The sequence below is a fragment of the Haloferax sp. DFSO52 genome (genome assembly GCF_048158745.1).
GTDB lineage: Archaea > Halobacteriota > Halobacteria > Halobacteriales > Haloferacaceae > Haloferax.
Map to the genome: position 1 here is coordinate 387385 of NZ_JBLOPB010000001.1, position 109816 is coordinate 497200.

At 62.1% G+C, this 109816-nt stretch carries 115 protein-coding genes and 3 tRNA genes (2 of these 118 running past the window's edge); 80 read left to right on the forward strand and 38 right to left on the reverse strand.

The genetic code is table 11. The features are described from left to right. From ACK3SC_RS02035 to ACK3SC_RS02085, 11 genes are all read left to right on the forward strand, one after another. Positions 1 to 283: the end of a V-type ATP synthase subunit I gene (locus ACK3SC_RS02035; RefSeq protein WP_416838459.1), read on the forward strand. Its footprint begins 1871 nt before the window's first position; only the last 283 of its 2154 coding nucleotides appear in the window; its start codon lies beyond the left edge, outside the window; it ends in the stop codon at positions 281 to 283. Positions 284 to 464: 181 nt separating this feature from the next. Then, positions 465 to 722, forward strand: coding sequence for a F0F1 ATP synthase subunit C (locus ACK3SC_RS02040; RefSeq protein WP_416838460.1), 258 nt, complete (start codon positions 465 to 467; stop codon positions 720 to 722). 21 nt (positions 723 to 743) lie between these two features. Next, complete coding sequence (locus ACK3SC_RS02045) at positions 744 to 1328, forward strand: V-type ATP synthase subunit E (protein WP_416838461.1); 585 nt, start codon at positions 744 to 746, stop codon at positions 1326 to 1328. Continuing rightward, positions 1325 to 2371 carry a V-type ATP synthase subunit C gene (locus ACK3SC_RS02050; RefSeq protein WP_416838462.1) on the forward strand — a complete coding sequence of 349 codons (1047 nt, stop codon included), beginning with the start codon at positions 1325 to 1327 and terminating at the stop codon, positions 2369 to 2371. Before ACK3SC_RS02045 ends, ACK3SC_RS02050 begins: the two co-directional genes overlap by 4 nt. Further along, positions 2368 to 2688, forward strand: a complete 321-nt coding sequence (locus ACK3SC_RS02055) for a V-type ATP synthase subunit F (protein ID WP_416838463.1) — start codon at positions 2368 to 2370, stop codon at positions 2686 to 2688. Before ACK3SC_RS02050 ends, ACK3SC_RS02055 begins: the two co-directional genes overlap by 4 nt. Positions 2689 to 2694: 6 nt before the next feature. After that, complete coding sequence (locus ACK3SC_RS02060; RefSeq protein ID WP_416838464.1) at positions 2695 to 4455, forward strand: ATP synthase subunit A; 1761 nt, start codon at positions 2695 to 2697, stop codon at positions 4453 to 4455. A gap of 4 nt (positions 4456 to 4459) precedes the next feature. Further along, positions 4460 to 5863 (forward strand): ATP synthase subunit B, encoded by a 1404-nt coding sequence (locus tag ACK3SC_RS02065; protein ID WP_416838465.1) that lies wholly within the window; start codon positions 4460 to 4462, stop codon positions 5861 to 5863. A gap of 128 nt (positions 5864 to 5991) precedes the next feature. Further along, positions 5992 to 7974 (forward strand): bacterio-opsin activator domain-containing protein, encoded by a 1983-nt coding sequence (locus ACK3SC_RS02070; RefSeq protein WP_416838466.1) that lies wholly within the window; start codon positions 5992 to 5994, stop codon positions 7972 to 7974. 154 nt (positions 7975 to 8128) lie between these two features. Further along, the gene (locus tag ACK3SC_RS02075) at positions 8129 to 8812 is read left to right on the forward strand and encodes a V-type ATP synthase subunit D (RefSeq protein ID WP_416838467.1); all 684 of its coding nucleotides are present in this window, start codon (positions 8129 to 8131) and stop codon (positions 8810 to 8812) included. A gap of 73 nt (positions 8813 to 8885) precedes the next feature. Beyond that, positions 8886 to 9269, forward strand: coding sequence for a DUF6276 family protein (locus ACK3SC_RS02080; protein WP_416838468.1), 384 nt, complete (start codon positions 8886 to 8888; stop codon positions 9267 to 9269). 149 nt (positions 9270 to 9418) lie between these two features. Then, positions 9419 to 10663 (forward strand): MFS transporter, encoded by a 1245-nt coding sequence (locus ACK3SC_RS02085; protein WP_416838469.1) that lies wholly within the window; start codon positions 9419 to 9421, stop codon positions 10661 to 10663. 57 nt (positions 10664 to 10720) lie between these two features. Here the strand turns inward: ACK3SC_RS02085 and prf1 are convergent, their stop codons facing one another. Beyond that, positions 10721 to 11965: a peptide chain release factor aRF-1 gene (gene prf1 / locus ACK3SC_RS02090; protein ID WP_416838470.1), complete on the reverse strand. Its 1245-nt coding sequence runs from the start codon at positions 11963 to 11965 to the stop codon at positions 10721 to 10723. Positions 11966 to 12131: 166 nt separating this feature from the next. Here prf1 and minD point away from each other — a divergent pair, with 166 nt between their 5' ends. Next, positions 12132 to 13967, forward strand: a complete 1836-nt coding sequence (gene minD / locus ACK3SC_RS02095) for a cell division ATPase MinD (RefSeq protein ID WP_416838471.1) — start codon at positions 12132 to 12134, stop codon at positions 13965 to 13967. Between the two features lie 39 nt (positions 13968 to 14006). After that, the gene (locus tag ACK3SC_RS02100; RefSeq protein WP_416838472.1) at positions 14007 to 14144 is read left to right on the forward strand and encodes a hypothetical protein; all 138 of its coding nucleotides are present in this window, start codon (positions 14007 to 14009) and stop codon (positions 14142 to 14144) included. 21 nt (positions 14145 to 14165) lie between these two features. On the opposite strand, the gene argS is transcribed toward ACK3SC_RS02100, so the two are convergent. Beyond that, on the reverse strand, positions 14166 to 15929 hold the full coding sequence (argS, locus tag ACK3SC_RS02105) for an arginine--tRNA ligase (protein ID WP_416838473.1): 1764 nt from the start codon (positions 15927 to 15929) through the stop codon (positions 14166 to 14168). Between the two features lie 704 nt (positions 15930 to 16633). Here argS and ACK3SC_RS02110 point away from each other — a divergent pair. Both ACK3SC_RS02110 and ribB read left to right on the forward strand, forming a co-directional pair. Further along, the gene (locus tag ACK3SC_RS02110) at positions 16634 to 17347 is read left to right on the forward strand and encodes a DUF120 domain-containing protein (RefSeq protein ID WP_416838474.1); all 714 of its coding nucleotides are present in this window, start codon (positions 16634 to 16636) and stop codon (positions 17345 to 17347) included. Then, on the forward strand, positions 17344 to 18027 hold the full coding sequence (gene ribB, locus ACK3SC_RS02115; protein WP_416838475.1) for a 3,4-dihydroxy-2-butanone-4-phosphate synthase: 684 nt from the start codon (positions 17344 to 17346) through the stop codon (positions 18025 to 18027). The genes ACK3SC_RS02110 and ribB overlap by 4 nt, the downstream gene beginning before the upstream one ends. 24 nt (positions 18028 to 18051) lie before the next feature. On the opposite strand, the gene ACK3SC_RS02120 is transcribed toward ribB, so the two are convergent. Beyond that, entirely contained in the window at positions 18052 to 18942 is an 891-nt protein-coding gene (locus ACK3SC_RS02120) for an NAD-dependent epimerase/dehydratase family protein (RefSeq protein ID WP_416838476.1), read from the reverse strand. A 90-nt stretch (positions 18943 to 19032) separates the two neighbouring features. On the opposite strand from ACK3SC_RS02120, the gene ACK3SC_RS02125 reads away from it, so the two are divergent. Then, positions 19033 to 19971, forward strand: a complete 939-nt coding sequence (locus tag ACK3SC_RS02125; RefSeq protein WP_416838477.1) for a branched-chain amino acid transaminase — start codon at positions 19033 to 19035, stop codon at positions 19969 to 19971. A 47-nt stretch (positions 19972 to 20018) separates the two neighbouring features. On the opposite strand, the gene ACK3SC_RS02130 is transcribed toward ACK3SC_RS02125, so the two are convergent. Further along, positions 20019 to 20672, reverse strand: coding sequence for a DUF502 domain-containing protein (locus ACK3SC_RS02130; protein ID WP_416838478.1), 654 nt, complete (start codon positions 20670 to 20672; stop codon positions 20019 to 20021). 105 nt (positions 20673 to 20777) lie between these two features. After that, the gene (locus ACK3SC_RS02135; protein ID WP_416839925.1) at positions 20778 to 21617 is read right to left on the reverse strand and encodes a proline dehydrogenase family protein; all 840 of its coding nucleotides are present in this window, start codon (positions 21615 to 21617) and stop codon (positions 20778 to 20780) included. 127 nt (positions 21618 to 21744) lie between these two features. Between ACK3SC_RS02135 and ACK3SC_RS02140 the strand changes: the two genes are divergently transcribed. From ACK3SC_RS02140 to ACK3SC_RS02165, 6 genes are all read left to right on the forward strand, one after another. Next, a complete protein-coding gene (locus tag ACK3SC_RS02140; RefSeq protein WP_416838479.1) occupies positions 21745 to 22296 on the forward strand; it encodes a CDP-2,3-bis-(O-geranylgeranyl)-sn-glycerol synthase in 552 nt (183 codons plus the stop codon). Between the two features lie 272 nt (positions 22297 to 22568). Beyond that, entirely contained in the window at positions 22569 to 22817 is a 249-nt protein-coding gene (locus tag ACK3SC_RS02145) for a hypothetical protein (protein ID WP_416838480.1), read from the forward strand. Positions 22818 to 22889: 72 nt separating this feature from the next. Beyond that, positions 22890 to 23420 carry an orotate phosphoribosyltransferase gene (gene pyrE / locus ACK3SC_RS02150; protein ID WP_416838481.1) on the forward strand — a complete coding sequence of 177 codons (531 nt, stop codon included), beginning with the start codon at positions 22890 to 22892 and terminating at the stop codon, positions 23418 to 23420. 89 nt (positions 23421 to 23509) lie between these two features. After that, positions 23510 to 24223, forward strand: coding sequence for a phosphoribosyltransferase family protein (locus ACK3SC_RS02155; RefSeq protein WP_416838482.1), 714 nt, complete (start codon positions 23510 to 23512; stop codon positions 24221 to 24223). A 407-nt stretch (positions 24224 to 24630) separates the two neighbouring features. Next, positions 24631 to 26043: an NCS2 family permease gene (locus ACK3SC_RS02160; protein WP_416838483.1), complete on the forward strand. Its 1413-nt coding sequence runs from the start codon at positions 24631 to 24633 to the stop codon at positions 26041 to 26043. A gap of 107 nt (positions 26044 to 26150) precedes the next feature. Next, a complete protein-coding gene (locus ACK3SC_RS02165; protein WP_416838484.1) occupies positions 26151 to 26405 on the forward strand; it encodes a glutathione S-transferase N-terminal domain-containing protein in 255 nt (84 codons plus the stop codon). 39 nt (positions 26406 to 26444) lie between these two features. On the opposite strand, the gene ACK3SC_RS02170 is transcribed toward ACK3SC_RS02165, so the two are convergent. Together ACK3SC_RS02170 and ACK3SC_RS02175 are read right to left on the reverse strand one after the other, a co-directional pair. Continuing rightward, a complete protein-coding gene (locus ACK3SC_RS02170) occupies positions 26445 to 26795 on the reverse strand; it encodes an MmcQ/YjbR family DNA-binding protein (protein WP_416838485.1) in 351 nt (116 codons plus the stop codon). Between the two features lie 129 nt (positions 26796 to 26924). Next, positions 26925 to 27899, reverse strand: coding sequence for a transcriptional regulator (locus ACK3SC_RS02175; protein WP_416838486.1), 975 nt, complete (start codon positions 27897 to 27899; stop codon positions 26925 to 26927). Positions 27900 to 28041: 142 nt separating this feature from the next. On the opposite strand from ACK3SC_RS02175, the gene ACK3SC_RS02180 reads away from it, so the two are divergent. After that, the gene (locus ACK3SC_RS02180; RefSeq protein WP_416838487.1) at positions 28042 to 29310 is read left to right on the forward strand and encodes a TiaS agmantine-binding domain-containing protein; all 1269 of its coding nucleotides are present in this window, start codon (positions 28042 to 28044) and stop codon (positions 29308 to 29310) included. Positions 29311 to 29348: 38 nt separating this feature from the next. Here ACK3SC_RS02180 and ACK3SC_RS02185 read toward each other — a convergent pair whose 3' ends face one another. Further along, positions 29349 to 29798, reverse strand: a complete 450-nt coding sequence (locus ACK3SC_RS02185) for a carboxypeptidase regulatory-like domain-containing protein (RefSeq protein ID WP_416838488.1) — start codon at positions 29796 to 29798, stop codon at positions 29349 to 29351. Positions 29799 to 29873: 75 nt separating this feature from the next. Here ACK3SC_RS02185 and ACK3SC_RS02190 point away from each other — a divergent pair, with 75 nt between their 5' ends. The 3 genes from ACK3SC_RS02190 to ACK3SC_RS02200 are packed head-to-tail and all read left to right on the forward strand — an operon-like array spanning position 29874 to position 31633. Further along, on the forward strand, positions 29874 to 30923 hold the full coding sequence (locus ACK3SC_RS02190; RefSeq protein WP_416838489.1) for an ATP-binding protein: 1050 nt from the start codon (positions 29874 to 29876) through the stop codon (positions 30921 to 30923). A gap of 21 nt (positions 30924 to 30944) precedes the next feature. Next, positions 30945 to 31280, forward strand: a complete 336-nt coding sequence (locus ACK3SC_RS02195) for a CrcB family protein (RefSeq protein ID WP_416838490.1) — start codon at positions 30945 to 30947, stop codon at positions 31278 to 31280. Next, complete coding sequence (locus ACK3SC_RS02200) at positions 31277 to 31633, forward strand: fluoride efflux transporter FluC (RefSeq protein WP_416838491.1); 357 nt, start codon at positions 31277 to 31279, stop codon at positions 31631 to 31633. The genes ACK3SC_RS02195 and ACK3SC_RS02200 overlap by 4 nt, the downstream gene beginning before the upstream one ends. A 357-nt stretch (positions 31634 to 31990) precedes the next feature. On the opposite strand, the gene ACK3SC_RS02205 is transcribed toward ACK3SC_RS02200, so the two are convergent. Next, a tRNA-Asp gene (locus tag ACK3SC_RS02205) sits at positions 31991 to 32063 on the reverse strand. Between the two features lie 30 nt (positions 32064 to 32093). Then, positions 32094 to 32166, reverse strand: a tRNA-Asp gene (locus ACK3SC_RS02210). 267 nt (positions 32167 to 32433) lie between these two features. On the opposite strand from ACK3SC_RS02210, the gene ACK3SC_RS02215 reads away from it, so the two are divergent. The 9 genes from ACK3SC_RS02215 (at position 32434) to ACK3SC_RS02255 (ending at position 42847) form a co-directional block, all read left to right on the forward strand. Then, complete coding sequence (locus ACK3SC_RS02215; RefSeq protein WP_416838492.1) at positions 32434 to 32661, forward strand: DNA-directed RNA polymerase subunit H; 228 nt, start codon at positions 32434 to 32436, stop codon at positions 32659 to 32661. Next, the gene (locus tag ACK3SC_RS02220; protein WP_416838493.1) at positions 32658 to 34223 is read left to right on the forward strand and encodes a DNA-directed RNA polymerase subunit B''; all 1566 of its coding nucleotides are present in this window, start codon (positions 32658 to 32660) and stop codon (positions 34221 to 34223) included. The genes ACK3SC_RS02215 and ACK3SC_RS02220 overlap by 4 nt, the downstream gene beginning before the upstream one ends. A gap of 1 nt (position 34224) precedes the next feature. Next, on the forward strand, positions 34225 to 36054 hold the full coding sequence (gene rpoB / locus ACK3SC_RS02225; protein ID WP_416838494.1) for a DNA-directed RNA polymerase subunit B: 1830 nt from the start codon (positions 34225 to 34227) through the stop codon (positions 36052 to 36054). Between the two features lie 12 nt (positions 36055 to 36066). Then, positions 36067 to 38991 carry a DNA-directed RNA polymerase subunit A' gene (locus ACK3SC_RS02230; protein WP_416839926.1) on the forward strand — a complete coding sequence of 975 codons (2925 nt, stop codon included), beginning with the start codon at positions 36067 to 36069 and terminating at the stop codon, positions 38989 to 38991. Continuing rightward, positions 38984 to 40243: a DNA-directed RNA polymerase subunit A'' gene (gene rpoA2 / locus ACK3SC_RS02235; protein WP_416838495.1), complete on the forward strand. Its 1260-nt coding sequence runs from the start codon at positions 38984 to 38986 to the stop codon at positions 40241 to 40243. Before ACK3SC_RS02230 ends, rpoA2 begins: the two co-directional genes overlap by 8 nt. A 2-nt stretch (positions 40244 to 40245) precedes the next feature. Next, positions 40246 to 40665: a NusA-like transcription termination signal-binding factor gene (locus ACK3SC_RS02240; protein ID WP_416838496.1), complete on the forward strand. Its 420-nt coding sequence runs from the start codon at positions 40246 to 40248 to the stop codon at positions 40663 to 40665. Positions 40666 to 40734: 69 nt separating this feature from the next. After that, positions 40735 to 41616, forward strand: a complete 882-nt coding sequence (locus ACK3SC_RS02245) for a mechanosensitive ion channel family protein (protein WP_416838497.1) — start codon at positions 40735 to 40737, stop codon at positions 41614 to 41616. Positions 41617 to 41801: 185 nt separating this feature from the next. Continuing rightward, complete coding sequence (locus ACK3SC_RS02250; protein ID WP_004058161.1) at positions 41802 to 42230, forward strand: 30S ribosomal protein S12; 429 nt, start codon at positions 41802 to 41804, stop codon at positions 42228 to 42230. A gap of 2 nt (positions 42231 to 42232) precedes the next feature. Further along, complete coding sequence (locus tag ACK3SC_RS02255; protein WP_416838498.1) at positions 42233 to 42847, forward strand: 30S ribosomal protein S7; 615 nt, start codon at positions 42233 to 42235, stop codon at positions 42845 to 42847. Between the two features lie 88 nt (positions 42848 to 42935). Here the strand turns inward: ACK3SC_RS02255 and ACK3SC_RS02260 are convergent, their stop codons facing one another. Next, on the reverse strand, positions 42936 to 43691 hold the full coding sequence (locus ACK3SC_RS02260) for a DUF5781 family protein (RefSeq protein WP_416838499.1): 756 nt from the start codon (positions 43689 to 43691) through the stop codon (positions 42936 to 42938). Between the two features lie 189 nt (positions 43692 to 43880). Here ACK3SC_RS02260 and ACK3SC_RS02265 point away from each other — a divergent pair, with 189 nt between their 5' ends. From ACK3SC_RS02265 to ACK3SC_RS02290, 6 genes are all read left to right on the forward strand, one after another. After that, on the forward strand, positions 43881 to 46064 hold the full coding sequence (locus ACK3SC_RS02265; protein WP_416838500.1) for an elongation factor EF-2: 2184 nt from the start codon (positions 43881 to 43883) through the stop codon (positions 46062 to 46064). A gap of 313 nt (positions 46065 to 46377) precedes the next feature. Further along, a complete protein-coding gene (locus ACK3SC_RS02270; RefSeq protein WP_416838501.1) occupies positions 46378 to 46959 on the forward strand; it encodes an amino acid-binding protein in 582 nt (193 codons plus the stop codon). After that, on the forward strand, positions 46956 to 47909 hold the full coding sequence (locus ACK3SC_RS02275; protein ID WP_416838502.1) for a homoserine dehydrogenase: 954 nt from the start codon (positions 46956 to 46958) through the stop codon (positions 47907 to 47909). Before ACK3SC_RS02270 ends, ACK3SC_RS02275 begins: the two co-directional genes overlap by 4 nt. 189 nt (positions 47910 to 48098) lie before the next feature. Further along, the gene (tuf, locus tag ACK3SC_RS02280) at positions 48099 to 49364 is read left to right on the forward strand and encodes a translation elongation factor EF-1 subunit alpha (RefSeq protein ID WP_416838503.1); all 1266 of its coding nucleotides are present in this window, start codon (positions 48099 to 48101) and stop codon (positions 49362 to 49364) included. A gap of 2 nt (positions 49365 to 49366) precedes the next feature. Next, positions 49367 to 49675 (forward strand): 30S ribosomal protein S10, encoded by a 309-nt coding sequence (gene rpsJ / locus ACK3SC_RS02285; protein ID WP_151161668.1) that lies wholly within the window; start codon positions 49367 to 49369, stop codon positions 49673 to 49675. Positions 49676 to 49968: 293 nt separating this feature from the next. Next, positions 49969 to 50040 (forward strand) — tRNA-Ala (locus ACK3SC_RS02290). 704 nt (positions 50041 to 50744) lie between these two features. Here the strand turns inward: ACK3SC_RS02290 and ACK3SC_RS02295 are convergent. Continuing rightward, entirely contained in the window at positions 50745 to 51260 is a 516-nt protein-coding gene (locus ACK3SC_RS02295; RefSeq protein ID WP_416838504.1) for a hypothetical protein, read from the reverse strand. A gap of 201 nt (positions 51261 to 51461) precedes the next feature. On the opposite strand from ACK3SC_RS02295, the gene ACK3SC_RS02300 reads away from it, so the two are divergent. The 5 genes from ACK3SC_RS02300 (at position 51462) to ACK3SC_RS02320 (ending at position 55581) form a co-directional block, all read left to right on the forward strand. After that, a complete protein-coding gene (locus tag ACK3SC_RS02300) occupies positions 51462 to 53063 on the forward strand; it encodes a PAS domain-containing protein (RefSeq protein WP_416838505.1) in 1602 nt (533 codons plus the stop codon). 81 nt (positions 53064 to 53144) lie between these two features. Then, entirely contained in the window at positions 53145 to 54584 is a 1440-nt protein-coding gene (locus ACK3SC_RS02305; protein ID WP_416838506.1) for a C69 family dipeptidase, read from the forward strand. Positions 54585 to 54640: 56 nt separating this feature from the next. Next, the gene (locus tag ACK3SC_RS02310) at positions 54641 to 54853 is read left to right on the forward strand and encodes a hypothetical protein (RefSeq protein ID WP_416838507.1); all 213 of its coding nucleotides are present in this window, start codon (positions 54641 to 54643) and stop codon (positions 54851 to 54853) included. A gap of 82 nt (positions 54854 to 54935) precedes the next feature. Beyond that, positions 54936 to 55313, forward strand: coding sequence for a hypothetical protein (locus tag ACK3SC_RS02315; RefSeq protein WP_416838508.1), 378 nt, complete (start codon positions 54936 to 54938; stop codon positions 55311 to 55313). 34 nt (positions 55314 to 55347) lie between these two features. Then, the gene (locus ACK3SC_RS02320) at positions 55348 to 55581 is read left to right on the forward strand and encodes a hypothetical protein (RefSeq protein ID WP_416838509.1); all 234 of its coding nucleotides are present in this window, start codon (positions 55348 to 55350) and stop codon (positions 55579 to 55581) included. Between the two features lie 51 nt (positions 55582 to 55632). On the opposite strand, the gene ACK3SC_RS02325 is transcribed toward ACK3SC_RS02320, so the two are convergent. The 3 genes from ACK3SC_RS02325 to ACK3SC_RS02335 form a co-directional block, all read right to left on the reverse strand. Further along, on the reverse strand, positions 55633 to 55851 hold the full coding sequence (locus ACK3SC_RS02325) for a hypothetical protein (protein ID WP_416838510.1): 219 nt from the start codon (positions 55849 to 55851) through the stop codon (positions 55633 to 55635). Positions 55852 to 55899: 48 nt separating this feature from the next. Next, positions 55900 to 57219, reverse strand: coding sequence for an RNB domain-containing ribonuclease (locus tag ACK3SC_RS02330; RefSeq protein WP_416838511.1), 1320 nt, complete (start codon positions 57217 to 57219; stop codon positions 55900 to 55902). A 140-nt stretch (positions 57220 to 57359) separates the two neighbouring features. Next, positions 57360 to 57662 carry a hypothetical protein gene (locus tag ACK3SC_RS02335; RefSeq protein ID WP_416838512.1) on the reverse strand — a complete coding sequence of 101 codons (303 nt, stop codon included), beginning with the start codon at positions 57660 to 57662 and terminating at the stop codon, positions 57360 to 57362. A gap of 157 nt (positions 57663 to 57819) precedes the next feature. Between ACK3SC_RS02335 and ACK3SC_RS02340 the strand changes: the two genes are divergently transcribed. After that, complete coding sequence (locus ACK3SC_RS02340) at positions 57820 to 58299, forward strand: RNA-binding protein (RefSeq protein ID WP_416838513.1); 480 nt, start codon at positions 57820 to 57822, stop codon at positions 58297 to 58299. Here ACK3SC_RS02340 and ACK3SC_RS02345 read toward each other — a convergent pair whose 3' ends face one another. Then, on the reverse strand, positions 58300 to 58977 hold the full coding sequence (locus ACK3SC_RS02345; protein ID WP_416838514.1) for a DUF1028 domain-containing protein: 678 nt from the start codon (positions 58975 to 58977) through the stop codon (positions 58300 to 58302). It lies immediately after the preceding gene. A gap of 155 nt (positions 58978 to 59132) precedes the next feature. Here ACK3SC_RS02345 and sepF point away from each other — a divergent pair, with 155 nt between their 5' ends. Both sepF and uvrA read left to right on the forward strand, forming a co-directional pair. Then, entirely contained in the window at positions 59133 to 59489 is a 357-nt protein-coding gene (gene sepF / locus ACK3SC_RS02350; protein WP_416838515.1) for a cell division protein SepF, read from the forward strand. A 97-nt stretch (positions 59490 to 59586) separates the two neighbouring features. Then, on the forward strand, positions 59587 to 62535 hold the full coding sequence (gene uvrA, locus ACK3SC_RS02355; protein ID WP_416838516.1) for an excinuclease ABC subunit UvrA: 2949 nt from the start codon (positions 59587 to 59589) through the stop codon (positions 62533 to 62535). A gap of 80 nt (positions 62536 to 62615) precedes the next feature. Here uvrA and ACK3SC_RS02360 read toward each other — a convergent pair whose 3' ends face one another. Next, positions 62616 to 64568 carry a COG1361 S-layer family protein gene (locus tag ACK3SC_RS02360; RefSeq protein ID WP_416838518.1) on the reverse strand — a complete coding sequence of 651 codons (1953 nt, stop codon included), beginning with the start codon at positions 64566 to 64568 and terminating at the stop codon, positions 62616 to 62618. Positions 64569 to 64705: 137 nt separating this feature from the next. Between ACK3SC_RS02360 and ACK3SC_RS02365 the strand changes: the two genes are divergently transcribed. The 4 genes from ACK3SC_RS02365 to ACK3SC_RS02380 all read left to right on the forward strand — a co-directional run bounded on the left by ACK3SC_RS02365 (position 64706) and on the right by ACK3SC_RS02380 (position 68773). Beyond that, on the forward strand, positions 64706 to 65752 hold the full coding sequence (locus ACK3SC_RS02365) for an ABC transporter ATP-binding protein (RefSeq protein ID WP_416838519.1): 1047 nt from the start codon (positions 64706 to 64708) through the stop codon (positions 65750 to 65752). Continuing rightward, positions 65745 to 66548 carry an ABC transporter permease subunit gene (locus tag ACK3SC_RS02370; protein ID WP_416838520.1) on the forward strand — a complete coding sequence of 268 codons (804 nt, stop codon included), beginning with the start codon at positions 65745 to 65747 and terminating at the stop codon, positions 66546 to 66548. The genes ACK3SC_RS02365 and ACK3SC_RS02370 overlap by 8 nt, the downstream gene beginning before the upstream one ends. A 56-nt stretch (positions 66549 to 66604) precedes the next feature. Continuing rightward, positions 66605 to 67597 carry a WD40/YVTN/BNR-like repeat-containing protein gene (locus ACK3SC_RS02375; protein WP_416838521.1) on the forward strand — a complete coding sequence of 331 codons (993 nt, stop codon included), beginning with the start codon at positions 66605 to 66607 and terminating at the stop codon, positions 67595 to 67597. Positions 67598 to 67690: 93 nt separating this feature from the next. Beyond that, entirely contained in the window at positions 67691 to 68773 is a 1083-nt protein-coding gene (locus tag ACK3SC_RS02380) for a geranylgeranyl reductase family protein (RefSeq protein WP_416838522.1), read from the forward strand. 42 nt (positions 68774 to 68815) lie between these two features. Here ACK3SC_RS02380 and ACK3SC_RS02385 read toward each other — a convergent pair whose 3' ends face one another. Beyond that, positions 68816 to 69925, reverse strand: a complete 1110-nt coding sequence (locus ACK3SC_RS02385; RefSeq protein WP_416838523.1) for an aminomethyltransferase family protein — start codon at positions 69923 to 69925, stop codon at positions 68816 to 68818. Positions 69926 to 70003: 78 nt separating this feature from the next. Further along, positions 70004 to 70303: a DUF6432 family protein gene (locus ACK3SC_RS02390; protein ID WP_416838524.1), complete on the reverse strand. Its 300-nt coding sequence runs from the start codon at positions 70301 to 70303 to the stop codon at positions 70004 to 70006. A 104-nt stretch (positions 70304 to 70407) separates the two neighbouring features. Between ACK3SC_RS02390 and ACK3SC_RS02395 the strand changes: the two genes are divergently transcribed. From ACK3SC_RS02395 to ACK3SC_RS02430, 8 genes are all read left to right on the forward strand, one after another. Next, positions 70408 to 71388, forward strand: a complete 981-nt coding sequence (locus ACK3SC_RS02395) for a hypothetical protein (protein ID WP_416838525.1) — start codon at positions 70408 to 70410, stop codon at positions 71386 to 71388. 70 nt (positions 71389 to 71458) lie between these two features. Then, positions 71459 to 71839 carry a DUF5611 family protein gene (locus ACK3SC_RS02400; RefSeq protein WP_416838526.1) on the forward strand — a complete coding sequence of 127 codons (381 nt, stop codon included), beginning with the start codon at positions 71459 to 71461 and terminating at the stop codon, positions 71837 to 71839. A 242-nt stretch (positions 71840 to 72081) separates the two neighbouring features. Beyond that, entirely contained in the window at positions 72082 to 72540 is a 459-nt protein-coding gene (locus ACK3SC_RS02405) for a universal stress protein (protein ID WP_416838527.1), read from the forward strand. A 63-nt stretch (positions 72541 to 72603) separates the two neighbouring features. Beyond that, entirely contained in the window at positions 72604 to 73284 is a 681-nt protein-coding gene (locus tag ACK3SC_RS02410) for a TIGR00266 family protein (RefSeq protein WP_416838528.1), read from the forward strand. Positions 73285 to 73425: 141 nt separating this feature from the next. Next, the gene (locus tag ACK3SC_RS02415; RefSeq protein ID WP_416838529.1) at positions 73426 to 74394 is read left to right on the forward strand and encodes an ROK family protein; all 969 of its coding nucleotides are present in this window, start codon (positions 73426 to 73428) and stop codon (positions 74392 to 74394) included. A 558-nt stretch (positions 74395 to 74952) separates the two neighbouring features. Continuing rightward, positions 74953 to 76431: an LVIVD repeat-containing protein gene (locus ACK3SC_RS02420; protein WP_416838530.1), complete on the forward strand. Its 1479-nt coding sequence runs from the start codon at positions 74953 to 74955 to the stop codon at positions 76429 to 76431. A gap of 123 nt (positions 76432 to 76554) precedes the next feature. Beyond that, on the forward strand, positions 76555 to 76887 hold the full coding sequence (locus ACK3SC_RS02425; RefSeq protein ID WP_416838531.1) for a NifU family protein: 333 nt from the start codon (positions 76555 to 76557) through the stop codon (positions 76885 to 76887). 198 nt (positions 76888 to 77085) lie between these two features. After that, a complete protein-coding gene (locus ACK3SC_RS02430; protein WP_416838532.1) occupies positions 77086 to 77691 on the forward strand; it encodes a hypothetical protein in 606 nt (201 codons plus the stop codon). Here the strand turns inward: ACK3SC_RS02430 and ACK3SC_RS02435 are convergent. Together ACK3SC_RS02435 and ACK3SC_RS02440 are read right to left on the reverse strand one after the other, a co-directional pair. Next, a complete protein-coding gene (locus ACK3SC_RS02435) occupies positions 77688 to 79094 on the reverse strand; it encodes a DUF402 domain-containing protein (protein ID WP_416838533.1) in 1407 nt (468 codons plus the stop codon). The genes ACK3SC_RS02430 and ACK3SC_RS02435 overlap by 4 nt on opposite strands. Next, positions 79091 to 79465 carry a hypothetical protein gene (locus ACK3SC_RS02440; RefSeq protein ID WP_416838534.1) on the reverse strand — a complete coding sequence of 125 codons (375 nt, stop codon included), beginning with the start codon at positions 79463 to 79465 and terminating at the stop codon, positions 79091 to 79093. Before ACK3SC_RS02440 ends, ACK3SC_RS02435 begins: the two co-directional genes overlap by 4 nt. Positions 79466 to 79564: 99 nt before the next feature. Between ACK3SC_RS02440 and ACK3SC_RS02445 the strand changes: the two genes are divergently transcribed. Further along, entirely contained in the window at positions 79565 to 80608 is a 1044-nt protein-coding gene (locus ACK3SC_RS02445; protein WP_416838535.1) for a PrsW family intramembrane metalloprotease, read from the forward strand. A gap of 12 nt (positions 80609 to 80620) precedes the next feature. Here the strand turns inward: ACK3SC_RS02445 and ACK3SC_RS02450 are convergent, their stop codons facing one another. After that, positions 80621 to 81277, reverse strand: a complete 657-nt coding sequence (locus ACK3SC_RS02450) for a riboflavin synthase (protein WP_416838536.1) — start codon at positions 81275 to 81277, stop codon at positions 80621 to 80623. A gap of 113 nt (positions 81278 to 81390) precedes the next feature. Between ACK3SC_RS02450 and ACK3SC_RS02455 the strand changes: the two genes are divergently transcribed. Beyond that, complete coding sequence (locus ACK3SC_RS02455; protein WP_416838537.1) at positions 81391 to 82137, forward strand: DUF502 domain-containing protein; 747 nt, start codon at positions 81391 to 81393, stop codon at positions 82135 to 82137. Positions 82138 to 82158: 21 nt separating this feature from the next. Here the strand turns inward: ACK3SC_RS02455 and ACK3SC_RS02460 are convergent, their stop codons facing one another. Beyond that, the gene (locus ACK3SC_RS02460) at positions 82159 to 83985 is read right to left on the reverse strand and encodes an SLC13 family permease (RefSeq protein ID WP_416838538.1); all 1827 of its coding nucleotides are present in this window, start codon (positions 83983 to 83985) and stop codon (positions 82159 to 82161) included. Between the two features lie 125 nt (positions 83986 to 84110). Between ACK3SC_RS02460 and ACK3SC_RS02465 the strand changes: the two genes are divergently transcribed. Then, positions 84111 to 84353: a hypothetical protein gene (locus ACK3SC_RS02465; RefSeq protein ID WP_416838539.1), complete on the forward strand. Its 243-nt coding sequence runs from the start codon at positions 84111 to 84113 to the stop codon at positions 84351 to 84353. A 23-nt stretch (positions 84354 to 84376) separates the two neighbouring features. Here ACK3SC_RS02465 and ACK3SC_RS02470 read toward each other — a convergent pair whose 3' ends face one another. The 4 genes from ACK3SC_RS02470 to ACK3SC_RS02485 form a co-directional block, all read right to left on the reverse strand. Beyond that, positions 84377 to 85489, reverse strand: coding sequence for a M24 family metallopeptidase (locus ACK3SC_RS02470; RefSeq protein WP_416838540.1), 1113 nt, complete (start codon positions 85487 to 85489; stop codon positions 84377 to 84379). Positions 85490 to 85495: 6 nt separating this feature from the next. Next, positions 85496 to 87346, reverse strand: coding sequence for a UvrD-helicase domain-containing protein (locus tag ACK3SC_RS02475; protein WP_416838541.1), 1851 nt, complete (start codon positions 87344 to 87346; stop codon positions 85496 to 85498). Positions 87347 to 87504: 158 nt separating this feature from the next. Then, positions 87505 to 87681 carry an HVO_0416 family zinc finger protein gene (locus ACK3SC_RS02480; RefSeq protein ID WP_416838543.1) on the reverse strand — a complete coding sequence of 59 codons (177 nt, stop codon included), beginning with the start codon at positions 87679 to 87681 and terminating at the stop codon, positions 87505 to 87507. Positions 87682 to 87767: 86 nt separating this feature from the next. Continuing rightward, positions 87768 to 89276, reverse strand: coding sequence for a carboxypeptidase M32 (locus tag ACK3SC_RS02485; RefSeq protein WP_416838544.1), 1509 nt, complete (start codon positions 89274 to 89276; stop codon positions 87768 to 87770). Positions 89277 to 89829: 553 nt separating this feature from the next. On the opposite strand from ACK3SC_RS02485, the gene ACK3SC_RS02490 reads away from it, so the two are divergent. Together ACK3SC_RS02490 and ACK3SC_RS02495 are read left to right on the forward strand one after the other, a co-directional pair. After that, a complete protein-coding gene (locus ACK3SC_RS02490) occupies positions 89830 to 90672 on the forward strand; it encodes a hypothetical protein (protein ID WP_416838545.1) in 843 nt (280 codons plus the stop codon). After that, positions 90669 to 91847 (forward strand): anion permease, encoded by a 1179-nt coding sequence (locus ACK3SC_RS02495; RefSeq protein ID WP_416838547.1) that lies wholly within the window; start codon positions 90669 to 90671, stop codon positions 91845 to 91847. Before ACK3SC_RS02490 ends, ACK3SC_RS02495 begins: the two co-directional genes overlap by 4 nt. An 83-nt stretch (positions 91848 to 91930) precedes the next feature. On the opposite strand, the gene ACK3SC_RS02500 is transcribed toward ACK3SC_RS02495, so the two are convergent. Beyond that, positions 91931 to 93070, reverse strand: a complete 1140-nt coding sequence (locus tag ACK3SC_RS02500; protein WP_416838548.1) for a M20 family metallopeptidase — start codon at positions 93068 to 93070, stop codon at positions 91931 to 91933. 118 nt (positions 93071 to 93188) lie between these two features. Here ACK3SC_RS02500 and ACK3SC_RS02505 point away from each other — a divergent pair, with 118 nt between their 5' ends. Then, positions 93189 to 95054, forward strand: a complete 1866-nt coding sequence (locus ACK3SC_RS02505; protein WP_416838549.1) for a PINc/VapC family ATPase — start codon at positions 93189 to 93191, stop codon at positions 95052 to 95054. Positions 95055 to 95143: 89 nt separating this feature from the next. Here ACK3SC_RS02505 and ACK3SC_RS02510 read toward each other — a convergent pair whose 3' ends face one another. Beyond that, complete coding sequence (locus ACK3SC_RS02510) at positions 95144 to 95437, reverse strand: MarR family transcriptional regulator (protein WP_058571267.1); 294 nt, start codon at positions 95435 to 95437, stop codon at positions 95144 to 95146. Positions 95438 to 95560: 123 nt separating this feature from the next. On the opposite strand from ACK3SC_RS02510, the gene ACK3SC_RS02515 reads away from it, so the two are divergent. The 3 genes from ACK3SC_RS02515 (at position 95561) to ACK3SC_RS02525 (ending at position 98657) form a co-directional block, all read left to right on the forward strand. Beyond that, complete coding sequence (locus ACK3SC_RS02515; RefSeq protein ID WP_416838550.1) at positions 95561 to 95869, forward strand: hypothetical protein; 309 nt, start codon at positions 95561 to 95563, stop codon at positions 95867 to 95869. A 2-nt stretch (positions 95870 to 95871) separates the two neighbouring features. Beyond that, positions 95872 to 97686, forward strand: coding sequence for a ribosome biogenesis/translation initiation ATPase RLI (locus ACK3SC_RS02520; RefSeq protein ID WP_416838551.1), 1815 nt, complete (start codon positions 95872 to 95874; stop codon positions 97684 to 97686). A gap of 119 nt (positions 97687 to 97805) precedes the next feature. Next, complete coding sequence (locus ACK3SC_RS02525; RefSeq protein WP_416838552.1) at positions 97806 to 98657, forward strand: VOC family protein; 852 nt, start codon at positions 97806 to 97808, stop codon at positions 98655 to 98657. A 144-nt stretch (positions 98658 to 98801) separates the two neighbouring features. Here ACK3SC_RS02525 and ACK3SC_RS02530 read toward each other — a convergent pair whose 3' ends face one another. Then, complete coding sequence (locus tag ACK3SC_RS02530) at positions 98802 to 99773, reverse strand: hypothetical protein (RefSeq protein ID WP_416838553.1); 972 nt, start codon at positions 99771 to 99773, stop codon at positions 98802 to 98804. A gap of 217 nt (positions 99774 to 99990) precedes the next feature. On the opposite strand from ACK3SC_RS02530, the gene ACK3SC_RS02535 reads away from it, so the two are divergent. Beyond that, positions 99991 to 100602, forward strand: a complete 612-nt coding sequence (locus ACK3SC_RS02535; protein ID WP_416838554.1) for a DUF1326 domain-containing protein — start codon at positions 99991 to 99993, stop codon at positions 100600 to 100602. Positions 100603 to 100634: 32 nt separating this feature from the next. Continuing rightward, positions 100635 to 101429, forward strand: coding sequence for a DUF2182 domain-containing protein (locus ACK3SC_RS02540; RefSeq protein ID WP_416838555.1), 795 nt, complete (start codon positions 100635 to 100637; stop codon positions 101427 to 101429). Between the two features lie 184 nt (positions 101430 to 101613). On the opposite strand, the gene rtcA is transcribed toward ACK3SC_RS02540, so the two are convergent. Genes rtcA through ACK3SC_RS02555 form a run of 3 tightly spaced genes read right to left on the reverse strand, consistent with a single transcriptional unit; the run spans position 101614 to position 103661 of the window. Continuing rightward, the gene (gene rtcA, locus ACK3SC_RS02545; RefSeq protein ID WP_416838557.1) at positions 101614 to 102630 is read right to left on the reverse strand and encodes an RNA 3'-terminal phosphate cyclase; all 1017 of its coding nucleotides are present in this window, start codon (positions 102628 to 102630) and stop codon (positions 101614 to 101616) included. Continuing rightward, positions 102631 to 103080 carry a universal stress protein gene (locus ACK3SC_RS02550; RefSeq protein ID WP_416838558.1) on the reverse strand — a complete coding sequence of 150 codons (450 nt, stop codon included), beginning with the start codon at positions 103078 to 103080 and terminating at the stop codon, positions 102631 to 102633. A gap of 59 nt (positions 103081 to 103139) precedes the next feature. Further along, positions 103140 to 103661, reverse strand: coding sequence for an archaemetzincin family Zn-dependent metalloprotease (locus ACK3SC_RS02555; protein WP_151134762.1), 522 nt, complete (start codon positions 103659 to 103661; stop codon positions 103140 to 103142). Positions 103662 to 103700: 39 nt separating this feature from the next. Here ACK3SC_RS02555 and ACK3SC_RS02560 point away from each other — a divergent pair, with 39 nt between their 5' ends. The 4 genes from ACK3SC_RS02560 (at position 103701) to npdG (ending at position 106105) form a co-directional block, all read left to right on the forward strand. Then, positions 103701 to 104126 carry a UPF0146 family protein gene (locus ACK3SC_RS02560; RefSeq protein ID WP_416839927.1) on the forward strand — a complete coding sequence of 142 codons (426 nt, stop codon included), beginning with the start codon at positions 103701 to 103703 and terminating at the stop codon, positions 104124 to 104126. 78 nt (positions 104127 to 104204) lie between these two features. After that, complete coding sequence (locus ACK3SC_RS02565) at positions 104205 to 105059, forward strand: TIGR01548 family HAD-type hydrolase (protein WP_416838560.1); 855 nt, start codon at positions 104205 to 104207, stop codon at positions 105057 to 105059. 68 nt (positions 105060 to 105127) lie between these two features. Continuing rightward, the gene (locus tag ACK3SC_RS02570) at positions 105128 to 105337 is read left to right on the forward strand and encodes a hypothetical protein (protein WP_416838561.1); all 210 of its coding nucleotides are present in this window, start codon (positions 105128 to 105130) and stop codon (positions 105335 to 105337) included. A 99-nt stretch (positions 105338 to 105436) separates the two neighbouring features. Continuing rightward, entirely contained in the window at positions 105437 to 106105 is a 669-nt protein-coding gene (npdG, locus tag ACK3SC_RS02575; RefSeq protein WP_416838562.1) for an NADPH-dependent F420 reductase, read from the forward strand. A 27-nt stretch (positions 106106 to 106132) separates the two neighbouring features. On the opposite strand, the gene hisE is transcribed toward npdG, so the two are convergent. The 3 genes from hisE to ACK3SC_RS02590 are packed head-to-tail and all read right to left on the reverse strand — an operon-like array spanning position 106133 to position 107314. After that, a complete protein-coding gene (gene hisE / locus ACK3SC_RS02580) occupies positions 106133 to 106435 on the reverse strand; it encodes a phosphoribosyl-ATP diphosphatase (protein WP_151110708.1) in 303 nt (100 codons plus the stop codon). A gap of 54 nt (positions 106436 to 106489) precedes the next feature. Continuing rightward, positions 106490 to 107098, reverse strand: a complete 609-nt coding sequence (gene pdxT, locus ACK3SC_RS02585; RefSeq protein ID WP_416838563.1) for a pyridoxal 5'-phosphate synthase glutaminase subunit PdxT — start codon at positions 107096 to 107098, stop codon at positions 106490 to 106492. 51 nt (positions 107099 to 107149) lie between these two features. Further along, on the reverse strand, positions 107150 to 107314 hold the full coding sequence (locus tag ACK3SC_RS02590) for a preprotein translocase subunit Sec61beta (protein WP_416838564.1): 165 nt from the start codon (positions 107312 to 107314) through the stop codon (positions 107150 to 107152). 139 nt (positions 107315 to 107453) lie between these two features. On the opposite strand from ACK3SC_RS02590, the gene ACK3SC_RS02595 reads away from it, so the two are divergent. Then, positions 107454 to 107735, forward strand: a complete 282-nt coding sequence (locus tag ACK3SC_RS02595) for a thioredoxin family protein (protein WP_416838565.1) — start codon at positions 107454 to 107456, stop codon at positions 107733 to 107735. Between the two features lie 107 nt (positions 107736 to 107842). Continuing rightward, positions 107843 to 107989, forward strand: coding sequence for a 50S ribosomal protein L40e (locus ACK3SC_RS02600; protein WP_411965301.1), 147 nt, complete (start codon positions 107843 to 107845; stop codon positions 107987 to 107989). A gap of 17 nt (positions 107990 to 108006) precedes the next feature. Here ACK3SC_RS02600 and ACK3SC_RS02605 read toward each other — a convergent pair whose 3' ends face one another. Continuing rightward, the gene (locus tag ACK3SC_RS02605; protein WP_416838566.1) at positions 108007 to 108375 is read right to left on the reverse strand and encodes a hypothetical protein; all 369 of its coding nucleotides are present in this window, start codon (positions 108373 to 108375) and stop codon (positions 108007 to 108009) included. A gap of 1 nt (position 108376) precedes the next feature. Then, positions 108377 to 109003 (reverse strand): MBL fold metallo-hydrolase, encoded by a 627-nt coding sequence (locus tag ACK3SC_RS02610; RefSeq protein WP_416838567.1) that lies wholly within the window; start codon positions 109001 to 109003, stop codon positions 108377 to 108379. Positions 109004 to 109129: 126 nt separating this feature from the next. On the opposite strand from ACK3SC_RS02610, the gene ACK3SC_RS02615 reads away from it, so the two are divergent. Together ACK3SC_RS02615 and ACK3SC_RS02620 are read left to right on the forward strand one after the other, a co-directional pair. After that, positions 109130 to 109300, forward strand: a complete 171-nt coding sequence (locus ACK3SC_RS02615; RefSeq protein WP_416838568.1) for a DUF5786 family protein — start codon at positions 109130 to 109132, stop codon at positions 109298 to 109300. Then, on the forward strand, positions 109297 to 109816 hold the 5' portion of the coding sequence (locus ACK3SC_RS02620) for a DUF99 family protein (RefSeq protein WP_416838569.1). 122 nt of this gene lie beyond the right edge of the window; the window shows 520 of its 642 coding nt (coding positions 1-520); the start codon lies at positions 109297 to 109299; its stop codon lies beyond the right edge, outside the window. The genes ACK3SC_RS02615 and ACK3SC_RS02620 overlap by 4 nt, the downstream gene beginning before the upstream one ends.

Sequence of the window (109816 nt, forward strand, 5' to 3'; positions counted from 1 at the left end):
GTTCCACTTCCTGCTCAACTACGGACCACAGTACGCGCTCGAGCACTACGAAGGAGCAGTCATCCTGTTCCCCGGTATGATGCACTCCGGTGCAGCAGGACTGGTCGGTGGACTCCTCGTCCTCGTCCTCGGACACATCCTCGTCCTCGCACTCGGTGTCACGAGTGCCGGTCTGCAGGCAGTGCGTCTCGAGTACGTCGAGTTCTTCGGCAAGTTCTTCCAGGGTGGCGGTCGAACGTACGAACCGTTCGGCTACGAGCGTCAGTTCACGACTGAAGACTGACACCACCGCCACTTCGGATATTGTCTTTTCGGCACCTTTTCGTAGCGGCCGTACTATCGGTAGTCTTCAGATAGACGGCCCCTGTGACACGAATTCCCCGAACGTTTTGGGAACCTTTATGATACGGCTAGCAACACATACGAACGTTCGGAGACGACAATCCGGTACTTAGGAACACACAATGATTGAAGCAATCGAACCCCTCATGACTGCACTGCAGAGTGAAGCAGCCGCCGCCCCCGCAATCCCCCCAACGGCCGCAGCGGCCCTTGCGGTTGGCCTCGCGGCCTTCGGAGCTGGGTACGCTGAGCGCGGTATCGGTGCCGCCGCAATGGGCGCCATCGCAGAAGACGAGGACCTGTTCGTCAACGGTCTGATCTTTACGGTCCTGCCCGAGACCCTCGTCATCCTCGCGCTGGTCGTCGTCTTCCTGGTCTAAACCACCCCTCCCTTTCCCATTATGAGTTTGGACAACGTCGTTGAGGATATCCGAGACGAAGCCCGCGCACGTGCGGAGGAAATCAAAGAGGCCGGCGAGGAACGAGCCGACGAGATTCGTTCCAAGGCCGAAGCGGAAGCCGAAGTGCTCGTCGAAGAGCGCGAAGAAGCTGTCGAGAGTCAGATCAAGCGGGAGCGCGAGCAAGCGCTCTCCAGCGCGAAACTCGAAGCGAAGCAGGCCCGTCTCGGCGCTCGCCGAGACGTCCTTCAGCGCGTTCGTGCGCAGGTCGAAGAGGAACTCGCAACGCTCGAAGACGAGCGTCGTGAAGCGCTCACGCGAACGCTCCTCGACGCCGCCTCGGTCGAGTTCGAAGACGAAGACACCGTCTACGTCTACGGTCGTGCAGACGACGCCGACCTCCTCGAAGAGATCCTCGAAGACTACGACGGCTACGAAGTTGCCGGCGAGCGCGACTGCCTCGGTGGCGTCGTGGTCGAAGGCACGAACTCGCGCGTTCGGGTGAACAACACCTTCGACTCGGTCCTCGACACAGTCTGGGAGGACAACCTGAAGGAAGTGAGTGCGCGACTATTTGACGACCAATGAGCACAGCAGGCGGCTCGAACCCCGAATACGTCGTCGCTCGCGTCCGTTCGCGACGCAGCGCGCTGTTCGGAGACGAAGACTATCGCAAACTGGTCCGAATGGGCCCGGCCGAAATCGCCCGGTTCATGGAGGAGTCGGAGTACGAAACTGAGATCAACGCGCTGGGTAGCCGCTACTCGGGCGTCGACCTCATCGAGTACGGACTGAATCGCAACATGGCGAAACAGTTCAACGACATCCTCGACTGGGCAGATGGTCGCCTCTACGACCTCATCGCGCGGTATCTCCGGAAGTTCGACGCATGGAACGTCAAAACAATCATCCGCGGAATCTACTCCGACTCCCCACGTGACGAGGTCGAATCCGACCTCATCCGTGCCGGTGAGTTCAACGACAACTTCCTCTCACGGCTGCTCGATGCAGCCGAAATCGAGGAAGTGGTCGACCTGCTCTCGGGGACGATTTTCGCGGATGGACTCGAGGCCGCCTTCGACGACTACGAGAGCGTCGGCGTCCTCGTTCCGCTCGAAAACGCCGTCGACCGTGCCTTCTACGAGCAGATGCTCGACGGGCTGGTCGTCGGTGAAGAGACGAAGCAGTACCGCGAATTCCTCGAAGCGGAAATCGACTTCCGGAACGCCCGCAACGCGCTCCGTATCGCCCGCAGTGGCGCTGACCTCGACCCAATCGATTACTTCATCGAGGGTGGCACACTGTTCCGGGCGGCGGAACTCGCGTCGCTGGCGAAGAACCCGGACGAACTCGTCGCGAAGATTCGCGACAGTCGGTACGGTGACCGCCTCTCGTCTGCACTGTCGGACCTCGAAGAGGCAGACAGCCTCATCGGCTTCGAGCGCGCCCTCGACGCGGCGCTCTTGGAGTACGCGGACACGCTCGGTTACGTGTTCCCGCTGTCCGTCACGCCAATCATCTCGTACATCCTTGCGAAGGAGCGCGAGGTGGACAACATCCGGGCGATTGCCCGCGGCCGCGAGGCAGGGCTCTCCCCCGAGGAAATCGAAGCGGAGCTGGTCATCCAATGAGCCAGGAAATTGCAGTTATCGGCAGTCCTGACTTCACGACGGGATTCCGACTTGCGGGTGTCCGCAAGTTCGAGAACGTCCCCGAGGAAGCAAAGGACGAAGAACTCGACGAGGCCGTTATGCGAACGCTCGAGGACGAGGACGTGGGCATCATCGTGATGTTCCAAGAAGACCTCGACTACCTCTCGCGTAACGCTCGCCAGTCGGTCGAACAGAGTATCGAGCCAACGCTCGTTACGCTCGGCGGCACTGGCGGCGCAAGCGGCCTCCGCAACCAGATCAAGAGAGCAATCGGTATCGATCTGATGGACGAATAACCAAACATGAGTCAGGCAACACAAGATTCCGTCCGCGAAGACGGTCTCATCGCAAGCGTGAGTGGTCCGGTCGTGACCGCCCGTGACCTCGACGCCCGCATGAACGACGTCGTCTATGTCGGCGACGAAGGTCTGATGGGCGAGGTCATCGAAATCGAAGGCGAAATCACGACCATTCAGGTGTACGAGGAAACGTCGGGCGTCAGTCCCGGTGAACCCGTCGAGAACACGGGCGAACCGCTGACCGTCGACCTCGGTCCCGGGATGCTGGACGCCATCTACGACGGTGTCCAGCGCCCGCTGGACGTGCTCGAGGCCAAGATGGGCTCGCCGTTCCTCGACCGTGGTGTTGACGCACCCGGTATCGACATGGAAAAGAAGTGGGAGTTCGAACCCAGCGTCTCCGAAGGCGACGAAGTCGCCCCCGGTGACGTCGTGGGTACCGTTCCCGAAACCGTGACCATCGAACACAAGGTCATGGTCCCGCCGTCCTTCGAAGGTGGCGAAGTCGTCGCCGCCGAAGCAGGCGAGTTCTCCGTCACCGAGACGGTCGTCGAACTCGACAACGGCGAAGAAGTTACGATGCACCAGGAGTGGCCGGTCCGCCGTGCGCGTCCTTCGACGGAGAAGAAGACGCCACGCGAACCGCTCGTCTCTGGGCAGCGTATCCTCGACGGTCTGTTCCCAATCGCGAAAGGTGGGACGGCCGCGATTCCGGGTCCGTTCGGGTCCGGAAAGACGGTTACGCAGCACCAGCTCGCCAAATGGGCCGACGCTGACATCGTCGTCTACGTCGGCTGTGGTGAGCGCGGTAACGAGATGACCGAGGTTATCGAGGACTTCCCGGAACTCGACGACCCGAAGACGGGCAACCCCCTCATGGCCCGGACGTGCCTCATCGCGAACACGTCCAACATGCCTGTGGCGGCCCGTGAATCCTGTATCTACACCGGCATCACCATCGCGGAGTACTACCGCGACATGGGATACGACGTCGCACTCATGGCCGACTCCACCTCCCGGTGGGCAGAGGCCATGCGCGAGATTTCCTCGCGTCTCGAAGAGATGCCCGGTGAAGAGGGGTACCCCGCGTACCTCGCCGCGCGTCTCTCCGAGTTCTACGAGCGCGCCGGATACTTCACCACCATCAACGGTGACGAGGGTTCGGTCTCCGTCATCGGCGCAGTGTCGCCGCCCGGCGGTGACTTCTCTGAGCCGGTCACGCAGAACACCCTGCGTATCGTGAAGACGTTCTGGGCACTCGACGCAGACCTCGCAGAACGCCGTCACTTCCCGGCTATCAACTGGAACGAGTCCTACTCGCTCTATCAGGACCAGCTCGACCCGTGGTTCGTCGAGAACGTCAAGGACGACTGGCCAGAAGAGCGTCAGTGGGGTGTCGACGTGCTCGACGAAGAAGCTGAACTCCGCGAAATCGTTCAGCTCGTCGGGAAGGACGCCCTGCCAGCGGACCAGCAGCTGACTCTCGAAGTCGCTCGCTACCTCCGCGAGGCGTACCTCCAGCAGAACGCATTCCACCCGACGGACACGTTCTGTGAGCCAGAGAAGACGTACGGTATCCTCACGGCCATCCACACGTTCAACGACGAGGCGTTCAAGGCGCTCGAAGCCGGCGTCCCCGTCGAAGAGATTCAGGCCATCGACGCGGCTCCGCAGCTGAACCGCATCGGTGTGCAGGAAGACTGGGACGTGTTCATCGAGGACCTGAAAGCAGAGATTACCGAGCAACTCCGCGAGCTGTACTGAGACCATGAAGGAATACCAGACTATCACCGAAATCAGCGGCCCGCTGGTGTTCGCCGAGGTCGACGAGCCGATCGGCTACGACGAAATCGTCGAAATCGAGACGCCCCGAGGCGAAATCAAGCGTGGACAGATTCTCGAATCCAGTGAGGGTCTCGTCGCGATTCAGGTGTTCGAAGGAACCACCGGTATCGACAGGAACGCGTCCGTCAAGTTCCTCGGCGAGACGCTCAAGATGCCCGTGACCGAGGACCTCCTCGGTCGCGTGCTCGACGGTTCTGGCCAGCCAATCGACGGCGGCCCAGAAATCGTTCCCGACGAACGACGCGACATCGTCGGCGCAGCAATCAATCCGTACTCCCGCGAGTACCCCGAGGAGTTCATCCAGACGGGTGTGTCCGCCATCGACGGCATGAACACGCTCGTTCGCGGTCAGAAGCTCCCAATCTTCTCCGCATCGGGGCTTCCCCACAACAACCTCGCACTGCAGGTCGCCCGTCAGGCAACCGTGCCTGAAGAAGAAGGCGACGAAGAGTCCGAGTTCGCTGTGGTCTTCGGCGCGATGGGTATCACGCAGGAAGAGGCGAACGAGTTCATGCAGGACTTCGAGCGCACGGGTGCACTCGAGCGCTCCGTCGTCTTCACGAACCTCGCGGACGACCCCGCAGTCGAGCGGACGGTCACGCCGCGTCTCGCACTCACCACCGCAGAGTACCTCGCGTTCGACAAGGACTACCACGTCCTCGTCATCCTGACCGACATGACCAACTACTGTGAGGCGCTCCGCGAAATCGGTGCGGCTCGCGAAGAGGTCCCCGGTCGCCGTGGCTACCCGGGTTACATGTACACTGACCTTGCACAGCTCTACGAGCGTGCGGGTCGTATCGAGGGACGCGAAGGGTCTGTCACCCAGATTCCCATCCTCACGATGCCGGGCGACGACGACACGCACCCGATTCCTGACCTGACCGGTTACATTACCGAGGGTCAGATCTACATCGACCGCGACCTCAACTCGCAGGGTATTCGCCCGCCGATTAACCCACTGCCGTCGCTGTCGCGACTGATGGACGACGGTATCGGTGAGGGCCTCACCCGTGAGGACCACGCCGACGTCTCCGACCAGATGTACGCGGCGTACGCAGAGGGTGAAGACCTGCGTGACCTCGTGAACATTGTCGGTCGCGAGGCACTCTCCGAGCGTGACAACAAGTATCTCGACTTCGCAGAGCGCTTCGAAGCCGAGTTCGTCAATCAGGGATTCCACTCCAACCGCACGATTGCCGAGACGCTCGACATCGGCTGGGAACTCCTCTCGACGCTGCCGAAGTCCGAGCTCAACCGTATCGACGAAGAGCTCATCGAGAAGTACTACCAGGAAGACGCCGAGACGGTCGAAGCGGAAGCCTAGACTTTCGTTCGCAGTTTCGGTCCCGATTTCTCTCTCTATTTTCCGCCGAGAGCGCCGCGGCGGGGTCTCACCTTAATCACCACGTGGAGCGCACCAATCTCCTTACGTGAGGGGTGCGAGGAAGCCACATGAACGGTACTTCGTCTTCGGTTCACCCCCCTGCTCGCGTGCTCGCAGTCGTCGGTGAGACAGCACGCGACCGAATCGAAGACGCGCTCTCGTCGCTGTCGGTCGAGCTGCTGCCGTCTGTCGAGGCGGTACGAACACGACTCGACACTGCGTCGGCCGACTGCGTCGTCGTCCAGACCGACCGGCAAGCGGACATCTCGTCACTGCGTGCGGAGACGACGCTCCCACTCGTCGTGATTTTCCACCCCGATGGCGACCTGTCTTCGACCGACGCACTGGATGCAGGTGCGACGGACGCCGTCCCACTCGTCGAGTCGAATCTCTTCGAACGACTGCCAGACCGTATCGAAAACGCCGTCGCGTGGGGGTCCCGCGGCACCGAAGCGGCCAACCAGATTACAGAAGACCTCAAAGAGCAGGCGATGGACGAAGCGCCCATCGGCATCACGATTGCCGACTACACGCTTCCGGACCGACCACTCGTCTACGTCAACGAGGCGTTCGAATCGATGACGGGCTATTCGGCAGCGACGGCGCTTGGGCGCAACTGTCGCTACCTGCAGGGGCCGAAGACGGACCCAGAGCGGGTCGCCGAACTTCGGGCAGCTATCGACGCCGAGGAGTCGGCGTCGGTCGAACTGTTGAACTACCGGGAGAACGGTGAGACGTTCTGGAACCGGGTCAACCTCGCGCCGCTCAGTGGACCGAACGGGGAGGTGACCCACTACGTCGGGTTCCAGATGGACATCACAGACCGCGTTCGTGCCCAAGAAGCGGTCACACGGTATGCCCAGCGAGTCGACGACGAACGCGCTCGACTCCAGACGCTCGTCGAGCACATCGAAGGACTCCTCGAAGACGTGACGAGCGCCCTCGTCAGGGCAGAGACACGGGCGGAACTCGAAGCGGCCGTCTGTGCGCGTGTCGCCGCGACCGACCCGTTCGAGAGCGCGTGGATCGGTGACTGCGACCTGTCGCCTGCGGTCATCGTCCCGAACGAGTGGGCTGGCGACCACGCCGGGTTCATCGAAGCACTCGAAGTCGCCCGCGACGACGCCGACGACCCGACGGCGCGCGCAGTGACGACGCGAACCGTGCAGTCGACCACCGCCAAAGAACGGGGGTCTGCAGCGGGTACCGACACACCGGGTAACGCGACCATCGCCGTTCCGTTGATTCACCGTGACACGCTCTACGGCGTGTTGACCGTCTACGGGAGTGCGACTGAACTCGACGACGAGGTGGCCGTCGTCTTCGGCATGCTCGGGCGAGCAGTCGGCGCTGCCATCGATGCGTTCGAGAGTCGCCGGTCGCTGTTGTCTAACGACGTTCTCGAACTCGAATTCGACGTTTCAGACCCGTCGCAACCGCTCGTCGGTCTCGCTGCGGCCGGTAACTGCCAACTGCTGTACGAGGGGGCTGTCCCCCACGACGACGGCACGCTCAGTCTCTTCGTCTCGGCGACGCCGCCGCAACTCCCCGTCGACGACATCGAGGTGGACGGTGTGCGGTCTCTCTCTCGTCTCCCTCGCGGCGACGACGTTGGGCTCTACGAACTCGTTCTCGAAGACGGGTCGCTGGCCCACCTTCTGGCGGACGCCGGCGGTCGGTTGACGGACCTCGAGGCGAGCCGAACCGGCTGTCGGTTCACGGCGATTGTTCCGGACCGAGCGGCCGGTCGAACGCTCCTCGACGACCTTCGGCGCGTCACCAGCGGTGTCGAACTGCGGGCCGTCCGTGACCGGTCGTCGCCGCCGCGTACCCGGCGGGAGTTCATCGCCAGCGTCGGCGAGAACCTGACCGACAGACAACATACGGCGCTTCAACTCGCGTATCTCGGTGGCTTTTTCGACTGGCCGCACGGCGTCACGGGCGACGAACTCGCAGACGCGATGGGTGTGTCTCGGGCGACGTTCCACCAGCATCTCCGCGCTGCAGAGCGAAAACTCGTCTCGCAGTTCTTCGACCGCGACTCAGTGTAGCGTGTCGTGTCGCCGCTCGAATCGAAAACCGACCCGAAAACCGACCCGACCTGAATCGAATCTGCCGTCCGTCTGCGACACTGACGAATCAAGGCTGTGCTGACGGGCCAGACAGTAAAAGATTAACACCCCTGAACAACAATCCTCGCCAAAGATGGCCGAAGACGTCAAGCCAACCCGCAAGAACTTGATGGCGATCGATGATCGCATCGAACTCTCGGAGCGGGGCCACGACACGCTCGAACAGAAGCGAGACGGCCTCATCATGGAGTTCATGGACATCCTCGACCAGGCACAGGACGTGCGGGCGAACCTCAACGCCGACTACGAACGCGCCCAGCGCACCATCAACATGGCCCGCGCCATGGAGGGCGACGTCGCAGTTCGCGGCGCTGCCGCCGCGCTCAAGGAGTACCCGGAGATTACGACGCAGTCGAAGAACATCATGGGCGTCGTCGTTCCGCAGATCGAATCCTCGCGCGTGAGAAAGCGCCTCGACCAGCGTGGCTACGGGCTTCTCGGGTCGTCCGCCCGTATCGACGAAGCCGCCGACGCCTACGAGGAGCTCCTCGAATCCATTATCCTCGCCGCGGAAGTCGAGACGGCGATGAAGAAGATGCTCGAAGAGATCGAGACGACGAAGCGCCGTGTCAACGCACTCGAATTCAAGCTGCTGCCCGAACTCTACGAGAACAAAGAGTACATCGAGCAGAAACTCGAAGAACAAGAGCGCGAAGAAATCTTCCGCCTGAAGAAGATCAAAGCGAAGAAGGAAGAAGAAGAGAAAGCAGAGCGGAAGGCCGCGAAGGCCGCCGAAGAAGCCGCCGCCGCGAACTAATCGCGTTTCTCCGACAGACGTTCGTGGTCGCCCTACCGACCGATTTTCACCACTCGACCGCGTAGCAGTGCGTATGCCGTGTCCAGACTGTGGGGGAGACCAGGCCGTCTTTCCGATCCCCGAAGCCCTCGAAGAGTTTGCTCCCGAAGGGTCGCTGACGATTGGGTTGTGTGCGGACTGTCTGCGCGTCCATCCGAGCAACGAACGATTGACGAAAGGTGAGACGCGACCGCTCGCAGACGTCATCCCCGACGGCGACGGTGGTGCCGCCGTCGCACTGATGGTCGGATTCCTCGACTCGCTGGCGCTCAATCGCGAAGCAATCGTCGAGAGTGCCGAGTACGCAGAACGAGCAGGTGTTGACGTGCACCTCGTCCTCGACAGACTCGAACAGTCCGTTCCCGACTCGCACTTCGACGTTTCACGCCGGCACTCGCAGTTAGAGACGTTTCTGTAAGTTCGGTGTCGGCCCAGCGAGTGTCGCTTGGACGCCCTTCGAACCCCTTTTACTCTATTTCGCACAACAGCGAACGAGATGAGCCGATTCGACCGGGGAACCTTCGGGGTGTGGCAGTGAAGGAGTCACAGCGTTCGACTGGAGGCTTCGTGACTCGGGTCGCCGGTCGCGTTCAGGCTGCCGCAGACGACGGGGACATCGTCATCGGTGCGGTCATCGTCAGTACGTTCTTCATCGGATTCGGCGGTGGCGTGATATTCCCGATTCTGCCGAACCTCGGTGCCGTGCTCGGTATTTCGCCCGTGCTCGTCGGAATCATCCTGAGTGCGAACCGATTCTCTCGACTCGTAGCGAACGCACCGGCAGGGAGTCTCGTCGACCGAATCGGGACGCGAACGCCGTTCGTCGTCGGGATGTTCGTCCAAGGTGTGGCGACGTTCAGCTACGTCGTCGCCATGGTCGCACCGCTTCCCGAGGCGTGGTTCTTGTTCGCGCGTTTGTTGTGGGGGGTCGGAAGCGCCCTCGTCTTCGCGACGGCGTACACCATCGCCGCCGACGTGAGTGATGGCCGCTCCCGTGGGGCGAACATGGGACTCATCAGAGGAGGCGTCCTCTTCGGATTTCCGACGGGCGTGGTCATCGGCGGTGTCCTGAGTGAACTCGCGGGAACGCTGACGGCGTTCGGCGTCGCCACCGTCTTCGCATTTATCGCCAGCGGCATCGCATACGGCTCTGTCCCTGAGACACACGTCGAAACGGAGCGGAACACGTCGGCCAAGCCGTGGGACGTCAACACCGACATTCCAGCGCTCACCGTCGGATTGGTGAACTTCGCCGTCCTCTTCGTCTACATCGGTGCGCTGTTCGCGACGCTGGTGCTGTTTCTCGGGCAGAACGACCTCAGCGTCTTCGGATTCGACTCGCAGGGCTCGTCAGGAATCTTCATGGGTCTCACTGTCGTCGCGGCGGGCGTCTCGATGTACGTCGGTGGGTCCGTGAGTGACCGGCGACAGTCCCGAATCCCGACGTTGCTCTTCTTCTTGGGAGCCACGTCGCTTGGATTCATCCTGTTGACGTTCGCGGACTCGAATCTGTCGTTGGCCCTCGCCTGTCTGTTCGTCGGCATCGGGCAGGGTGGGACGAGTGGGCCGCTGATGGCACTGTTGGGTGACCTCGTCCCCGACGACGAAATGGGCCGTGCCGTCGGGACGAGCAACGTGTTCGGAGACATCGGGGGCGGATTCGGTCCCATCGTCACCCTTCCGTTGATAGACGCCGTCGGCTTCGAACCGATTTATCTCTCCTGTGCGGCCTTACCGCTCGTCGCGGCAGTGGCCCTTCTTGTCGGTGTCCGTCGAGAGACTGGTCGCTTCGTCCCGCGCGTCCGACCGTGACGAGGTGGGGTATCGGTCGCTCGCAGGGGTCGAAAAAAGACGCCGAGGAGGAGTCGCTTAGATGCCGGTGGAGTACCGAAGGATGCCGGCGATGCCACCGAACGCGTCGTAGAGCTGTTCGCCTTTCTCGAAGTCGGTGCTGATGAACTTCGTCTCGGTGCCGCGCTGGTCTGCGAGGTCCATCAGATACTCGATGACGTCCTCGCGTTCTTTGAGTTCGGCTTCGCCCCCGTTTTCGCAGTCGTGCGACGGGGTGTTGTGGCGGTGGTCGACGAGTTCGAACTCCTCTTGGCCGCCGCAGTCGAAGATGGCGACGTCTTTGCGGAGGTCCTCGGAGATGAGCAGACGGTCGACAGAGCCCATGACGAGGTTCTTCCGAGTCGCTTCGAAGCCGTAGGTGGACTCGTTGCCGCGGTGGAGTTTCTCGAAGAACTCTTCCATCTGCTTTTTGTCCTTCATTACCTCCTGGTCGGCCAGCACGTCCTGTGCGGCGTCGACGAGGTCGTAGAGGCCGGATTCGTCGGTGTAGGCGACGTCGAACTTTCCGACGACAATGTCCTGCAGTTCGTGGTGGAGGTAATCGCCGTCGAGGAACTCGTCTTTCGTCGGCGAGGGACCGCCGACGAGGACGCCGTCCATCTCGTGGCGCTTCGGGACGAACAGGTCGTTCGCCATGCCAGCGACTTCCTGATAGAAGTTGTCGATGGCTTCGAGGCGCAGTCGGGCGAAACGCTGGGCGGACTGCCCACCTTTGCGCTGCTTTCCGGGGACGAGCGACGAGGCGCTCTTGACCGGTTCGACGCGCTTGCCTTTCAGCCAGCCGACGTTGGCTTCGCGTCGGTCGAGGACGACGAGGCCGAAGAGGCCCTTGTCCATGAGCATGTCCTCGAGCGGGCTGGTGAGGAAGTTCGAGTCACAGTGGTAGCGGAACGACTGAATCGGGTCCGGTGGGCTCTCTAAGACCTTCGTGACCATCGTCGTCTGGCCACCGCCGGAGTTGACCGCGCCGGAGAACATGACGATACCGCGGTCCGGCGGGAACGTGTCGTAGTAGCGCAGACGGTCTTTGATGCTCGTCAGCGCGTCCTGCACGTTCGTCCGCGTCTGCTTGGACTTGATGTTAGACGCTTCGCTGTGCTCTGTGATGACGTGCTCGACGACGTCAGATATCTGCTTGTCTTCGGGGATGTAGATGGTGACGAGCTGAGTTCCTGAGCCTTCGTACTCTTTGAGGTCCTCGATGACCTTCTTGAATTCGTACTTTCGGCGGTCTTCGCTCGCCTCCTCGGCGTCGCTACTCATCACTACTCCTAGTCTATCCAGCGGCTAAGTAACCTTTGACTGGGAACGCTACCCGATAGCTACTCACACACGCTCGGTCGCGACGTGCAGTTCTGGGACGAACGAGAGGGATACGTCGGAGAACATTTATGTGGCTGTCATGGGTCGCATTCGACAGTTGGAATTTATGTCTCGGGTGTATGCAATTGCCAGTGCAAAAGGCGGGGTTGGAAAGACGACGACGACAGCCAACCTCGGGACGGTCCTCACGATGGCCGGTCACGACGTCGTCGTCGTCGACGGTGACCTCGGAATGCCGAATCTCGCCGGGGCGCTCGGTGTCGACCCCGATGGGGAGACGCTTCACGACGTGCTCACCGGTGAGGCGACGGTCGAAACAGCCACCTACGACGGGCCGGGTGGTCTCTCTGTCGTCCCCGGCTCGACGGCGTTGGAGGCGTTCGCGAGTGCGAACGCGAAGGAACTCCATCCGGTCATCGAGTCGCTCAAAGCGACCCACGACATCGTCCTCGTCGATACGGGCGCCGGCCTCAGCGACGATACGTTCGTCCCGCTAAAACTCGCAGACGAGGTCCTCCTTGTCTCGACGACGGAGCGAGAAGCACTCGGGGACACCGAGAAGACGCGCCAGCTCGCCGAACGAATCGGCGCGGACGTGGTCGGCGTCGTCCTCACTCGTGTGAATCAGTCGAATCCGAACGCGGACGAGGTCGCGTCGCTCCTCGACGCGGGCGTCATCGCCGTCGTTCCCGAAGATTCCGCGATTCGCGAGGCACTCAACACCCAGATTCCAGTCGTCGCTCGCTCACCCCAGAGCATCGCCGCCGCAGGCTACCGAGCCCTCGCAGAGGCACTCACTGGCGACCCGGTTCCAGTGCCAGACACCGACGAAGCGAGTGACGCAGACGAAGCAAGTGACGCAGACGAAGCGACCGACCAGTCACCTCATGCGTCGCCACCTGCAGACAGCGATGAGGAGGGCGATACTGCTGACGCCGACATCGACGCCGACGCTGATGCCGACACCGACGCTGACACCGACGATGAGGACGACGTAACCGTCGTTCAGACCGACGCAGAACCCGACTCACCCGAGATAACGGACGCGGAATCCACCGACTCGACAGACACCGAACCGACCGCGGACCAGCCTACCGACACCGACGACGGGGGTTCCGAGGACGCTTCGGCGACGTCTTCGCCTGACACTGACCCTGCGCCGTCGGACGTCTCGTCCGAATCGGAGTCCGACTCCGCTCCCGAACAGGAAACTGAACCAGCGTCCGACCAAGACGCCGAATCAGTTCCCGACTCTGACGCCGACTCCGACGCTGTGTCGGAGCACCCGGCCGATTCCGACCCGACACCCGACGACGCTGTCGCTAGTCCAGCAGACGAGTCGGACGACAGCGAAGCCGAAGATTCGTCTGCGCAGTCTGCCGATTCGGACACCGACACTGCTCCGGATTCGTCGGTCGAATCGACGCTCGAAGCAGAGGCCGAAGCAACGCTCGACGCAGCAGAAGAATCGTTAGACGACGCAATCCCGTTCGGCAGTGGCAGCGACGACGCCACGGTGACAGAAGCGGATGCCACTGCGTCAGAAGCCGACGCCGCATCGGAGGAAGACGAACCCGAAGACCCGGTCACTGCCAACCTCGACGACGCGGACTCGATGGGTCCTGACCCGTTGGCTGGCGACGCTGTCGTGGACGCTCCTGACGAACCGGAGACGACACCTGACACCGACGCCAGCGACGAAGACGACTCCGCTTCCGAGGATGCATCGCCAGTCGTCGAAGCAGCACCGGGTGCGTCGGACGAACCACTCGTTGCCGAGGCAGAACCTGACGCCACGACTGACGCGTCGGAACAGGCAGCAGACGACCATGACGACGACGAAGAGGGTGTCTACACCACGTCGCTCGTCGAGGAAGTCGAGTCACTCGACGACGACGACGAAGACGAGAAGAAAGGCTTCCTCAGCCGCTTCCTCGGCTAAACGAGAAGTTCTTTACGCCGGGTCCGCTGAAAACCGATAATGGTAGAATCTGAGTCCGTCCCCTTCTGGTGGGTACTGTTGTTCATCCTCCTCGCACTCGGCGGCGGCGCTGCTGCCGTCCTCGCGCTCGGTGGGTCGCTCGTCTCCACGATGGCAACGCTCCCACTTCTCTTCTGAAAAACTCGGTTCAGCCCGTGTTCACATCGATTCGGGTGCTTCCACACCGACGATAGCGAGCGCGTTTGCGACGGTGTTCCGCGCCGCTTTGACGAGTGCGAGACGCGCGGCACCGACGTCTTCGTCCGCGTCGAGCACGGGGCACTCGCGATAGAACGTGTTGAACACTTCTGCGATTTCGCGGGCGTACGTGGCGATTGCGTGTGGTTCGAGGTCGTCTGCCGCCGCCTCGATGACGGCGGGGAACCGCGCAATCGTGCGAATCAGGTCGCGTTCTGCGTCGGTGGTGAGCACCGACGGATCGACGGCGCTGGCATCGAGGCCGGCGTTGGCCGCCTCGTTGATGATACCACAGCAGCGAGCGTGGACGTACTGGATGTACGGTGCAGACTGCGCCTCGAAGTTGAGCGCCTGGTCCCACTCGAAGGTGATGGTCTTCGTCGGTTGCTTCGAGACGATGTCGTAGCGAACTGCGCCGATACCGACCTGTCGGGCGATGCGGGCGATGTCGTCTTCGTCTAGGTCGTCGTCGCGGACCCGGCTTTCGAGACGCGTCTCGACCTCGTCACGGGCGCGCGAGATGGCCTCGTCCAGCAGGTCGTCGAGCATGACGCCGGTCCCCTTCCGGGTGGACATGGTCTCGCCGCCGGGGAGGTTGACCCACGAGTAGATGACGTTCTCGAGTTTGTCCACGTCGTTGCCGAGGATGTCGAGGGCGGCGCGGAGTTGGCCGGCCTGCAGTTTGTGGTCCTCACCGAGGACGGTCACGGCGCGGTCGTAGGTGTCGAACTTCCACTCGTGGTGGGCGAGGTCACGCGTCGTGTACAGCGAGGTGTCGTCCGAGCGGAGGAAGACGAGGTTCTTCTCGAAGCCGTAGTCGTCGAGTTCGAGTTGCCACGCGTCTTCTTCGTAGACTGCGTACTCCGTCTCTTTGAGGCGGTCTGCGAGGTCACGGGTGCTCCCGTCGAACATGAACCGCGTCTCTTTGACGAACTCGTCGAACTCGGCGGGGAGGCGTTCGAGACACTCGCGCATGCCGCCGAGCACCTGGTCGACGACCTCTTCGACGCGGGCGTAGGTCGCTTCGTCGCCTTCTTCGATGCCCTGGAGAATCTCGGTGATTTTCTCTTCTGCGGCCTCGACTTTGTCGGGGTCGGCGTTTTCGAGGTAGGCGTTGCCCTTCTGGTAGTAGCGGACGAGGTCGTATTCGATACGGTCGCGTGCGGGTTCACTGTCGAGGTCCGATTCGTCGAACGTCTCGTAGGCCCACGTGAAGACGGCCATCTGGCGACCGGCGTCGTTCACGTAGTAGTGGCGGTCGACGTCGTTGCCGGCGAAATCCAGCAGGTTGGCCACGGCGTCACCGATGACGGGGTTGCGGGTGCGGCCGACGTGGACCGGTCCCGTCGGGTTCGCACTCGTGTGCTCGACGACGACGCTGTCGCCGGTCGATGGAAGTCGGCCGTAGTCGGTGTCGTCCGCAGCAGCACCGAGCGTGTCGTCGTAGTAGGCGTCGGTCACGTGGAAGTTCACGTACGGTCCCTGGGTGTCGACTGCGTCGAGGTAGTCGTAGCCTTCGACGGAGAGTTCGTCGGCGATGTCGGCAGCGACCTGTGGCGGTGCGGCACCGACGACGCCGGCCAGTCGGAAGGCGACGCTGGAGGCGAGTGTCGCAGGCACGTCTTCCGGTGGTTCCTCGACCCCGAGGTCGTCGGTCGGGAGGTCGAGCGACGAGAGCGCCGCAGAGAGCGCCGTCTCAACCTCCTCGCGGAACTGTCTGAACATGTACGCGGATTCTCGATAGGCGGCTAAAGGCCTTTCCGAACCGTCCGGACAGATGCGACGCCGGTCGTGTCGGTTGGTCGTCCAATCTCGTGACGCGCTGGACGGGTGACGGAAGTACGGCCACTCTTCCGGAGTACCCAACCAGTTAGGTATCACACGTATATCAGTCGCAATCGACAGTCTGTTCGAGGCAGGTCAGCCTGCCACCCCACAACCATGACCCAATGCAACCACTGCGAATCGTTCGTCTCGAGGAACTTTGTCCGCGTGTTCGGTGACGAGCAGGGGAACGTCTACGCCTGTCCGAGTTGCTCTGCGAACGCAGGCATCTCACAGGTGAGCGCCGAACGGAGAGCGGCTGAATCCTGAGCACTCCGGGTTACCCTGCCCCACAACTCCCAAAGCAACCCCTCGAACCCGTGCCCCTCTGCCCCTGCCTGACGGCCCACCCGCCTGACTCCGGCCCCACTCCCCACTCACGGATTTTTCGATTCCCAGTCTATCGAGACGCCCGACCCAACAGCTCTCGGTGAGACCCTCCACTCCGACGGGTTCTCGTCTCGTTGTACTGACCGACGGACTTACGAACAGTCACCTGATAGGGTCCACATACGGTGTGGTTCGACCGCCCACGCGACCATCTCAATTTTGGAACGCTTCTCATTTACGATACGCTTATCAGTCGGGACTCCGAGATTCTAGGTATGTCAGAATCGGTAGTCGCCGCCGCAGTCGGGTACGACGAGTTGGCCACGCTGAAACTCGTCGCCCTCGACGGTGGCCGCTCCGGCCCAGTCAAAGTCTCCTGTTCGGGCCTCGCAGACAGACTGGGCGTCTCCAACCAGACGGCATCTCGCCGTCTCCAGCGCCTCGAAGAGGCCGACTACGTCGAACGCGAAGTCGTCTCCGACGGCCAGTGGATAACGCTCTCCGATACCGGCGAGTCCGCCCTGCGACGCGAGTACGCCGACTATCGCCGCATCTTCGAGACACCCAACGTGGTCGTTCTCGAGGGGACGGTGACCGGCGGAATGGGCGAAGGCCGCCACTACATCTCGCTTTCGGGCTACATGGAACAGTTCACCGAGCGTCTCGGCTACGAACCGTTCCCCGGGACGTTGAACGTTCGGCTCGACGAAGATTCGATTCGTTCCCGCGCGGGTATGTCTACGCTCGATGCAGTTCCAATCGATGGCTGGGAAGACGACGAACGAACGTTCGGGCCGGCGACGTGCTACGCCGCCATCATCGAAGTGGGCGACGAGACGTACGACCCAGTCCACATCATCGTCCCCGAGCGAACCCATCACGACGAGTCGCAGCTCGAGATTATCGCGCCGGAGAAACTCCGGGACGTGTTGGACCTCGATGACGGTGACGAACTCACCGTTCGCGTCGAGGAGGCTGATTTCGAATGAGCCGGTCCGCCGAAAGCGACTACGACACCGTCGAACGCGTCATCGACGCCTTCCGCGCCGGTGACCCGGTCCTCATCCACGACTTCGACGACCGAGAGGGTGAAGTCGACCTCGTCTATCCCGCCCGTTCGGTCGCACCGCTCGACGTCGCTCGCATGCGCAACGATGCTGGCGGCCTCGTCTGTGTCGCCCTCCCGGACGACGTTGCCGAGACGCTCTCGTTACCCTTCATGGACGAGGTGCTCGACCACCCGGCAGCGAATTCGCACGACCTGGCGTACGACTCTCGGTCGTCGTTTTCGTTCACCGTGAACCACCGCGAGTCGTTCACCGGCATCACCGACCGCGACCGAGCGATGACCATCTCGCGACTCGCGCCAGTCGCAGAGTTGGCTCGCGCGGGCGACTACGACGCCGACGACTTCGGTGGCGAGTTCCGCGCCCCCGGTCACGTCCACCTGCTCCGCGGCGCACCCAACCTCCTCGACGACCGGCAAGGACACACCGAACTCGGCCTCGCCCTCGCCGACGAGGCCGGAACTGCTCCTGCAGTCGTCGTCTGTGAGATGCTCGACGACGAAACCGGCGCGGCCCTGCCGAAGTCTGCCGCCCGAGACTACGCCGCTCGAAACGACTTCGCGTTCGTCGACGGCGACCGACTCCTCGAAGTCCTTCGCTGACTGCGTCCGTCGCGACCTGATTTTTCAGCCCAGCTCGTCGCGCCACGACCATTCGGGGTGCCACCCGAGGAGTCGCTGCGCTTTCTCCGTCGAGACGAGCGACTGGTGACCTGTGAGTTCTGTCTGGAGGGCTGCGTCGGGATACACCTCGCGTGCAATCGTCGCCGATTCGACCGTCGTGCTGGTGTCGTTCGCGGCGGCCCAGAACACGTCGTGTCCCTCGAAGTCGGCCTCGATAGCCCGGCGAACGAGCCGCGCGGCATCTTCGCGGCCGAGATAGGCAAACAGCGTGTTTCGAACCGTATGGAACACGCCCGACTCACGGAGTCCAGCGAGTGTCCGGTCAGCCTCGGCGAAGGTCGTCTGTGCGTTGTCTTTGCTCGGCATCCACGGGAACCGAAGACTGGCGATGGTCGTCGGTGCGTCGTCCCGCCGAGCGAACCCGGTCGCCGTCTCCTCGGCGACGTACTTCCCGAGACCGTACGGATTCGACGGCGTCGCCCGGTGTGACTCGTCTATCGGAAGATAGTCGATTCGGGCGGGGTCCGGTTCGAACGCGCCGCCGTTCGCGCTCATACTCGACGCGAGAGCGACGCTGTCGATGCCGAGTGCCGCCGCAGCTTCGAGCACGACGTACGTCGATTGGACGTTGCTCTCGAAGACGCGATGGCCGGGGTCGTGGGTCGGCGTCGAGATGGTTCCGAGGTGGACGATGGCGTCGGCGTCGACGGCCGAGAGCGCTGCGACGAGGTCACCGGGGTCGGTCGCACTCACTCGGTAGTCGTGGTCGGCCTCGTCGGACCCGCCAGTGCGACTGAGATTCGTCACGGTGTAGCCGTGGTCACGCAGGTGACGAACGACGGTCGGCCCGATGTTTCCGGTGCCGCCGGTGACGGCGATGGATTCGAGTGACATACTCCAGCGATTCGCCCGGAAAAACATAGTCCCCAAGGACGTGGGGGTCGGTTCGTCATGATTTTAGAGGGGGCCTGCGAAGGCCCCTACATGGGATTTGACGACATGGACGTGTCCACGATTTGGATGAACGGCGAATACGTGGACTGGGACGACGCACAGATTCACGTCCTCTCTCACGGGCTTCACTACGGAACGGGGGTTTTCGAAGGGGCCCGTGCCTACGACACCGACCGTGGTCCGGCTATCTTCCGCTGGGAAGAGCACCTCGAACGCCTCTACAACTCCGGAAAGCCGTACAACATGGAGATTCCGTACACGCCCGAAGAACTCACCGAGGCGACGATCGAGGTCATCAAGCGCAACGACCTCGGTGGCTGTTACATCCGCCCCATCGCCTACTATGGCTACGACTCGCTCGGCGTCAGCCCCAGGGACAACCCGACGGACATCGCCATCGCGGCGTGGCCGTGGGGTACCTATCTCGGCGAAGACGCGCTCGAAAACGGCGTCGACGTGATGGTCTCGTCGTGGCGCAAGCACGCGTCGAGTCAGATTCCGACGAACGCGAAGACGACCGGTCTGTACGTGAACTCCCTCCTCGCTGGCGAAGAGGCTCGCCGCAACGGGTACGTCGAAGCAATCGTTCTGAACAAGGAAGGCAACGTCGCTGAAGGCCCCGGCGAGAACATCTTCATGGTCCGCGACGGGAAAATCTACACCCCCGGTCTCTCGCAGAGCATCCTCGACGGCATCACCCGCGACACCGTCATCACCCTCGCTCGCGAGCGTGGCTACGAAGTCGACGACAGCGCCATTATCAGTCGCGGCGAACTCCACACTGCCGACGAACTGTTCTTCACCGGCAGCGCTGCCGAAGTGACGCCCATCCGCAAGGTGGACAACGTCGTCATCGGCGAGGGCAGTCGCGGCCCAGTCACTGAAGAACTCCAGACTGCGTTCTTCGACCTCGTCGAACGGCGCACCGACGACCACGAAGAGTGGTTCACCTACGTCGACGAGCAGTAACCAGCGACAAAACGCAGCTTTTTCGCGGACGCGACGACGCCGAGTGGTTACTCGTTTGCGACCGTGCTGTCTTTCGATTCCCCGGAGACGGTGACGTCTGTGGGGGTATCGTCATTGATCTCTTCGGTCACGTCGATGGTGTACTGGTTGGCGTGGTCCTGTTCTGCGAACCCGGCCGAGAGGACGCGCGTGAGGGCTTCTTCGACGCGCTCGCCAGTCTCTTCGATATCTTCGGGCTCGACTTCCATCACGAAGCCGGTGGTGATGTTCGGCGCAGTCGGCATGAAGATAATCTCCCTGCCATCTCTGGTCTTCTTGCCCGTCTTGAACCCGGTCATCCGGATCCCCGGCCACGTTTCGAGGCGGACGGGTTTCTGGAGATCTTCGGTTCCAGTGAGTGCGGTTTCGACCGCCAGTTTAGAAGCGTTGTAGACGATTCGGACGAGCGGGACCTTGTTCATCATCGTGTCCAGACCGGACTCGAGCAGGCGGCCAGAGGTCGTCCGCATGAGGTAGCCAACCGAGAGGACGAGCATCAAGAAGACCACGATGGCGACGAAGAACCCGTACGGTTGCGGAAGGTCTTGGATGATTGGTAGTGCGACGATGCTGTTGTAGAGGATAGACAGCACGTACAGGATAACGAGCAAGGGGATGAGGACCACCAGACCACTTGCGAAGTCACGTCTCCACGAGGACATTGGTATGCGAAGTGTGAACCTGCGGGCTTAAGGGGATTTCTAGTACGGTCTGTCCTGCCGATACTCAGTAAACACGGTCAACCTCCTGCCGTCTGTACGCCCGACTCAGATGCCGATGACTGCGCGCAGGGCGAAGAGCGCGTTCTCCTTGCGCTCGCGGACGCGGCGGTAGAAGTACTGGAACCACTTGTCGCCGTAGGGGGCGTACTGCCAGACTTCGACGCCGTCGGCGGCGAGTTCTCGCTGGGCGTCTTCGCGGACACCCATGAGCATCTGAATCTCGTACTCGCGGTCGTACTCCGCGGCGAGTTCCCGAGTGTGCGCAATCATCGCCGGGTCGTGACTGCCGACGGCGATGCCGCCGACGTATGCGTCGAAGAGATAGTCGAGGAGGTCTTCGTACACTTCGTCGACCTTCGACTTCTTCTTGTACGCGATAGACGCGGGTTCGTCGTACGCGCCCTTCACGAGACGAATCTTTCCGGGCACGTCCGCGAGCCGTTCGAGGTCGTCCCGCGTCCGTTTCAGATTCGCCTGTACGCACAGTCCCATGCCGCCGTCGAACTCGCGGGCGAGTTCTTCGAAGGCGTCGAGGGTCACGTCCGTCGTCTCGTGGTCTTCCATGTCGCACCAGCAGAAGACGTCGTGTTCGTCGGCCGCTTCCGCGATGCGCCGGTAGTTCTCTTCGAACACGTCGTCGCCGATGTCGAGGCCGATTTGCGAGGGCTTGACCGAGATGCAGGCGTCGAGGTCGGTCGCAGCGATATCTTCGATGAGTCGGACGTACTGGTCGGCGTCGTTGTCGGCAGGCCCGCGTTCGTGGTAGTGCTCGCCGAGCAGATTCAAGATGACCGCCACACCGTCGTCGTTCATCGCCCGGGCGTGGTCGAGCGCCTCCGTCGCGGACTCTCCCGCGACGAAGTTGCTCGCGATAGGCGGAATCATGACGAAAGATACCGACCGTCTGGTATTCATACTTCTCATCTCGCCCCTCTCGTAATCGAGTGACTCCGTCGCCACCCCGTCGTAGAAAACCGTCGGGACTTACATTCCTCCCGTTTGACGTACTCGTATGGCCGTCTCTCTCGCCGCTCTCGTCGTCACTGCGTTCTGGGCGATGCTGCCCGCGTACGTCCCGAACAACGCTGCCGTTCTCGCCGGTGGGGGCCGCCCCATCGACGGCGGCCGGACGTGGGATGGTCGGCGCGTCCTCGGAGACGGGAAGACGTGGCGCGGAACCGCCGCGGGGACGCTCGCCGGGACGCTCCTCGCACTCGTCCTCAACGTCCTCGAACCCACGCTCTCGGGCCTCGTCGGATTCTCCCTTCCCACGTTTCCAGTCGCCGCCGGAGTCGGCCTCGCACTCGGCGCGATGCTCGGCGATATCGGGGCATCGTTCCTGAAGCGCCGGTCGGGTCGCCAACGTGGTGCGGCGTTTCCGGGCCTCGACCAACTCGACTTCGTCGTCGGTGCGCTCGTTCTCGGGTATGTCGCCGCCCCCGCGTGGTTCACGGCGACGTTCACACTCCCTGTCCTCGTCATAGTGCTCGTGATGACGCCGGTTCTCCACGTCGTCACGAATGTGGGGGCGTATCTGTTGGGACTGAAGAACGAACCCTGGTAACCCACTTTTTCTGCGTCGGGGTCGCCGGACGCGACCCGCGAGTCGCCCGTGAAGAAGCGAGACGTCACCGACGTCTCGCCCTCCTTGAAAAACCTGTCTTCGTGAGCGTCAGCGAACGAAGGCTCGTGAGACGCCACGCGTCTCACGGTGGACCAAAGAAAGGCCGCGAGACTCGGCTTTCGGCCTCGCTCGCGGTACAACGTCGGTGTACATCGCTCCACCATTGGAACCGATACACCCACAACCCATGGTTGTGTCAAACAGACCATACGATGAGCGTACTCTTGGACCTCTTGAAGCACATCTTCACCGGCGCGATCGAACTCTTCGTCCTCGATTCGGCGGCTGACCGTGAACAGGCGAGTCGTCAACTGTGGGTTCGCCGACTCGCCGTCGTGGCTGTAATCGTCGTCTCAGCAGGGGTGGTCTGGACGGTCTCTTCGCCAGTGCGGTGGGTCGGTGCAGTCGTTGGATTGCTCGCGTTTTTCTACGGACTCTACGCAGAGTTACGCTACGAGTAAGTCGCAGCGCGGTGCACCCGCTCACACCGAACCGTCCCGCTTAAGCGCCTCGCTGCTGCCACTCGTACCAAGATGGCGAACACAGAACTCATCGCGGCGCTTCGCGACGCCGACGCGGTCCAGTTCGGAGAGTTCGAACTCTCTCACGGTGGCACCTCGAACTACTACGTCGACAAGTATCTCTTCGAGACCGACCCTCGATGTTTGAAACTCATCGCCGAGGCGTTCGCCGAACTCGTCGCAGACGACGAGAAACTCGCGGGCGTCGCGCTCGGAGCCGTCCCACTCGTCGCCGCGACGGCAGTCGAGACGGGCAAACCCTACGTCATCGCCCGGAAGAAGGCCAAAGAGTACGGCACGGCCAAACGCATCGAAGGCGCACTCGACGAGGGCGAACACGTCGTCGTCCTCGAAGACATCGCCACGACGGGCCAGAGCGCCGTCGATGCCGTCGAAGCCCTCCGCGACGCTGGTGCAGTCGTCGACCGAGTCATCGTCGTCGTCGATCGACAGGAGGGTGCCGAGGAGCTTCTTGCCGACCACGATATCGAACTGGAGTCGCTTCTCACCGCCGACGATTTACTCGCAGACGCCGACCGCTAACCACGTTCGTGCCCATACACGCTTGTGACCAAGTAGCGCACGAATTGCAATCGAAGTATTCATTTTTGTGCAACCACGAAACCGAAGGCATGAACAGAGCAGAGAAGGCCGCACTCCAGTTGCAGGCAGTCTCCGTCCTCCGGATGCTCAAAGAGACCCGGACGTACGACGAACTGGCCGAACTGACTGGGCTGCCGGCCGGGGACCTCAACCGCTACGTCAACGGGCACGTCCTGCCTGGCGTCGAACGCGCCCGAGAGGTCGTCGAAGGTGTCGGCCGTGACGCACTCGCAGACGAACTCGAAGCACGCGTTCGCTTCGACGACGAAGGCTACGTCGACAACTCTGACGTCGTCTTCGACCAGTCGTTCCTCGACCTCGTCGCACCCGTCGCGGCGAACACGCTGCAGTTCGAGCGACCGGACGTCATCCTGACCGCGGCGACGGACGGAATCACGCTCGGTGCAGCGATGGCGAGTTACTTCGGCGCACGGCTCGCGTACGCGAAGAAGTCCAAAGAGACGGCCATCGTCGACTTCATCGAGTCGCGGCAGCGCCTCGCCTCCGGTATCGAACTGACCTACTATCTCCCCGCCAGCGCCATCGACGCCGGTGAACGCGTCCTCGTCGTGGACGACCTCATCCGCTCCGGCGAGACGCAGGAACTGCTCTTGGATATCGCTCTGCAGGCCGACGCCAACATCGCCGGCGTCTTCGCACTCATCGCCGTCGGCGACGAGGGCACGAACCGCGCCAGCGAACTCACCGACGCCCCAGTCGGTGCGCTGTCGGTCTTCGAATAATCCAGCACGCCCGATTCGACGCGGATTTCAGTACCCTTTTTACGCCGTTTCGCATCGCTTCGACGGGTTACGATACAGATTGGAGGTCGCACCTGGACGCGTTCGGCTACTCCCTCGACTGCTCGCTCGACACGAATGGGCACGATGAGACTGTCCAGTCGCCACTCGGGCTGACGCTCGCTGGGCTGCGGACACGGCTGGTGTCTCCGCTCGGTCTCGTTTCATCGCAGTTCGTGACACACTGGTGACGAGAATATTCTATTTTCAAGAGTGTTTTAAAAGGAAATAAGCATGGCTGTGCGGTTCACCTCCGTAAATCACCCAATTAGACACACTTTCGTGCATACATCCCTCCATTGGATGGTAATACTTATGTGTGCAATCGTGGGTATGCTTAGTCGTGCATCATGGGGCTCTCTGAAACCCTCGCAAATTACTTCGACGTGCATAAACATGGGTCCACGGTCAGGACCGAGATTCTGGCGGGTATCACGACGTTCCTGACGATGTCGTACATCGTCGTCGTCAACCCCTCGATTCTCACGGACCAACCATTCATCGACGGTGTCGACGGCATCGCAATCGCTGGCTACGCGCCGGGTGAGGTGCAGTCGATGCTCGCCGTCGTCACCATCCTCGCCGCCGCCGTGGCGACGTTGACGATGGCCTTCTACGCGAACAGACCGTTCGCGCAGGCACCGGGCCTCGGCCTGAACGCGTTCTTCGCGTTCACTGTCGTCGGCGCGTTAGGCGTCCCGTGGCAGACGGCACTCGCCGCCGTCTTCGTCGAGGGTATCATCTTCATCGCGCTCACTGCCGTCGGCGCGCGTGAAGCCATCATCAAAGTGTTCCCCGAACCAGTCAAACTGGCCGTCGGGACCGGTATCGGTCTCTTCTTGACCATCATCGGACTGCAAGCGATGGGAATCGTCGTCAACGACGCGGCGACGCTCATCACCCTCGGTAACCTCGCGTCGAGTCCGGTCGCGATGATCTCCATCGTCGGCCTGTTCCTCACGTTCGGCCTCTACGCGGCGGGCATCCCCGGTTCCATCATCCTCGGCATCATCGCGACGACGGTGCTCGGATGGGGCCTCACCACCGGAGGCATCGTCTCGCCCGACGCCGGTCTCGTCGCCGGTTCGTCGGCGGCGACCTACGACATCACGCCGCTCGTCGGCGCGTTCATCGGCGGGTTCGGCAACGTCGAAGCGTTCAGTTTCGCGCTCATCGTCTTCACGTTCTTCTTCGTCGACTTCTTCGACACTGCGGGCACCCTCGTCGGTGTCGGACAGGTCGCAGGCTTCCTCGACGAAGACGGTGACCTTCCGGACATCGACAAGCCGCTCATGGCCGACGCAATCGGTACCACGGTCGGGTCCATGCTCGGCACCTCGACGGTCACCACCTACATCGAGTCCGCGACGGGTGTCGAAGAAGGCGGTCGCACGGGCCTCACCGCGCTCGTCGTCGCCGGTCTCTTCATCGCGTCGCTCGCGCTCGTTCCCCTCGCGACGGCCGTTCCGCTCTACGCGTCGCACATCGCGCTCGTCGTCATCGGCGTCGTGATGCTCCGCAACGTCGTCGACATCGCCTGGGACGACATCACCCACACCATCCCGGCCGGCATGACCATCCTCGTCATGCCCTTTACGTACTCTATCGCCTACGGTATCGCGGCGGGTATCGTCTCGTACCCGCTCGTGAAAGTCGCCGCCGGCGACTACGAAGACGTGAGTGCGGGCCAGTGGGCCCTCGCCGTCGCGTTCGTCATCTACTTCGTCGTCCGGACCTCCGGAATGCTGCAAGCACAGGTCTGAGACGACGCTTCTCGCGTTTCTTCCCCCACCGTTCGACGGTGTGCCGCTTGCACCGGCGGCACACATCTCCGCCGGCCTTTTTGTAGTGGCCTCCATACCACCGGACGATGTCAAACCTCATCCTCTACGAACTGGAGGGCTGCCCGTACTGCGCGAAGGTCAAGAACAAACTCGCTGAACTCGACATGGAGTACGAGTCCCGGACGGTCCCGCGCGCCCACTCGGAGCGAACCGAAGTCAGGGAAGTCAGTGGCCAGACCGGCGTTCCCGTTCTCGTCGATGAGGCGAACGATATCGAAGGCATGCCCGAGAGCAGCGATATCGTGGAGTACCTCGACCAGACCTACGGCGCAGCGAACTAATCACCACACCCCCGACCTGCGTCGGAGCGCCCTTTCGAACTACGCTTTTCTGCGGAACGCCGTCTCGTAACTCGCCCGAAGTGCGTCAGTCAGTTCGCCGACGCGGTTCGGCTCGATATCGACCGTCACCCACGACCCGATGAGTCGCCCGTTCGCTTCGAACGGAAGGATTCGGTGGTCCGCAGCGACGGCGACTCGGGCGTCGTCGGGGAGCGACGTCAGTGATACTCCCTGTTCAGACGTGACGGCGAACAGCGTCCCGTTCGCCCGAAACGACGGCTTTCCGAACATCGTCGTTCGCTCGACTGCCTCCCACTCTCCGGCGACTCGCATCACCGCCGCCGCGAGTGACTCGACTGTCGCCTGCGACGCCTCTCTCGACTTCGACATACTCGTGGCTACGTCAGGAATCACGATAACGATGTGTGGCGCGACGCGTACGTGCGACGTGCAGAGCGAGCGCGTTCCGCGTCAGGTGCGTTCCGCGTCAGGTGCGTTCCGCGTCAGGTGCGTTCCGCGTCAGGTTTCGGCCGGGTCGCGGGCGCGTTCGCGAATCAGGTCGCGAATCTTGTCGGGGTCGTTGATGGACGCGAGTTCTTCACAGCTTACGATGCCGGTTCCGTCGACTGACTCTCGCTTCTGTGTCTCTTCGACGAAGTAGACAGAACGGGTGCGAGTGATTTCACCGAGCGACGACATAATCTGTGCGCGCTTCTGGGCGCTCCGCGTAAACGGCGAGTGGCCGGTGAGGACGTTCGTCTCTTTGTGCCGACCATCGTCTTCGCTCACGGCTTTGAACGGTGCGCGAGCGGTCGGGTGAACCGTAAACCCGGCCTGTGTGAGTATCGAGACGACGTGTTCGTCGTCGGGGTCGGCGGCCGGGTCTTTGGGCGTCGGTTCGGAGTCGCGAACGTCTTCGGCACCGTCCAGTACGTCGACCGGGTTCGAGAAGGGGCGGTCGAACAGCTCTTCGAGTTGAATCGCCACGTCGATGCTCGCGTTCATCCCGCTTTCGTACTTCGAGACGGTCCGACGCGAGACACCGAGTTCGGTCGCGAGGCGGCCCAGACTCCAGCCACGCTCTTTGCGTTCTTCTGCGAGGATGTCGCCGTCGAGACTCACGTAGAGGCCACCCGGTGCGGCGTAGATGAGCGGCGGGACGCCCTCGACGAACATATCCATCGCGGAGTCGGGGTTCAACACCGGCACGCCGTGACGGAAGTAGACGACGCCGGGCTTGAGGTCCTCGTTACGGGTTCGAAGGCCGATGACGAGGGGTGTCGCGTCGAGATACGAGCCGAGGCGGCGCATCTCTGCGCCGGTCACGCCGTCGAACGCGTCGATGTTCCCCAGTATCTTGAGCAGCAACAGATCCTCACCTCGTCTGGCGGCGAGGTCGAAGCTCTTCGGCCGGATGGCGATGCGGTCGCTCACGACGAACCCCGCATCTTGGAGCATCGCGGCGATATTACCAACCAGCGCTGACCGGGACATAGGGGGCAATAAGCGATTCGGCCCATAAAGCGTTTTCCCCGGAAATCGCCGCCCTCGCGGACTCGTCTCCCTTCTCTGGGCCTCATTTATATAGTCGGTGTGACCCGAAAGGCGTTACTTCACCCTTCGGCTATCTCCGGCGATGACCGTCATCGGCCTCGACGATACCGACTCCCGGACGCTCGGGATGTGTACGACCTATCTCGCGACGCTGGTCGCCGAGGCCATCGAAGCGCAGGGTGGCACCGTCGAGCGACGACTCCTCGTCCGGTTGAATCCCGCCGTCGAACACAAGACGCGGGGGAATGCGGCGCTGGCTATCCATACGGACCTCCCGGCAGGCGTCGCCTTCGACGTGGCGCGCGACGAACTCGACCGGTGGGCAATCGTCGACGACGACCGAACCAGTCCGGGTCTCGTCGTCGCACCGGGGTCACCCGACACCATCTCGACTGCCGTCGAGCGATTCGCCTACGACGCCGTCCGCGACTTCCACGACATCGACGACGCGGTCACACTGGCGTCCGAGTCTGGATTCCTCACCGAAGGATGGCACGGAGGGCGCGGGCGAATCGGTGCGCTCGCCGCAATCGGTGCGTGGGCCGCCTTCGACGAGTGGACGTACGAACACATCTCGTATCGGGAGTTCCACCGGTGTGGAACACCCCGCGACGTCGACATCGACTCGGTGTTCGAGGCCGCAGACGATGGCTATCCCGAGGCGTGGGACACTGTCGACCACGGCGAAGGCGAAGCCGTCTGCGTTCCCAACGCTCCCGGGCCGATTCTCCACGGCATCCGCGGTGACGACCCGTACGTTGTCAGTGCAGTCGCCGACGCAATCGAGTCCGAACCCGTCGACTGCGCTGTGACGTTCCTCACGAATCAGGGGAGTGATGCGCACCTTCGCGACGGAACGCTCGACACGCTCCGCGATGGCCGTGCCTACCGCGTCACCGGACAGGTCGCATCGGCCCCCGAGACACGGACCGGCGGCCACGTCTTTTTCGACCTCGAAGCGGACGACACGACGGTGCAGCTGGCGGCGTTCGAACCGACGAAACGCTTCCGTGACCGCGTTCGGTCGCTCAGGGTCGGTGACCGCCTCACCGCCTGTGGCGAAGTCTCGGACGGAACGCTCAAACTCGAAAAGTTCGCGATTCGGGAGTTGGTGCGGACGGAACCTGCCACACCGACCTGCCCCGATTGCGGGCGGACGATGAAGAGCGCCGGGCGAAATCAGGGCTATCGCTGTCGCGACTGCGGTACTGATGCCCCCGGGAAGGTCGACCGACCAATCGACCGTGGCCTCGAACGCGGGTGGTACGAAGTACCGCCGTGTGCACGACGACACATCGCGAAACCGCTGGTTCGCGGCGGATTCGACGCACCGACGCATCCTGAGCGGTAGCGGTCAGTCCTGAATCGACAGCGGTCAGTCCTGAACCCTCAGGCCTGAACCACCAGTATATTCGTGTTCTCCCGTCTGTCGACGAACGAACTCCCAGCGGGCGCTTTCACGTCCACGACGAGCGTCCCGTCTTCTCTGTTCGCGCCCAGCTCAGGGTCGAGTGACACCGTGGTTGCCCCGGTATCGTCGGTCGTCCCCCGGGGTATGCCCTCGTTTTCGAGGTCCGCAGTCCCTGATTTCACGATAACCGTCGCCCCTTCGACCGGGTTGTCCTCGTGGTCGACGACGGTGAACGTGATGTCCTGGTCTTCCGGCGTAATCACGTCAGGTGACGGTTTCACGTCGAGTTCCGAGGTGGCGAGTCCCTGCACGCCAGAGAGCATGTTGAGCATGACACTCATGGCTGCGACGCCGACGACGAGTGCGACGACGAGACGAACTGGCAGTCCTTCGATGGCGCGCGTGTCTGACCGAAACAGATCGAGCATAGCCCGTCTGGCCGCGGATTCGTATATAAACCTACGTCCGGAGGTTCAAGTCAGATTCCGCGGCCATCCATCTCCATGCACGTCATCGGTCGACACTCGGACGACGATGGACCAGTCTGCCGCTTCGGAACGTACCGCGCCCGCGACGGCAGCGACGGCGCGGCCGTCGGACTCGACGTGAACCACCCGCACGCGGCCGTCGTCGTCGGCAAACGCGGGAACGGGAAGTCGCACACGCTCGGTGTCGTCGCCGAAGGACTGGCCCGCGCCGATGGTGTCACACCTGTCGTCGTCGACCCGATGGGGGTCTTCGGCGGACTCGAAGACTCGCCAACCGACGCGACGGTTCACCACTCGCCAACCGTTCGCGCCGATGCACTCCCACCGAGTGCGTGGCCGGACCTTCTCGGCCTCGATTCGACTGGCCCGGTGGGGTCGCTGGTCTGGCGTCTCGCCGCCGACTCAGCGTCGCTCGAAGCGATGCTGGCCGCCGTCGCGCACGCCGACGCTGCACCCGAAACTCGCCGGGCGGCGACGAACCATCTCACACTCGCGGAGTCGTGGGGCGTGTTCGACCCGGATGGGTTGGCACCAGAATCTCTCTGCGGGTCGCACCCAGATGTGCTCGACCTCTCGGGTCTCGATTCGACACCGGCGAGTGCCGTCGTTCGCGTCGTTGCACGCGGACTGTACGAGGCGAGAGTCACTGGTTCAGTCGACCTAATCCCGTGGCTCCTCGTCGACGAAGCACACGCGTTCGTCGGCACGACTGCCGACCCGGCGCTCAGAACGATTCTCACGCGTGGGCGCGCCCCCGGCGTCGGCATCGCGCTCGCGACGCAGCGACCCTCGGCACTCCCCGACGTTGCCGTCTCGCAGGCCGACTTGCGAATCGTCCACCGCCTCACTGCCGGCCCCGACGTGTCGGCGATGACTGTTGCCGACCCGACGTACTTCGACGAGACGCTCAGTGCGCGACTCCCACGGGAACGCGGGTGCGCGCTCGTCGTCGACGACACGACCGAGTCTGTTCACGACGTTCGCGTTCGTCCACGTGAGACGAGCGATGGTGGTGCAAGCCCGACTGCCGTCTCGTCGCTCGCCAGTACCGAAACCATAGAGTAACCGCTCAGGTTGAGTGACGGTATGGACCGTTCGGAACTGGCGCTGGTCGCCTTCGGTGGGTTGCTCGGGGCGACACTCCGCTACCTCGTCGCCGTCGCCGTTCCGGGGACGGGCGGGACGCTCGTCGTGAACGTCCTCGGGAGTTTCGCCCTCGGGACGTTCGTCACCACCGTCTCCTCGCGCCGGGTCCAGTTGCTCTTCGGAACGGGCCTGCTCTCGTCGTTTACGACCTACAGTACGTTCGCCGTTCAGACTGCCGAACTCACGATGGCTGGCGGACTCGTCAACGTCGGTGCGAACTACGTCCTCGGCTTCGCCGCCGCAGCGCTGGGACTCGCAGTCGGAGGAAAACGATGAGTCTCTCGTTCACATCGGTCGTTCTCGTCGGTCTCGGCGGCATGCTGGGCGCAGTCTCCCGGCACGTCGTCGACCAGCGAATCGTCGGCACGTGGAGCACCTTCACTGTCAACGTCCTCGGGAGCATCGCGTTGGGATTCATCGTCACCGCACCCACTGGCGACGTGGCGGCGACGCTCGCCGGGACTGGATTCTGCGGTGCGTTTACGACGTTCTCGTCGTTTGCGGTGGGTGTGGTCGAACTCCTCGACGTGGGTGACTACCGAACTGCGGCACGATACGCCTTCGGCACGTTGCTGGCGGCGTTGCTCGGGGTGGCGATTGGCGGCGCGATGGGCGGGATTGTTGGGTGATTGAGCGAAGTGAACGGACCCAACGGGATTTGAACCTCAGTCGCTCCACTCGCTGACGCTCGCTTCGCTCCTTGGCTCAAATCTGGTGAGACTCCGTCTCACCGAGTCTCGTTCGCGTCGCTCACGAGACTCCCGCCTGCCACCGCTTACAGATTTCACTCGCTGTCGCTCGGCGACGAGACGCCTCGCTGGAGGAGTTGAAATCAGAGAAGCGCCCGAGGCGGGATTTGAACCGTGCCGACATCGCTCGTTGGCACTCGCTTGTCGTCGGGTTCAAACCCTCTGTGGGGTATTTACGAGAATTACGCTCGCGCCGAGACGAGACTCGGCGCTCGTCGAGTAATTCATCGAAAAGTACGCCCGAGGCGGGATTTGAACCCGCGTCACGACCGTGACAGGGTCGTATGATGGGCCACTACACCACCCGGGCTTACTGAAGTGAGTTGTCGGATACGGAGAGCGCCCGAGGCGGGATTTGAACCCGCGTCACGACCGTGACAGGGTCGTATGATGGGCCACTACACCACCCGGGCCCTCCGTCTGCAATCATCCGTAGCCGAGGTTTATAGATAAGACTTACCATCTGGTCTGCCCTTGGCCTGCGGTACCGCGATTCCTGCCCCGAAGACATTTATATCGCGATACCGCATGACAACATGTGACGATTCGCGCATCTCCGGTGCGTGACCTCCGATAGCCCTGCCTTTCTTCGACGCAGTTAACAAGTGTTAAATGGCTGGCTCCCAAAATCTGCCGTAGTATCCCGTGACAGCTTCTTCCAGCACCCAGCAGCACCATACATGGTAGACGTAAGCCAACACACACTGGTTCCAGAACACACCGTTCTCGACGACGAGGAAGTCGAGAATGTGTTACAGGAGTACAACGTCAAGAAGACGAATCTCCCGAAAATCAAGAGGAAAGACCCGGCGCTCCCGGACGACGCAGAGCCCGGTGACGTCATCAAGATTGTCCGGAATTCGCGAACGACCGACAAAGCAGTCGTATATCGACTGGTGATCGAATGAATCGTCAAGCTCGACGCGAGGTCTCTCGCAAGTACTTCTCTGAAGAACGGCTCGCAGAACATCACTTCCGCTCGTTTAACGCGTTCTTAGAACGCGGCATGTCCGAGGTCGTCGAAGAGAAGGCGACCATCGAGACCGACATCGGTGACAAAGAGGGCGAAGAACCCGTCTACGTCGAACTCGGTGGCGTCCGCGTCGAGACGCCCCGTGTCCGCGAGGCAGACGGTTCTGAGGAACTGCTCTTCCCGCAGGAAGCGCGCCTGCGCAACATCACCTACTCCGCCCCCGTGTTCATGGAGATGTCCATCGTCCGCGGCGGCGAAGAAGAAGAGGAAGTCGTCGTCGACACCGCCGAGACGAAGGTCGGCCGGATGCCCATCATGGTGGGCTCCTCGAAGTGTAACATCGCGGAACTCTCCGACGAGGACCTCGTCGAAATCGGTGAAGACCCCGTCGACCCCGGTGGCTACTTCATCGTCAACGGTTCCGAGCGCGTGCTCATGACCTCCGAGGACCTGGCACCGAACAAGATTCTCGCTGAGTACGACACGAAGTACGGCGACGAGATTCAGGTCGCCAAGACGTTCAGTCAACGCCGTGGCTACCGCGCACTCGTTCTCTGTGAGCGTAACCGCGAAGGACTCCTCGAAGTGTCGTTCCCCTCGGTTTCGGGCAGCGTCAACTTCGTCACGCTCGTGCGTGCACTCGGCCTCGAATCCGACGAGGAGATCGTCCACCGCGTCTCCGACGACCCGGAGATTGTGAAGTTCATGCTCGAAAACCTCGAAGAGGCCGACGTTCAGACCCAGGAACAGGCCATCGAGGCACTCGGCAAGCGCGTCGCTGGCGGACAGGGCAAGAACTACCAGCTCAAGCGCGCCAACTACGTCATCGACCGCTACCTCCTTCCGCACCTCCACGAAGAGGGTGCCGAAGAAGAGGAAGTGCGCATGAACAAGTCGTACTACCTCTGCCGCATGGCCGAGGCGTGTTTCGAACTCGCACTCCAGCGTCGCGAGTCCGACGACAAAGACCACTACGCCAACAAGCGCCTCAAGGTGTCCGGCGACCTGATGAAGGACCTCTTCCGGACGGCGCTCAACAAGCTGGCACGCGACGTGAAGTACCAGCTCGAACGTGCGAACATGCGTAACCGGAACCTCACGGTCAACACCGTGGTCCGGTCCGACGTGCTCACGGAGCGTCTCGAACACCCGATTGCGACGGGGAACTGGGTGGGTGGCCGCTCCGGCGTCTCCCAGCTCGTCGACCGCACCGACTACATGGGTGTGCTCTCTCACCTCCGCCGTCTCCGCAGTCCGCTGTCGCGCTCGCAGCCTCACTTCGAGGCACGCGACCTGCACGCGACCCAGTGGGGTCGCATCTGCCCGTCTGAAACGCCAGAAGGGCCGAACTGTGGTCTGGTGAAGAACTTCGCGCAGGCGATGGAGCTCTCTCAGAACGTCGAAGACGAACAGGCACTGAAACGAGAACTTGCGTCGATGGGTGTCGAGGGAATCCCCGGCATCGACAGCATCGACGCCACACCCGCAGACGACTAACATGGCTCAGGCACAGCGAGAAGCGAAAGTATACGTCAACGGTAGTCTCGTCGGGACGCACCCCGACCCCAACCAACTCGCAGCGCAGATTCGCGAGGCACGTCGCCGCGGCGACGTCAGCCAGATGGTGAACGTCTCCGTCAAGGAGCGCACCCGCGAAGTTATCATCAACGCGGACGCCGGGCGTGCCCGTCGTCCCCTCATCGTCGTCGAAGACGGCGAACAGCTGCTCACGGACGAACACGTCGAAGCCCTCGAAAACGACGAACTCGATTTCGAGGACCTCGTCGAGCGCGGACTCGTCGAGTTCATCGACGCCGAGGAAGAAGAGGACATCTACGTCGCCGTCGACGAAGACGAACTCAACGAGGACCACACGCACCTCGAAATCGACCCACAGCTCATCTTCGGTATCGGTGCCGGGATGATTCCGTACCCGGAACACAACGCGTCGCCGCGTATTACGATGGGTGCAGGGATGATGAAGCAGTCGCTGGGGATTCCGGCCGCGAACTACCGAATTCGCCCGGACACCCGCCAGCACCTCATGCACTACCCACAGCTCTCGATGGTCAAGACCCAGACCACAGAGCAGATTGGGTTCGACGAGCGACCGGCCGCCCAGAACTTCGTGGTGGCCGTCATGTCCTACGAGGGCTTCAACATCGAGGACGCACTCGTCATGAACAAGGGGTCTGTCGAGCGCGCACTCGCCCGTTCGCACTTCTTCCGGACCTACGAGGGCGAAGAACGTCGCTACCCCGGCGGTCAGGAAGACCGCTTCGAGATTCCGTCGCAGGACGTGCGTGGCGCACGCGGTGAAGACGCCTACTCACACCTCGACGAAGACGGCCTCGTCAACCCCGAAACGGTCGTCGACGAGAACTCCGTCCTCCTCGGCAAGACGTCGCCGCCGCGGTTCCTCGAAGAACCGGACGACATGGCGGGTCTCTCGCCGCAGAAGCGCCGCGAAACCTCTGTCACCATGCGCTCCGGTGAGTCCGGTGTCGTGGACACCGTTACCCTGATGGAAGGAGAAGACGGGTCGAAACTCGCCAAGGTCTCCGTTCGCGACCAGCGCGTTCCGGAACTCGGTGACAAGTTCGCATCCCGGCACGGACAGAAGGGTGTCGTGGGCCACTTGGCACCACAGGAAGACATGCCCTTTACCGCAGACGGCGTCGTTCCTGACCTCGTCCTCAACCCGCACGCACTGCCGTCGCGCATGACGGTCGGTCACGTGCTGGAGATGCTGGGCGGCAAAGTCGGCGCACTCGAAGGCCGCCGCGTCGACGGCACTGCCTTCCAGGGCGAAAACGAACACGAACTCCGCTCTGCACTGGAAGAACGCGGCTTCATGTCCTCCGGCAAGGAGGTCATGTACTCCGGCGTGACCGGCGAGAAGATCGAGGCCGAAATCTTCGTCGGCATCATCTTCTACCACAAACTGTACCACATGGTGAGCAACAAGCTGCACGCCCGTTCGCGCGGGCCGGTGCAGGTGCTCACCCGGCAACCGACCGAGGGTCGTGCCCGCGAGGGTGGCCTTCGTCTCGGGGAGATGGAGCGTGACACCGTCATCGGCCACGGGGCCGCGATGGTGCTGCAGGAACGCCTGCTCGACTCCTCCGACAAGGAGAGTGTCTACATCTCTGCGGACACTGGCATGGTCGCCGTCGAAGACCGTGACCAGCGCCGTATCTACGACCCCGTCACCGGTGACGAGGACAACATCCACGAAATCGACATCAGCTACGCGTTCAAGCTGCTCTTAGACGAGATGGTCGCACTCGGCGTTCGCCCGCGAATCGAGCTCAAGGACGCGGTCTAATCACACATGTCAATGCAGACACCCAAAGAAATCGGCAGCATTCAGTTCGGGTTGATGGACCCGGAGACGTACCGAGACATGTCCGCGACGAAGGTCATCACCGCGGACACCTACGACGACGACGGCTACCCAATCGACATGGGTCTCATGGACCCGCGTCTGGGCGTCATCGACCCCGGGCTGCAGTGCCGCACCTGCGGCCAGCACTCCGGGTCGTGTAACGGGCACTTCGGCCACATCGAACTGGCCGCGCCCGTCATCCACGTCGGCTTCACGAAACTCATCCGTCGGCTGCTCCGTTCGACCTGCCGTGAGTGTGGCCGCCTCTCGCTCACGCAGGAAGAAGCAGACGAGTATCGCGAGAACCTCAAGCGGACGAAGGAACTCGGCGACGACTGGAGCGACGTGATGAAAGCGGCAGTCCGGCAGGCTCGCAAGGCCCACCGCTGTCCGCACTGCAGTTCGCCCCAGCACGACATCAAACACGAGAAGCCAACGACCTACTACGAGGTCCAGAACGTGCTCGCCGGCGACTTCTCCGAGCGCATCGCCTCTGCGATGCAACCGGACCCCGACGACGAGGACGACGAAGGCATCTCGCCGGTCGAACTCGCAGACAAGTCCGGCCTCCCGGCCGACCGAATCAACGAGGTGCTCGCTGGTGAGTTCCGCCCCGTCGGCGACGACCGGAAGGCGCTTGAGAAGGCACTCGGCATCGACCTGACCGAAGAGGACATGAACAAACTGATGCCCTCGGACATCCGCGACTGGTTCGAGGACATCCCGAACGAAGACCTCATCACGCTCGGCATCGACCCCGACCGGTCGCGTCCCGAGTGGATGATTCTCACTGTGCTTCCGGTCCCGCCGGTGACTGCCCGTCCGTCGATTACGCTCGACAACGGTCAGCGCTCCGAGGACGACCTGACACACAAACTCGTCGACATCATCCGCATCAACCAGCGGTTCATGGAGAACCGTGAGGCCGGTGCGCCGCAACTGATTATCGAGGACCTGTGGGAACTGCTTCAGTACCACGTCACCACGTTCATCGACAACGAGATTTCGGGCACGCCGCCGGCACGTCACCGGTCTGGCCGCCCGCTCAAGACGCTCAGTCAGCGTCTCAAGGGGAAGGAAGGTCGCTTCCGTGGCTCGCTGTCCGGGAAGCGTGTCAACTTCTCCGCGCGTACCGTCATCTCGCCGGACCCGACGCTCTCGCTCAACGAAGTCGGTGTCCCGGACCGCGTCGCGTCCGAGATGACCCAGACGATGAACGTCACCGAGCGGAACATCGAGGAGGCCCAGCAGTACGTCCGCAACGGCCCCGAGAAACACCCCGGTGCGAACTACGTCCGTCGTCCAGACGGCCGTCGCCTCAAGGTGACCGAGAAGAACTGCGAAGAACTCGCAGAGAAGGTCGAACTCGGCTGGGAAGTCAACCGACATCTCGTCGATGGCGACATCGTCATCTTCAACCGGCAGCCATCGCTGCACCGGATGTCCATCATGGCGCACGAAGTCGTCGTGATGCCGTACAAGACGTTCCGCCTGAACACCGTCGTCTGCCCGCCGTACAACGCAGACTTCGACGGCGACGAGATGAACATGCACGCCCTCCAGAACGAGGAGGCCCGTGCCGAGGCACGCGTCCTCATGCGTGTCCAAGAGCAGATTCTCTCGCCGCGCTTCGGTGAGAACATCATCGGCGCCATTCAGGATCACATCTCGGGAACCTATCTCCTCACGCACGACAACCCACGGTTCGTCGAGACGCAAGCGCTCGACCTGCTTCGTGCGACGCGCGTGGACACGCTCCCGAAACCCGCAGGCGAAGACGAAGACGGCACGCCGTACTGGACCGGCCAGCAAATCTTCTCCGAACTCCTGCCCGACGACCTGGACATGGAGTTCACCTCGAAGGTAGGCGACACGGTCCGTATCGTCGACGGCCAACTCGTCGAAGGAACCATCGACGAGGACGCAGTCGGTGCCTTCGGTGGCGAGATTGTCGACGTCCTCGCGAAGGACTACTCGAAGACGCGCTCGCGCATCTTCATCAACGAGATTGCGTCGCTGGCGATGCGCGCCATCATGCACTTCGGTCTCTCCATCGGTATCGACGACGAGTCCATCCCGGACGAGGCGACCGCACAGGTCGACGAGGCCATCGACGCCGCCTACGACAAGATTCAGGAACTCATCGAAATCTACGAGAACGGCGAACTCGAGTCGCTGCCCGGCCGTTCCGTCGACGAGACGCTGGAGATGAAGATTATGCAGCGTCTCGGCAAGGCACGTGACTCTGCTGGTGAAATCGCAGAAGACCACTTCGAAGAGGACAACCCGGCGGTCGTGATGTCGAAGTCCGGTGCGCGTGCATCCATGCTCAACCTGACCCAGATGGCCGGTTGTGTCGGCCAGCAGGCAGTTCGGGGCGAGCGCATCAACCGTGGCTACGAGGGTCGTACCCTGAGCCACTACCAGAAAGGTGACCTCTCGGCCGACGCACACGGATTCGTCGAGAATTCGTACCGTGCTGGCCTCACCCCGCGTGAGTTCTTCTTCCACGCGATGGGTGGCCGTGAGGGCCTGGTCGACACTGCAGTCCGTACCTCGAAGTCCGGATACCTGCAGCGTCGTCTCATCAACGCACTCTCCGAACTCGAAGCGCAGTACGACGGCTCTGTCCGCGACACGTCGGGCACCATCGTCCAGTTCGAGTTCGGTGAAGACGGCACGAGTCCCGTCAAGGTCTCGTCGAGCGAAGACACGCCCATCGACGTGGACGCCATCGCGGACCGCGTCGTCGACGCGGAGTTCTCCTCGGACGCCGAGAAAGAACGCTTCCTCGGCGAGAGTGCACCGCCGACCAACCTCTCCGAACACGCAGAACCGCGCGTCAGCGCCGGTGCGGAGGTAGAATCAGATGACTAAGAACGTAGACCTCTCCCAGTACGAATACGTCGACCAGAACGTCGTCGACGTCGTCGAGTCGAAGGAACTGTCTCGACGCCTGAAGGACCGCATCTACCAGACCATCGAAGAGCGTGAGGGCGTCTCGCCCCAGCAGGCCACCGAAATCGCACAAGCCGTCGAGAACCGCTACATCGAGACGCGCGTCGACCCGCTGGACCCCGTCGGGACCGTCTCGGCGCAGTCTATCGGTGAACCCGGAACGCAGATGACGATGAACACGTTCCACTACGCGGGTGTCGCCGAAATCGACGTGACGCAGGGGCTCCCCCGTCTCATCGAACTCGTGGACGCGCGGAAGACGCCGGACACGCCGATGATGACGGTCTACCTCGAAGACGAGTACGCAGAGAACCGTGACCTCGCCCACCAGGTCGTCTGGGACATCGAGTCCACGAAGGTTCTCGCACTGGGTGACATCTCGACCAACGTCGCCGACATGGTCGTGCAGGTGAACCTCAACGACGAGACGCTCCTCGAACGCTGGCCGACCTACGACGACGAAGGCGTCGTCGCCAGCGAGATTGCCGACACCATCGAGGACGCCCTCGGTATCACGACGCGGCGACAGGGGACGCTCATCGAGTTCGGCCCCGAGAGCCCGAGTTACCGACGCCTCCTCCAACTGGTCGAGGAACTGCGCGACATCGTGTTCAAGGGTATCGAGGAAGTCTCGCGCGTCGTCATCCGCAAAGAGCAGAACGACGAGACTGGCGACGAGGAGTTCGTCCTCTACACCGAAGGGTCGGCCTTCGGCGACGTGCTCTCTATCGAGGGCGTCGACGCCTCGCGGACCACCTCGAACAACATCCACGAGGTGCACAAGCAACTCGGTATCGAGGCCGCTCGCGAAGCGATCATCAACGAGACGATGAACACGCTCAAAGAGCAGGGTCTCGACGACGTGAACATTCGCCACCTGATGCTCGTCGCGGACATCATGACGAACGACGGCACCATCGAGTCCATCGGTCGCCACGGTATCTCCGGGTCGAAGGACTCCGTCCTCGCTCGTGCAGCATTCGAGGTGACGGTCAACCACCTGCTCGACGCCGCAATCCACGGCGAAGAAGACGACCTAGACGGCGTCATCGAGAACGTCATCGTCGGCAAGCCGATTGCAATCGGCACCGGTGACGTCGACCTGCGGATGGGCTCGCTCACCGCCAAAGACACCGAAGCCAACGCCGCGCCTGAACCGTCCGACGACTGACGATGAAAGTCACGCTGTCGGATACGGCACGTCGGTACATCGCCCTCTTCGAGGACGAGACCGACGCGACGGCACACGACTGTCTCGTCTTCGACGACCGGGTCGTCTTCCTCGTCTCTGCAGGGGAGATGGCGACGGCGATCGGCCCGGGCGGACGGACGGTTCAGTCGGTCGAACAGCGAATCGGTCGGTCGGTCGAACTCGTCGAAGACGCCGACACACCGGAGGCGTTCGTCGCGAGCACACTCGCCCCGGCCGCCGTCCGACACGTGACGATTTCACGCCAGAACGACACCGTCGCCTACGTCGAAGTCGCGGACGAAGACCGTGGCGTCGCCATCGGTGCTGGCGGGAAGACCATCGACACCGCGCGTGAACTGGCCCGTCGTCACTACGACATCGACGACATCCAGTTGACGTAGGCCACTCGCGTCTACCGTCGCCCGGGAGACGGGCACACGTTTTTGTCCGCCGCGCGCGGCGAGCTATTTATGTTGCAGCTTCGACCGCTAGCCGACACCGTCGTCGGACAAATCGACGTCGGGGGACTCACGGCGTACGAAGACATCGCGAGTGCGCTCGCGGGATTCACCGTCGGAGCGGTCGTCGTCTACCTCGTCGGCCGACTCCTGGTGGTCCCGACGGTCACCCGCGTCGTCAGCGCCCGCAACGTGAACAATCCGACACTGGAGACGGCGACGCGAACGTATACGCACGCGTTCGTCGTCGTCCTCTCGGCACTCGCTGGTGTCATCGGCGCGGGGTACGGGGCGGTGCTGACGAACAGCGCGCTCATCATCGCGGCACTGACCATCGTCTTCGGCGTCGCCGGCCAGGAGGTCATCGGCGCGCTCATCAGCGGGCTCTTCCTCGTTGCCGACCCGGATTTCAACGTCGGTGACTGGATTTCGTGGCCCAACGGCGAAGGCGTCGTCGAGGCCGTCGACTTCCGTGTCACGCGCGTCCGCACACTCAACAACGAGACGATTACCGTGCCGAACACGGAACTCACGACGAACGCGCTGGTACGCCCGTACGGACGAGAACGATACCGAATCACCGAGCGCGTGGACGTCGCGTACGGCGACGACACGGAACTCGCACTCCTCGAACTCGCCGAAGTAGCCAGACAGGACGACCGGGTGCTGGAAGACCCACCACCACGGTCACGAATCGAAGAGTTCGGCGGGAGTTCTATCGGCCTCAAAGCGGAGTTCTGGGTCGCCTCGCCGATGGACGTCGACCTCGTCGAAGTGCGCTCGCAGTTCAGACGGCGGGTGAAAGGCCGGTTCGACGAGGTCGGACTGACGCTCGGCCCACCGTCCGGCAGAGAAGTGAGCGGCCGTCTCGACGTGGACCTCGTGGGTAATTGACACACGAGAGCGAAACGACCACTTCTCCGGGCAGTTTAGTCCCTCTTCGCAGACGAGCGGCCGTCGTTTGGAATCCGTGAAACGGATTCAGCTTCGATTAGCGACCCCTAAGGACGAATCTGAGGCCGTCTCGCCGGATTCGAAAAGGGAGGCTTAAGTAGCTCCATCTGGAACTCATGTTCACTATGGCGAACGGCAAATACGCCGCGCGCAAGCTCAAAAAAGACCGGCAGAAGCGACGCTGGTCCGACTCTGAGTACGCGCGCCGTGAGCGCGGTCTCGGGAAGAAGTCCGACCCGCTCGAGGGTGCCCCACAGGGTCGTGGCATCGTCCTCGAGAAGGTTGGTATCGAAGCAAAGCAGCCGAACTCGGCAATCCGGAAATGTGTCCGTGTTCAGCTCATCAAGAACGGAAAGCAGGTCACCGCATTCTGTCCCGGTGACGGTGCAATCTCGTTCATCGACGAGCACGACGAAGTGACCATCGCCGGTATCGGTGGCGCGAAGGGTCGCGCGATGGGTGACCTTTCGGGTGTCAACTACAAGGTCGAGAAGGTCAACGGTGTCTCGATGATCGAACTCGTCCGTGGAAACGCTGAGAAGCCGGTGCGCTAACCATGTCGGAAAGCGACGCCCCCGAACCCGACTCCCCCGCAAGCAGCGAGGAAGCAAACCAGAACGCGCTTCTGTTCGGTGTCTGGGACTGCTCCGAGATGGAGTTCACCGACCCCAGCATGAGCCGCTACATCAAGGCGACGCCGATTGCCCACACGATGGGCCGTCACGCCTCGAAGCAGTTCCAGAAGAGCGAAATCAGCATCGTCGAGCGCCTCATCAACCGTCTGATGCAGACGGAAGATAACACGGGCCACAAGCAGAAGACGAGCAAGATCGTCAAGGAAGCGTTCGAAATCGTCCACGAGCAGACCGAGGAGAACCCGGTTCAGGTCCTCATCCGTGCAGTCGAGAACGCCGGTCCGCGCGAAGAGACCGTCCGCCTCAAGTACGGTGGTATCTCGGTCCCGCAGGCTGTCGACGTTGCACCCCAGCGCCGTGTCGACGAAGCGCTGAAGTTCATCGCACAGGGCACCCTCAAGGGCTCGTACAAGTCGAAGACCTCTGCCGCCGAATCACTCGCACAGCAGATTACCGGCGCAGCAGCCTACGACGTTCAGGCGTACGCTATCTCGCAGAAAGAAGAGAAAGAGCGCGTCGCAGAAGCGGCCCGATAATCTCCCTTCTCTCTTCGTTTTTCACCCCCACAGAGCGGCAGTGCTGTCTGGTCGTCTTGTTGGCACTTGACTCCGACTCGTGACCGTCTCAGTCGGCCGCGACGTTCGACCCGACGACGTAGTTTTTCACCACGTCCACGAGTGCGCGGCGATACTCGCTTTTCGAGGGGTCGGCCGCGAGCGTCCGGAAGTGTTCTTTGAACGTGTCTAACGAGACTGATGGGGCGTCGTCGGCGGCGGCGTGTGCGAGGTCGTATAGCCGATGGTCGGCGTCGATGAGGTCGTGACGCTCGGCGAGTGCGAGTGCGAACCCTGCGTTCACCGCCGTAATCTCCGGGTCAGACCCGACGGTGACCAGTTGTGACCCCGGCCGACCGGATGGTCGTCGACGACTCGCGAGCGCGGACGCAAGTTCCGATTCGAGGAACTGAACGAGTTTGTCCGCGGGCGCGACAGCGAGCGTCAGGTCGTCGGCGTAGATGTCCTTGCAGTGATTCGCAATCTGATAGCAGTGGGCGAGTTTCCGGCGCTCGATTGTCCGCCCGGTGAGTGCCAGAAAGACGGCTTCCTCTGTCGACTGGTAGTGTGAGGCGTGGCCTTCCTCGTTGCGAGCCATGTGTGAGAGTTCGTGGAGTGCGAGCTCCCGAGCCATCGCACTCGTCGCCATCTGCCGCGAGATGTTGAGGACGTGGCGGTCCTGATAGTGGGCGGCCCAGGTACGGACGTCTGGCTCGTCGCGCACGTGCACGACGACTGGATAGTCGAGGTCGAACTCGGTTTCGAACAGGTCGGCGGCGCTCAAGAACGGGTCTGCAGGGGCGCCTCCGAGCACACGGAGGTCCATTCGTACGTGTGTAATGTTATCAACCAGCATGACTCTTCCGCCGAGTGATTCGAAACCAGACCGTGTGAGAGAGTGTCTGGCTATCGTGACAGAACTGCTCATACCCCGGCGCTAGGGGCGCTGAAAAGGGCAAATCCGCTGGGTGAAAACACTACTCTTTTGACCCTCCTGCCGGTACAAGGCTGTATAATGGGCCGACGAAAGAAAATCGTCCAGGAATGTGAGAAACTGATGGACAAGCCGGAGCAGATCCGGAACATTGCCATCGCAGCTCACGTCGACCACGGGAAGACGACACTTTCGGACAATCTCCTTGCGGGTGCCGGTATGATCTCTGACGAGACTGCCGGTCAGCAGCTCGCGATGGACACGAAAGAAGACGAACAGGAACGCGGAATCACCATCGACGCAGCAAACGTTTCGATGACCCACGAGTGGAACGACCGGAACCACCTCATCAACCTCATCGACACGCCGGGCCACGTCGACTTCGGTGGCGACGTGACGCGTGCGATGCGTGCTGTCGACGGTGCACTCGTCGTCGTCGACGCCGTCGAGGGCGCCATGCCGCAGACCGAGACGGTTCTGCGTCAGGCACTCCGCGAGGGCGTCAAGCCGGCCCTGTTCATCAACAAGGTCGACCGCCTCATCAACGAACTGCAGGAAGGTCCCCAGGAGATGCAGCAACGTCTCGTCGACGTCATCTCCGACGTCAACGAACTCATCCGTGGGATGACCGAAGAGAAGGACTACGACTGGACCGTCTCCGTCGAAGAGGGGACCGTCGCATTCGGGTCCGCGCTCTACAAGTGGGGTGTCTCCATGCCGTCGATGGAAGAGACCGGTATCTCCTTCGGCGACATCATGGAACTCGAACGTGCTGGCGACCGTCAGGAACTCCACGAGCGCACGCCGCTTTCGGACGTCGTTCTCGACATGGTTGCAGAGCACTTCCCCAACCCGCTCGAAGCCCAGCCCCGTCGTATCCCGACGGTCTGGCGTGGTGACTCCGAGTCCGAAATCGCGCGCCAGATGCGCGAAGTCGACGACGACGGCGAAGTCGTCTTCATGGCGACCGACATCTCGATGGACCCCCACGCGGGTGAAATCGCGACGGGTCGCCTGTTCTCCGGTACCATCCGCAAGGGTCAGGAGCTCTACGTCTCCGGTACCGCAGGCAAGAACCGCGTCCAGTCCGTCGGTGTCTTCATGGGTGGCGAGCGCGAGGAACTCGACCGTGGTGTCCCCGCAGGGAACATCGCAGCAGTCACGGGTCTCCGTGACGCTATCGCCGGTTCCACCGTCTCCTCGGTCGAGATGACGCCGTTCGAGTCCATCGAGCACATCTCCGAGCCTGTCATCACGAAGTCCGTCGAGGCAGAGCGCATGGACGACCTGCCGAAGCTCATCCAGACGCTCCAGCAGGTCGCAAAGGAAGACCCGACCATCCGCGTCGAGATTAACGAGGACACGGGCGAGCACCTCATCTCCGGTCAGGGTGAGCTCCACCTCGAAGTCATCACGCAGCGCATCCGCGACAATCAGGGCATCCCGGTCCGCACCGGTGAGCCGATCGTCGTCTACCGCGAGCAGGTCCAGGGCAAGTCCCACGAGGTCGAGGGTGTCTCCCCGAACCGCCACAACAAGTTCTACATCACGGCGGAACCCCTCTCGCAGGACATCGTCGACGACATCAAGCTGGGCAACATCTCGATGGACATGCCCGAACTGGAGCGCCGTGAGGCACTGCAGGAAGCCGGCATGGACAAGGACACGTCCCAGAACGTCGAACACATCCACGGGACGAACATCCTCATCGACGACACGAAGGGTATCCAGCACCTCAACGAGACGATGGAACTCGTCATCGAGGGTCTCGAAGAGGCACTCGACGACGGTCCGCTCGCTGCGGAACCCGTTCAGGGGACGCTCCTCCGACTCCACGACGCGAAGCTCCACGAGGACACTATCCACCGCGGTCCCGCACAGGTCATCCCTGCGACGCGTGACGCGGTCCACCGCTCGCTCATCGCGGGTCAGGTGAAGCTCCTCGAACCCATCCAGAACGTCCGCATCGACGTTGCCTCCGAGTACATGGGCTCGGCCTCCGGCGAGATTCAGGGTCGCCGTGGCCGCGTCGACGACATGTACCAGGAGGGTGACCTCATGGTCATCGAGGGTATCGCACCCGTCGAAGAGATGATCGGATTCTCCTCCGACATCCGTTCGGCGACCGAAGGCCGCGCCTCCTGGAACACGGAGAACGCTGGCTTCCGCGTGCTCTCGGACAACCTCCAGCGCGAGAAGATTATGGAGATTCGCGAGCGCAAGGGCATGAAGCTCGAGCTCTCGCAGGCCATCGACTACATCTAAGCGCTCTCTCTGCTTTCTTTCGGTTCTCGGCCCACCAGCGACCGCCTCCTTTTCACAGTGTGACCAGTTCGGTTCCTCGTCGTCTGGACCGCCGCGTCGACGCGTTCTGGCTGTGCCCGTTTGCCGTGTCACATGCCATCACGCGGCCGATATCGGCAAGCTGTGTCACCTGCGAAGGCTTATACGTCGTGGCCGAATCACGAACACATATGCGTAGGGGCACGTCTCCCGACTCCTGTCGCGTCGACGCGGAACCACAGCCGAGCCACGCGTCACCGACAACATCGTCGGGACGGCCCACGGAGGTGGGACGATGAGCGCACAAGACGGAGACCACCAGAGCGACGCGGAAGCCGACGCCGAAACCGACGGTGGTGGCGAGATGCCGAAACCACACACGGTTCGACTCGAACTCGTCGACGAACCCGGCCAGCTCCTCGCTGCGCTCCAACCCATCGCAGATAACGGTGGCAACCTGCTTTCGATATTCCACGAACGCGGCAACCTAACGCCGCGCGGCCACATCCCCGTGGAAGTCGACCTCGAATGCCCACCGGACCGCTTCGAAGGCATCGTCGATGCGCTCCGCGACGCCGGTGTCAACGTCATCCGCGCGGGTGCAGAACACTTCGGCGAAGAGGTGACGCTCATCCTCGTCGGTGACCTCGTCGACTCCGACCTCTCGGACACGCTCCATCGCGTGGAGGCGTCCGCAGACGCGACGGTCAAGGACCTCTCGCTGTCTGCGCCGGACGGCACGCAAGAACCATCGAGCGCGCGACTGAGGCTCGCTGCGCGGTCCGGAAAGACCGAAGATGCGCTCGCTGTCGTCCGCGAGATTGCGGCGGAGAAAGAGTTGCACGTCATCGAACCACTCACGGAGGAGTCAGCATGACGCTCCGACTCGCTGTCCTCGGTGCTGGTGCGGTCGGTGGGTCGGTACTCGACCTCGCCAGTGAGTACGGCCACGAAGTCGTCGCGTTCGCCGACTCGTCGTCGTCCGTCTCCGACCCCACTGGGCTCGACCCGGAGGCTGTCCACGACCGGAAAGAACGTGAGGGTGTCGTCGGCGACGACAACCCCAACGCGCTGTTCGACGCCGATTACGACGTGCTCGTAGAGGCGACGCCGACGACCCTCGGTGACGCCGAACCGGGCTTCTCACACGTCGAGCGCGCGCTTGCAGACGACCGCCACGTCGTCCTGGCGAACAAAGGTCCCGTGGCCGAGCGCTACGCCGACCTGCGCGCCCTCGAAGCGGAGAGTGCGGGTCGCGTGCAGTTCGAAGCGACTGTCGGCGGCGCGATTCCCGTCCTCTCGACGATTTCGGACCTCGGGGCGAACCACGTGAGCGCCGCGCGCGGCGTCCTCAACGGGACTGCTAACTTCATCCTCTCGCGGATGGCCGCGGAAGGACTCGATTACGAACACGTCCTCGCGGAGGCACAGGACCTCGGCGTGGCCGAAGCGGACCCGTCGTTCGACGTCGACGGCATCGACGCCGCACTCAAGTTCGTCATCCTCGCGAACGTCCTCTCAGACGGGGAAACCGAATACACCCTCGACGACGCGGACGTCGACGGGATTCGGAACGTCCCCGGGACGGCGCTGGACCTCGCCGCGGAAGACGGGCGCACGGTTCGACTCATCGGTGAAGCGACCCCGGATGGGGTGCGCGTGGCACCGCGCCTGGTCCCACAGGGGGCCGCGCTCGCCGTCACGGGCACGCAAAACATCGTTCAACTGGAGACGACACATGCTGGTCAGCTGAACGTAAGCGGCCGCGGTGCGGGTGGTCCGGAGACTGCGACGGCCGTGCTGTCCGACGTTTCCCGACTCGAATAATCCACTTTCTGGCCCGTAGGGGCCGTCTTCTTCCAGTTGGCCGATTACGGATTCGTGGCGTGAACCACTGTGGTATGCTTCCGCAAATCGCAGTACGGCGCTTAGACGCCCCGTAGACCGTATCGAAATCGTTTTAGGGGTTTCAACAAAAACACTCCCCACAGAGCGCCTTAGCGCGTGAATACACCAATGAGCGACAAACCCCACCAGAATCTGGCCATCATCGGCCACGTCGACCACGGTAAGAGTACGCTCGTCGGCCGACTCCTGTTCGAGACCGGTTCCGTCCCGGAACACGTCATCGAGCAGCACCGAGAAGAGGCCGAGGAGAAAGGCAAAGGCGGATTCGAATTCGCCTACGTCATGGACAACCTCGCAGAAGAGCGCGAGCGCGGTGTAACGATCGACATCGCACACCAGGAATTCGACACTGATGAGTTCTACTTCACCATTGTCGACTGTCCCGGTCACCGCGACTTCGTTAAGAACATGATCACCGGTGCTTCGCAGGCTGACAACGCGGTTCTCGTCGTCGCAGCTGATGACGGTGTCGCACCCCAGACCCGCGAGCACGTCTTCCTCGCACGGACGCTCGGTATCGGCGAACTCATCATCGCGGTCAACAAGATGGACGTCGTCGACTACAGCGAAGACACGTACAAGGAAGTCAAAGAGCAGGTCGGCAAGCTCCTCAAGCAGGTCCGCTTCAACTCCGACGACGCGACCTACGTGCCGATCTCCGCCTTCGAGGGCGACAACATCGCCGAGCGCTCCGACAACACGTCGTGGTACGATGGCGACATCCTCCTCGAAGCACTCAACAACCTGCCGGCACCGTCCCCACCGACGGACGCACCGCTGCGTCTGCCCATCCAGGACGTCTACACCATCTCCGGCATCGGTACCGTCCCTGTCGGACGTATCGAGACGGGTACCCTCAACCCCGGCGACAACGTGAGCTTCCAGCCGTCTGACGTTGGCGGCGAAGTCAAGACCGTCGAGATGCACCACGAAGAAGTCGACAGTGCTGGCCCCGGTGACAACGTCGGGTTCAACGTTCGTGGCGTTGGCAAGGACGACATCCGCCGTGGCGACGTCTGTGGCCCGGCTGACGACCCGCCGAAGGTCGCCGAGACGTTCAAGGCACAGGTCGTCGTCATGCAGCACCCCTCGGTCATCACCGCTGGCTACACGCCGGTCTTCCACGCCCACACGGCGCAGGTCGCGTGTACCATCACCGAAATCAACCAGAAGCTCGACCCCGCGTCGGGTGAGGTTGCTGAGGAGAACCCGGACTTCATCAAGTCCGGCGACGCTGCTATCGTGACTGTCCGTCCGCAGAAACCGCTCAGCATCGAGCCGTCCTCCGAGATTCCGGAACTCGGCAGCTTCGCTGTCCGTGACATGGGTCAGACCATCGCGGCCGGCAAAGTGCTCGAAGTCAACGAGCGATAACAATGCAACAGGCACGCGTTCGGCTCGCCGGCACGAGTCCGGAAGACCTCGACGAGATCTGCGACGACGTCCGCGAGATTGCGAACAAGACGGGCGTCAACCTCAGCGGGCCGATCCCGCTGCCCACGAAAACGCTCGAAGTCCCTTCCCGCAAATCGCCTGATGGCGAAGGGACGGCGACGTGGGAACACTGGGAGATGCGCGTCCACAAGCGTCTGATCGACCTCGACGCTGACGAGCGCGCTCTGCGCCAGCTGATGCGCGTTCAGGTCCCTAACGACGTCAGCATCGAGATCGTCCTCGAAGACTAATCACGGTCTGTCCACGGACGGACACACCGTTTCGTGACGCTTTGCGTCACACTCGCGGCTGTCGAGGCGCGCGTCCGGAAGCTCTGCCCACGAGCTGGGTTCAGCGCTAAGGCGCGTGTCATCTCACTTCGATTCGAGACGTCGGTCGTTTCCGACGTGTCGCTTTCGTGGAGTGGGTGACGACGACTCGCCAGCGAGCACCGACAAAATCGCCCGACAGCGAGATGCTACTGTCTGTCTGGCTGATGCAGAAACATAGAGTATAAGTGTATCCCACGACTCCGTGGGAATGAGGGCTCGTAGATCAGTGGCAGATCGCTTCCTTCGCAAGGAAGAGGCCCGGGGTTCAAATCCCCGCGAGTCCATCAACTTCTGTCGATACCACCGGTGAGCGGAGCGAACCGCGTGTATCGACTGTATTGATGCCTGTCTGAGCGGGGATTTGAATCAGGGAGCGAGAGGTGAGCGAGCAGCGCGAGCGAACGGGAGCGACCGTGGTTCAACATCCCCGCGAGTCCATTTCCTTCCGTTCACTACGTTCACTCCAGTCAATGGACTCGCTTGCCCCCACTCGCTTCGCTCGTGGGGACCCCGCGAGTCCACTATCATTTTCGCGACGCAACACACCGAGTCGTGACTCCGTCAGGAGTCCGGCGAGTACCTCCTGCGTCGCGTGATGTAGTGCCTGTCTGAGCGGGGATTTGAGCAGCGAGCAACCCGAAGGGTTGCGAGTGAGTTCAAATCCCTCGTGGCTAACGGTTCGGAGTGACCTCGCCAAGCGACTTGTTGGTGATTCCACGAGTGCCGGGGGCCGATAGCCGATGAAACACGCCCTCGACCGTCCACCACCAATTCAATATTTCTTTCTAACCGTGGAAACTGGGCTCAGACGTTATCTATTGGAGGAACCCGGAGATCCCGCCAATGGCTACGACAAGGACACCTACCCAATTCATCGAAACTCCATACAATGTCGAACTCAATGGTTGCTGAACAACGAGAAATACGATAACCAAGGCTGCAACTAGGAGAGGTCCGAATGGCCCAATTCCGTTTGAACCGGACATACTCAAAAGAGCCCCCCACCGAATAGACCGCCATCATCTCGAGACGTGTTTTCTGACCCCATTCCCTCGTTGTGTTTAATTACGAAAGCAAATTGAGTTGGGTTCATGAAATCTTGTTGTCTATTTCTGAACTTGTTCTCAAGCTCCCGCCAGCCATCCATGTCCTCAATGCCGCACGCGCAGGCAATTACGAACTCATAGTTGTCGGCATAGTCTTCCAACTGACCTCGAAGTTTCTTTTTTTGAGAGTTACTGAAATTCCGTTTCAGTTCAATTCCGACAGTGCCGTCGACAACCACGTCGCCGTACGAAGTTCCATGTTCAGTACTGACAACATGACCACCACCACCGCTCATTCCGATATCAAAGCCCATTCCACCTGCCTGCTCATTTAGAGCATCGTCAAGGTAAGCCTTCAGCTCAGACTGATACTTGTTCTCGTGGTCGTGTACTTGCGACGGAACCCATTGTTCAACGAGGTTCAATACGTTTCTACCAAGATTTCCTCCACCCAGCATATCAAATAACAATAAATTGTTCAATGATAATACTTTTTCCCAGACTATTCAATGCGAGTTTTTCTTTGTATTGCGTACTACCGAGAACACTCGATGATACCCAGGCAACGTCAAAACGACCCACAACGCCTTCGAGAATTCTCCAATGACCGGACAGGAAGAGCAGAATGATTATAATTACCTCCTCTGAACATCGGGTAGATGGCTGGCACGATTCGTGTGTTGCACGTCGACGACGACCCGTATTTCGGGGAACTGACGGCAACATATCTCGAACGCGAAAACGAGCGACTCAGCGTCGTGTCGGCCACGCGTGCTGAAGACGGCGCGGCTCGACTCGACGAGAACGACATCGACTGCATCGTCAGCGACTACGACATGCCCGGCCAGTCTGGAATCGACTTTTTGGAGACGGTCCGCGAGACACACCCCGAACTCCCGTTTATCCTCTTTACAGGCAAGGGCTCAGAGGAGGTCGCGGCCGATGCGATTTCGGCCGGCGCGACCGACTACATCCAAAAAGAGACTGGCACCAGCCAGTACACGGTTCTCGCGAACCGCATCACGAACACCGTCGCACAGTACCGTGCTCGCCGTCACTCGGAACGTGCCAACCACCGGCGTCGACAGACTCTCACGCGAATCACCGACGGCTACGTCGAGATGGACGCCGACCTCACGATTACCGATGTCAACGAGCAGACGGTCGAACTGTCGGGGCTCGCACGCGAGCAACTCATCGGGATGAACTACCGGCGACTCATGACCGTGGGTGACTCGAACGCGTCGGTCGAGGGGTACAACGACGTCCTCGAGACAGGTGACCCGCACACGATAGAAGCCCGGTCAGACATCAACCCGAAGCGGTGGCTCGAAGAACGAATCTTCCCGTCGGAGACCGACGAGAGTATCTACGTCTACTTCACCGACGTCACAGAGCGAAAGGAGCGCGAACGGCAACTCCAGACTCGAACCAGACAGCTCCAGGGAATCCTCGATAGCGTGCAGGCAGCCCTCTGGATGCGCGATACCGAGCATCAGTTCATGCTGATGAATACCAACTACAGGGGATTGTTTGGGATCGACAGGGACCTCGACGTTACCGGCGAACCGCTAGACAGCCTCCTCGACGCGAATCTCGCCGCGAGGTTCAAAGCGCACGACCAGCGTGCCCTGTCGGCCGGTGAACCAGTCGAGGTCGAAGAAGAACTGGAGACTGCGTTCGGGACGCGCGTCTATCTCGCGAGAATCACGCCGTTGTTCGACGACGATGACCAGCCGTTTGCCACGGCAGGAGCGGCCGTCGATATCACGCGGCGGAAAGAGCGGGAACAGACCTTGACGGCGCTCCACACCGCAGCCCAAACGATCGAGCAATCGACCGACGAACAGACGGTCTACGAGACGCTCGTCGAGACGGCTGAGAACGTGCTGAACTTCGACCTCGTCGCGGTCGACATCGAACGCGACGGCTACCTCGTGCAGGAAGCGTGGGAGCTCACAGGCGACGAGAGCGGCTACTACGAGCGAACCTCGCTGGACTCGAACGACACGTTCGCGGTGCGAGCGTACAAGCGCCAGGAGACGATTATCGTCGACGACCTCCGCGAGTCCGACATCACACCGGCGGATATCGACTACCGGTCGGCCTTGACCGTCCCAATCGGGCGATTCGGGACGTTTCAGGCGGTGTTCAGCGAAGTCGCCGCGTTCGACGAGTACGACCAGGAGTTCGCCGAACTCCTCGTCGACCACGCCAGGGTGAAATTAGAGCAACTCGACACCGACAGCGGTCGCCGATAGCGCCCCCAAAACCGTTTCTTCGTCGCCAGGTCGAACCCACGCAAAGAATTTTCCGCCCCCACGACAAGCCCTTGCCAACAAATGTCACACAGAACGATTCCGTACAGTTGTGACAACGCCGTCGCGTTGGGCGACGTCACGGCTGCGGGGCACGTCGTCTTCGGAAAGAACAGTGACCGACCGGTACGGGAGACACAACCGCTGGTGTTCAATCCGCGCGAGACCCACGACGACGGCGACACGCTCGAACTCGCGTACCGCGAAATTCCACAGGTTGAAGAGACGTACGCGACGCTCGGCACGGCCCCGTACTGGTGTTGGGGGTACGAACTCGGCGTCAACGAACACGACGTGGTCGCCGGCAACGAGGCGGTGTTCACCGAACCACTGAAAGACGCGCTCGACGCACACGACGCGGGCGACACTCCCGAACGTGGCCTTCTCGGAATGGAGTTGCTTCGCCTCGGACTCGAACGAGCGACGACTGCCGAGGCTGCCGTCGAAGTCGTCGCGGAACTCCTCGAACGCTACGGCCAGTTCGGGTCGGCCGTCGCGGGGAAAACCGACGCTGATGGCGCGTACGACAACTCCTATCTCGTCGCCGACCCGGGGGAGGCGTGGATTCTCGAAACCGCCGGGTCGTCGTGGACGGCCACGCGGGTGAACTCGGGGACGGCGTCCATCTCGAACGAACTGACGATTCGTGAACAGTGGGACCGCGACTCCGGCGAGATACGAGCGAGCGCAGTCGAGGCGGGATGGTGGCCGGGGGGTCGCGAACCGTTCGACTTCGCCGAGGCGTACACCGACCACGAGACGCCGCTGCAGGTGTCGCACATCAGATATCAACGCTCTCAGCAACTCCTCGCCCGGTACGCGGAATCAGGCACGTTCGACGACACCGACATGCGGCGCATCCTTCGGGACCACTACGAGGGCACCTTCTTAGACGGGCCAAAGTTCAACGCGGCGCTCCCCGACTTCCTCACCATCTGTATGCACGACTCACCGGCGGAGTTCACGTGGGGCGACACCGTCAGTTCTGCCGTCTTCGAACTCCCTGCGGACGACGACGGATTCACGACGATGTGGTGGACGCCGGGGCCGCCCTGTATTGGTGCGTACGTGCCAGTCTACATCCTGAGCGGGGGCGTGCCGGACGTCGTCTCCCACGGCGGGACCGTCGGGCGCACGCTCGCCCAACCGGCGACTGTGGCGGCGGACGAGTTCGCAGCGGACTCGTACTGGTGGCAGTTCAAGCGACTCCTCGACGCGGCGAAAGGCGACGACCACGGAAGCCAGTTCGAACAGAATCGCCGCCTCGTCCGAAAGCGATTCGACCGACTCGAATCACAGTTCCGTGAGGAAGCCGAACGGAACGAGGCCGAGGCGCGGACGCTCGTTCGAGCGGGGAACCAGGACGAAGCCAGTCGGCTCCTCGCGTCGTTCACCGCCGAGTGCGTCGAGGCAGTCCTCGAGACGGTCGACGACCTCGTCGAGACCATCCACGAGGCCGAGTGAGGACGCCGACAGCGACGCCCACAACAGGGATACTCCCTCGGTGTGAACCTCGACCCGTGTTCGAAACGCCCTCCGCAACCCACGGCTACCTCCCAGTTGTCGCCGTCTTCTGGGTGTACGTCCTCGTCGCGCTCGGCATCACGTTCGCCCTCCGCGCAGTCGGGATGCCCAGCGAGTGGACGGTGTACGCCTTCCTCGCCGTCGCCGTCGCCCTCGTGAAGCCATTCGTCCCGCTGTTCAGACGATATCTGCCGACGACGCCCACCTAACCTCGCTCTACTTCCACCGAATCCTTCACTTTCACTCCGCCCTTGGCGGACCCTCTTAACACCCGACGCCAAGGCCATCGGTATGGGAACTGAGCAGGGCGAACCACCGTCGGACCCGACAGCACTCTTTCGAGATGTCGTCTCGACGCTTCGGGAGACACGTCGGGGAGTTCATCAACACCGGATGGCGCAGGCACTCTTGCAGAAAGACGCCAGTGGGTCGCGACTCGTCGCGTTGAACGAGGACACAAAACGGGCCGTGTTCTTCAATCCCGCGTCGCGGACGCTCGAATCGGTGCCGTTCGACCGGGAGGGGACGCACGAAGACGACGCGCGGGTGCTCTCACGCCGGTTGAGCGACCCGGCGTCGTGGGTCGAAACACACGCCGAGACGCTGGGGTGGATTCACCCGCACTTTCGCTGGGCGTGCGGACTCGACGCTGAGTGTGTCCGACCGTGAAGAATTATACACTCGCACTGCACACACACTGCGTATGAACGACGAGGAACTCGACGAACTTCGGTCGTCACTCACGCCCTACGAGTCGAACGGCGGCGTCACCACCTACCAGAACACCGTCGCGATCGCCTGTCCGGCCTGTGAGAAACCGTTCGACGACTTGGTCGTCTGCGAGGAAGACTACAACAGTCTCGAACTCAGCATGCTGTTAGACCTCTGTGTGACCACGCACGACGACGACATCCTGCTGTTCACGCACAAACAGTAGTGTCGAGGCACACAGACAACAGCGACGAGTTCACACAAGCAACAGCGTCGTTCACTCGGCGGCGACGCGCTCGGCGTCGATAGTCGTCTCTTCGACGAGCGTCTCGACTTCGAGGACGCCGTAGACCACCCACGTCACGACCGCCGAGACGATGGCGGCAGTCGTGCCTGCGCGGATTCCTGTTCTCCACCCGCTGGTGACCGTTCCGACGAGGAACCCAACGAGAAATGCGAAGCAGCTATCGACGACAGTCGTCTGGAGTCTGTTCATACGCGAACGACGCGGCCTGAGCCAAAAAGTGTGAGCGTAGTGTCGTCTCTACTCGCGCGGCGGGAGGCCGTTGTCGTCGATGACCTCGCCCTCGTCGTCGATGGTGACGATACCGCGGTTGTTGACGGCGTAGGGGTCGAGGCCGACTTCCTGGAGGAACTGCTTGTAGAGGCGCTCGGCCGTCTCGGCGTCTTTCTGACGGTCAGACGCGCGGTCACAGAGTTCCACGAGGTCCTCGGGAACGTCGTTTTCGTGGACGATCCAGTGGTTGATGAGGTCCGAAAGCCGGCGGATGGGCGACGTGAAGTGGCCGTAGATGTCGAAGTTGAGCGCGTAGTGGCCACCGAAGGGGTCGTTCATGTACTTCGCACGGGGCATGACCTTCAACACGGCGCGCTGAATCTTGTTGAGGGTGCGGGAGTTCGCGCTTTCGAGGGCGTCGTTGACGGCCTTCCGGGGTTCGTCCCACGACGTGGACCTGATGCTGACGCCGTCGAGTTCGGTGATTTCGCGGAGCGCTTTGTCCCACTGGTCGGGCGTCGGTTGCGGGTGGACGCGGTACATCGCTTCGACACCGCGACTCCACATGAGTTCGTGCGTGACGGCCTTGTTGGCCTTCAGCATGCACTCTTCGATGATGGTGTGCGCGCGGTCACGACTCGGGTTGAGGACGAGCGAACCGTCTTCTTTCCGCTGTTCGTGCAGTTGGTCTGCGAGGTCGTAGACCAGCACGTTCTCCTCGTGGAGTGGCGCGTCCTCGTCGTCGAGGCGGTTCTCACACTGCGTGTAGGTGAGACGCTCGTCGGAGTGGATGACGGATTTGTAGATGTCGATAGAGTCGAACGAGAGCGTGTCTTTCTTGATCTCCATCTCCACGGTGTGGGCCAGTCGGTCCTCGTTGGGGACGAGCGAACAGACCGTCTCGGCGAGCACCGGCGGGAGCATGTGAATCGTGTAGGCGGGGAGGTAGACGGTGTTCCCGCGCTTGACGGCCTCGGCCCACATCTCCGAGCCGGGGTGGACGTAGTGGGTCACGTCGGCGATGTGGACCCACAGCGTGTACGTCTCTTCGTTCTCGCGAATGCTGATTGCGTCGTCGAAGTCCTGTGCGTCGACAGGGTCGGTCGTCCACGTCGTCAGGTCCCGAAGGTCCTGGCGGTGGTCTAACTCGTCTTCGATCTCCTCGTGGACGCCCTCGGTGCGAGTGCGTGCCTCCGAGAGGACTTCCGGCGGGAATTTGTCGCGAATCTCGAACTCCTCGAACAGTTCCTCGCGCTTGTTCTGGAGGTGTCGCGCGAGTTCGGCGTCGATTTCGACCGGGCCTTGCCCTTCGGCAGTTCCCGCGTACGCCTGCGCGTCGTCTGACATGGACCCGTCTAAACGGGGCAGGGAGAAATGCGTGTCGGGGGCGCGGCCTCGATTGTCGAAAACGAAGTCACTCGCCGACCGCCGTGGCCCACGTTCGGTGGCCACCGTGGTGAGTTCTGTCGAGAAGTGGCGACTCGACCTTATCGTTCTCGTTCTTCTGGCGACTCGTATCGCTCGGAGACGGCATCGATGTACCGACCGAGAAACTCCGCTTGTGAGATGCCGTGTTCTTCGATTTCGAGGAGAAGTCCTTCGAGTTCTGTGCGCGGTTGGTGACAGAGGTCGCGGTAACACTCCTTGCAGAGATGTTCGAACCGCTTGCCGTGTCGTTCCCAGCGGTTCCCCTCTTTGTCGTACTCACGCGCCGCCGACCGGAGCACTGAATCCCCGCATGCGATGCAGACGACAGTCTTCCGGTCCCGGTTGGTCCGGGAACGCCACATACCGATGAGGTGTACCCACCCGTACTTATCTGTTGTTCCAGTCACACCCAGTCCAGTCACAACCGCCTGCCGTCGCTTCCAGCAGACCTCGTCAAAGTCGACGTGTCGTTCGACGTGGAGCGGTCGATTTATCGGCCGTCGGCGTCCACGACTCGGTATGAAGGTCAAGTCTCGCCACCACCTCCGCAACGACGAAATCCAGGCGGTCAAAGCGTCAGTCCAGTCACTCCTCGGCGTCGACATCGACGGCGACTCGTTCGAAGCAGTCGAGTTCGCAGACGCCGACTACGAAGTCGTCCTCGTCGACGGCGAACCAGCCGTCATGTACGTCGACGACGAACCCTTCTTGACCGTCAAGGGTGCAAATCAGTTCCCGCCGACGAAGAACGTCGTCACGGTCGATGCGGGTGCCGTCTCGTTTGTCTCGAGCGGTGCGGACGTCATGCGCCCCGGCATCACCGAGGCAGACGAGTCCATCGAGGCGGGTGACCTCGTCGCCATCGCCGAAGAGAATCACGGAAAGATTCTCGCAATCGGCCGCGCGCTCGAAGACGGCGCGGACCTCGTCGGCGACTCCGGAAAAGTCGTCGAGTCCATCCACCACGTCGGTGACGACCTGTTCGACTTCTCGGTCTAACTACTCTCTCGCGTACTTCTCGACCGCCGCTTCGTATCCCTCCCGCGCCAGCGCGAACGTCTCGCGCAGGTCGCGCAGCGGCGTCTCCGTCGCGTCCACCCGCAGGTCGTTGTAGTACGGGTCCATCTCTCGGTCTTCGGTCGACGCGACGACGACCGCCGCGCTCTGTATGTTCAGGTCGTCGCGCTTGTCGCCACCTTCGGCGTGGCCCGCACCCAGTGCGTCGATGAGGCGCTTCGCTAGCGGTTCGTCGCGGTCGCTTGCCTCGTAGGACTCGGCGACTGCATCGACGACTGACTCGCCCATGAGCAGGTTCCCCGCGACAGTGTAGTCGGACCCGACGCGGTGGCCGGTCCAGTCGTGGCAGTCGTCGCCGGTGAAGGCGAACGTCCCGTCGATGTCGACTCCGTGGAGTTGGCGCTGCTCGCGCCCCTCGTCTGCGTTCAACAGCGCCTGCAGTGCGTCGTCGACTGCGAGGCCGTCGGCGAGATACGCCAGCCCCTTCCGACCGAGTTCGACGTTCGTCACCGACTGTGTCGCTATCGCGCCGTGTTCGCTCGCGTGGGGACAGAGCGCCCCCACACCCGGAAGTCGCGTCGTCACGGCGACGCCGAAGCGGTGCTGGTCGCTCCCGTCACCGTCGACGTACTCCTCGCGGACGCAGATGCTGAAGGTCATGGGACGAATCGAGTCCCCCACGACAAAACATCCGATGGAATCGCCTGAGGAAGTGTATCGCCGGCTCCCACCCCGAATTATCGTCGATAAACGTATCGTGATGTCGATAGTTGTCTGACGTAAGAAATATCCCGCTCCTGACCGCTCTACATGCTATGGGTATCATGAGCAAGATTCTCGGTGGGGGTGGCTCCCGGACGACCGAGGACTACGTCGAACTCGATCTCGACGACTTCGACACCGCCCGCGCATCGGCCGGCATCTCGGTCCACATCGCGGAAATCGGTGGCCAACAGGACGTTATCGCCATCAAAGACGCTGTCTACGATGGCGACATGGTCATCGCGGATATCACTCGACACACGACTTCGGACAGTACGATGGAACACATCATCGACGACCTGCGCCAGGTCGCGCGCGAAGTCGACGGCGACATCGTCCAGAAAGGTGACGACCAGCTAATCATCACCCCGACGAACGTCAACGTCGCGCGTTCGAAACTCAACTCCTAACTCGATTTTTGCGGTCGGAGACGAGGGGAGCGAGACAACCGGTTCGGATGGCCCGAACCGATGCCTATTCGGTCCCCACGTACCTAGAGTGCTCCGAATGAGCAAGGACCACATCGAGGTTCGCGGTGCCGAAGAGCACAACCTCAAGGACCTCGACGTCCGCATCCCTCGCGAGACGTTCACTGTCGTCACCGGCCTCTCGGGGTCGGGTAAGTCCTCTCTCGCGTTCGACACCATCTACGCGGAGGGACAACGCCGGTACATCGAGTCGCTGTCGGCGTACGCCCGCAACTTCCTCGGCCAGATGGACAAACCGAAAGTCGAGGCGGTGGAGGGACTGTCACCGGCAATCTCTATCGACCAGAAGAACGGGGCGAACAACCCGCGTTCGACCGTCGGGACGGTCACCGAACTCCACGACTACCTCCGCTTGCTGTACGCGCGAGTCGGAACCCAGTACGACCCAATCACGGGCGAAGAAGTCGGTGAACAGTCCGCACAGGACATGGTCGAACAGATTCTCGAACTCCCCGAAGGGACGAAAGCGAAAATCGTCGCGCCGGTCGTCCGCGACCAGAAAGGCGAGTTCAAAGACCTCTTTTCTGACCTCGTCGCCGACGGCTACGCCCGCGTCGAAGTCGATGGCGAGGAGTTCGACCTCTCGTTCGAGACACCGGAACTCGACAAGAACTACGACCACACCATCGACGTCGTCGTCGACCGAGTGAAGGTGTCGCCCGACGCGCGCTCGCGCATCGCCGACTCCGTCGAGACGGCGCTCGAAGAGGCACAGGGCGTCCTCAAACTCATCGTCCCCGACCCACCAGAGGACCTCCCGTTCGCCTCGAACACGCGTTCGACGGGGTCGCTCGCGGGCGAGAGCGACGACCGACTCGTCGTCGAGTTCTCCGAAGAACTCGGCAACCCGAACTCGTCGTTCCGCTTCTCCGAAATCGAGACGCGCTCGTTTTCCTTCAACAGTCCGCACGGGGCCTGTCCGGAGTGTGAGGGCCTCGGAAAGGCCAAAGAGGTCGACCCCGACCTCATCGTCACCGACCCCTCGAAACCGCTCAAACACGTCTTCGAACCGTGGAGTTACAACCGGACGTACTACCAGCGTCAAATCGACTGCGTCGCAGAGCACTTCGGCGTCAGCGTGAACACGCCGTTCGAAGACCTCGATGAGGTGGTTCAGGACGCGTTCCTCTTCGGCACCACCGAAGACGTGGTGTTCGAGTGGACGACGAAGAACGGCACGCGACACAAAGAACACCCCTTCGAGGGCGTCGTCGGCAACCTCGAACGCCGCCACATCGAGACGGACTCCGACCGCACGCGCGACCACATCGAGGAGTTCATGGCCGTCACGACCTGTCCCGACTGTCACGGGTCGCGTCTCAAAGAGCAGTCTCGGCACGTCCGCGTCGGCGGGACGACGCTCCCCGAGGTCAACCGCCTGAGCATCGCCGACGCCCTCTCGCACTTCGAGGGTCTCGAAGCCAAACTCACCGACCGCGAGCGAACTATCGCACAGGAGATTTGCAAAGAGATTCGCGCCCGTCTCGGCTTCATGACCGAAGTCGGGCTGGAGTATCTGACGCTGGACCGCGAGGCTGCCACCCTCTCCGGCGGCGAGTCACAGCGGATTCGTCTCGCCACGCAGGTCGGGTCGGGTCTCGTGGGCGTCCTCTACGTCCTCGACGAACCTTCGATTGGCCTCCACCAGCGCGACAACGACAAACTCCTCAACACGCTCGAAGGCCTGCGTGACCTCGGCAACACGCTCATCGTCGTCGAACACGACGAGGAGACGATGCGCCGGGCAGACGAAATCATCGACATGGGTCCCGGTCCGGGCAAGCGCGGCGGCGAAGTCGTCGCACAGGGTGACTTCGACGACATCGTCGCGGCCGACAACTCCATCACGGCCGACTATCTCTCGGGTCGCAAGGACATCGACGTGCCAGAGGTGCGGCGCGAGGGCGACGGCGAACTCGTCGTTCTCGGCGCACGCCAGCACAACCTCAAGAACCTCGACGTGCCAATCCCGCTCGGCACGTTCACGGCCATCACCGGCGTCTCCGGGTCGGGGAAGTCCACCCTGATGCACGAGATTCTCTACAAGGGACTCGCCCGCCGGATGAACGACAACACCTCGGTCGACCCCGGCGAACACGACGGCATCGACGGCTACGACGAAATCGAGACGGTCCGTCTCATCGACCAGTCGCCAATCGGTCGCACGCCCCGGTCGAACCCCGCGACGTACACCGGCGTCTTCGACTACGTCCGCGAACTGTTCGCCGAGACGAAACTCTCGAAACAGCGTGGCTACGAGAAGGGCCGTTTCTCGTTCAACGTCAAGGGTGGACGGTGTGCGGCTTGCCGAGGACAGGGCAACGTCAAAATCGAGATGAACTTCCTCTCGGACGTGTACGTCCCCTGTGAGGAGTGTAACGGCGCGCGCTACAACGCCGAGACGCTCGACGTCACGTACAAAGACAAGACCATCTCGGACGTCCTCCAGATGGAAGTCGACGAAGCGCTCGAGTTCTTCGAGGCGAACTCGCAGATTCGCCGCCGTCTCCAACTGCTCCACGACGTCGGCCTCGGCTACATGCAACTCGGACAGCCATCGACGACGCTCTCCGGCGGCGAGGCCCAGCGCGTCAAACTCGCCGAAGAACTCGGCAAGAAGCAGACCGGCGACACGCTCTACCTGCTGGACGAACCGACGACGGGTCTCCACAAAGAAGACGAGCGAAAACTCATCGACGTGCTGCAGCGACTCGTCGACAACGGAAACACCGTCCTCGTGGTCGAACACGAACTCGACCTCGTGAAGAACGCCGACCACATCATCGACCTGGGCCCCGAAGGTGGCGAAAACGGTGGAAATATCGTCGCCAGCGGCACGCCAGAAGAGATTACACAGAACCCCGACTCCCACACGGGTCGGTATCTCCGTGATTATCTCCCAGACGTGGACAAAGAGGGGCCGCGTTCGGAGCGCCGTAAACCGGCGAAAGTGCCGAACGACGACTGAAGCCGCGATTTTTCGCGTTCTATTTTCGTCTCATCGCCGTCTGAACCACCAGTAGCTACCACCATCTGAACCACCAGTAGCTACCGCCGTCTGAACCACCAGTACCCAACGCCCACGAGTGCGAGAATCGCGACGGCGGCCGGGAGGATGGGGAACGTCGTCGCCGGTTCGACGACTTCGACGGCGATTTGCTGGGTTCCGGCCGACAGTTGCCGTCCGGTGTCATCTCTGTAACTGACGTTGACGGCGGCGGCCTGTGTCTTGGGGACGGCGTCGTCACTCACTTCGAGGTCGAAGGCGACGACGCGCGTCTCACCCGGTTCGAGTCGCGGAATGAACGCGACGGCGTCCGCACTCGACAACGGGTCTTCGACGACGAGTCGAACCGTCACGTCGGTCAGTGGCGTCTCGTCGGTGTTCGTCACCGCGAGGGCGAGTTCGCCGGTCGAATCGACTTCGAACGTCGCGTTTCGGGGCTCGACCGAGATGGCGGGATTCTGCGTGCTCACCGACGCGAGGACGTCGGTCTGGTCGGCCACTCGCATCTCGTCACCCGGTGGCCGGTATTCGACGACGAACGGGAGCCTTCGGACGCCCGGTGACGTTCCTTCGGCCAGTCCGATTGCGTACTCGAAGTCGGCGGACTCACCCGGTGCGAGCGTCCCCACCGTCACTTCGAGGTCGGTCGGCGTCATCGCTGGGTCGGTGGGTTCGAGCCGGAGTACCACGTCCCGCGCCTCGCTCTCCCCGACGTTTTCGATGGTTCCTGCGACACTCCCGACGCCGCCGACGCGAAGGTCGCTGTCGGTGACTTCGAGTCGGAAGGCCGGTCCAGCACCGGGGTCGAGACCAGCGACGAGCGACTCGGTCTTTCGCTCACCGCCAGGGTTGCGGAACGCCACTGCAACGTCCAGCGAGTAGGGTCTATCGAGGGCGTCGTCGGCGACGCGCGTTCGGAAACTCACGCGCTTCGTCTCACCGGGTTCCCACGTGCCGACGTAGGCCTCTGCGGCGGGCGCGCCGGCACCGAACGTCACCTCGGAATCGGTCGATTGGACGCCGACCGTGGTTCCCGATGCAGTCGCGTCGCCGACGTTCTGGAGTTCGAGCGTCAACGTTCCGGTGTCGCCGACAGCGACGGTGGCATCGACGTCCACGAGTTCGAAGTCTGCACCACGAATCGGTCGGACACCGGTGACGAGTTGACGCGACGTCCGTTCTTGGCCGTCTTCGTCTCGGTAGGTCACCATCATCGTCACCGAGTAGTTGCGGACGATTGCGTCCTCGGCGACGCGCGCCCGGAACTCGACGCGTTTGGTCTCGCCAGCACCCCACTCGCCGACGAAACTCTGGGCAGACTGGACGCCGTTGCCGAAGGTTATCTCTGGGTCTGTCGAGGTGATGGTCACGGTTGCGTCGTCGGCATCGACCACTCCGTCGTTCTCCAGTTCGACGGCGATGGTTCCGGTGTCGCCGACGGCGAGCGTCGAATTCACTGTTCGCACGTCGAAAGCCGGGCGGCGTTCGACGACGACCCGAAGGTCTCGCGTGATGGTTCGACTTCTGTGGGTCGTCTGGACGCTCTCGCCGTCGACGAACACTGACGCGGTGTAGTCGTAGGAGAACTCGACTGGCACGTCGTAGGTTCCGGGCTTCGCGTTCTCGGCCACACGGACGCTGAGCGAGACGGGGCCGGAGACACCCTCGGGGACGGTTCCGACCGGAATCTCGCCACTGACGACGGTTATCGGTCCCTCAGATTCGCCTTTCAACGTCAGGGCACGCGCCGTCTGGACGAGTGCTTCGTACTCTTCGGGCCCATCTTCAGTAACGGTCCCAGTGTTGACGACGAACACGTTGAGCACTGACTCACTGCCGGCGACGAGTCGGTTCTCTGGAGCGACGACGGAGAGGTCGGGGCTTCCGGAGACGCGCGTTGCGGCCGCCGCGCTTCCAGTCGCTCCCACGAGCGAAGACAGTACTACGAGTGTCGCGAGGAGTGCAACGCTCAATCGGCGTGTTCGTCGAATCATGGTGGAACCAACCGGCAGGGCGGCAGCCTCGCTCGGTCGATTCATATAGGATTTGTGTAATATTAATCACCACTCTCACTCTCACGAGGTGGTAACGTCACGCAAGGAATACGTTCACGGCGTACCTACCGTGGTCTATGACCGTCCCCGCAATCGACATCGAGGGATTGACTAAATTCTACGGGGACGTCCGCGGCATCGAAAACCTCGACCTGACGGTCCCCGAGGGAGAACTGTTCGGATTCCTCGGTCCGAACGGCGCAGGGAAGTCGACCACCATTCGACTGCTCCTTGGCTTTCTCAAGCCGACAGACGGAACGGCGAGTATTCTCGGCGCTCCTATCGACGACCGAGAGGCCTTCCTCGACGTTCGAGACCAGATTGGCCACATCCCCGGCGACCCGCAGTTCTACGACGACGTGACCGGCCGGAAGACGCTCGATTATCTGGCGAGCCTCGGCGGCGACGAGCGACGTGAGGAGCTTCTCGAACGGTTCCCGGTTCCACTCGACCGGACAGTCCGCGGCTATTCGCGGGGGAACCGCCAGAAACTCGCAATCGTTCAGGCGTTCATGCACAACCCGCGAGTGGTCGTGATGGACGAACCCACGTCGGGACTCGACCCGCTCGTCCAACAGGAGTTCTACGAGTTCCTCGCCGAAGAGCGCGAACGCGGCGTGACGGTGTTCTTTTCGACGCACATTCTCAGTGAGGTCCGAGAAGTGTGCGACCAGGTGGGAATCATCCGCAATGGACGACTCGTCGCCGTCGAGCACATCGACGACTTGCTCGAACGGAGCGGAAAGGTCGTCACGCTCCAGTCGCCAGACTCAATCGACCTCGCGGACTTCGACTTCGAGGAAACGATCGACGCACGACTCGACGCAGACGGCACACTTCGCCTCGTCATCTCTGGGAACTACGACGGGCTCGTAGACGCCCTCGATGGCTACCGTATCGAGGACCTCCAGGTCCGCGAGACGGCCATCGAAGACGTGTTCATGCACTTCTACGACGCTGGAGACGGAGAAGGCGACGCCGGAGACGATAGCTGGAACGACGGTGACAGAGACGACGACGGCGACGACGGCGACGGCGGCAACGACCACGGCGCTGACTTCGAGTCTGCCGAAACAGAAGAGAAACTCCTCACCAGCGATACAGAGGAGGCCCCCGATGCGTGAACTCGATATCGCGCTGTTCGAGTTCGACCAGCGCCAGCGCGGCATTCTCATCGTCAGTGCGTTGCTGGTGGCGACCGCAGGCCTCACGATTGCCGTGTTCCCCTCGTTCGGTCAAGCGGACGTGGACTTCAACGAACTGCTGCAGTCGTATCCCGAGGAGTTACAGACGGCGTTCCTCGGGAGCGTCACCGACATCTCGTCACTCGAAGGCTATCTCGTCGTCGAACTCTACCAACTCGTCTGGTTGCTCATCGTCGGGAGTTACTTCGCCTACGCCGCGGGGTCGCTCATCGCCACCGAAGTCGACCGCAACTCTATCGAATTCGTCCTCGTTCGCCCCATCTCGCGCACCCGGTTCGTCATCGGGAAGTTCCTCGCGATGCTCCCGGCGATACTCGTCGTCAACATCGCCGTCTTCGCGGCCGTCGTCATCGGTGCGGGCCTCATCGACGAGCAGATTCACATCTCTCGACTGGTGTTGGTGCACGCAGTTGGCGGCCTCTACCTCGTCGACTGTGTCGCCATCGGACTGCTCTCCTCGGCGTTCTTCCAGCGAGTGCGCCGGGCACAGGGGGCCGCTATCGGCGTCGTCTTCGGGACGTTCCTCCTCGACTCGCTGACGACCGATACCGACTACGAGTTTCTCGGGTCGCTGTCGCTCACGCGCTACATCGACCCCGGTGAACTCCTCGTCGCCGGTGACATCGACTGGGGTGGTGTGGCGGTCCTCTTCGTCACGGCGTGCGTCCTCGTGGTGCTCGCCGCCGAAGTGTTCGAACGGCGCGACCTGTCGTGACCGAACACACGTGTTCTTCTGACTTCACTTTTCTCTGCTGAGTTCCTAAGGTGTGTATGCACCTCTACGCAGCAGCAGACGGCGCGGTCCTCTCCGTTTCTGGCCCGCTTGACGACCTGCGGACGCGCCGGCGTCTCGGCGACTCCCGAATCGAGTGCGTCGCGGCCGACGACCGCGTCCCCGAACGGGCCTTCTGCGGTACGTTCGATTCGGGCCTCCTTCGGACGACTGACGGCGGCGACACGTGGGAACCGGTCGGGGCCGACACGCTTCCAGAGTCGATAACGAGTCTCGCCATTTCGCCCGCAGACCCCGACACAATCTACGCCGGAACAGAACCATCGGCCGTGTTTCGGTCGACAGACGGGGGAGCGACGTGGGGCGAACTCACGGGACTGACTGCCCTCCCCTCGTCGTCGAGGTGGGCGTTTCCACCACGACCGCACACCCACCACGTCAGGTGGATAGAAGTGGACCCATCGGACCCAGCGCGACTCTTCGTCGCCGTCGAAGCAGGGGCCCTCGTTCGCTCGCTCGATGGTGGCGAGACGTGGCAGGACAGAGTCCCGACGAGCAAACGAGATACGCACTCGATGGCGACACACCCTGACCGACCCGGCCACGTCTGGGGCGCCGCCGGTGATGGCTACGCAGAGAGCGACGATGGCGGTGAGACGTGGACGACGCCAACAGACGGACTCGGACACGGTTACTGCTGGAGCGTCGCTGTGGACCGAGCAGACCCGCAGTCGGTTCTCCTGACTGCCGCACGAAGTCCGATGCGCGCGCACAACGTTGGCTCCGCCGAGAGCTATCTGTATCGTACTCGTGGCGAGAGCGCATGGGAACGCCTCGACGACACCGGATTGCCGACAGGAGGCGGTGCCACGCGTGCTGTCTTGGCGACCGGACTCGCCGGCGGTGAATGCTACGCGGTGAACGACCACGGCCTCTACCGAACCACTGACTTCGGGGATTCGTGGACACTCCTCGACGTGCCGTGGACGGACACGAGACGGACGGCAGCGGGACTTACCGTCGTCGGGTAGGTCGACGGCTTCCTGTGTGATGTGCCGACCGAGTCGAGATGACGCCTCGGTCGAAGCGAGAAGATTCATTGGTCGCCGCGCCAACCGCCGTGTATGTACGATTTCGCCGTCGTCGGCGTTGGTCCTGCCGGCGCACGGTTCGCACGCCGCGCAGCCGAGGCCGGATACGACGTGCTCGCGCTGGAGAAAGGTGAGGTCGGAACCCCACTCGCCTGTTCCGGTCACGTGAGCACCGACATCTGGGAGTACGTCCCCGACGAGGCACGCGACCACCTCTTTCAGAACCGTATCTACGGGGCCGACTTCCACGTCGGCGGCCCGAACTCCAAGGCGTATCCGTTCTACAAGCAGACGGAGGTGTCGAACGTCATCGACCGCGTCGAACTCGACAGGACGCTCGCAGACTGCGCTCGCGAGGCGGGTGCTGACGTCCGCGAGCGACACACTGTGACTGCAATCGAAGAGTTCGACGACCGGGTGCAGTTGACGGTGAGCGTCGCCGGCGAGTCCGGAACCGTCGTGTTCGACGCCAAGATGGTCGCCGGATGCGACGGCCCGACCTCACGCGTTCGACGCACACTGGACCTGCCAGAACCGGCCGAAACGCTCCACGGCGTCCTCGCGTTCGACCCGGACCCGGACCACGGCGACTTCGTCGACGTTCATCTCACAGTACCGCGCTTTTTCGCGTGGCGCATCCCACGCGGCGATGCAGGTGTCGAGTACGGCCTCGCGGCACCACCGGGCGCAGAAGTCAACGAGATGTTCGACGCGCTCACCGACACGTACGACGTGGAGACCGAACACTTCTGTTCGGGGGCGATCCCGATTGGGCCACCGAAGCGCACGACGACGCGCCGTGCCTTCCTCGTCGGCGACGCCGCCGCACAGACGAAGCCGTTCACCGGTGGTGGCATCCTCTACGGGATGACCGCCGCAGATATCGCCGCCGAGACCATCGACCCGGACGACCCGGAGACGCTGTCCGACTACGAGTCGGCGTGGCGTGACGAACTGTCGACGGAGATTCGACTCGGCCATCTCGTCCGCCGGTGCTACTCGTTCCCCGAATGGCTCCAACGCGTCGGGTTGCGGTCGCTCTCCGGAGAAATCGGCGTTCACATGGACAAACCGAGTTCGTTCTTCTCGCGCGAACATCTGAAGAAACTGTTCTGACGAGATTCCGTTCTCGCGCGACGTTCGCGCGGATTTCGCCCCTCACTCCAGATACGCCGGAATCCGTGCCGACCGAGCGCTCCCGTCGACGAACGGGAGCGATTCGACCGTGGCGGCAATCTGGTCGTCCTCGACATCGATGGTCAGGTCGTCGGTGTCGATGCCGTACTCAACCAGTGCGAATCCGATGGGTGCGTCGAGTATCGGACTCTCGACGGCGCGCGTCACCGACCCGACGGCGTCGCCGTCCGCGCGCACTTGCGAACCCGCGAACGCTTCGACGCCTCCGTCGGGAAGGCGCTCGGCGCGGAAGCCAACGAGGCGACGCGATGGCTGGCCACGGTTTTCGACCTTCGAGACGACTTCCTGGCCGACGAAACAGCCTTTGTCGAAGTCTAGGGCGTTGCGGACGCCGACGACGTTCGGGATATTCCCGCGGAGTTCCGTCTCGAACAGCGGTGTGCCCGCCTCGGCGGTGAGGCTATCCCACGTCTGGTAGCCGACGGGAATCGCCGGGTTGCCGTACAGGAGGAGGGCTTCGAACACGTCTTCGGCGTCTTTGGCCCGACAGATGAGGTCGTATCCCTCTTCGCCGGTCGGGTTGTCCGAGGCGATGACCGTCACGCCGTACTCACCGCCGATAGAGCCGCGAACGAAGGTGAGTTCGGGTTCGGGTGCGCCCGCCCCGGCGAGGATGCTCGCGACTTTCTCGGTCGATTTCGATCCGTGGATGCCGAAGACGGCGAACTCCTCGGAGGCGTCGCGGATGCGGACGCGCTGGAGGAACGTCTTCGACCGCCACTCTTCGACGAGTGGTTCTGCGCGGTCCGGCGGGGTGAAGATGAGCAGTCGCTCGCCTGCGTTGTAGATGTACATCTCGGTCTCGATGCGGCCGTCAGGGTCGAGCAGCAGGGCGTAGACACCCTGTCCGTCCGCTTCCGGGACGTTGTTCGTGACCGCGTTGTCGACGTACTCGACTCGGTCTTCACCTTCGACGGCGACGACACCGTACCCGTGTTCGATGACTCCGACACCGTTGCGGACGGCGCGGTGGGTTCGCTCGGGGCGGCCGTAATGGCTCACAACTTCGACTCCACCGCGCGTCTCGAACGTCGCGCCGTGGGCTTCGTGAATGCCGGCGACGAGTGTCATGACTCCCCGTTTGGTCTCAGTGGGTAAAACCCTCACACTCCGTGGTCGTCTCTGCGACCGGTCCGTACTGAGCTGTCGTTACAGTCCGAGTCGCTTCCGGAGTCGGTCTAACAGCGTCGCTTCGTTCGTCGGTCCTTCGCTCGGATCAGGCACGACCCGCTCGTCTGGGTGGATGAGGACACGTTGCGGTGCCTCTTCGACCACGATGAGGCCCTCCGATTTCAACACCGACAGCGCATCTTCGATGGTGTCGATGTCGGCATCGACGGCAGCGCGGAGTTCGAATACCGTCATCCCTTCGTCGTGGCGGTCGACAAGCGCATCGAGCACCGCGACTTCGATGTCGCGGCGGTTCCGAAACTCCCGCCTCGCTCTCATAGTCGATACATCGTTCGCCTCCTGTTTACCTGTACCGACCGTCTGACGATTGTCTGACGCTCAGGGGGTAGATTTTTGTTCCCGAATCCCGGAATCCTCCCGTAATGGGACTTACTTGCCGTCTTCTCGGGCACTCGTACGGAGAACCCGAGACGGAACGGGAGCGCGAGGAACGCGGCGATGAGGTGGTCGTGTCCATCAGAGAACTGCAAGTGTGTAGCCGCTGTGGCCTCGAACAGGTCATAAGCGAAAACAAGGAGGTGACTGCCATTCGAACGCCGGAAGAAGTCGGGATGACGGAAGGCGAGGCCGAGACCGCGGCCGCCGGATTCGAACCTGCCAACCCGAAACCGGGGATACAGAATGCGGATTCTCCGAGCACGGACGCCGAACCGGAGACGCAGGATGCCGGTGGCGCACCGGAGATCGAGACCGCGCCGGACCCGGAGACGGAGGCCGAAGTGGACTCACACTCGGAACCGGACCATCCTACTGCCGGTGATGTCGACGAAGACATCGAACCCGAAGTCACCGACGACGCCGTCATTCTCGACGACGACGATGACGACGACGTCCAGCGAGACCGGACGCAGTGGCCGGACGAAGTAGACGCCGTCGATACCGAAGAGCCGGTACCGCAACCGAGCGCCGACGGCGACGACGCGGAGTTCATCGACGCCGACGCGAGCACGACGCCAGACGAGAACACGAACGCGAACGCCGGAAACACGTCCGCGCAGACACGTGACCGTGGCGCGTGGCCGGATGCGCCCGGCGAAGACCAGGGATGGGACGCCAAACCCGACGATGGCGAACCCGCTCCGGTTTCGTTCGGTGGGGGTCTGACGCCCGAAGGAAACGGCTCGGTTGGGTCGCCGTCGAACGATGAGTACATCGACGCAGGCGACTCCGACGAGTTCGTCCGCGCCAACGATGCGAGTATCGCGAGCGAAACCCCTGACGAATCTATCGAGTACTACTGCCCGAACTGTGGCCACTCACGCGGTGCCTCTTCGTCGTCGATGCGAGCCGGTGACATCTGTCCAGAGTGTCGAAAGGGATACATCGCAGAGCGCGAGGCCTGACCGCGGTAGTCGGTTCCAGACCGAGCGGAGTCACGAAACAGGTAAACCATCCGCTATCCAAAGTGGCCGCATGAAGGAGTACAAGATGCGTCGCGGGGAGACGCTCGAAGAGCGAATACCCGACATGGAAGCGACCGTCGAGGATTACTTCGGACCCATCACGGGCACTGAGGAGTTCAAAGGCAGCGACCTCTTCGTGGTCGGTGAACCGAAGAATCCCGTTTTCAAGCGCGTCGTCGTCGGCGCTGTCAAGTACAGCGGGAAGAAGGACAAGCTCGCGGTCAACTTCGAAGAACAAGACCCGACCGAACTGTCCCCCGACGACCTCGAGGCCGCTGGCGAGGCCGTCAACGCGAAAAACAGTTTCTTGCTCGAAGCGACTGGTCGCGACGCGAAGTCGCGCCGTGATTCGATGAAGCGCGCTGTCGAAGACGACTCGCCGGACTACTGAACCGGTCGTTCACAGTCGGCTTTCTTGTGCACTCACTCCCTGTGAGCGACTGCTCTCGGGTCGAACCCCCGCTGTTCGAGTGACCACGGCGAAACATACATACTCCTCTCGTGAGTCTCTCCCAGTGATACAGACGCCGGTGGCAGAACTCCACCGAGTGTCAACGGACTGCCCAAAATTATTTTTTCTAGAGCGAGTAAATTTTCGTCACGGTTAAGTGATACGAGTCCGAACGGCTTGGCATGGCTATCAAAACTATCGTCCTCGCCGTCGCAGCAAGCGATGCAGACCGAATCGACCGACTCGTCGAAGAGACCATCGACATCGCCGGACCCACGGGTGCCACCGTCGTCGTCAGTCACGTCTTCACGAAAGACGAGTACAACGAAGCGCTCGACAACCTCGAGTTCGACATCACGGCCGAGGAAGTCTCTGGTGACGACGTCGCACGTCGACACGCTATCATCCGCAACGTCACCGAGAAATTAGAGGCGGCCGATATCCAGTACGAGATTCGTGGCCCAGTCGGTGACCACGCGAAGAAACTCGTCGAACTGACGACCGAGGTCGACGCTGACCGTCTCCTCGTTGGTGGTCGTAAGCGCTCGCCGACCGGCAAAGCCGTCTTCGGGAGTCTCGCACAGGAAGTCATGCTCGAATCGCCGTGCCCTGTCACCTTCGTTCGAGAAGACACGAAGTAACGCGACTGTGGGCTCATGCGCCGTCGGGAATAGCTATATTCCTTAGCAGAACGACAGTTCCGCATGGACCACAGTATCGAATACCGTCCAGCGTTCGCCCTCCTCACAGTCTCTCTCGACGACGGAGAGTCTGTCCGCTCGGAAGCGGGAGCGATGGTGAGTTACTCCGATGGCATCGACATCGAGACAGAAGCGAAAGGAGGCATCTTTGGGTCGCTCAAACGGAGCGTCCTCGGTGGTGAGTCGTTCTTCCAGAACACGTTCGTGGCACAACAGGCGGGAGAGGTTTCGTTCGCACCGCCGCTGCCGGGTGATATCGTCCACCAGCACCTCGAAGACGAGACGTTGTACGTCCAGTCCGGGTCCTACCTCGCGTCGGACGTGGACCTCGAGTTAGACACCTCGTTCGGGGGTGCGAAGACGTTCTTCGGCAGTGAGGGCCTGTTCCTCCTGAAGTTAGCGGGGACCGGCGACAGTTTCCTGTCGAGTTACGGGGCGATTCACGAAGTCGAACTCGGTGAGGGCGAACGCTACACGGTGGACACCGGTCACATCGTCGCCTTCGACGGAACGACGAACTTCGCGGTCGAACGCGTCGGCGGTCTCAAGTCGACGCTCTTCAGCGGTGAGGGCCTCGTCTGTACGTTCACGGGACCGGGGACCGTCTGGCTCCAGTCGCGGAGTATGGATTCGTTCCTGTCGTGGCTCATCCCGAAACTCCCAACCAACTCCTCGCCGCAGTGAACGGTCGGGAGGTCGCATCGGGAGGATGCCGAGCGACGCGACACAGGCCGGTCGCCTCCCTGTGGGAGTTGCTACCGAGCCGCGAGTAAATTAGCGTAAAATCCCGCTTAGTTAAGTGGCGTGCGCATCCCTATGGTGATAATGGCGTACTACGTGGGTATCGACCTGGGAGCGACGAACGTTCGCTCGGTCGTTGCCGACGACGAGGGAGAAATCCTCGGACAGGCCCGTGACTCGACACCGCGTGGGCCGACCGGAATCGCGGTCACCGAGGCGGTTCTCAACGTCGTCAGGCGGGCCTGTGACGAGGCAGGTATCGAACCAAACGAAGCAACCGCAGCAGGTATCGGTGCCATCGGCCCGCTCGATTTGGCCGAAGGTGCAATCGAAAACCCGGCGAACCTTCCGGACACCATCGACCGAATCCCGTTGACTGGTCCCGTTTCGGTCCTCCTGGATACCGATGACGTCTACCTCCACAACGACACGAACGCCGGTGTCATCGGTGAACGGTTCCACTCCGACCGAAACCCCGACGATATGGTCTATCTCACCATCTCCTCGGGTGTCGGTGCGGGCGTCTGTGTCGATGGACACGTCATCTCCGGGTGGGACGGCAACGCCGGCGAAGTCGGCCACATGACGCTCGACCCGAACGGATTCATGACCTGTGGCTGTGGGCACGACGGTCACTGGGAAGGATACTGCTCAGGGAACAACATTCCGAAGTACGCACGCGAACTCCACGCAGAAGACCCGGTCGAAACTGCACTGCCTGTCGAGGACCCAGATTTCTCCGCCGTCGACGTGTTCGAACACGCCGGTGAAGACGAGTTTGCGGACCACGTCATCCATCAGCTCGGCCACTGGAACGCGATGGGCGTGGCCAACATCGTCCACGCATACGCCCCGCTCATCATCTACGTCGGTGGGGCGGTCGCCCTCAACAACCCAGACCTTGTTTTGAATCCGATTCGCGAGAAGATGGGCGAGATGGTCATGTCGAACATTCCGGAGATTCAGCTCACGACGCTCGGTGACGAAGTCGTCGTCGAGGGGGCGCTCGCGAGCGCGATGACCGCCGGAACTGGTGACCGGTCACGGCTATAAGGCCGTGACAATTCAGCAGTTGCGGCGCTGCTGGTACCGGCGATCGTCCGCGACTGTACGGTCGCGAAAACTCGCACGGACCTGGGTCGCTGGTGATAGTGCGATTTCTCGTGTGATAATTCTCGACTGTAACTTGCTCGGTCGCAGTCGAGCGGTCAGAACCGTGATATGCCTTTAGTTATCTCACGTGATACTCGGCGGCGTACTCTTATAATGGTCCTCTGAAAAGTCGATGACGTGCACCCGGCGGCACCCACATATTGGGTGCGTCTGTCGGCGGCTCCCGTTCCTGCCGACTCGAACGGTGCACGGGCGTTCCACCGGAAGCTGTGAACGGGAACCCGGTCGGTACCCCCCACCACCACTACCGACCGTACGACCTCGCCGAAGCTTCTTCGGCGAGCAGGCGGACTCAGTCCGCCGACGCCGATGGGGAATCTCCCACCACCCACCCACCCGGATTCCTCACTTCTCGGCGTCTCTTCACTTCTCGGACGCCCGGCTTCCCACGACGAGCACTGCCGTCCGATTTTTCTCCTCTCCTCCCTGAGTACTACCGTGGACCGTCGCCAGTTCCTCAAAGTGGCAGGGAGCGCCGTTCTCGTCGGCTCTGCTGTCCCAACCCGAATCGCGACTGCGCACCCAGGCCCGTTCGAACCACTCGGTCAGGTCGATATCGACGGCGCGAAAGAGGCAGTCCTCTCTCCCGACGGGAAGACAGCGTATGTTGCGGCGACGAGCGGGTACGTAACTGTCGACTTGTCGTCACCGGACCGCCCGCAGATTCTCGCTGAGCGACGTGAACTCCGCTCGGACCACGAAGACGGGCCGTTCCGGAACATCTACGACGTGAAACTCGACGGCGACACACTCCTCGCTGTCGGCCCGGCGAACCCACTTCCGGGGTCTCCAGCAGGCGTTCTCGTCGTCGATGTCTCCGACCCTTCGAACCCCGTAGAGGGGTCGTTCTACGAGACGAGCTATCCCATTCACAACTGTTTCGCAGCAGCTGGCCGTGCGTATCTGACCGCCAACGACGGTGACGAGAACCCGATTGTCGTCCTCGATATCGAGACTGGGGCTGAAATCGGCCGGTGGTCTATCGTCTCGGAAGACGAACGATGGGCGGACGTTCCGCGGTCCGTTCGACCCGTCCACGACGTGTGGGTTCGAGACAGTATCGCGTACGTCTCGATGTGGGACGCCGGGACGTGGCTCGTCGATCTCACCGACCCCAGTGACCCGTCGGTTCTGAGTTCTATCGGGGCTGCCGACCCTGCAGAACTCACGTCGCTTTCGGGTGACCAACAACGGAGGATGGGACGAACACCGCCGGGCAACCACCATTCGGCCGCGACGAACGAGCCGGGTGACATCCTCGGCATCGGTATCGAATCGTGGGCAAATCGAGTCAGCCGAGACGACGAGACGACGGAGCTCGTCGGCGGTCCGAGCGGTGTCGAACTGTGGAACATCTCCGACCCGACGAATCCCGAACTGCTCTCGACTATCGACCCGCCGGAAAGTCCCAATCCAACGGTTGGCGGCGTCTGGACGACTGCGCACAACTTCGACTTCCACGACGGGAAACTCTACTCCGCGTGGTATCGCGGCGGCGTCAAAGTACACGATATCGCGTCCCCCACAGACCCGGTCGAACTCTCGTGGTGGCGCGACCCGGAACGGGCCAGTTTCTGGACCGCCCAGTACGCCTACCCGTTCGCCGACGAAGGCGTCTTCGTGGCGTCCAGTTGGGGCGTGGACGACGTGTCGCCTGCACTCTACACCTTCCCCGACCACGCGGGCGAGCAACTCGACCCGCCGCCACTCAGCTCGGAGACGACGGACGAATCGCAGACCACGACACCGACCCAATCGCCGACCTCGACACCGACCGAAACGAGCGTGTCCGACGAGGAGGGAACCCAGACTGAAACTGTCTCCCGAACCGACGTACCGGGATTCGGTGTCGGCGTCGGTGTTGCGGCGCTCGGTGCCGCTGGGTGGGCCGTCCGCCGTCGTGCACGCCGCGAGTGAGACGAAGGCAAAGCGGGCGAAGCCGAGAATCTATCACGAACGACCGGGATAGCCTTTCTCTCGCCCGTCGATACGTGGGGAGAACCGTTCCATTCTAATCCGTGGGTCCCGAACCGTCGTGATATGAGCGACGAGTCGGAGAGCCTCAAAGAGCGCGTCGAGACGTGGATGGTCGGTCAGATGCCCATCATCCAGATGCACGGCGGCAACAGCGTCGTGCGTAAGGCCGATGCCGAATCGGGGGAGGTCGTCGTCGAACTCGGTGGGGCCTGTGCAGGGTGCGGTATCAGTAACATCACCGCCCAGAACATCCAGTCTGACCTCATCATGACGTTCGACGAAATCGAGGACGTGCAGGTGAAGGTCCCGAGTTCGGGTGACCACGGAAGCAGTACTGTCGAGGGCGGTCGCGGCGGCGAGTTGCAGTTCGGAACCGAAGACCCCGGGCACTTCTAAGACCCACTTTTTTACACCTCGGGGTCGCCTTCGGCGACCCGCTCGGTGTAAAAACCTGGAGGAAAAAAGGCCGAACCTCGCTCCGCTCGGTTCGGTCGGGAACAGAGCTTTTCGGCCACACGTGGAGTGGAATCCGCGTTACGAGATTGCTACCCTCTACCTCGCTATCCTCAATAGTCCTGCAATCGTGTCACTTGCGTGGATAGACTGCCCCTCCTTACGGTTGCTTTCCTCGTCGTCATCGCGGGATGTTCAGCGATGCCTCCTGCCGATGACCAACCGACGACGAACGTCCCCACGACAATTGAAACCCCTGTTCCGACGACGAACGCGTCTCCAACGCCAGAACCGACTCCCGATTCGACGCCAGAGCCATCACTTCACGAGACGAAGTGGGGGCTCGTCAACAACGGGTCTGTGCCAGTCCGGACGTTCATCACGTTCTCCGCCGCTCCTGTCGAGTCGTATTCGGTGACGCGGGATGACTCCACGATCGTCGTCGTATCTGCGGCCACTGCGAAGGAGGACCCGAGTGTCTTCGACGCTGCAACCCGTGTCGAACCACGTGTCGACGGCGCGGTGACGAGGTGGGCCGAAGCGGAACCGACGGCAGGGATGTTCGGAACCGACGATGTGCGGTTGCCAGCTATTGCGACCGTACTCACACTTGAACACCGAGAGGGGAGATGGGTCGCAACGCGCTACAAGGAGTACCCGTGTTCGGACGGGATGTACGTCTCCGAGGTACGCGTCAAATACGACGGGAACAGGTCGGGCGTCTTCCGAAGTTGCTACGGCGGCTAACTGGACAGCGCCGATTCCAGACTCGACGCGACTGACCGCGCTTTTTCGGCCAGTTCTTCGGAGATGTTCCCGGCCTCGACTGCTTCGTCTAACTCGTCGTCGTCGACGCGTTCGACGGTTCCATCTGCGTGTTTAATCACGTCTACGTGGAGGTCCACGTAGCGAATCTGGCCGGGGAAACACTCGACCGGCGTACAGATATTGACGTAGGTTCCTTTGACGCTCCCGTCGTCGTCGCGGTAGACGGTCGGATACCACCAGCGACCTTCGCGGAACTTCGTGACGGCCACGTCGCCGGACTCGCGTTCGACGCCCAGTGCGTCGTACGTGCCACCACCGCTCATCTGCCGTCGAATCTCGATGGTTCCCTCGGCGTGTCGCTCTGTGACTTCGCCCGACCCGAGTTCGATGAGTCGTCCATCGGGTTTTCCGTGGCCGATACCCACGTCGTCGCCTTCGAGCGGGCCGAACTGGGCGGTCACCACGTCGAACGGGAACTCGCCCTCGCCAGCCGACTCGCAGAGCGCCTCCGCGAGGTCGACGCCGGCAGACGCCTTCGGTGAGGCGGCCTTCGTGCGATGGTGGCCGGGCATCGTCGTCTCGACGGCACGGCGGTGGTCGTCGAGTTCGAATCGCGTCTCACGACCGAACCACACCCAGGTCGTCGCCGTCGGACTCGCGACGAGGCGGGGTGCGTCCACTGGGTCGTCGAGCACAGAATCGAGTTCGGCCGCGATGGTCGCCGCTCTGTCGAGGGCGTCGTTCAACGCGCCCATGTCGGCATCGACGGCGTCGCGATGCCAGCGGATTCCCCACCCGTCGGGCGGGTCGCCGCCGAGGAGGTCGGTCATTCCGGCGAGTTCTCTGGCGGCCGCTTCGTCTCTCGTGTCCACGCGGACGCCAGCAGAATCGGGTTCGAGCGTCGCGAGCCCAGCGATGGCGCGAACGTCGCCCGTCAGTTCGGGCCGTCTGTCTGCCCACGGTGGGGCAGATTCGGAGACCTGTACTCTGACCTCGTCACCGACGTCGACGCGGCCGTCGATGTCGCCATAGGAGAGATAGCCGTCTGTCTCGCCGAGGTCACAGATTGCACCGCCGCCGAGCGTGTCGGTCACGCGGGCGTCGAACACCGCGCCGGTCGGTGCAGGGTCGTCCCAGTCGAACGTATCGAGTGCGAGCCCATCGAGGAGGCCGGTCGCTGTTTCGACTGCGCCGGGCGTGCCTGCCACGCCGACGCCCTGTCGGTCGCGGGTCGTCTCGACTGCGACGTCGTGGTCGGCGGATTCGAAGTCGGCGTCGAACCGTTCTCGAATCGGCCCGGATGCCTGTACGATGTCGTGGTCGGCGTCGAGGAACACCCGTGTGAGTGCGGTGGTGTAGATACCGCGGACGCGGACCTTCATAGGTCGTCGGTGGTCCGGGCGAACTTCACGCGGCCATCGACGGTCGGCCCGAGCGTGAGTTCGACCGTCGAGTCAGAGAGGACGCGGCCACCTTCGATTGGAACGCCCCACGAGTCGAACTTGAGATAGCCACGGAGGGACGCGCCGTGGGTGTAGAGGTCGACGTGGTCGACCGAGTGTTCCTGTACGTTGCTGGCACTGTGGGCCATCTCCATATCCGAGTAGAACGTTCCGCCGTCACCGAAGAACGCCGCGAGACGCTCGGCGTCTTCTTCGACGGCCTCGCGGACGTGTTCGGACGCCGCTCGGAGGTCGTCGGTGTCGAGTCCGACCGCTCGGAGCGCCGCCTGTTCGCGGGGGTCGAAATGCATATCGGCCAGTTCGGCGTCGAGGGTTTAACTTCTCTCGGTCGGGCACGGAACCATCGCTCGCCGAAGGAATTACACGGCACGATGGCGTTACGTCAGACGATGGACCAGAGACGAGACCCGGTCGAACGTGCGTCCGATGGCTCGGCCGACCTCTACGATATCGCAACGTGGGAGGAACGAACGTCAGTCGATGGCCTCGCCGTCGCGCTCTACCGACTGCTGGTCGCGTCTACTCGGGCAGTCGTCATTCTCACCGCGTTCTTCATCCTCATCGCTATCGGTGGGCTCTCGGCTATCACCGACCCACAAATCGGCGCACTCACGCTCCTGTCTGCCCTCCCGGCGCTGGGTCTCGCAGGATACGTCTACTACACCGACGTCACGGATAGTGAACCGCTGTCGGTGCTCGTCGTGACGTTCCTTCTCGGCGTGCTCACCGCCACGTTCGCGGCGATTGTCAACTCACTCATGAGCAACGCCGGACAGACGATTGCATCCGAGTTGTCGCTCAGTTTCGGATTTTTCGGGTCGATACTCTTCTTCTTCCTCGTCGTCGGTCCCGTCGAAGAGACGGTGAAGTTGCTCGCTGTCAGACTGTACGCGTACTCCAACAGTAGCTTCAACGCCGTCGTCGACGGCGCTGTCTACGGCGCGATGGCCGGACTTGGATTCGCAACCATCGAGAACGCGCTGTACATCACGCGGAATCTCATGGAATCCGGGCTCGACGTCGGCGCGGCCGGTGGCGTCGGCATCATCGGTGCTGGTAGCACGATTACGGCGGTCCGCGCACTCGCCGGCCCGGGTCACGTCATCTACTCTGCGATTGCAGGCTACTACCTCGGTCTCGCGAAGTTCAACAAGAAAAACGCAGGCCCAATCGTCATCAAGGGGCTCATCCTCGCGTCACTCGTCCACGCGACGTACAACTCGACGGTCGGAATCGGCTCGTTCGCCATCTCGTCGCTGACTGGGCTGGGTTCGCTCCCGTCGTTCCTCGTCTACGTCCTCATCTACGACGGCATCTTCGGTCTCTACCTCATCGGGAAGATTCGTCGGTACAGAAACGCCTACCACGAGGCCCACGAGGGGGGTCCGCCGGCGTCGGCGTTCCCCTCGGAAGCGACCGAGTTCGAAGACTGACCGCGTCGCGGCCTATTCTGCGAGCAATCTGTCGGTGTAGCCTTCGAGCATCGACTCGACGTACTTCGCGACCACGTCCACTTCGACGTGAACTGGGTCGCCGACGGCCTTCTCCGAGAGCGTCGTCAGGTCGTACGTCGTCGGGATGATGGCGACCGCGAAGGAGTCGTCGCGTCGGTCGGCCACGGTGAGGCTGATCCCGTCGAGACAGACAGACCCCTTCTGGACGACGTACTTCGACAGCGACTTCGGGAGGTCGAACTCGAAGAACCAGTCGTCACCGACCTGTTCGATGCCGGAGATGGTGGCCGTCCCGTCGACGTGGCCCTGTACGATGTGACCGTCGAACCGCTGGTTCGCCGCCAGCGCCCGTTCGAGGTTGACGGTGTCGCCTTCGGTGACGTCGCCGAGATAGGTCTTTTCGACGGTTTCGGCGGCGAGGAAGACTTCGAACCAGTCGTCGCCGTACTCCTCGACGGTCAGACAGACGCCGGAGACGGCGATAGACTGGCCGTGGTGGAGGTCGTCGAACGCGAGGTCGGTTCGGATGCGGAGGCGGCGACCACCGTCGGATGACTCATCCGACGTGATTTCTCCTGCAGAGAACTCCCCGTCGGTGTCGGTCACACCGACGATTTCGCCAGGCCCCTCCACGATTCCTGTGAACATACCGACGGCTTCGACTGGGGAACCTTAATGGCTATCGTTTCTGTTCCCCATCACGTTTTCGTGACGCTCCTCGTCGCCCATACAATTTAGTCGTCGTCGGACTCAGAAGCCGTATGGACGTGCTCGCTCGGCTCCGGAGTAGTTTCGTCACGGGGCTCATTCTCGTCGCGCCGCTCGCCGTCACCGTGTTCGTCCTCCAGTTTCTCTTCAATCGCATCACTGCGGCACTTCGCCCGCTGGTCAGAGAGATAACTCCCTTCCTCGCGGAGGCGCTCAACTACTCGGGAGATATCACGCTCATCTCGCAGATACTGGCGGCGCTCATCATTGCGGTAACCATCGCCCTTATCGGCTATCTCGCGTCGATGAGTCTGGGACAGCGCCTCTTCGGGAGTTTCGAGCGCGGCGTCGGACTCCTCCCGCTCGTCCGGACCATCTACTTCGGCGTCCGGCAAGTCTCCGAGTCGCTCACCGAACCCACTGCCGGGTACGACCGCGTCGTTCTCGTCGAATTCCCTCGCGAGGGCCTGTTCTCTATCGGATTCGTCACCAACGAGGCACCGGCGTCGGTGTCGAAAGCGACCGACGAAAACCTGTACACTGTGTTCGTCCCCAACAGTCCAAACCCGACCGCTGGCGCACTCGTCATGCTCTCCGGCGACGAAATCCGTGAACTCGACATGCCGGTCCGTCGTGGCCTGCGCCTCCTCGTCACCACTGGTTTGAGCGTGGACGACCCCGAGACCCTCCCGGAGGGACCGGCGGCCTACTCACCGGAGAACGGCGTCAGCGGCGACCACACGGACGGTGACCGAAACTCGAACACGACGACGACCTCGACCGAGAATCGAGCGGAGTAACCTCCGACGGTTGCCGCTTCGTCAGACTCCCCACAGGAGAACGATACCGAGCGTCGTGACCACCGTGAGCAGGAGTTGGAGCGGCCCACCGACCCGAAGATAGTCAGTAAAGCGGTAGCCACCCGGCCCGTACACCATGAGGTTCGTCTGGTAGCCGATGGGTGTCATGAACGCCGTGCTCCCGGCGAAGGTGACGGCGATGGCGAACCCGAACGGGTCTGCGCCGAGTTGCTGTGCCGTGTCGATGGCGATTGGAATCACGAGGACGACACTGGCTACTGGCGTGATGATGTTGGCCAAGAGGCCCGTCAGCAAGTAGAACGCGGCGAGAACGGCGACGATCGGGAAGAACACCGTCACGTCACCGACGATATCGGCGATGAGTGCCACACCGCCGGTCAGTTGGAGTGCCCGGCCGAGCGGAATCACGCCTGCGAGGAGGAAGATGACGTTCCAGCTCACCGCATCGTACGCGTCGCTCGCGGAGAGACAGTCGGTCGCGACCATGGCCACGACACCGCCGAGTGCGGCCACTGCGATGGGGACGACACCAAGTGCGGCCAGTCCGATGACCGCGGCGACGATCGCGAACGCCCGAAATGCCGTCGGAGACAGTGTTCCGTTCTGTTCCATCACGTCTTCGGACACCTCGCTCGTCACGATGAAGTCGTCCGCCTCTCTGAGATACTGCGACGTTTCGTGCGTCGTCTGGAGGAGCAACGAGTCACCAGCACGGAGCTCCACGTCACGGAAGTGTTCGCGGATGAGGTCCCCACCGCGGCGACGAACTGCGAGGACCGTCGCGTCGTAGCGTTCGCGAAGGCGGGTCTCACCGATGGTGTCGCCGATGAGGCCAGAATCACGGGGGACGACGAGTTCGAGGAGCGCCACGCGGTCGGGTCTGTCGAGTTCGGCATCCGTAACAGATGCCCGTGGGAGAAACCGGAGCTCTGCGAGTTTGCAGAACTGCTGAATCCGCTGTGAGTCCCCCCGGACGGTGAGGATGTCCCGTCCTTCGATGTTTCGGTCCGTTTCGGCTGCGACGAAGTGTTCTCCCCCACGGAGGACGTCGAGAACGTCGACGTTGAGGTCACGGTGAACGTCGTCTGCGACCTGGCTCGCCGAGTTACCGACGAGTGGTGACCGTGACGGGACCAGCACACGGGCGAGAAACGGCTGGACGCCGTAGTTTGCCGTCCGGTTTCCCGGTTCGACGCGTTCGGGAAGGAGTCGCGGGGCGACCGTCAAGAGATACACCGCGCCGACGATGAAGACGAGGATTCCCAGCGGCGTGAACTCGAACATCGAAAACGGCGGGTTGTCGGTCGCGGCAGCGTACGCCTCGCTGGCGACGAGGTTCGTCGCGGTTCCGATGAGTGTGAGCGTCCCGCCGAGCATCGACGCGTACGAAAGGGGGATGAGGAGTTTGGATGGTGAGACACGTGTCTGGTCTGCTAGGTCCGAGACCATCGGAATGAACACCGCCACGACCGGGGTGTTGTTGATGATGCCAGCGATTGGGCCGGTGAGCCCGACGATAGACGCGAGCAGTCGACTCTCGCTTCCGTGCGTAATCTGTGAAATCGCTATCCCGAGTCTTCGAATCGCGCCCGTCTGTCGAATCCCCTCGCTGAGTGCGTACATCGCGAGAATCGTAATCGTCGCCGCGTTCGAGAATCCCGACAGACCGATTTGCAGCGTCACCTGCGTCCACGGTTCGAGAACGACGAGGGCGACGATGACACCGATTGCGGTCACGTCTGGCGGTGCCGCCTCGGTCACGAAGAGTATCATCGTGACGACCACGAGAGCGAAGACGACGAGTATGCCAGTCGTGATCGCGACCATACGAATGGTCGAATCGGAGACGGCTTAATGATTGCCGGGGTGACCATCCAGAAATCGAGATACTCTGTTCCGCTCGGCCAGCGATGCCGCGACGTTTTTGTCTACTCGTGGACTATCCGCGACCGATGGGACTCGGAATCTTGGAAATGATTGGGCTGGGGGCGTCGCTCATCTTCGCCATCCCACTCGGCGTCTTTGGTTTGACGCTTCTGGCAGACGGTCGAACCGCCTTCGGCGCGGGGATGGTTCTACTCGCCGTTCTCATGGTCGCCCTCCCGAAGTATCTCACCATGCCACAGGACGTTCCGATGCTCGCCGCAGAGAAACTCGCCGGTGGCGTCACCAAAGAACCGGACGACGAAGAGTAGCGTATTTTTCCCGGTCGGGTCAGTCACTCGGTCCAGCCAGCTGGGTCGAGCCCAGTCGGCACGTCGGCGAGATACCGTGGGCCATCGTCTTCGACGACGAGCACGTCGGTCAGTTCGACCTGTCCGTGGTCTGGGTGTGTGATTGCGGAGCGAATTCTGCACACGTGCCCGGCGGCGAGTTCGGTATCGCCGTCGAGTGGTGGATATTCGCGGGCTGAAAGCCCGATACCGCCGCCGACATCTCTCGTCACCTCGCTCTCCATCGAAAAGCCGAACGCAGCCGTCTCCGCGCGAATCTCGCTTCCGACGAATCCAGCGTCTGCACCGGGATTGGCTTCGACGAGTGCAACGTCGCGGGCGGCGTCACAGGCCACGTGCGCCCGGCGTTCCCATCCTCCGTCTGCATCGACGACGAACGTTCGAGCGAGCGCACCGCGATAGCCGAACGGCCCACGCGGCGACACCGAGACGACGATTGGTTCGCCCGCAACGAGTTCGACTGCTTCGTCGCGCCCGCCACGAGTTCCTGTCGTGACTGTCGTCGCACCTGCGGCATCGACGCCTTCGACCGCGAGTGTGGCGTTTACCTGTCGTCGGATTCGTTCCGTCGAAAGTGGGGCGTCACTCCAGACGAGTGTCCCGTCTTCGACGTCCGCGTCGGCGAGGATGACCGCCGCTGTCTTGATGCCGCGCGTTGCGGCCCGCTGAACCCACTCGAGAGCATCCAGTTCGGCGGCGTCTTTCGTGGCACGTGCGTCTCGCAGCGCCGTCGTGGACGCGAGTTCGTAGCCTGCTGCTTCGAGGTGGAGTGCGGCGTCGTGCGGAATGGTCCGTGGCGTGAGTACCGTCCCCGTCTCTGCGTGAGAGGCGAGGACTGCGGCGGCGGCCTTCCCGGCCGGTTGGTCGTCGACGCGAATCGACGCGGCGTCCGCAGCTTCGGGGATGTCCACTGTCGAGGGGACGCGCAGATGTGTCTCTCCGGGGAGTCGAACGTAGACGACGTCGTGGTCCACGTCGAAGCCGGTCACGTACCGGCTCGTTGGGTCGTCACCGCGACAGCGTGTGACGAATCCAATCGCGTCGCTCTCGTCGATGGCCGTGTCGATGGCATCGCTCCCGCGGGGACCGGAGGGCACGAGCGTCTACGCCTCTGGTTCGGGTGCAGGAGGCTCTTGTGCCGCTTCGACGAGTTCCTGTGTGTCCTCGTCGCGAATCTCGTTGTGGAGGAGGACGCTGATTGGGAGCGTCGGAGCCCCGCTGACGAGGTTTTCGAGGATGATGAGTCGCTCGCGGGCACGAGACATGCCGACGTAGAAGACACGTCGCTCGTTGTCCGTGATGAGCGGGACGGGACTCGTTGCGGACGTGAACTCGTCGATACCGCGTGCTTCGAGTTCTTCGTCACTGACGGAGGCGGCCATCTGTTCGACTACCTTTTCGGTCAGGTCCGTCGCCATGAACACGTGGTCTGCTTCGCGACCCTTCGCGGAGTGGATCGTGCCGACGCGGACGCGGGAGGGGTCCATGCCGGCGTAGTCGCCGGAGAAGTACGCTTTGATGGATTTTCGCTGGAAACTCGTCACCTTGCGAACCATGTCTGAGGCGGCGCTTCCGTTGGGCGCGAACGGCGCGAAGTTCTTGATTTCTTTCGGCGTGAACTCGAGGTTCGTGATGTCGTCGACGCCCTGTTCTTCCTCTCGTTCGTCGATTGCGTCGAACAGGTCGTCGCGGTCGTTCGTTCCGAACGCCGAGTCCTGAAGCATGTCTGCGAGACGACGCGCCTGCAGTCCATCGACAGGTTCGTCGGCTTCCATCGCCTCGACGGCGCGGACGTACTGCGTGAGACGGTCGGTCCACATGCGCTGGTCGGTGAGCGTCGAGAAGGGGATGCCAGACGGGAGGAACTCGTCGACGAACTGGAACATCTGGTAGCGAGCGCGGAACAGCACCATGATGGTGCCCTCGTCTTGTTCGACGGTGTAGCGGACGTTTCGCGCCAGTTCGAGCATCGACGGACTCTCGACTGCTTCGACGGCCCCGCCTTCTTTGCGGGGTTTGAGGTCCTTCTCCTGTCGCTTGTCGATGTGGCGAATCTCGCGGTTGACCACGTTGAGCACGTTCGACGGGAGACGGTAGGAGTTCGGCAGAATCTCGTCGTGGTCACGCTCGGCGTCGAGAAGCAGGTTCGGGTCCGCTCCCTGCCACGCGTAGACGACCTGGTCGTCGTCGCCGGCGATGAGGACGCCCTTCATGTGGGGTTTCCACTCTTGATACACGTCGTACTGAAGGGTCGTGATGTCCTGAAACTCGTCGATGATGAGGTAATCGACGTTCGGAACGAGTGCACGCTGCTTGACTCGTTCGAGCATGTCTGCGAAGCCGACGAGGCCGTTTTCTCCCTTGTAGGCGCGCCACGCGCGAATCGCCTCGGGAATGTCGATTCGCTCGTCGGAGGACGGCCACGTCGGCGTGTACTTGTTCCCTTCTTGTGCGTTGGGGTCAATCTCCGGTGGGAGACGGACTTCTTCGACGTTCCACTGGAATGGGACGTCGTACCAGTCTGCGACGTCGCGGCGAGTCCGCTGGAGCCACTGACTCGTCGCGATAATCTTGTTTCCAATCGTGGTCGAACGGGCCGTGCGACGGCCTGCGCCACTGTACTCGTCCTGGAACTCCAGTCCGTACTCTTTACAGAACTCTTCTTTGTCCTTCTCACCGACGACGTCGTTTCGCGAGAGGCCAAGCAGTTCGTACGCCTTCGCGTGCATCGTCGAGACGTTCCCCTTCAGCGAGCGAGGGTTGATGTCGAGTCGTTCAGCGAGTCGGTCACGGACCTCGGACGCTGCGGCCCGGGTGTACGAGACGACGAGAATATCGCGGATGGTTACGTCGTCCTGTTCGAGAATCGCCTCGACCCTGTCGAGTAGGGCCGTGGTCTTCCCGCTCCCCGGACCCCCGAATAGACGGGTGACGGTCACGTCGGATTCGCTCATTGTACACGTTCACGGCCTTATCGGTGATAAACGACGTGCTTCGGATGAGGGCGAACGCGCCCGGAGTCGATTCGACGGGCCGGGCGTTCGCTCCGCGTCCCGAACAGGGTCGGGAGCGTCGAGAACAGGTGCTGTGGCGTGGTCAGTCGTCGGACGCGTTAGGCCTCCGGCGACCATCCGCATACGGAACATGTCGCCGCGCCCATGTCGTGCAACGCCCCGCAGTCGGGACATTGCAGTTTGTTATAGGATCGGTCCCAGCGTGCCGGTTCTATCTCGTGACCGCGGTCGGCCAAAAACTGGTCGAACATATCGTCACTGGGTGCTGAGGCCATACATGGTATGGTATGGCATGGCTCTATTTAGTTCCTGCGGCGCATGTCCCTCACCGAGAATCGAAGCGTGAGACTGTCTGGCGGGCTTATAGGTCGTACAGTGCGCTGTACTTCGTCTGGACGTAGTCGAGGAAGTCGTCGGCGGCGAAGTCCTTCCCAGTCGCACGGTTCACCAGGTCGTTCGTCTCGTAGCGACGGCCGTACTGGTGGATGTTCTCGCGGAGCCACTCGCGCAGGTCGCCGAACTCGCCGTGTGCAATCTTCTCGTCGAGTTCGTCGATGTCGTCTTCGGCGGCAGCGAACAACTGCGCGGACATGATAGACCCGAGCGAGTACGTCGGGAAGTAGCCGAAGTTGCCGTACGCCCAGTGGATATCTTGCAGACAGCCTTCGGAGTCCGTTTCGGGGCGGATACCGAGATACTCTTCGTACTTGTCGTTCCACGCTTCCGGCACGTCCTCGACGGCGAGGTCACCCGAGACGAGTGCGCGTTCGAGTTCGAACCGAATGACGATGTGCAGGTGGTAGGTCAGTTCGTCGGCTTCGACGCGGATGAAGTTGTCCTCGTACACCTGATTGGCCGCCTCGTAGACCTCTTCGACCGTTCCATCGACTTCGGGGAAGTGCTCGCTGAACGTCGGCAGGAAGTGCTGCCAGAAGGCACGAGAGCGGCCGACGTGGTTCTCCCAGAGACGCGACTGCGACTCGTGAACCGACAGGTTGCGGTCTTCACCGAGTGGCGACCCGTAGTGTTCGTCCGGTAGGCCGAGCGTGTAGAGTGCGTGACCGAACTCGTGGATGGTCGAAAAGAGCGACCCGAGCGGGTCCGATTCGTCGTAGCGGGTGGTCACCCGAGCGTCGAACTGCGTCCCCGACGAGAACGGATGCGGTGCGGTGTCGAGACGGCCACGTTCCCACGGATAGCCGAGCGTCGAGAGCGCGTCGCGAACGAGTGCTTCCTGCTCGTCGGCCGGGAACTCGCCGTCGAAGGCGTCCACGGCGAGTTCGACATCCGACTCACGGATGTCTGCGATCATCTCGACGAGGACTTCGCGTACTTCGTCGAGAATCTCCTCTGCCTGTTCGAGTGGGAGGCACGGTTCGTAATCCTCGAAGAGGACTTCGTACGGGTCGCGGTCGGGGTCGATGTGCTCGGCGTACTGTCGCTTCAGTTCGACGTGTTTCTCCAGATGCGGGGCGAACGTCGAGAAGTCGTCTTCGGCCTTCGCTTGCTTCCACGCTGGAATCGCCTCGGAGGACGCCGCCGAAATCTGTTCGACGAGTTCGTTCGGGACGCGGACGGCGCGCTCGTAATCACGGCGGAGTTCCCGGAGCACGTCGGCCTGTTCGTCCGTCGGGTCGTCCGCTTCGGCAGCGTCGAGCAGTTCACCGAACTCGTCGTCGGTGAGGAGTTCGTGACTGAGCGCAGAGAGCGCCGACATCTGCTGGGAACGCGCGGGCGTCCCCTCGTCGGGCATCATGACCTGCTGGTCCCACGAGAGGATGCCACCGGCGTTTTCCACGTTGGCGATTCGTCTGTATTTCGCGAGCAGTTTGTCGTACGCCGATGCGTCTTCCGTGGAGGTTGCTGCCATATGATGGCAGGTCAGGCCGGGGAGATAATAAAACGAGGGAGGCGGGGATTTCGGGGAGCGGTCTAACGAGTTGGCCTTGTTGAACCCTTCAGCGGCTGATGGTTTTTCGAGGCGTGCTGAATAGCGGGTGCAAGTCGGTCACGGCCCAATCGAGTCCTTGCGCAGAACTGGATTGGTCGATACAGAGTGGATGTTGACCAGGGCCGTAACCGCACGTCGAAAGAGTGTTCGCGGTGTTGTGTTCAGACGGAAACGCATCCGTGGGCGGGACGCTCGGAACTAAGGCCGTGTAGACTGCGCTCTCTGTGTTCACCCCGATTCAGGTGGATGGACAGCGCGTCTTGAAGCGGGACCGCCGAGGCTTGTCTCGAGGGAGGGACACTGCAACTCCGAGAAATGGGTTGACTCGACCGGTTCCGACACTCTTGTGGGGCAGCGGTGCCGTTGCCAAGCTACTTGGGTGAGCGGAATCTAGAGCTAGTATGAGTTTTTCAACATCTATTGAGGACCGGTTCGTTCTTTCCGGGCAGGTTGCCTTCGGTTCGGGTGGGCCGTGAATCCGAGCCGTGTGGACTCCATCGTCGACCTGACTTACGGGCTCTTAATCGCGGTCTCAGTCGGACTAATCGTCGTCGCCGGGACCGCAGTCGGGCTATCGTTCGGGTTTGGGGTGTTAGTCTCCTACGTCCTCCACGTCGTCTGGAAGATGGCCCGTTTCGACCCGAACTGGATGACGACGGTCCAAGAGACCGTCGAGGAGACTGTCAACGAGACGGTGGAGAAGACGGTCGACGATAAAGTCGGAGAGACAGTGGAGAAGACGGTTGGTGAGACAGTGGAGAAAACCGTCGGAGAGACGGTCGAGAAGACTGTCGACGAGAAAGTCGGTGAGACAGTGGAAAAGACGGTCGGAGAGACAGTGGAGAAAACCGTCGGAGAGACAGTCGAGAAGGCGGTTGGTGAGACAGTGGAGAAAACCGTTGGCGAAACTGTCGAGAAGACGGTCGACGAGAAAGTTGGAGAGACCGTCGAGAAAACCGTCGGCGAAACAGTGGAGAAGACGGTCGAAGAGAAAGTCGGCGAGACAGTGGAAAAGACGGTTGGTGAGACAGTGGAGAAGACCGTCGAGGAGAAAGTTGGAGAGACCGTCGAGAAGACAGTAGACGAAAAAGTCGGTGAGACAGTGGAAAAGACGGTTGGAGAGACAGTGGAGAAAACCGTCGGAGAGACAGTGGAAAAGACGGTCGACGAAAAAGTCGGCGAGACAGTGGAGAAGACCGTCGAAGAGAAAGTCGGTGAAACAGTGGAGAAAACCCTGGAAGAACAGATGGCGGCCGAGAGTGCAGACAGCGAAGCAGACGAGGCCACCGAAGATGACGAGTCTGAGGACCGATGATTAGCGCACTCCTCGTCGCTGGTGTCCTCGTCTCGATGTTCGTCGCCTACAACATCGGTGGGTCGACCACGGGCCCGGCGTTCGGGCCGGCCGTCGGTGCCAACGCAATCTCGAAGTCCGCCGCGGCGGCGCTGATGGGCGTGTTTTTCTTCATTGGTGCGTGGACGCTCGGCCGGAACGTCGTGACGAAACTCGGTACTGAACTGGTCGTCGACACCGGTATCTTCACGCCTGAATCCTCCATCATGGTCCTCTTTTTCATCGGGGTCGCACTGCTGGTCGGGAACGTCTTCGGCGTGCCTGCGTCGACCTCGATGACTGCTGTGGGTGCAATCGCCGGCCTCGGGCTGGCCGGTGGCGTGCTGGACTTCGCCGTGATGGGACAGATCGTCGTCTGGTGGGTCGTTTCCCCCATCATCGGCTTTTGGGTCTCGCTGATCATCGGCCGGTACTTCTACGCCCGGCTGAACGGGATGGTCGCGATGGAGCGCAGTTCGGGGCCGTTGTTCGACGTCGACCGGTCGGGCCTCGTCCCCATCCCGCGAGTCCACCGGACGACCAACCGCCGGGAGCTGGGCGGGACGTTCACCGTCGTCGCAATCGGCTGTCTGATGGCCTTCTCTTCGGGAACCTCGAACATCGCCAACGCCGTCGCACCGCTGGTCGGCAGTGGTGAACTGGCGATGAACCCGGCCATCATCTTTGGTGGTATCGCCGTCGCCATCGGGGCGTTTACCATCGCCCGACGGACCCTAGAGACGATGGGTAGTGACATCACGGAACTCCCGCTTACTGCGGCCATCGTCGTCGCGTCGGTTTCCTCGACGCTTGTCGTCTTCCTCTCGGCGCTCGGCATCCCCGCAAGCTTCGTCATCATCGCAACGATGTCTATCGTCGGACTGGGCTGGGGGCGGGCCACCCGACCGATGACCGCCCCTGAGGTACTCGCCAGCGACGGAGGACCATCGGTCACGGTCGACGCGCTGGCGGCCGACGAAGAGGGCGAGACGCTTCCACCCATCGGCGAGGAGGACGTCGAGGACATCCCCAGCCCAGGGGCACTGTTCAACCCTGTGACGACTGCCCGGGTCGTCCTGATGCAGAACGTTGTGCCGGCCATCGCGACGGTCGGTTCCTACCTCATGTTCCGATTCGTCCCGATATTCGGGTTCTGAGCCGCCTCGAAAGTCCCACCCTCTGGGTGTTCAGCTATCGTCGTCTGCAGAGCGAGTGGCTGTCGCAGGTCGTTTTGCTGTCTTCACCACTCTTTCAAAAGGTCCCGATACGTCTCGTAACATCGCTCCAGCACGTCCAGCGAGACGCTCTCGTTCTTCGTGTGTGCCTCACCCGGTTCAGACGGTCCGTACACCACGCACGTCGTTCCTTCCTGCGCCAACCACCCGGCGTCTGTGGCGTGTGGCTTCGTCACCTGTTCAGGTGCGTCGTCGCCTCGTGCGTCGTGAACACGACGAGCGGTTTCGAACACTCGGTCGGCGAAGTCGGCGTCGTCGCAGGCCATCGGCGGAAGGTCCTGTTCGACGACCCACTCGACGCCCTCGATGGATTCCGTCTGCGCAAGGTCTGCGTATCCACCGGGGACGGTTCGTTCGTCGATGATGACCGAACACTCGTCGGGGATGACGTTCCACGCGCTCCCACCGTCGATCTCGGTGACAGCGATGCTCCCCGAGACGGCGTTTCCGAGGACTTCACTGTCGGGAACGTCCAGCTCTCGGACGATATCGACGGCGTCGCAAGCGCGGTAGATGGCGTTCTCGCCTTTCTCCGGTTCGCTGGCGTGGCACGCAGTCCCGGACACTTCGAGGACGCTCGCCCGACGGCCACGGTGGGCCACGACGAGGTCGGTTCGGTTCGGCCCTGAGTAGTTCGTCGAGCCTTCGGCGACGACGGCGTAGTCGAGCGAGAGCCCCTCGTCGAGGGCTGCGCGGACACCGTTCCCACCGAGTTCCTCGCCGACGAACGAGGCGAAGACGACTTCGTTCGTTGCCGACGCTGCGGCGTCACCAGACACAGTCTGGTTGCCTGTCGAACGTTGTTCGACAGCGTCTCGGAAGGCGAGCATAGCCGCCACGTCTGCGCCTTTCATGTCGGCCGCGCCACGCCCGTAGATTCGTCCGTCGCGGGTTTCGACGATATACTCCCCGTCGTCGGTCAGTTGACGGGGTGCTGGCGGAACGACGTCGTGGTGACCGACGAGCGCCAGCGACTCACCGACACCGGGGTTGACACGGGCGATGACGTTCCCAACGTCGTCTCTCGTCACGTCCGCGTCCGTCTCGTCTCGTAACCACGCTTCGATGAAGTCACCGGCGGCGGTTTCGTCCTCGTGACTGGCTATCGAGACGAGGTCGGAGGTCAGTGAGCCAAGTTCGTCCATGGCAGGTGGAAGAGACACCTGCTAAAAAGCGTGGCCAATGCGGGCACCTCACAGGATTCGCCCCCGCGTGCCCGCGCCATCTAAAAGCCTTATCCGTACGCCACGCAAACCGGAGTTCATGAAGATAGTGCCGGACACGAGCGCGGTCATCGACGGTCGCGTGTCCGAGCGAATCGACGACGGAACCTACGACGGTGCCGACATTCTCGTCCCCGAAGCAGTCGTCAGCGAACTCGAATCGCAGGCCAACGACGGCCGAGATACCGGCTGGGAGGGACTCTCTGAACTCCAACGCCTCTCCGAATTCGCGGACGACGGCGTCATCGAGTTGAAGTACGTTGGCCGCCGGCCGAGTTCCAGTGAAACGAAAGCTGCACACGAAGGCGACATTGACGCACTCATCCGCGATATTGCGGCAGAGCGCTCTGCGACGCTCCTCACGAGCGACGTCGTGCAGGCCGAAGTCGCCAAAGCGAAAGGACTCAGCGTCGAGTTCGTCGAAGCCGCCGTCCGCGGGTCTGGTGGTCTCATCATCGAGCGATTCTTCGACGACCAGACGATGTCCGTCCACCTCAAGACGGACACCCGGCCGAAGGCCAAACGCGGGGCAATCGGCGAGATGCACTACCAGACCATCGCCGACGAGGTGACCGACGAGGCGACGATGAAAGAGTGGGCCGACGACATCGTCAACTCCGCTCGCGCCGCAACCGACGGGTTCATCGAACTCTCGGAACCGGGGATGGACATCGTCCAGTTCCGTGACTTCCGTATCGCCGTCGCCCGCCCACCGTTCGCAGACGGCATCGAAATCACGGCCGTTCGTCCCATCGTCAAGACGGAACTCGACGACTACGAGTTCGCCGACGAACTTCGTGACCGCCTCGCTGAACGCCAGCGCGGTGTCCTCATCGCCGGGTCGCCCGGTGCCGGGAAGTCCACGTTCGCACAGGCCGTCGCGGAGTTCCTCAACAACAGCGACTACGCGGTCAAGACGATGGAGAAACCGCGTGACCTGCAGGTCGGTCCGGACATCACGCAGTACACGGCACTCGGCGGCGACATGGCCAAGACGGCCGATTCGCTCCTCTTGGTCCGCCCCGACTACACCATCTACGACGAGGTCAGAAAGACCGAGGACTTCTCCGTCTTCGCCGACATGCGTCTCGCCGGCGTCGGGATGGTCGGTGTCGTCCACGCGACGCGAGCAATCGACGCACTCCAGCGCCTCGTCGGCCGTGTCGAACTCGGCATGATTCCGCAGGTCGTCGACACCGTCGTCTACATCGAAGACGGCGCGGTCCACACCGTCTACGACGTGAGTACCGAAGTGAAGGTCCCCGAGGGACTCTTCGCGGAGGACCTCGCTCGCCCGGTCATTCAGATTCGGGACTTCGAGACGGGCACACCGAAGTACGAGATTTACACGTTCAACCGGCAGGTCGTCACGGTTCCACTCGGGAAGGAACGCGACAAGAAAGAAAGCGGTGTCTCCCGTCTCGCCAAACAGGAAATCGAGCGCGAGATTCGCTCCATCGCTCGCGGTCACGTCGAAGTCGACCTGAAGGGGCAGAACCGAGCGGTCGTCTACGTCGAAGACGACGACATCTCCTACGTCATCGGGAAGGGCGGTGGCCGTATCTCGGACGTGGAAGACCGACTCGGCATCGATATCGACGTACGGACACACGACGAGAAACCGTCACAGAACACAGCGAGCGGCCAGTCGTCCGATGATTCGTCCGCAGGCGGCCAGTCCAACGAAGGCGTCGTCGTCACGCCCGAAGTCACCTCTCGACACGTCATCGTCCGGATGGATGGCCACGTAGGTGAGACGGTCGAAGTCCGCGCGAACGACGAATACCTGTTCACCGCGACCGTCGGTCGGGGCGGAGACATTCAGGTCTCACGCGGCAGCGCCATCGCTGAGGAACTGGAGAACGCGATCGACAAAAAGCAACAGATTACGGTCGTCCCGGCCTGACGACAGGGCGACCGAACTGCGTCTCGTTCGGTAGTTCTGCACGTCGCAACGAGTGTCGAAAGACGGTTGCGAATCGCCGAGTGAGTCGATTACTCGGCGCAGCAGGCCTTTTCTTTTCCGCCGTCAGCTTTCGCCTGCGCCTGTTGTGGCGCGAGGTCGGTCAACTGATAGAGATTCTGTCGAGCGTCAGCAAAGTAAACGTCCTCGTCGACAATCCCAATCCCCTCCAGCCGTTCGAGCGCGTATCGAACCGTCCGAGCCGAGAGCATCGACTCCTGTACGATACCTTTCTGGGTGAGTGGGCCGTTGTATTCGAGTACTTTGAAAACGAGCTTCGCACTCGGTGGGAGGTCGTCTAGACTCTCCTCTTCTGTTCCAGCCATCGTTACGAATCGAGACGCGCGACCAGCATAAACCTTGTTGGCTTGGATTCGCCGACAACCCTTTATCGGCGGACGCGCGGGAGGAACGAACGCCTTTTGATGCCGGCTATCGCAGGGGAACACATGGCCACGGAAACGCAGACCGAACTCTCCGGCCACTTACGCGGAGTGACGGTCACAACGCTCGCCTGTCTCGCCGGCATCGCTGCAGCGGTGCTCTCCGGTGTGCTGGTCGGGACGACGGTCGAGGCCGCGACCAATCAGCTGGCCGTGGGTATCCTCGGCGCGTTCGTTCTCGTCCAGTTCCCAGTGCTTCGCGCCATCGGAATCGACATCTCCGGGGCGAAAGATTACCTCTACGTCGGGTTCATGACGTTCGCGCTCTGGTTCATCTCGTTCGCTATCTTGCTGACGTCAGGTGTTCAGCTCTAATCATGGCGGACGATAGTATCGCAGTCGTCGACTTAGACCGGTGTTCTCCGGACCGCTGTAGCTACGAGTGCTCGAACTTCTGCCCACCCAACCGGACGGGCAAAGAGTGCATCACGCTCCGCGGCGAGGACGCCGAACAGGGTGGGCCGGACCAGGTCCGTATCTCCGAAGAGATCTGTCTCGGAGAGACCTGTGGTATCTGTGTCGAAAAGTGTCCCTTCGACGCGATCGAGATCATCAACCTCCCGTCTGAACTCGACGAAGCACCGACCCACCGCTACGGCGAAAACGCCTTCTCGCTGTACGGACTGCCGGTTCCCGAATCGGGTGCCGTCACGGGTATCCTCGGTCCGAACGGTATCGGGAAGACCACCGCCGTCCGCGCGCTGGCCGGCGAGATGATTCCGAACCTCGGCAACTACGACGACGAGCCGTCGTGGGAGGCCGTTCTCGACCGATTCCGCGGCACCGAACTCCAGAACTACATCGAGCGAGTGCAAGATGGCGAGGTCACTATCGCACGGAAACCGCAGTACGTCGACCAGATTCCCAAGCAGTTCGACGGGAAAGCACGCGAACTCCTCGATGCGACCGACGAACGTGGCGCACTCGACTCCTACATCGACCGCCTCGACATCGGCCCCGTCGTCGACAACGACATCGACACGCTCTCTGGCGGCGAACTCCAGCGTGTCGCCCTCGCGGCGACGCTGGCCCGCGACCGCGACTTCTACTTCCTCGACGAGATTTCGCCGTACCTCGACATCGGTCAGCGCGTCACCGCGGCACGTCTCATCCGCGAACTCGCCGAAGAAGAAGACAGAGCGGTCCTCGTCGTCGAACACGACCTGGCGATTCTCGACTTGCTCGCCGACACGCTCCACGTCGCGTACGGTGAACCCGGTGCGTACGGTGTCGTCACTCCCCCGAAATCGGTCAGAAACGGCATCAACGAGTATCTGAAAGGGTATCTCTCGAACGAGAACATGCGCATCCGACCGGGCGCAATCACCTTCGAAGAACACGCCCCGCGCGAGACGACGAAGGCCGAACCCCTCATCGAGTATCCCGAACTCCGGAAATCTTACGGCGAGGGCGAGTTCTCCCTCGATGTCGACGCGGGCACCATCTACAACGGCGAAGTGCTCGGTATCGTCGGTCCGAACGGGATCGGGAAATCCACGCTCGCACAGCTGTTCACGGGTGACCTCACGCCCGACTCGGGCGAACTCGACTTCGCACTCGACATCTCGTACAAGCCACAGTACATCGAAATCGACCAGCATATGCGCGTCGACGCGTTCCTCTCGTCGATTACCGACCAGTTCGGGTCGTCGTACTGGAACACCGAGATTGCGAACCCACTGCAACTCAGTCGCATCATGGAACGCAACCTCACCGACCTCTCTGGCGGTGAGCGCCAGCGTGTCGCCATCGCGGCCTGTCTCTCGCAGGACGCCGACCTCTACCTGCTCGACGAACCGTCGGCCCACCTCGACGTCGAACAGCGCGTGCAGGCGACCTCGGCCATCCGCCGCTACGCCGAGAACCACGACGCGACGGTCATGGTCATCGACCACGACATCTACATGATGGACCTGCTCGCAGACCGCCTGATGGTCTTCGACGGCGAACCCTCCATCGAGGGGCACGCCTCGAAACCGCAGGAGATGCGCGACGGCATGAACGACTTCCTGTCTGACCTCGACATCACGTTCCGCCGCGACGAGCGCACCCAGCGCCCACGCATCAACAAACCAGACTCGCAACTCGACCGCGAACAGAAGCGCTCCGGCGAGTACTACTACGCTGAGTAGTCAAGTCGAGTCGCGTCTCGCGTTTCCGTTTTCCTTCACGATTCGGCGCTCTCCGGCACACGAACAGTTACATCCGTGATACTACGACCGTTTTCACGCTCACTGCCGAAGAGAGAGTGATGACTGCCACACCTACCGAAACGACGCTCCTCTCGGATGCCACCCATCTCGGCCGCGTCACGCTCCGTGTTGGCTCTCTCGACAGTGTCGTCCCGTTCTACCGCGACGTCGTCGGACTCAGTATCGAACGCGAAGACACTCGAGCCGTCTGCGCCGCCGGTGGCGACCCGCTCGTCGTTCTCGAAGAAGACCCGAATGCTCCGCGACGAACACGCGAGCAAGCCGGCCTGTTCCACCTCGCTATCCGCGTCCCAGACCGGGGCGCACTCGGAGACGCGCTCACTCGAATTCGAGACCACACGTCGCTTTCGGGTGCGTCAGACCACCTCGTGAGCGAAGCGCTCTACCTCCGCGACCCGGAGGGCAACGGCGTCGAAATCTATCGGGACCGGCCACGCGAGGAGTGGCCGCGAACGGACGACGGCCGCGTGAAGATGGACACGCTCGCGCTGGACCTCGAATCACTCATCGCGAACGCGCGGGGGGACGACCACGCACCCGCCGGAACCGACCTCGGACACGTTCACCTCGAAGTCTCTGACCTCTCTCGGTCGCTCGAGTTTTACACCGAGGCGCTCGGCATGAACCTCCGAGACGACGGCTATCCCGGTGCTGCGTTCGTCGCAGCGGGCGACTACCACCACCACGTCGGACTGAACCGCTGGAACGAACGGTCCGAACCGGCCGGAGAGAGTCGCGGCATCGACTGGTTCGAAGTCGTCGTCCCCGACCACGAGACGCTCGATGCAGTCCGTGAGTCGCTGGAACAGACCGGTCGAACTGTCGGTATTTCAGCTGAATCGCTCGTGGTGTCAGACCCAGACGGAATCGATGTCCGCGTAACGATGTAGCGGCTCTGTTGAAATACTCAAGCCTTGACAGGTTGGCGTGACACAGACAGAGAGTCTGTTCATCAGAGTGACTACGGGCCTTCCAAGTGGGACCATCCATAATTCGAATTTATCATACTACAGAACTGATAGTTGTTCACTGATTCAGTGGTCTCGCCCTTGTCGAGTCAGGTCGACCACATCCATCCGTTCATCGTACGTGAGCCGGAGCTTCTCGTCCGCCAGCGGAATCGAGATGCGGATGCGAAGCGGGTCCTCCGAAAGCAGTTCTTCCTCATAGTCGAGGAGGTACGTGCGTTGTTCGGCCGTGGCGAGGTCGAACTCGATACCGTGTTCGTAATAGAACGCGATCACTGCCGGCTGTCTCGTCGGATAGAACAACGTCGGCATCCGCCAGCGATATTTACAACTCTCGCAGACGTGCGAGGTGAGCATCCAGAAGATCGACCCACAGGTCTCGCAAAACTGGTACTCGTCCCAATCCGGGTGATGGTCCTCGCAAATATGGATCGCATTGACGGGCATCTCGCCCGCACAGTCTGGACAGACGCCGTCTATCACGGACGCCCGTCGATGGGTGCTCCAGATCCGATCCGCGTGGTTGATCTCATTCGGTTTGCGGTCCTGTAACCCCGATGGTGGGAACTCACTCTTGCTGATGACGCCGGGCGGGACGGTATCGACACACCGAGCGTCGCAGTTGGTGCACTCCAGATAACGCCACCCCTCCCGGTAGCTCCATTCCGGCTGTCCCCCGCAGTACCAACACGAGATATCCACCTCCACGGACTCGATTTCTGGGTTATCGATCGCGGTCCCGGAAAGGAGCATTCTGACCACTCGCTTACCAGCCTCCCGGAGTTCATACCCCTCCTCAGTACGGCGCACGAAGTGCGTCGTGAGCTTGTCGAGATGATAGTATATCCCGCCGGGATCGTCCGCGCTGACGCGTTCCCGGAGCTCGGTGAACCGCGTCGGCGAGGCATTCTGCGGGTCGTGGTCCTCCCAGAGAGCCTGCAACAATTCGAGCCGGGTCTCGTCCGACAGGAGCTGGAACGCTTTTTTTCTCGTGGCGGCATCCGATTCTCCCACATCTAACTTCGTTGACGAATCCATGCTAGATATTGGCAAGCAGTATCAAATAACATTCGTTCCAGTATATGCCTCGTGCGGTCGCTCGACCCAATCTGTGACGGACGAGAGCCCTCGCCGAACGAATCCAAAATTACCGAGAGTTATTGAAATTTCGTTCTATTGGGAATCCAATAGAAATGTTATTCGAATAACACTTATCTCTGAGTCGGTCGAAGCGTCGTTTTGGAGGTTCACAGATATGACGAACAGATGGGCCATTGAGGGCGACTACCTCGAAGCGTGCAATTGCGATGTCGCCTGTCAGTGTATCTGGATGGAATCACCCGACGACGGCGTGTGTACGGTTTCTCTCGCGTGGCACATCGAGGAAGGCTCGTATGGGGATATCGATTTGAGCGGGCTCAATGCGACGTGGCTCGCAAGCTACGATGAAGGCAATCCATTCGATCCGGACGCCACCTGGCCACTGGTGGTTCTCCTCGACGAGCAAGCAAACGACGACCAGCGTGCGGCACTCGAAAACATCTTCGTCGGTCGAGCGGGTGGCATCTTCGGAGTCGCAGTCGATGCCCACGTCGAGAGCGTTGAGGTTGCGACCGCTCCGTTCTCTTTCACCCGGGACGACGGGGAGTTCTCGGTCGAGATCGGCGACTGGGTCTCCGTGGAGGCGGCCGAGCAGAACGGTGTGTTGGGTGAGTTAGGAACGGTCTCGCCCCATCCGTTCACGAAAAGCCTGGAGATGAATACTGGCAAGTCTACAACCGCCACAGTGTCGTACAACGACGAGTTCACGTGGGACGTCTCCGGGAACAATTCGTTCCTCGGTGATTTCGAGCTGGGGAACGCCTGACTGGGGTCGGATGACTGGGTAGCTCTTCGACCATGCACATCCGAGACTCATTACGAAACCGGTTCTTCACCGACGTCCCGATCATCGCGCTCGTCACCTATCTACTCGCTCTGCTCGGCTGGCTCGTGATCATCAACCGCTGGCTCCCGATGCCAGGTGGAGCCATGGACACGCCGATGCAGATGTCCGAACCGGGAGTACCGGAGGCGATGGCACTCTCGAACGGACTCACTGGTGTTGGTCTCTACCTGCTCATGTGGGCAGTGATGATGATCGCCATGATGTACCCGTCGTCGGTCCCGCTGTTCAGATTGTACTACAAGACGATAGAGGGGGCGACGAAAACACAAAAAGCGGCGCGGCTCGGCGCGTTCATGGGGACATACGCGCTCGTTTGGACGGTGACGGGAATCGTCCCACTCGTGGTGAACACGATGGTGCCACTTGCGACCATCGCGGACCAGTATGCGGGATTCCTGATGGGTGGGACACTCCTACTTCTGGCAGGCTACCAACTGTCCTCGTACAAGTACCGATGTCTCCGGTACTGTCGATCCCCACTCAGTCTTCTCATGAGTCGCCATCGACCGGGGGTTCGCGGAGCCATTCGGACGAGCTGGGAGTTCAGCCTCTTCTGTGTCGGCTGCTGTTGGGCTCTGTTCGTCTTCATGGTGGTCGTGGGGTCTATGAACATCGTCTGGATGGCGCTCATTACACTCGCACTCTCGCTCGAGCGAGGAGTCGCATGGGGTGACCGGTTGGCTCGTGGGACTGGAGTCGTCGCTGGAATCGTAGGGATTGCAATCCTCGTAATCTCCGTGATCTAACGCCACCCGGTCACGATGAGGAATGCGCACTGTGTATTCAGCACGGTTTCAACAATCTCTCAGCGACTGAGGGTTTCGATAGAGTCGCTGCAGCAGACGTGACGAAGTGAGTAGTGGTCGAGACGAGACTGGCTGGATGTCTCCCAGACTGACCGGGACGTACGCGCCCTGACTCCCAGATTCGTCACTCGACTAGCTCGACCACGGCACCCACGTCTGTCTCTCGCACCTTGATATCGTAGCCGAAGGCGCGAATCACGTCGAGATTGGTCCGGACGTGTTCGGTCACCGCCGGAATCCGGACCCGTCCGCCAGCGAGGGCGACCCACACGAGCAGTTGGTCGGCCATGTGGCGGTCCACAGGTGCGTCACCGCGATACCAGTCTGTGAACGCGTCGACTGCCTGTGCGCCAACGTCTTCGGCGGGCACGCCTCGTTCGCCGTAGGCGTCGAATCCGGCGACTGTGTCTCCGCATCGAGCGACGAGCACGACGGCCGTTCCCGGTGACGTGCTCTCGGCGTAGGTGACAGACGCACGGAGTGGTGCCTCGACACCTTCAGCGGCGAGCGCGGTTCGGACGCCTTCGACCTGTCTGTCCGCGACTGAGGCGTCCGAGAGTGCGTCGCTGGCGACCGAATAGACGTGGAGGCCGTCGAGTGATGGCCGGTCGAGAACGTCGAGTGAGGCAGGGTCTGCAGGGTCGATTCGCACTGCGAGTCTGCCGCCACCGGCAGGGTAGAATCCGCGCCGACGCACGTCTACGTCGAAGGTGACGCCGAACGTCGAACACAACGGTCGCTTCACGTATCGGAGATAGTCGGCCGGTGGCGACCATCGAACGTCGGTCCCACCCGAGACGGTGAGCGTCAGTGGACGGTCGATGGCGACGGCGACGGGAAGAAGTGTCTCGCTGACGAGTGTGGTGCTTCCGGCAGTGCCGACCGAGACGCTCACGGGGTCGCTCGACACCGAACCGGGTTCGAACTGAAGCGTCGAAGCGCCGTCGTTCCCGCCTACTACCTCGGCGTTAGCCACCGATTCAGCGACCGAGACACACGCGACGTGTTGTGCTTTGAGGCCCGGTGTCGACCGGTTGCCTCGGATGTTCTCCATCTCGAATGCCTCGCCCGTCACGAGTGACAGCGAGAGCGCCGTGCGAACGAGTTGGCCGCCGCCAGCACCCCCGTCGAGTCGGAGCATTCAGCGGACGACAGTGACCGGACACGACGCCCGTTCGACGAGTGCTTTCGCCACGCTTCCGGCGAATCCTTCGTACTGTTTCGAGATGCCGCGGTGGCCGACGAAGATGCCATCTGCACCGACACTTTCGGCGTAGGAGGTGAGTGCGTCGACCGGATTGCCGTAGAGTAGTTCGGTGGTCGCTTCGATGCCCGCCTCGGTGGCGTGTTCCAGTGCCTCGTCGAGGACCTGTTCGCCACGTGCTTCGGCGTCTTCGAGACTCTCAGCGACGATGTGGTCACCCATCGTCGGGACGCCTGCAATCGGTTCTTTCCCGCCTTCGACGAAGACGTGCGGTTCTACTGAGTAGACTATCGTAACCATCGCGTCCAGCGGTTCGACCATCGTGAAGGCGTAATCGAGCGCTCGGTCGGCAGACTCGGACCCATCAACTGCGACGATGAAGTTCATGCGTGTATACACGTGTCGTGACGAGAAAAAAGGAAGAGACTGCTACCGTGGGTGGAGAATCAGTGAATGAGGCGACTACAGGTCCCACAGAGGTTCTCTTCTTTGACGTCGACTTCGCGGACCGTCGGCGAGAAGGACATCACACACTTGTTGTTGTCACAGTGTTCGAGGCCGAGCGTGTGGCCGATCTCGTGGACGACTTCCTTTCGCACGCGGTCAGAGAGGACTTCGTCGGCGGGTTTGTTCGTGATACCACCGTCGGTGGAGGTTTGCAGACGGTACGTCGAGATGACCGAGCCGTTCCCGTTGAGGTACGCGAGGCCGAAGACGTAGTTCCGGCGGCGGTAGTAGAGGTCCTGCGCCGTGATGCCGATGTTCTTCTCACCGCGACCGACACGGCTCGTCAGTTCGATGAACTGTTCTGCGCGGTACTGATTTCGGCTTCTATCGAACGCGCCTTCCGGGATGGCCTGGTTCGACTGTACGGTCACATCGCAGTCGTAGACGGACCGCAAACCCGCGGATGCCTCACGCTTGACCGCGGCAGAAATATCCCCAATAGGCACGATATCGACAAGCATGCGAGGGATTAAGCGATGGCGCGTCATAAATATCCCGACGTGAGAAGTTCGTTGCGCGACGCCCTCGTGAATCGGTTACAGACGTACGACCGAGTGGTCGAAGTCGGGATTGGTCGAGCCACTGACGTGGCCGCCGAACTCGCCGAACACGGCGTCGATGTCGTCGCCGTCGATGTCTCCGACGTTCCGGTTCCCGACGGTGTTCGGTTCGTCCGCGACGACGTCGTCGCTCGGGCGGACGCATCCGAGCTCGGCCCCTACGACGGCGTCGATGCACTCTACGCGCTGAACTTCCCGGTTGAACTGCACGCCCCGACTGCCCGTGTCGCTCGCCGTGCCGGTGCAGACTTTCTCTTTACGACACTCGGCTACGACGAACCGTCGATACCGGTTCGCCGTGAGTCGATTCCCGGCGATACGCTCTACGTCGCGGAGGAGGGACCGGGTACTCGACGTCGGCGGTGATGAACGAGGGCGTTGGCTGGTGGGCTTGGGTTCGACGATAAGAGTAAGGCACTTGCCTCCCCGTTACGCCGTTCCAGTATGCACGCGGACGCTGTCGTCTTCGACATCGACGGGGTACTCGTTGACGTCGCCGACTCCTACCGGCGCGCCATCGTCGAGTCAGTCGACCGAACCTACGGCGAAACCATCACCCGCGACGACGTCCAGCAGTTCAAGGACGCCGGCGGATTCAACAACGACTGGGAACTGACCTACGCAGCGGCACTTTACGTTCTCACCGCACGTGAGCAGGATATCTCGGTCGAAGAGTTCACCGACGAAATCGAGACACGCGGCGGCGGCCTCGACGCGGCCGAAGCGACTGTCGAGTCGCGCTTCGACGACCCCGCGGTCGTCTTCGACCAGTGGAACCCAACCGAACTCCGAGAGACGTTTCAGGCGCTCTATCTCGGCGCGGACCTCTACCGCGACCTCGAAGGCGGAGACCCGCCGTTCGAGACAGCCGGCTACATCCACGACGAACCGGTCTTGCTCCGTCCGGAGACACTCGAAGCACTCGGTGACCGCGAAATCGGCGTGGTAACCGGTCGGCCATCCGCAGAGGCCGACATCGCCCTCGACCGGGTCGCCCTCGACGTAGCGGACGACCACCGGTTCACGATGGACGACTGGGACGAAGGCAAACCACACCCGGCCGCTCTCGTCACCGTCGCCGAACGACTCGACGCTCGGTCCATCGTCTTCATCGGCGACACGCTGGACGACGTGAAGACGGCACTGAACGCCGACGCCGCCGACCCGGAACGAGTGTACTACGGGATTGGTGTTCTCTCCGGCGGCCTCACCGGCGACGAGGGACGACAGAAGTTCGCCGAAATCGGTGCGGCTGCGGTCGTCGAAGACGTAAACGAGGTTCCGGAGTTGCTCGACTGATGGAGGGGAGTACGATGAGACAGACACAGGGTGGTCGTTGATATGAGACAGACACTGGGTGGTCGTTGATGGGTCACTTCCGCGCGTTCATCGTCACGCTCCTCGCGCTCGACGCGGTCATCTTCGTCGTCGGGTCGGTCCTGTCTCCGCCAGACCCGTTCACACAGATTATCTTGGTTGGCCCTCCGTTGCTGGCCGCCCCTGCTCTCGCGTGGTGGCTCGTCTACCGCGACGGCTTCGTTCGCGTACAGAATCTGTTCGAATCCGACGACGAGTGAGCGAACGAAGACGAGTGAAGAGTCCAGTACGTGGGACAACACAGGCAGAACCCTCCGGTCGCGTAACCCTTTACGTCACCCCAGTCCGCACGTGTACGTATGCGAATTGCACTTCTCGGTGGCACCGGCGATATCGGCGAGGGTCTCGCCCTCCGCTGGGCGTATCACACCGACCACGAGGTCATCATCGGGTCGCGCGACCCGGACAAGGCGCGTGCGAAGGCAGAAGAGTACGAGACTGAAATCTCCAGTCGCGGCCGCGACGTGAAGGTAAACGGCTTCACCAACGAGATGGCGGCCGACCGGGCGACGGTTATCGTCCTCGCTGTCCCACCGTACCACGTCGCCGACACCATCGAGGCCGTCTCGGATTCACTGGGCGACGGAGACATCCTCGTCACGCCTGCGACCGGTATCAAGCGCGACGACGACGGATTCCACTACCATCCTCCGAAGGCCGGGAGCGTGACGGCGCTCGTCGTCGACGCCGCACCCGATGATATTCCAGTCGTCGGCGCGTTCCACAACCTCGCGGCCGGTCGCCTCGCCGACCTCGATGCGGACCTCGGTATCGACACGCTCCTCGTCGCCGACGACGAGGACGCAAAAGAGACGGTTCGCCTCCTCGCGGACGGAATCGACGGACTCCGCGCTCTCGATGGTGGCGGACTCGCGAACGCCGCAGAAATCGAGGCGCTCACGCCGCTTCTCATCAACGTCGCGCACAACAACGACGGGCTCAACGACCTGGGCGTTCGGTTCCAGTAACGAGTTCGCCGAATCGCCCGTTCGGATTCAGAATCGATTCTTCAGTTCCTCGCGCAGGTCGTCGAGCGATGCGTCGTTCATCGCCAGGACGACGAGCAGGTGGTAGACGAGGTCCGCACTCTCGTAGAGGAGTTCCTCTCGGTCGTCGTCTTTGGCGGCGAGGATGGTCTCTGTCACCTCTTCGCCGAGTTTTTCGAGGGCGTAGTTCTCGCCTTTCTCGTGCGTGAACAGCGTCGTCGTGTAGGAGTCGTCGGGTAACTCGGCTTTGCGAGACTCGATGGTCGCAAAGAGTTCGTCGAGAACCTCGTCGGTCGGCGTGTCCGCGTCCATGGTCCAAAAACGAGTGGCGGCGGAAAAAGACCCTCTGATTCCGGCGACAGGTGGTTATGCTTCGACTTCGACTTCCAGTTCGTCGAAGAACGCGAGGTCGTGAATTCGACTGTCTGCGGTCAGTTCGGGGTGGAACGAGGTGCCGACGACGGGGCCGTCGCGCACGGCGACCGGGTTGCCGTCCCACTCGGCGAGTATCTCTACACCGTCGCCAACCTCGTCGATGAGTGGTGCGCGGATGAACACCGACGGGAACGGCGAGTCGAGGCCGGTCACGTCGAGGGGGGCCTCGAAACTGTCTACCTGCCGGCCGAAGGCGTTGCGGTCGACGGTCACGTCGACGAGGTCGAGCGTCTGGACGCGGTCGTCTTTTGCGTCACTCGACGCGACGATGAGGCCTGCACAGGTCGCGAGAACGGGTTTTCCGGCCTCGACGTGCGCTTTGATTTCGTCGTCGATGCCTTCGCGTTCGAGGAGACGTGAGATGGTCGTCGATTCGCCGCCCGGCATGAGAAGCACGTCGCAGTCGGGGACGAGGCCAGCGCGTCGGATTTCGACGAGTTCGGCCTCGACGCCGTGGGCATCGGCCGCGCGTTCGATTGCGTCGGCGTGTTCGGTAACGTCGCCCTGGACGGCGATGACACCGGCGCGTAGCGTATCCATAGACGAATCTCGGGAATGCGAGGACAAAAATCGACCGTTCGAGACGATTCCTTAGATAGCGAGTGCGTTCAGCACCAAGATACCGATACCAAAGAGGGTGCCTAACGCGACGACGGTCTTCGGGTCGACTCGAATCGCGTTGCGGTCCTCAGCGTCGAAGTAGCGGACGAGACCTGCGCTCGACATCAGACCGCCACTGTTCTGGCCCTTGCTCATACTCCATCGTCTGTGCGTCCGCCGCCTAAACGTTTCGGCTTCGCACTCGTCAGCGCCGACTGAGGGAGTGTCGCGACCCTAGATACGAAACGGGGCCGTGCCGCCGCATGAGTAATCCTTATGCGCGGGGGCAAGCAACGTGCGGCGGGAAACGATGACTGTTCGACTCTTGGACTTCTACGCAGACTGGTGCGGCCCGTGTAAGACGCAGGACCCGATTCTCGACGACCTCGAAGGTGACTTCGAGAGTGTCGAGTTCGAGAAGGTGGACGTCGACGAAGAACAGGACGTGGCCAATCAGTATCAGGTTCGCTCGCTGCCCACGCTCATCATCGAGAACGACGACGGAATCGTCGACCGGTTCGTGGGCGTGACCCAGCGAGAGGACATCGAGGCCGCGCTGAAACAAGCCGGCGCGTAAGCGGACTCGCCGTTTCTTCGGACGACCACCTCGGACGACCCACCCGACCGTGAGCGACAGCGGTGTGTCTCGCAAGCGTTATACGAACGGCGACGGGACTCGTATGCATGGCTAGTGACGCTGCGACGAAACGGACGCTCGAGAAGCAGATCTGTATGCGCTGCAACGCGCGAAACCCGAAGAAAGCAACCTCGTGCCGCAAGTGCGGATACAAGCACCTTCGACCCAAGTCGAAAGAGCGCCGCGCTGCGTAATTCTCGGGTTTTTCTGCTTATCGTTCTTGGCGGTACAACACCACGAGCACTGCCAGTAGTGCGATTTGGACGAGTTTGTCCACGATTCCGACGACACTGAAGATGTCCGGCCAGTTCAGCGCCACGTAGAGAACGATCTGTCCGGCGACGAAGGGCATCCCGAGGAGAATCGCCCACCGTCGCGTCTGCTCACTCCCACGCAGCACGGCCACGATACCGCCCGCAAAGCCTGCTGCGGCCCCGATGAACGCGAGCGCGAGTGGGTCGCCCAGATTCTGCGAGAGCGCGGCCGCGCCGAGGACGAGATGGACGAGTCCCGTTATCGCCGCGAGGACGACACCGAGATAGTCCAGCCGGCTCAGTTCGGGCCGGGTTGTCGTCGCCATCTCAGGCCTCCGGGTACTTTGGCGTGCGTTCTTCAGCGCGTCCGAGGGCACGTTCGACGACGTCGCGGACGGTGTCGCCGTCGGGTTCGTTCTCGAACACGTCGCCATGACCGGCGTACATCGATTCAACCGTCTCTGGAAGTCTGTCGAGGAGCGTCTGCAGACTGGAGATGAGACGTTCGCGGGACTGCCCCGCCATGTCGGTTCGGCCGAAACTCCCGTCGTCGTACGCGCCATCGTTGTAGACGACGACGTCGCCAGAGAACACCGAGCGACTGCTCACGAGCGAGACGTGGTCGTCGGCGTGTCCCGGCGTGTAGACGACGTCGAACGACTCGTCACCCATCACGACGTCGTCGCCATCGCCGAGTTCGTGCGTTCGCAACGGATGGTCCGCGTAGGCGTACACGTCCGGTTCGAATCGGTCGACGACGGCCGCGAGCTCCGCGACGTGGTCCGAGTGTTGGTGTGTGACGACTACCGCGTCGAGGTGGTCGGTGTGTTCTGCGACGACGTCGTCGACGCCAGTCATCGCTCCGGCATCGACGAGGACGGTCCGGTCGCCGAGGACGAGATAGGCGTTACAGGTGAAGACGTCGGCGTCGGCAGTGACCGAGATGACTTCCATACGGGCCTCTATGTTCTCCGACACGAAAAATCGGTTGACAGGAACAACTGGTGTCGTGACACGCTGTCTCCAGCGTAACTCGTGCGACAAACCATTTTTCAGGCTCGGTCGTGTAGTGTGAACTGTATGGGATTCGGGAGTTACGATGAGTCAGAGCAGGGAGACCAGAACGTCGACTTCGACGAAGAAGACGGCGTAGAGACGAGCAAAGAGAAACACGAAGGCAAAGTGGACTTCGAAATCGGTGCATCGAACGACGAGCTACTGGACCGCCTGCAGGAGATCAAAGAGGAGTGAAGTCGGGGACTCGTGCGCTCGGGGTTGCGGAATCGTATCCCGGTACGGCGCGCGTCCCCAGCGACGATTCGACCGAGACCACATTTTCGACCGACTCGACGCAGCGCAGTGCCGACCGTCTCGATTCGCCCCCCGAGAGCGTCCTCTGTGGGGCGGTCGTTCGGGCGGACCGCGTCGTCGACGGCCTCGAATTCGAGACGTGTACCGTCGGCGGCGACGATGCGACCGACGCAATCGCGTCGCTGTACCACGGGCTCGGCCGCGACGACGTTCGGTACGTCCTCGTGTCGGGCATCGCACCGGCGTGGTTCAACATCGTCGACATCGACCGTCTCGCGACCACGCTCGACCGGCCGGTGCTCTCTGTCTCGTTCGAAGCGAGCGACGGACTGGAGACTGCGCTCTCCGAACAGTTCTCCGGGGAGGCGCTCGCCCGCCGCCTCGATAGCTATCGTGCTGCACCGCCACGGCGAGAACTCGACGTGAACGGCGAGCGTCTCTTCGTTCGGGCCGCCG

What these genes read in the sequence shown, in the direction of transcription:
- ACK3SC_RS02040 (WP_416838460.1), top strand. Translation starts at nt 465, where the DNA reads ATGATTGAAGCAATCGAACCCCTCATGACTGCACTGCAGAGTGAAGCA.
- ACK3SC_RS02045 (WP_416838461.1), top strand. Translation starts at nt 744, where the DNA reads ATGAGTTTGGACAACGTCGTTGAGGATATCCGAGACGAAGCCCGCGCA.
- ACK3SC_RS02050 (WP_416838462.1), top strand. Translation starts at nt 1,325, where the DNA reads ATGAGCACAGCAGGCGGCTCGAACCCCGAATACGTCGTCGCTCGCGTC.
- ACK3SC_RS02055 (WP_416838463.1), top strand. Translation starts at nt 2,368, where the DNA reads ATGAGCCAGGAAATTGCAGTTATCGGCAGTCCTGACTTCACGACGGGA.
- ACK3SC_RS02060 (WP_416838464.1), top strand. Translation starts at nt 2,695, where the DNA reads ATGAGTCAGGCAACACAAGATTCCGTCCGCGAAGACGGTCTCATCGCA.
- ACK3SC_RS02065 (WP_416838465.1), top strand. Translation starts at nt 4,460, where the DNA reads ATGAAGGAATACCAGACTATCACCGAAATCAGCGGCCCGCTGGTGTTC.
- ACK3SC_RS02070 (WP_416838466.1), top strand. Translation starts at nt 5,992, where the DNA reads ATGAACGGTACTTCGTCTTCGGTTCACCCCCCTGCTCGCGTGCTCGCA.
- ACK3SC_RS02075 (WP_416838467.1), top strand. Translation starts at nt 8,129, where the DNA reads ATGGCCGAAGACGTCAAGCCAACCCGCAAGAACTTGATGGCGATCGAT.
- ACK3SC_RS02080 (WP_416838468.1), top strand. Translation starts at nt 8,886, where the DNA reads ATGCCGTGTCCAGACTGTGGGGGAGACCAGGCCGTCTTTCCGATCCCC.
- prf1 (WP_416838470.1), bottom strand. Translation starts at nt 11,965, where the DNA reads ATGAGTAGCGACGCCGAGGAGGCGAGCGAAGACCGCCGAAAGTACGAA.
- minD (WP_416838471.1), top strand. Translation starts at nt 12,132, where the DNA reads ATGTCTCGGGTGTATGCAATTGCCAGTGCAAAAGGCGGGGTTGGAAAG.
- ACK3SC_RS02100 (WP_416838472.1), top strand. Translation starts at nt 14,007, where the DNA reads ATGGTAGAATCTGAGTCCGTCCCCTTCTGGTGGGTACTGTTGTTCATC.
- argS (WP_416838473.1), bottom strand. Translation starts at nt 15,929, where the DNA reads ATGTTCAGACAGTTCCGCGAGGAGGTTGAGACGGCGCTCTCTGCGGCG.
- ACK3SC_RS02110 (WP_416838474.1), top strand. Translation starts at nt 16,634, where the DNA reads ATGTCAGAATCGGTAGTCGCCGCCGCAGTCGGGTACGACGAGTTGGCC.
- ribB (WP_416838475.1), top strand. Translation starts at nt 17,344, where the DNA reads ATGAGCCGGTCCGCCGAAAGCGACTACGACACCGTCGAACGCGTCATC.
- ACK3SC_RS02120 (WP_416838476.1), bottom strand. Translation starts at nt 18,942, where the DNA reads ATGTCACTCGAATCCATCGCCGTCACCGGCGGCACCGGAAACATCGGG.
- ACK3SC_RS02125 (WP_416838477.1), top strand. Translation starts at nt 19,033, where the DNA reads ATGGGATTTGACGACATGGACGTGTCCACGATTTGGATGAACGGCGAA.
- ACK3SC_RS02130 (WP_416838478.1), bottom strand. Translation starts at nt 20,672, where the DNA reads ATGTCCTCGTGGAGACGTGACTTCGCAAGTGGTCTGGTGGTCCTCATC.
- ACK3SC_RS02135 (WP_416839925.1), bottom strand. Translation starts at nt 21,617, where the DNA reads ATGATTCCGCCTATCGCGAGCAACTTCGTCGCGGGAGAGTCCGCGACG.
- ACK3SC_RS02140 (WP_416838479.1), top strand. Translation starts at nt 21,745, where the DNA reads ATGGCCGTCTCTCTCGCCGCTCTCGTCGTCACTGCGTTCTGGGCGATG.
- ACK3SC_RS02145 (WP_416838480.1), top strand. Translation starts at nt 22,569, where the DNA reads ATGAGCGTACTCTTGGACCTCTTGAAGCACATCTTCACCGGCGCGATC.
- pyrE (WP_416838481.1), top strand. Translation starts at nt 22,890, where the DNA reads ATGGCGAACACAGAACTCATCGCGGCGCTTCGCGACGCCGACGCGGTC.
- ACK3SC_RS02155 (WP_416838482.1), top strand. Translation starts at nt 23,510, where the DNA reads ATGAACAGAGCAGAGAAGGCCGCACTCCAGTTGCAGGCAGTCTCCGTC.
- ACK3SC_RS02160 (WP_416838483.1), top strand. Translation starts at nt 24,631, where the DNA reads ATGGGGCTCTCTGAAACCCTCGCAAATTACTTCGACGTGCATAAACAT.
- ACK3SC_RS02165 (WP_416838484.1), top strand. Translation starts at nt 26,151, where the DNA reads ATGTCAAACCTCATCCTCTACGAACTGGAGGGCTGCCCGTACTGCGCG.
- ACK3SC_RS02170 (WP_416838485.1), bottom strand. Translation starts at nt 26,795, where the DNA reads ATGTCGAAGTCGAGAGAGGCGTCGCAGGCGACAGTCGAGTCACTCGCG.
- ACK3SC_RS02175 (WP_416838486.1), bottom strand. Translation starts at nt 27,899, where the DNA reads ATGTCCCGGTCAGCGCTGGTTGGTAATATCGCCGCGATGCTCCAAGAT.
- ACK3SC_RS02180 (WP_416838487.1), top strand. Translation starts at nt 28,042, where the DNA reads ATGACCGTCATCGGCCTCGACGATACCGACTCCCGGACGCTCGGGATG.
- ACK3SC_RS02185 (WP_416838488.1), bottom strand. Translation starts at nt 29,798, where the DNA reads ATGCTCGATCTGTTTCGGTCAGACACGCGCGCCATCGAAGGACTGCCA.
- ACK3SC_RS02190 (WP_416838489.1), top strand. Translation starts at nt 29,874, where the DNA reads ATGCACGTCATCGGTCGACACTCGGACGACGATGGACCAGTCTGCCGC.
- ACK3SC_RS02195 (WP_416838490.1), top strand. Translation starts at nt 30,945, where the DNA reads ATGGACCGTTCGGAACTGGCGCTGGTCGCCTTCGGTGGGTTGCTCGGG.
- ACK3SC_RS02200 (WP_416838491.1), top strand. Translation starts at nt 31,277, where the DNA reads ATGAGTCTCTCGTTCACATCGGTCGTTCTCGTCGGTCTCGGCGGCATG.
- ACK3SC_RS02215 (WP_416838492.1), top strand. Translation starts at nt 32,434, where the DNA reads ATGGTAGACGTAAGCCAACACACACTGGTTCCAGAACACACCGTTCTC.
- ACK3SC_RS02220 (WP_416838493.1), top strand. Translation starts at nt 32,658, where the DNA reads ATGAATCGTCAAGCTCGACGCGAGGTCTCTCGCAAGTACTTCTCTGAA.
- rpoB (WP_416838494.1), top strand. Translation starts at nt 34,225, where the DNA reads ATGGCTCAGGCACAGCGAGAAGCGAAAGTATACGTCAACGGTAGTCTC.
- ACK3SC_RS02230 (WP_416839926.1), top strand. Translation starts at nt 36,067, where the DNA reads ATGCAGACACCCAAAGAAATCGGCAGCATTCAGTTCGGGTTGATGGAC.
- rpoA2 (WP_416838495.1), top strand. Translation starts at nt 38,984, where the DNA reads ATGACTAAGAACGTAGACCTCTCCCAGTACGAATACGTCGACCAGAAC.
- ACK3SC_RS02240 (WP_416838496.1), top strand. Translation starts at nt 40,246, where the DNA reads ATGAAAGTCACGCTGTCGGATACGGCACGTCGGTACATCGCCCTCTTC.
- ACK3SC_RS02245 (WP_416838497.1), top strand. Translation starts at nt 40,735, where the DNA reads ATGTTGCAGCTTCGACCGCTAGCCGACACCGTCGTCGGACAAATCGAC.
- ACK3SC_RS02250 (WP_004058161.1), top strand. Translation starts at nt 41,802, where the DNA reads ATGGCGAACGGCAAATACGCCGCGCGCAAGCTCAAAAAAGACCGGCAG.
- ACK3SC_RS02255 (WP_416838498.1), top strand. Translation starts at nt 42,233, where the DNA reads ATGTCGGAAAGCGACGCCCCCGAACCCGACTCCCCCGCAAGCAGCGAG.
- ACK3SC_RS02260 (WP_416838499.1), bottom strand. Translation starts at nt 43,691, where the DNA reads ATGGACCTCCGTGTGCTCGGAGGCGCCCCTGCAGACCCGTTCTTGAGC.
- ACK3SC_RS02265 (WP_416838500.1), top strand. Translation starts at nt 43,881, where the DNA reads ATGGGCCGACGAAAGAAAATCGTCCAGGAATGTGAGAAACTGATGGAC.
- ACK3SC_RS02270 (WP_416838501.1), top strand. Translation starts at nt 46,378, where the DNA reads ATGAGCGCACAAGACGGAGACCACCAGAGCGACGCGGAAGCCGACGCC.
- ACK3SC_RS02275 (WP_416838502.1), top strand. Translation starts at nt 46,956, where the DNA reads ATGACGCTCCGACTCGCTGTCCTCGGTGCTGGTGCGGTCGGTGGGTCG.
- tuf (WP_416838503.1), top strand. Translation starts at nt 48,099, where the DNA reads ATGAGCGACAAACCCCACCAGAATCTGGCCATCATCGGCCACGTCGAC.
- rpsJ (WP_151161668.1), top strand. Translation starts at nt 49,367, where the DNA reads ATGCAACAGGCACGCGTTCGGCTCGCCGGCACGAGTCCGGAAGACCTC.
- ACK3SC_RS02295 (WP_416838504.1), bottom strand. Translation starts at nt 51,260, where the DNA reads ATGCTGGGTGGAGGAAATCTTGGTAGAAACGTATTGAACCTCGTTGAA.
- ACK3SC_RS02300 (WP_416838505.1), top strand. Translation starts at nt 51,462, where the DNA reads ATGGCTGGCACGATTCGTGTGTTGCACGTCGACGACGACCCGTATTTC.
- ACK3SC_RS02305 (WP_416838506.1), top strand. Translation starts at nt 53,145, where the DNA reads ATGTCACACAGAACGATTCCGTACAGTTGTGACAACGCCGTCGCGTTG.
- ACK3SC_RS02315 (WP_416838508.1), top strand. Translation starts at nt 54,936, where the DNA reads ATGGGAACTGAGCAGGGCGAACCACCGTCGGACCCGACAGCACTCTTT.
- ACK3SC_RS02320 (WP_416838509.1), top strand. Translation starts at nt 55,348, where the DNA reads ATGAACGACGAGGAACTCGACGAACTTCGGTCGTCACTCACGCCCTAC.
- ACK3SC_RS02325 (WP_416838510.1), bottom strand. Translation starts at nt 55,851, where the DNA reads ATGAACAGACTCCAGACGACTGTCGTCGATAGCTGCTTCGCATTTCTC.
- ACK3SC_RS02330 (WP_416838511.1), bottom strand. Translation starts at nt 57,219, where the DNA reads ATGTCAGACGACGCGCAGGCGTACGCGGGAACTGCCGAAGGGCAAGGC.
- ACK3SC_RS02335 (WP_416838512.1), bottom strand. Translation starts at nt 57,662, where the DNA reads ATGTGGCGTTCCCGGACCAACCGGGACCGGAAGACTGTCGTCTGCATC.
- ACK3SC_RS02340 (WP_416838513.1), top strand. Translation starts at nt 57,820, where the DNA reads ATGAAGGTCAAGTCTCGCCACCACCTCCGCAACGACGAAATCCAGGCG.
- ACK3SC_RS02345 (WP_416838514.1), bottom strand. Translation starts at nt 58,977, where the DNA reads ATGACCTTCAGCATCTGCGTCCGCGAGGAGTACGTCGACGGTGACGGG.
- sepF (WP_416838515.1), top strand. Translation starts at nt 59,133, where the DNA reads ATGGGTATCATGAGCAAGATTCTCGGTGGGGGTGGCTCCCGGACGACC.
- uvrA (WP_416838516.1), top strand. Translation starts at nt 59,587, where the DNA reads ATGAGCAAGGACCACATCGAGGTTCGCGGTGCCGAAGAGCACAACCTC.
- ACK3SC_RS02360 (WP_416838518.1), bottom strand. Translation starts at nt 64,568, where the DNA reads ATGATTCGACGAACACGCCGATTGAGCGTTGCACTCCTCGCGACACTC.
- ACK3SC_RS02365 (WP_416838519.1), top strand. Translation starts at nt 64,706, where the DNA reads ATGACCGTCCCCGCAATCGACATCGAGGGATTGACTAAATTCTACGGG.
- ACK3SC_RS02370 (WP_416838520.1), top strand. Translation starts at nt 65,745, where the DNA reads ATGCGTGAACTCGATATCGCGCTGTTCGAGTTCGACCAGCGCCAGCGC.
- ACK3SC_RS02375 (WP_416838521.1), top strand. Translation starts at nt 66,605, where the DNA reads ATGCACCTCTACGCAGCAGCAGACGGCGCGGTCCTCTCCGTTTCTGGC.
- ACK3SC_RS02380 (WP_416838522.1), top strand. Translation starts at nt 67,691, where the DNA reads ATGTACGATTTCGCCGTCGTCGGCGTTGGTCCTGCCGGCGCACGGTTC.
- ACK3SC_RS02385 (WP_416838523.1), bottom strand. Translation starts at nt 69,925, where the DNA reads ATGACACTCGTCGCCGGCATTCACGAAGCCCACGGCGCGACGTTCGAG.
- ACK3SC_RS02390 (WP_416838524.1), bottom strand. Translation starts at nt 70,303, where the DNA reads ATGAGAGCGAGGCGGGAGTTTCGGAACCGCCGCGACATCGAAGTCGCG.
- ACK3SC_RS02395 (WP_416838525.1), top strand. Translation starts at nt 70,408, where the DNA reads ATGGGACTTACTTGCCGTCTTCTCGGGCACTCGTACGGAGAACCCGAG.
- ACK3SC_RS02400 (WP_416838526.1), top strand. Translation starts at nt 71,459, where the DNA reads ATGAAGGAGTACAAGATGCGTCGCGGGGAGACGCTCGAAGAGCGAATA.
- ACK3SC_RS02405 (WP_416838527.1), top strand. Translation starts at nt 72,082, where the DNA reads ATGGCTATCAAAACTATCGTCCTCGCCGTCGCAGCAAGCGATGCAGAC.
- ACK3SC_RS02410 (WP_416838528.1), top strand. Translation starts at nt 72,604, where the DNA reads ATGGACCACAGTATCGAATACCGTCCAGCGTTCGCCCTCCTCACAGTC.
- ACK3SC_RS02415 (WP_416838529.1), top strand. Translation starts at nt 73,426, where the DNA reads ATGGCGTACTACGTGGGTATCGACCTGGGAGCGACGAACGTTCGCTCG.
- ACK3SC_RS02425 (WP_416838531.1), top strand. Translation starts at nt 76,555, where the DNA reads ATGAGCGACGAGTCGGAGAGCCTCAAAGAGCGCGTCGAGACGTGGATG.
- ACK3SC_RS02435 (WP_416838533.1), bottom strand. Translation starts at nt 79,094, where the DNA reads ATGAAGGTCCGCGTCCGCGGTATCTACACCACCGCACTCACACGGGTG.
- ACK3SC_RS02440 (WP_416838534.1), bottom strand. Translation starts at nt 79,465, where the DNA reads ATGCATTTCGACCCCCGCGAACAGGCGGCGCTCCGAGCGGTCGGACTC.
- ACK3SC_RS02445 (WP_416838535.1), top strand. Translation starts at nt 79,565, where the DNA reads ATGGACCAGAGACGAGACCCGGTCGAACGTGCGTCCGATGGCTCGGCC.
- ACK3SC_RS02450 (WP_416838536.1), bottom strand. Translation starts at nt 81,277, where the DNA reads ATGTTCACAGGAATCGTGGAGGGGCCTGGCGAAATCGTCGGTGTGACC.
- ACK3SC_RS02455 (WP_416838537.1), top strand. Translation starts at nt 81,391, where the DNA reads ATGGACGTGCTCGCTCGGCTCCGGAGTAGTTTCGTCACGGGGCTCATT.
- ACK3SC_RS02460 (WP_416838538.1), bottom strand. Translation starts at nt 83,985, where the DNA reads ATGGTCGCGATCACGACTGGCATACTCGTCGTCTTCGCTCTCGTGGTC.
- ACK3SC_RS02465 (WP_416838539.1), top strand. Translation starts at nt 84,111, where the DNA reads ATGGGACTCGGAATCTTGGAAATGATTGGGCTGGGGGCGTCGCTCATC.
- ACK3SC_RS02475 (WP_416838541.1), bottom strand. Translation starts at nt 87,346, where the DNA reads ATGAGCGAATCCGACGTGACCGTCACCCGTCTATTCGGGGGTCCGGGG.
- ACK3SC_RS02480 (WP_416838543.1), bottom strand. Translation starts at nt 87,681, where the DNA reads ATGGCCTCAGCACCCAGTGACGATATGTTCGACCAGTTTTTGGCCGAC.
- ACK3SC_RS02485 (WP_416838544.1), bottom strand. Translation starts at nt 89,276, where the DNA reads ATGGCAGCAACCTCCACGGAAGACGCATCGGCGTACGACAAACTGCTC.
- ACK3SC_RS02495 (WP_416838547.1), top strand. Translation starts at nt 90,669, where the DNA reads ATGATTAGCGCACTCCTCGTCGCTGGTGTCCTCGTCTCGATGTTCGTC.
- ACK3SC_RS02500 (WP_416838548.1), bottom strand. Translation starts at nt 93,070, where the DNA reads ATGGACGAACTTGGCTCACTGACCTCCGACCTCGTCTCGATAGCCAGT.
- ACK3SC_RS02505 (WP_416838549.1), top strand. Translation starts at nt 93,189, where the DNA reads ATGAAGATAGTGCCGGACACGAGCGCGGTCATCGACGGTCGCGTGTCC.
- ACK3SC_RS02510 (WP_058571267.1), bottom strand. Translation starts at nt 95,437, where the DNA reads ATGGCTGGAACAGAAGAGGAGAGTCTAGACGACCTCCCACCGAGTGCG.
- ACK3SC_RS02515 (WP_416838550.1), top strand. Translation starts at nt 95,561, where the DNA reads ATGGCCACGGAAACGCAGACCGAACTCTCCGGCCACTTACGCGGAGTG.
- ACK3SC_RS02520 (WP_416838551.1), top strand. Translation starts at nt 95,872, where the DNA reads ATGGCGGACGATAGTATCGCAGTCGTCGACTTAGACCGGTGTTCTCCG.
- ACK3SC_RS02525 (WP_416838552.1), top strand. Translation starts at nt 97,806, where the DNA reads ATGACTGCCACACCTACCGAAACGACGCTCCTCTCGGATGCCACCCAT.
- ACK3SC_RS02530 (WP_416838553.1), bottom strand. Translation starts at nt 99,773, where the DNA reads ATGGATTCGTCAACGAAGTTAGATGTGGGAGAATCGGATGCCGCCACG.
- ACK3SC_RS02535 (WP_416838554.1), top strand. Translation starts at nt 99,991, where the DNA reads ATGACGAACAGATGGGCCATTGAGGGCGACTACCTCGAAGCGTGCAAT.
- ACK3SC_RS02540 (WP_416838555.1), top strand. Translation starts at nt 100,635, where the DNA reads ATGCACATCCGAGACTCATTACGAAACCGGTTCTTCACCGACGTCCCG.
- rtcA (WP_416838557.1), bottom strand. Translation starts at nt 102,630, where the DNA reads ATGCTCCGACTCGACGGGGGTGCTGGCGGCGGCCAACTCGTTCGCACG.
- ACK3SC_RS02550 (WP_416838558.1), bottom strand. Translation starts at nt 103,080, where the DNA reads ATGAACTTCATCGTCGCAGTTGATGGGTCCGAGTCTGCCGACCGAGCG.
- ACK3SC_RS02555 (WP_151134762.1), bottom strand. Translation starts at nt 103,661, where the DNA reads ATGCTTGTCGATATCGTGCCTATTGGGGATATTTCTGCCGCGGTCAAG.
- ACK3SC_RS02565 (WP_416838560.1), top strand. Translation starts at nt 104,205, where the DNA reads ATGCACGCGGACGCTGTCGTCTTCGACATCGACGGGGTACTCGTTGAC.
- ACK3SC_RS02570 (WP_416838561.1), top strand. Translation starts at nt 105,128, where the DNA reads ATGGGTCACTTCCGCGCGTTCATCGTCACGCTCCTCGCGCTCGACGCG.
- npdG (WP_416838562.1), top strand. Translation starts at nt 105,437, where the DNA reads ATGCGAATTGCACTTCTCGGTGGCACCGGCGATATCGGCGAGGGTCTC.
- hisE (WP_151110708.1), bottom strand. Translation starts at nt 106,435, where the DNA reads ATGGACGCGGACACGCCGACCGACGAGGTTCTCGACGAACTCTTTGCG.
- pdxT (WP_416838563.1), bottom strand. Translation starts at nt 107,098, where the DNA reads ATGGATACGCTACGCGCCGGTGTCATCGCCGTCCAGGGCGACGTTACC.
- ACK3SC_RS02590 (WP_416838564.1), bottom strand. Translation starts at nt 107,314, where the DNA reads ATGAGCAAGGGCCAGAACAGTGGCGGTCTGATGTCGAGCGCAGGTCTC.
- ACK3SC_RS02600 (WP_411965301.1), top strand. Translation starts at nt 107,843, where the DNA reads ATGGCTAGTGACGCTGCGACGAAACGGACGCTCGAGAAGCAGATCTGT.
- ACK3SC_RS02605 (WP_416838566.1), bottom strand. Translation starts at nt 108,375, where the DNA reads ATGGCGACGACAACCCGGCCCGAACTGAGCCGGCTGGACTATCTCGGT.
- ACK3SC_RS02610 (WP_416838567.1), bottom strand. Translation starts at nt 109,003, where the DNA reads ATGGAAGTCATCTCGGTCACTGCCGACGCCGACGTCTTCACCTGTAAC.
- ACK3SC_RS02615 (WP_416838568.1), top strand. Translation starts at nt 109,130, where the DNA reads ATGGGATTCGGGAGTTACGATGAGTCAGAGCAGGGAGACCAGAACGTC.